Annotated in this window: 110 protein-coding genes and 2 pseudogenes (2 of these 112 only partly in view); 60 read left to right on the plus strand and 52 right to left on the minus strand. The window is 53.9% G+C overall.

The genetic code is table 11. The features are described from left to right. The 4 genes from CPA50_RS03040 to CPA50_RS03055 form a co-directional block, all read right to left on the minus strand. On the minus strand, positions 1–517 hold the 5' portion of the coding sequence (locus tag CPA50_RS03040; protein ID WP_096780989.1) for a LutB/LldF family L-lactate oxidation iron-sulfur protein. Its footprint begins 911 nt before the window's first position; only the first 517 of its 1,428 coding nucleotides appear in the window; it begins with the start codon at positions 515–517; the stop codon falls past the left edge of the window. Continuing rightward, complete coding sequence (locus tag CPA50_RS03045; protein ID WP_096780990.1) at positions 514–1,293, minus strand: (Fe-S)-binding protein; 780 nt, start codon at positions 1,291–1,293, stop codon at positions 514–516. The genes CPA50_RS03040 and CPA50_RS03045 overlap by 4 nt, the downstream gene beginning before the upstream one ends. Positions 1,294–1,452: 159 nt before the next feature. After that, on the minus strand, positions 1,453–1,722 hold the full coding sequence (locus tag CPA50_RS03050) for a ComEA family DNA-binding protein (RefSeq protein WP_096780991.1): 270 nt from the start codon (positions 1,720–1,722) through the stop codon (positions 1,453–1,455). A 381-nt stretch (positions 1,723–2,103) separates the two neighbouring features. Beyond that, the gene (locus CPA50_RS03055) at positions 2,104–2,247 is read right to left on the minus strand and encodes a DUF3096 domain-containing protein (RefSeq protein WP_096780992.1); all 144 of its coding nucleotides are present in this window, start codon (positions 2,245–2,247) and stop codon (positions 2,104–2,106) included. Positions 2,248–2,434: 187 nt separating this feature from the next. On the opposite strand from CPA50_RS03055, the gene CPA50_RS03060 reads away from it, so the two are divergent. Beyond that, positions 2,435–4,165 carry a PHB depolymerase family esterase gene (locus CPA50_RS03060; RefSeq protein WP_096782310.1) on the plus strand — a complete coding sequence of 577 codons (1,731 nt, stop codon included), beginning with the start codon at positions 2,435–2,437 and terminating at the stop codon, positions 4,163–4,165. 15 nt (positions 4,166–4,180) lie between these two features. Here the strand turns inward: CPA50_RS03060 and CPA50_RS03065 are convergent, their stop codons facing one another. The 4 genes and pseudogenes from CPA50_RS03065 to CPA50_RS19900 form a co-directional block, all read right to left on the minus strand. Continuing rightward, complete coding sequence (locus tag CPA50_RS03065; RefSeq protein ID WP_096780993.1) at positions 4,181–5,026, minus strand: DUF72 domain-containing protein; 846 nt, start codon at positions 5,024–5,026, stop codon at positions 4,181–4,183. 37 nt (positions 5,027–5,063) lie between these two features. After that, a complete protein-coding gene (locus CPA50_RS03070; protein ID WP_096780994.1) occupies positions 5,064–6,182 on the minus strand; it encodes a hypothetical protein in 1,119 nt (372 codons plus the stop codon). A gap of 118 nt (positions 6,183–6,300) precedes the next feature. Beyond that, positions 6,301–6,993, minus strand: a pseudogene (locus tag CPA50_RS19895) (LuxR C-terminal-related transcriptional regulator); the annotation flags it as partial. A 45-nt stretch (positions 6,994–7,038) separates the two neighbouring features. Beyond that, positions 7,039–7,926: pseudogene (locus CPA50_RS19900) on the minus strand (sensor histidine kinase); the annotation flags it as partial. Positions 7,927–7,967: 41 nt separating this feature from the next. On the opposite strand from CPA50_RS19900, the gene CPA50_RS03080 reads away from it, so the two are divergent. From CPA50_RS03080 to CPA50_RS03090, 3 genes are all read left to right on the plus strand, one after another. Further along, a complete protein-coding gene (locus CPA50_RS03080) occupies positions 7,968–8,975 on the plus strand; it encodes a formamidase (protein WP_096780995.1) in 1,008 nt (335 codons plus the stop codon). Positions 8,976–9,141: 166 nt separating this feature from the next. Then, entirely contained in the window at positions 9,142–10,374 is a 1,233-nt protein-coding gene (gene fmdA, locus CPA50_RS03085; RefSeq protein WP_096780996.1) for a formamidase, read from the plus strand. A gap of 6 nt (positions 10,375–10,380) precedes the next feature. After that, complete coding sequence (locus tag CPA50_RS03090) at positions 10,381–10,734, plus strand: zinc ribbon domain-containing protein (RefSeq protein ID WP_096780997.1); 354 nt, start codon at positions 10,381–10,383, stop codon at positions 10,732–10,734. A gap of 118 nt (positions 10,735–10,852) precedes the next feature. Here the strand turns inward: CPA50_RS03090 and CPA50_RS03095 are convergent, their stop codons facing one another. From CPA50_RS03095 to CPA50_RS03115, 5 genes are all read right to left on the minus strand, one after another. Beyond that, entirely contained in the window at positions 10,853–11,596 is a 744-nt protein-coding gene (locus tag CPA50_RS03095) for a class I SAM-dependent DNA methyltransferase (RefSeq protein WP_096780998.1), read from the minus strand. An 88-nt stretch (positions 11,597–11,684) separates the two neighbouring features. Continuing rightward, complete coding sequence (locus tag CPA50_RS03100) at positions 11,685–13,538, minus strand: protein kinase domain-containing protein (protein WP_096780999.1); 1,854 nt, start codon at positions 13,536–13,538, stop codon at positions 11,685–11,687. 31 nt (positions 13,539–13,569) lie between these two features. Continuing rightward, positions 13,570–14,790, minus strand: a complete 1,221-nt coding sequence (locus CPA50_RS03105; RefSeq protein WP_096781000.1) for a 2-oxo acid dehydrogenase subunit E2 — start codon at positions 14,788–14,790, stop codon at positions 13,570–13,572. Positions 14,791–14,816: 26 nt separating this feature from the next. Further along, positions 14,817–15,794 (minus strand): alpha-ketoacid dehydrogenase subunit beta, encoded by a 978-nt coding sequence (locus CPA50_RS03110; protein ID WP_096781001.1) that lies wholly within the window; start codon positions 15,792–15,794, stop codon positions 14,817–14,819. A gap of 1 nt (position 15,795) precedes the next feature. After that, positions 15,796–16,980 carry a thiamine pyrophosphate-dependent dehydrogenase E1 component subunit alpha gene (locus CPA50_RS03115; RefSeq protein WP_096781002.1) on the minus strand — a complete coding sequence of 395 codons (1,185 nt, stop codon included), beginning with the start codon at positions 16,978–16,980 and terminating at the stop codon, positions 15,796–15,798. A gap of 338 nt (positions 16,981–17,318) precedes the next feature. Between CPA50_RS03115 and CPA50_RS03120 the strand changes: the two genes are divergently transcribed. From CPA50_RS03120 to CPA50_RS03135, 4 genes are read left to right on the plus strand one after another with little or no spacing between them, the layout of a single operon-like run. Then, positions 17,319–19,904 carry a DUF2339 domain-containing protein gene (locus CPA50_RS03120; RefSeq protein WP_227519471.1) on the plus strand — a complete coding sequence of 862 codons (2,586 nt, stop codon included), beginning with the start codon at positions 17,319–17,321 and terminating at the stop codon, positions 19,902–19,904. Between the two features lie 28 nt (positions 19,905–19,932). Further along, entirely contained in the window at positions 19,933–20,316 is a 384-nt protein-coding gene (locus tag CPA50_RS03125) for a DUF2750 domain-containing protein (protein ID WP_096781004.1), read from the plus strand. A 33-nt stretch (positions 20,317–20,349) separates the two neighbouring features. After that, complete coding sequence (trxC, locus tag CPA50_RS03130) at positions 20,350–20,790, plus strand: thioredoxin TrxC (protein WP_096781005.1); 441 nt, start codon at positions 20,350–20,352, stop codon at positions 20,788–20,790. A gap of 14 nt (positions 20,791–20,804) precedes the next feature. Beyond that, complete coding sequence (locus tag CPA50_RS03135) at positions 20,805–21,152, plus strand: thioredoxin family protein (protein WP_096781006.1); 348 nt, start codon at positions 20,805–20,807, stop codon at positions 21,150–21,152. Between the two features lie 162 nt (positions 21,153–21,314). On the opposite strand, the gene CPA50_RS03140 is transcribed toward CPA50_RS03135, so the two are convergent. Both CPA50_RS03140 and CPA50_RS03145 read right to left on the minus strand, forming a co-directional pair. Further along, entirely contained in the window at positions 21,315–22,835 is a 1,521-nt protein-coding gene (locus CPA50_RS03140; protein ID WP_179397144.1) for a class I adenylate-forming enzyme family protein, read from the minus strand. Positions 22,836–22,867: 32 nt separating this feature from the next. Further along, positions 22,868–23,944, minus strand: a complete 1,077-nt coding sequence (locus CPA50_RS03145; RefSeq protein WP_096781008.1) for a C4-dicarboxylate TRAP transporter substrate-binding protein — start codon at positions 23,942–23,944, stop codon at positions 22,868–22,870. A 186-nt stretch (positions 23,945–24,130) separates the two neighbouring features. Here CPA50_RS03145 and CPA50_RS03150 point away from each other — a divergent pair, with 186 nt between their 5' ends. The 3 genes from CPA50_RS03150 to CPA50_RS03160 all read left to right on the plus strand — a co-directional run bounded on the left by CPA50_RS03150 (position 24,131) and on the right by CPA50_RS03160 (position 26,782). Next, complete coding sequence (locus CPA50_RS03150) at positions 24,131–24,310, plus strand: hypothetical protein (RefSeq protein WP_096781009.1); 180 nt, start codon at positions 24,131–24,133, stop codon at positions 24,308–24,310. Positions 24,311–24,494: 184 nt separating this feature from the next. Then, positions 24,495–25,976, plus strand: a complete 1,482-nt coding sequence (locus tag CPA50_RS03155; protein ID WP_096781010.1) for an esterase/lipase family protein — start codon at positions 24,495–24,497, stop codon at positions 25,974–25,976. Between the two features lie 107 nt (positions 25,977–26,083). Next, positions 26,084–26,782 (plus strand): crotonase/enoyl-CoA hydratase family protein, encoded by a 699-nt coding sequence (locus CPA50_RS03160; protein WP_179397145.1) that lies wholly within the window; start codon positions 26,084–26,086, stop codon positions 26,780–26,782. A gap of 8 nt (positions 26,783–26,790) precedes the next feature. Here the strand turns inward: CPA50_RS03160 and CPA50_RS03165 are convergent, their stop codons facing one another. Continuing rightward, positions 26,791–27,618, minus strand: coding sequence for a zinc-dependent peptidase (locus CPA50_RS03165; protein WP_096781012.1), 828 nt, complete (start codon positions 27,616–27,618; stop codon positions 26,791–26,793). 195 nt (positions 27,619–27,813) lie between these two features. Between CPA50_RS03165 and CPA50_RS03170 the strand changes: the two genes are divergently transcribed. The 7 genes from CPA50_RS03170 (at position 27,814) to CPA50_RS03200 (ending at position 34,654) form a co-directional block, all read left to right on the plus strand. After that, complete coding sequence (locus tag CPA50_RS03170; protein WP_096781013.1) at positions 27,814–28,014, plus strand: DUF1656 domain-containing protein; 201 nt, start codon at positions 27,814–27,816, stop codon at positions 28,012–28,014. Positions 28,015–28,021: 7 nt separating this feature from the next. Beyond that, positions 28,022–28,882, plus strand: coding sequence for an HlyD family secretion protein (locus CPA50_RS03175; protein WP_096781014.1), 861 nt, complete (start codon positions 28,022–28,024; stop codon positions 28,880–28,882). A gap of 13 nt (positions 28,883–28,895) precedes the next feature. Continuing rightward, positions 28,896–30,944 (plus strand): FUSC family protein, encoded by a 2,049-nt coding sequence (locus tag CPA50_RS03180; RefSeq protein WP_096781015.1) that lies wholly within the window; start codon positions 28,896–28,898, stop codon positions 30,942–30,944. A 23-nt stretch (positions 30,945–30,967) separates the two neighbouring features. Further along, positions 30,968–31,999, plus strand: a complete 1,032-nt coding sequence (locus tag CPA50_RS03185) for a threonine aldolase family protein (RefSeq protein WP_096781016.1) — start codon at positions 30,968–30,970, stop codon at positions 31,997–31,999. Between the two features lie 183 nt (positions 32,000–32,182). Beyond that, positions 32,183–33,439: a dicarboxylate/amino acid:cation symporter gene (locus CPA50_RS03190; protein ID WP_096782311.1), complete on the plus strand. Its 1,257-nt coding sequence runs from the start codon at positions 32,183–32,185 to the stop codon at positions 33,437–33,439. Positions 33,440–33,499: 60 nt separating this feature from the next. After that, positions 33,500–33,940 carry a MaoC family dehydratase gene (locus CPA50_RS03195; RefSeq protein ID WP_096781017.1) on the plus strand — a complete coding sequence of 147 codons (441 nt, stop codon included), beginning with the start codon at positions 33,500–33,502 and terminating at the stop codon, positions 33,938–33,940. A gap of 39 nt (positions 33,941–33,979) precedes the next feature. Further along, complete coding sequence (locus tag CPA50_RS03200) at positions 33,980–34,654, plus strand: spermidine synthase (RefSeq protein ID WP_096781018.1); 675 nt, start codon at positions 33,980–33,982, stop codon at positions 34,652–34,654. 26 nt (positions 34,655–34,680) lie between these two features. Here CPA50_RS03200 and CPA50_RS03205 read toward each other — a convergent pair whose 3' ends face one another. Further along, a complete protein-coding gene (locus CPA50_RS03205) occupies positions 34,681–35,535 on the minus strand; it encodes a PA4780 family RIO1-like protein kinase (protein ID WP_096782312.1) in 855 nt (284 codons plus the stop codon). A gap of 285 nt (positions 35,536–35,820) precedes the next feature. Here CPA50_RS03205 and yeiP point away from each other — a divergent pair, with 285 nt between their 5' ends. The 3 genes from yeiP to CPA50_RS03220 are packed head-to-tail and all read left to right on the plus strand — an operon-like array spanning position 35,821 to position 38,376. Beyond that, positions 35,821–36,387 (plus strand): elongation factor P-like protein YeiP, encoded by a 567-nt coding sequence (yeiP, locus tag CPA50_RS03210; protein ID WP_096781019.1) that lies wholly within the window; start codon positions 35,821–35,823, stop codon positions 36,385–36,387. A gap of 30 nt (positions 36,388–36,417) precedes the next feature. Then, positions 36,418–37,590: a YbfB/YjiJ family MFS transporter gene (locus CPA50_RS03215; protein WP_096781020.1), complete on the plus strand. Its 1,173-nt coding sequence runs from the start codon at positions 36,418–36,420 to the stop codon at positions 37,588–37,590. 3 nt (positions 37,591–37,593) lie between these two features. Beyond that, the gene (locus CPA50_RS03220) at positions 37,594–38,376 is read left to right on the plus strand and encodes a hypothetical protein (protein ID WP_096781021.1); all 783 of its coding nucleotides are present in this window, start codon (positions 37,594–37,596) and stop codon (positions 38,374–38,376) included. Here the strand turns inward: CPA50_RS03220 and CPA50_RS03225 are convergent. After that, positions 38,373–38,825 carry a winged helix-turn-helix transcriptional regulator gene (locus CPA50_RS03225; protein WP_096781022.1) on the minus strand — a complete coding sequence of 151 codons (453 nt, stop codon included), beginning with the start codon at positions 38,823–38,825 and terminating at the stop codon, positions 38,373–38,375. The two genes, CPA50_RS03220 and CPA50_RS03225, sit on opposite strands and share 4 nt — an antisense overlap. A gap of 343 nt (positions 38,826–39,168) precedes the next feature. Between CPA50_RS03225 and putA the strand changes: the two genes are divergently transcribed. Further along, on the plus strand, positions 39,169–42,798 hold the full coding sequence (gene putA, locus CPA50_RS03230) for a bifunctional proline dehydrogenase/L-glutamate gamma-semialdehyde dehydrogenase PutA (RefSeq protein WP_096781023.1): 3,630 nt from the start codon (positions 39,169–39,171) through the stop codon (positions 42,796–42,798). Positions 42,799–42,832: 34 nt separating this feature from the next. On the opposite strand, the gene CPA50_RS03235 is transcribed toward putA, so the two are convergent. Beyond that, positions 42,833–43,522: a lytic transglycosylase domain-containing protein gene (locus tag CPA50_RS03235; protein ID WP_096781024.1), complete on the minus strand. Its 690-nt coding sequence runs from the start codon at positions 43,520–43,522 to the stop codon at positions 42,833–42,835. A 190-nt stretch (positions 43,523–43,712) separates the two neighbouring features. Beyond that, positions 43,713–43,889 (minus strand): DUF1328 domain-containing protein, encoded by a 177-nt coding sequence (locus tag CPA50_RS03240; protein WP_096781025.1) that lies wholly within the window; start codon positions 43,887–43,889, stop codon positions 43,713–43,715. Between the two features lie 249 nt (positions 43,890–44,138). Here CPA50_RS03240 and CPA50_RS03245 point away from each other — a divergent pair, with 249 nt between their 5' ends. From CPA50_RS03245 to mtgA, 5 genes are all read left to right on the plus strand, one after another. Next, on the plus strand, positions 44,139–44,615 hold the full coding sequence (locus CPA50_RS03245; RefSeq protein ID WP_227519472.1) for a hypothetical protein: 477 nt from the start codon (positions 44,139–44,141) through the stop codon (positions 44,613–44,615). Between the two features lie 26 nt (positions 44,616–44,641). Then, positions 44,642–44,878: a TIGR02647 family protein gene (locus CPA50_RS03250; RefSeq protein ID WP_096781026.1), complete on the plus strand. Its 237-nt coding sequence runs from the start codon at positions 44,642–44,644 to the stop codon at positions 44,876–44,878. A 129-nt stretch (positions 44,879–45,007) separates the two neighbouring features. After that, complete coding sequence (locus tag CPA50_RS03255; protein WP_096781027.1) at positions 45,008–45,895, plus strand: DMT family transporter; 888 nt, start codon at positions 45,008–45,010, stop codon at positions 45,893–45,895. Positions 45,896–46,004: 109 nt separating this feature from the next. Next, positions 46,005–46,907, plus strand: a complete 903-nt coding sequence (locus tag CPA50_RS03260) for a diacylglycerol/lipid kinase family protein (RefSeq protein ID WP_096781028.1) — start codon at positions 46,005–46,007, stop codon at positions 46,905–46,907. Positions 46,908–46,914: 7 nt separating this feature from the next. Continuing rightward, positions 46,915–47,610: a monofunctional biosynthetic peptidoglycan transglycosylase gene (gene mtgA, locus CPA50_RS03265; protein ID WP_096781029.1), complete on the plus strand. Its 696-nt coding sequence runs from the start codon at positions 46,915–46,917 to the stop codon at positions 47,608–47,610. 19 nt (positions 47,611–47,629) lie between these two features. On the opposite strand, the gene CPA50_RS03270 is transcribed toward mtgA, so the two are convergent. The 6 genes from CPA50_RS03270 to CPA50_RS03295 all read right to left on the minus strand — a co-directional run bounded on the left by CPA50_RS03270 (position 47,630) and on the right by CPA50_RS03295 (position 53,512). Next, positions 47,630–49,312, minus strand: coding sequence for a GMC family oxidoreductase (locus CPA50_RS03270; RefSeq protein ID WP_413772152.1), 1,683 nt, complete (start codon positions 49,310–49,312; stop codon positions 47,630–47,632). 28 nt (positions 49,313–49,340) lie between these two features. After that, positions 49,341–50,126 (minus strand): ZIP family metal transporter, encoded by a 786-nt coding sequence (locus tag CPA50_RS03275; RefSeq protein WP_096781031.1) that lies wholly within the window; start codon positions 50,124–50,126, stop codon positions 49,341–49,343. A 63-nt stretch (positions 50,127–50,189) separates the two neighbouring features. Beyond that, the gene (locus CPA50_RS03280) at positions 50,190–50,690 is read right to left on the minus strand and encodes a hypothetical protein (RefSeq protein ID WP_227519473.1); all 501 of its coding nucleotides are present in this window, start codon (positions 50,688–50,690) and stop codon (positions 50,190–50,192) included. A gap of 58 nt (positions 50,691–50,748) precedes the next feature. Continuing rightward, positions 50,749–51,417: a hypothetical protein gene (locus tag CPA50_RS03285; protein WP_096781033.1), complete on the minus strand. Its 669-nt coding sequence runs from the start codon at positions 51,415–51,417 to the stop codon at positions 50,749–50,751. 204 nt (positions 51,418–51,621) lie between these two features. Then, on the minus strand, positions 51,622–52,428 hold the full coding sequence (locus CPA50_RS03290) for a DUF1338 domain-containing protein (RefSeq protein ID WP_096781034.1): 807 nt from the start codon (positions 52,426–52,428) through the stop codon (positions 51,622–51,624). Beyond that, complete coding sequence (locus CPA50_RS03295) at positions 52,418–53,512, minus strand: arginine N-succinyltransferase (protein ID WP_096781035.1); 1,095 nt, start codon at positions 53,510–53,512, stop codon at positions 52,418–52,420. Before CPA50_RS03295 ends, CPA50_RS03290 begins: the two co-directional genes overlap by 11 nt. Before the next feature lie 116 nt (positions 53,513–53,628). Here CPA50_RS03295 and CPA50_RS03300 point away from each other — a divergent pair, with 116 nt between their 5' ends. Both CPA50_RS03300 and CPA50_RS03305 read left to right on the plus strand, forming a co-directional pair. Then, positions 53,629–54,057 (plus strand): Lrp/AsnC family transcriptional regulator, encoded by a 429-nt coding sequence (locus CPA50_RS03300; protein WP_096781036.1) that lies wholly within the window; start codon positions 53,629–53,631, stop codon positions 54,055–54,057. A 364-nt stretch (positions 54,058–54,421) separates the two neighbouring features. Continuing rightward, the gene (locus tag CPA50_RS03305; protein WP_096781037.1) at positions 54,422–56,104 is read left to right on the plus strand and encodes an AMP-binding protein; all 1,683 of its coding nucleotides are present in this window, start codon (positions 54,422–54,424) and stop codon (positions 56,102–56,104) included. Positions 56,105–56,220: 116 nt separating this feature from the next. Here the strand turns inward: CPA50_RS03305 and CPA50_RS03310 are convergent, their stop codons facing one another. Further along, positions 56,221–56,412, minus strand: a complete 192-nt coding sequence (locus CPA50_RS03310) for a hypothetical protein (RefSeq protein WP_096781038.1) — start codon at positions 56,410–56,412, stop codon at positions 56,221–56,223. 137 nt (positions 56,413–56,549) lie between these two features. On the opposite strand from CPA50_RS03310, the gene CPA50_RS03315 reads away from it, so the two are divergent. Beyond that, positions 56,550–57,449: a LysR family transcriptional regulator gene (locus CPA50_RS03315; protein ID WP_096781039.1), complete on the plus strand. Its 900-nt coding sequence runs from the start codon at positions 56,550–56,552 to the stop codon at positions 57,447–57,449. A gap of 18 nt (positions 57,450–57,467) precedes the next feature. Here the strand turns inward: CPA50_RS03315 and CPA50_RS03320 are convergent, their stop codons facing one another. Next, on the minus strand, positions 57,468–58,109 hold the full coding sequence (locus CPA50_RS03320) for a lysozyme-like domain containing protein (protein WP_096782313.1): 642 nt from the start codon (positions 58,107–58,109) through the stop codon (positions 57,468–57,470). Between the two features lie 167 nt (positions 58,110–58,276). On the opposite strand from CPA50_RS03320, the gene CPA50_RS03325 reads away from it, so the two are divergent. Further along, positions 58,277–59,095 (plus strand): DUF2059 domain-containing protein, encoded by an 819-nt coding sequence (locus CPA50_RS03325; protein ID WP_096781040.1) that lies wholly within the window; start codon positions 58,277–58,279, stop codon positions 59,093–59,095. Between the two features lie 81 nt (positions 59,096–59,176). After that, on the plus strand, positions 59,177–60,367 hold the full coding sequence (locus CPA50_RS03330; protein ID WP_096781041.1) for a M24 family metallopeptidase: 1,191 nt from the start codon (positions 59,177–59,179) through the stop codon (positions 60,365–60,367). 68 nt (positions 60,368–60,435) lie between these two features. Here the strand turns inward: CPA50_RS03330 and CPA50_RS03335 are convergent, their stop codons facing one another. Further along, positions 60,436–60,714 carry a peptidylprolyl isomerase gene (locus CPA50_RS03335; protein WP_096781042.1) on the minus strand — a complete coding sequence of 93 codons (279 nt, stop codon included), beginning with the start codon at positions 60,712–60,714 and terminating at the stop codon, positions 60,436–60,438. Between the two features lie 182 nt (positions 60,715–60,896). Here CPA50_RS03335 and CPA50_RS03340 point away from each other — a divergent pair, with 182 nt between their 5' ends. From CPA50_RS03340 to CPA50_RS03355, 4 genes are all read left to right on the plus strand, one after another. After that, positions 60,897–62,483, plus strand: a complete 1,587-nt coding sequence (locus CPA50_RS03340; protein ID WP_096781043.1) for an ABC-F family ATPase — start codon at positions 60,897–60,899, stop codon at positions 62,481–62,483. 174 nt (positions 62,484–62,657) lie between these two features. Next, on the plus strand, positions 62,658–63,221 hold the full coding sequence (locus tag CPA50_RS03345; protein ID WP_096781044.1) for a DUF1415 domain-containing protein: 564 nt from the start codon (positions 62,658–62,660) through the stop codon (positions 63,219–63,221). A gap of 182 nt (positions 63,222–63,403) precedes the next feature. Further along, on the plus strand, positions 63,404–64,135 hold the full coding sequence (locus tag CPA50_RS03350) for a spermidine synthase (RefSeq protein ID WP_096781045.1): 732 nt from the start codon (positions 63,404–63,406) through the stop codon (positions 64,133–64,135). A 16-nt stretch (positions 64,136–64,151) separates the two neighbouring features. Then, positions 64,152–65,054, plus strand: coding sequence for an NAD-dependent protein deacetylase (locus CPA50_RS03355; RefSeq protein WP_096781046.1), 903 nt, complete (start codon positions 64,152–64,154; stop codon positions 65,052–65,054). 15 nt (positions 65,055–65,069) lie between these two features. On the opposite strand, the gene CPA50_RS03360 is transcribed toward CPA50_RS03355, so the two are convergent. The 4 genes from CPA50_RS03360 to CPA50_RS03370 form a co-directional block, all read right to left on the minus strand. Continuing rightward, entirely contained in the window at positions 65,070–66,788 is a 1,719-nt protein-coding gene (locus CPA50_RS03360) for a cation:proton antiporter (protein ID WP_096781047.1), read from the minus strand. Then, positions 66,785–67,015, minus strand: a complete 231-nt coding sequence (locus tag CPA50_RS19320; protein WP_143750720.1) for a hypothetical protein — start codon at positions 67,013–67,015, stop codon at positions 66,785–66,787. The genes CPA50_RS03360 and CPA50_RS19320 overlap by 4 nt, the downstream gene beginning before the upstream one ends. Before the next feature lie 117 nt (positions 67,016–67,132). Further along, a complete protein-coding gene (locus CPA50_RS03365) occupies positions 67,133–68,542 on the minus strand; it encodes a sodium-dependent transporter (RefSeq protein ID WP_096781048.1) in 1,410 nt (469 codons plus the stop codon). Between the two features lie 85 nt (positions 68,543–68,627). Then, positions 68,628–69,728, minus strand: coding sequence for a Leu/Phe/Val dehydrogenase (locus CPA50_RS03370; RefSeq protein WP_096781049.1), 1,101 nt, complete (start codon positions 69,726–69,728; stop codon positions 68,628–68,630). 420 nt (positions 69,729–70,148) lie between these two features. On the opposite strand from CPA50_RS03370, the gene CPA50_RS03375 reads away from it, so the two are divergent. The 3 genes from CPA50_RS03375 to CPA50_RS03385 are packed head-to-tail and all read left to right on the plus strand — an operon-like array spanning position 70,149 to position 72,616. Continuing rightward, complete coding sequence (locus tag CPA50_RS03375) at positions 70,149–70,886, plus strand: AzlC family ABC transporter permease (RefSeq protein ID WP_096781050.1); 738 nt, start codon at positions 70,149–70,151, stop codon at positions 70,884–70,886. Beyond that, entirely contained in the window at positions 70,883–71,194 is a 312-nt protein-coding gene (locus CPA50_RS03380; RefSeq protein WP_096781051.1) for an AzlD family protein, read from the plus strand. The genes CPA50_RS03375 and CPA50_RS03380 overlap by 4 nt, the downstream gene beginning before the upstream one ends. Before the next feature lie 27 nt (positions 71,195–71,221). Continuing rightward, on the plus strand, positions 71,222–72,616 hold the full coding sequence (locus CPA50_RS03385) for a hypothetical protein (RefSeq protein WP_227519476.1): 1,395 nt from the start codon (positions 71,222–71,224) through the stop codon (positions 72,614–72,616). A 7-nt stretch (positions 72,617–72,623) separates the two neighbouring features. Here the strand turns inward: CPA50_RS03385 and CPA50_RS03390 are convergent, their stop codons facing one another. The 3 genes from CPA50_RS03390 to CPA50_RS03400 all read right to left on the minus strand — a co-directional run bounded on the left by CPA50_RS03390 (position 72,624) and on the right by CPA50_RS03400 (position 75,249). Further along, on the minus strand, positions 72,624–73,583 hold the full coding sequence (locus CPA50_RS03390; RefSeq protein WP_143750721.1) for a hypothetical protein: 960 nt from the start codon (positions 73,581–73,583) through the stop codon (positions 72,624–72,626). Between the two features lie 69 nt (positions 73,584–73,652). Then, on the minus strand, positions 73,653–74,819 hold the full coding sequence (locus tag CPA50_RS03395; RefSeq protein ID WP_096781053.1) for a GNAT family N-acetyltransferase: 1,167 nt from the start codon (positions 74,817–74,819) through the stop codon (positions 73,653–73,655). A gap of 58 nt (positions 74,820–74,877) precedes the next feature. Next, entirely contained in the window at positions 74,878–75,249 is a 372-nt protein-coding gene (locus tag CPA50_RS03400) for a hypothetical protein (RefSeq protein ID WP_096781054.1), read from the minus strand. Between the two features lie 215 nt (positions 75,250–75,464). On the opposite strand from CPA50_RS03400, the gene CPA50_RS03405 reads away from it, so the two are divergent. From CPA50_RS03405 to CPA50_RS03430, 6 genes are all read left to right on the plus strand, one after another. Continuing rightward, positions 75,465–76,151 (plus strand): response regulator transcription factor, encoded by a 687-nt coding sequence (locus tag CPA50_RS03405; protein ID WP_096781055.1) that lies wholly within the window; start codon positions 75,465–75,467, stop codon positions 76,149–76,151. Beyond that, complete coding sequence (locus CPA50_RS03410; RefSeq protein WP_096781056.1) at positions 76,148–77,464, plus strand: sensor histidine kinase; 1,317 nt, start codon at positions 76,148–76,150, stop codon at positions 77,462–77,464. Before CPA50_RS03405 ends, CPA50_RS03410 begins: the two co-directional genes overlap by 4 nt. A gap of 20 nt (positions 77,465–77,484) precedes the next feature. After that, positions 77,485–78,090 (plus strand): YigZ family protein, encoded by a 606-nt coding sequence (locus CPA50_RS03415; protein WP_096781057.1) that lies wholly within the window; start codon positions 77,485–77,487, stop codon positions 78,088–78,090. Between the two features lie 75 nt (positions 78,091–78,165). Next, entirely contained in the window at positions 78,166–78,696 is a 531-nt protein-coding gene (locus tag CPA50_RS03420; protein WP_096781058.1) for a DUF4136 domain-containing protein, read from the plus strand. A 74-nt stretch (positions 78,697–78,770) separates the two neighbouring features. Next, on the plus strand, positions 78,771–79,127 hold the full coding sequence (locus CPA50_RS03425; protein ID WP_096781059.1) for a translation initiation factor Sui1: 357 nt from the start codon (positions 78,771–78,773) through the stop codon (positions 79,125–79,127). A 143-nt stretch (positions 79,128–79,270) separates the two neighbouring features. Then, positions 79,271–80,524 (plus strand): D-amino acid dehydrogenase, encoded by a 1,254-nt coding sequence (locus CPA50_RS03430; RefSeq protein WP_096781060.1) that lies wholly within the window; start codon positions 79,271–79,273, stop codon positions 80,522–80,524. Here the strand turns inward: CPA50_RS03430 and CPA50_RS03435 are convergent. The 9 genes from CPA50_RS03435 to CPA50_RS19415 form a co-directional block, all read right to left on the minus strand. Further along, positions 80,521–80,991, minus strand: coding sequence for a DUF4442 domain-containing protein (locus CPA50_RS03435; protein ID WP_096781061.1), 471 nt, complete (start codon positions 80,989–80,991; stop codon positions 80,521–80,523). The genes CPA50_RS03430 and CPA50_RS03435 overlap by 4 nt on opposite strands. Before the next feature lie 117 nt (positions 80,992–81,108). Next, entirely contained in the window at positions 81,109–82,752 is a 1,644-nt protein-coding gene (locus CPA50_RS03440; RefSeq protein WP_096781062.1) for a fatty acid--CoA ligase, read from the minus strand. Between the two features lie 130 nt (positions 82,753–82,882). Beyond that, positions 82,883–83,215, minus strand: a complete 333-nt coding sequence (locus CPA50_RS03445) for a Na+/H+ antiporter subunit G (RefSeq protein WP_096781063.1) — start codon at positions 83,213–83,215, stop codon at positions 82,883–82,885. 54 nt (positions 83,216–83,269) lie between these two features. Continuing rightward, the gene (locus CPA50_RS03450; RefSeq protein ID WP_096781064.1) at positions 83,270–83,539 is read right to left on the minus strand and encodes a K+/H+ antiporter subunit F; all 270 of its coding nucleotides are present in this window, start codon (positions 83,537–83,539) and stop codon (positions 83,270–83,272) included. Further along, a complete protein-coding gene (locus CPA50_RS03455; RefSeq protein WP_096781065.1) occupies positions 83,536–84,024 on the minus strand; it encodes a Na+/H+ antiporter subunit E in 489 nt (162 codons plus the stop codon). The genes CPA50_RS03450 and CPA50_RS03455 overlap by 4 nt, the downstream gene beginning before the upstream one ends. Further along, positions 84,024–85,562, minus strand: a complete 1,539-nt coding sequence (locus CPA50_RS03460) for a monovalent cation/H+ antiporter subunit D (RefSeq protein WP_096781066.1) — start codon at positions 85,560–85,562, stop codon at positions 84,024–84,026. The genes CPA50_RS03455 and CPA50_RS03460 overlap by 1 nt, the downstream gene beginning before the upstream one ends. Next, positions 85,559–85,927 carry a Na+/H+ antiporter subunit C gene (locus CPA50_RS03465; RefSeq protein ID WP_096781067.1) on the minus strand — a complete coding sequence of 123 codons (369 nt, stop codon included), beginning with the start codon at positions 85,925–85,927 and terminating at the stop codon, positions 85,559–85,561. Before CPA50_RS03465 ends, CPA50_RS03460 begins: the two co-directional genes overlap by 4 nt. Beyond that, positions 85,927–88,728: a monovalent cation/H+ antiporter subunit A gene (locus tag CPA50_RS03470; protein WP_096781068.1), complete on the minus strand. Its 2,802-nt coding sequence runs from the start codon at positions 88,726–88,728 to the stop codon at positions 85,927–85,929. Before CPA50_RS03470 ends, CPA50_RS03465 begins: the two co-directional genes overlap by 1 nt. A 384-nt stretch (positions 88,729–89,112) precedes the next feature. Further along, positions 89,113–89,277 carry a hypothetical protein gene (locus CPA50_RS19415; RefSeq protein ID WP_179397146.1) on the minus strand — a complete coding sequence of 55 codons (165 nt, stop codon included), beginning with the start codon at positions 89,275–89,277 and terminating at the stop codon, positions 89,113–89,115. 210 nt (positions 89,278–89,487) lie between these two features. On the opposite strand from CPA50_RS19415, the gene CPA50_RS03475 reads away from it, so the two are divergent. From CPA50_RS03475 to CPA50_RS03505, 7 genes are all read left to right on the plus strand, one after another. Further along, positions 89,488–91,290 (plus strand): acyl-CoA dehydrogenase, encoded by a 1,803-nt coding sequence (locus CPA50_RS03475; RefSeq protein ID WP_096781069.1) that lies wholly within the window; start codon positions 89,488–89,490, stop codon positions 91,288–91,290. Then, on the plus strand, positions 91,290–92,069 hold the full coding sequence (locus CPA50_RS03480) for a crotonase/enoyl-CoA hydratase family protein (RefSeq protein ID WP_096781070.1): 780 nt from the start codon (positions 91,290–91,292) through the stop codon (positions 92,067–92,069). The genes CPA50_RS03475 and CPA50_RS03480 overlap by 1 nt, the downstream gene beginning before the upstream one ends. 190 nt (positions 92,070–92,259) lie before the next feature. Next, positions 92,260–92,517, plus strand: coding sequence for a hypothetical protein (locus CPA50_RS03485; RefSeq protein WP_096781071.1), 258 nt, complete (start codon positions 92,260–92,262; stop codon positions 92,515–92,517). A 90-nt stretch (positions 92,518–92,607) separates the two neighbouring features. Beyond that, positions 92,608–92,901, plus strand: coding sequence for a hypothetical protein (locus tag CPA50_RS03490; RefSeq protein ID WP_096781072.1), 294 nt, complete (start codon positions 92,608–92,610; stop codon positions 92,899–92,901). A gap of 257 nt (positions 92,902–93,158) precedes the next feature. After that, positions 93,159–95,189, plus strand: a complete 2,031-nt coding sequence (locus tag CPA50_RS03495; protein WP_096781073.1) for a PhoX family protein — start codon at positions 93,159–93,161, stop codon at positions 95,187–95,189. A 227-nt stretch (positions 95,190–95,416) separates the two neighbouring features. Further along, positions 95,417–97,057, plus strand: a complete 1,641-nt coding sequence (locus CPA50_RS03500) for a methyl-accepting chemotaxis protein (protein WP_096781074.1) — start codon at positions 95,417–95,419, stop codon at positions 97,055–97,057. A 71-nt stretch (positions 97,058–97,128) separates the two neighbouring features. Then, entirely contained in the window at positions 97,129–97,500 is a 372-nt protein-coding gene (locus CPA50_RS03505) for a DUF4870 family protein (RefSeq protein ID WP_096781075.1), read from the plus strand. A gap of 23 nt (positions 97,501–97,523) precedes the next feature. On the opposite strand, the gene CPA50_RS03510 is transcribed toward CPA50_RS03505, so the two are convergent. From CPA50_RS03510 to CPA50_RS03530, 5 genes are all read right to left on the minus strand, one after another. Next, positions 97,524–98,804, minus strand: coding sequence for an MFS transporter (locus tag CPA50_RS03510; protein WP_264753985.1), 1,281 nt, complete (start codon positions 98,802–98,804; stop codon positions 97,524–97,526). 176 nt (positions 98,805–98,980) lie between these two features. Beyond that, positions 98,981–100,081 carry a DUF1513 domain-containing protein gene (locus tag CPA50_RS03515; protein ID WP_096781077.1) on the minus strand — a complete coding sequence of 367 codons (1,101 nt, stop codon included), beginning with the start codon at positions 100,079–100,081 and terminating at the stop codon, positions 98,981–98,983. Positions 100,082–100,094: 13 nt separating this feature from the next. Then, positions 100,095–101,150: an imelysin family protein gene (locus CPA50_RS03520; RefSeq protein ID WP_096781078.1), complete on the minus strand. Its 1,056-nt coding sequence runs from the start codon at positions 101,148–101,150 to the stop codon at positions 100,095–100,097. An 11-nt stretch (positions 101,151–101,161) separates the two neighbouring features. Then, entirely contained in the window at positions 101,162–102,577 is a 1,416-nt protein-coding gene (locus CPA50_RS03525) for a di-heme oxidoredictase family protein (protein WP_096781079.1), read from the minus strand. Between the two features lie 135 nt (positions 102,578–102,712). Next, positions 102,713–104,011 carry an imelysin family protein gene (locus CPA50_RS03530; RefSeq protein WP_179397147.1) on the minus strand — a complete coding sequence of 433 codons (1,299 nt, stop codon included), beginning with the start codon at positions 104,009–104,011 and terminating at the stop codon, positions 102,713–102,715. A gap of 482 nt (positions 104,012–104,493) precedes the next feature. Here CPA50_RS03530 and CPA50_RS03535 point away from each other — a divergent pair, with 482 nt between their 5' ends. Genes CPA50_RS03535 through CPA50_RS03545 form a run of 3 tightly spaced genes read left to right on the plus strand, consistent with a single transcriptional unit; the run spans position 104,494 to position 107,434 of the window. Then, complete coding sequence (locus CPA50_RS03535; RefSeq protein ID WP_096781080.1) at positions 104,494–105,333, plus strand: 23S rRNA (adenine(2030)-N(6))-methyltransferase RlmJ; 840 nt, start codon at positions 104,494–104,496, stop codon at positions 105,331–105,333. A gap of 14 nt (positions 105,334–105,347) precedes the next feature. After that, positions 105,348–106,622 (plus strand): hypothetical protein, encoded by a 1,275-nt coding sequence (locus CPA50_RS03540; RefSeq protein WP_096781081.1) that lies wholly within the window; start codon positions 105,348–105,350, stop codon positions 106,620–106,622. Positions 106,623–106,630: 8 nt separating this feature from the next. Beyond that, complete coding sequence (locus tag CPA50_RS03545) at positions 106,631–107,434, plus strand: mechanosensitive ion channel family protein (protein WP_227519478.1); 804 nt, start codon at positions 106,631–106,633, stop codon at positions 107,432–107,434. An 88-nt stretch (positions 107,435–107,522) separates the two neighbouring features. Here CPA50_RS03545 and CPA50_RS03550 read toward each other — a convergent pair whose 3' ends face one another. Next, positions 107,523–107,921, minus strand: a complete 399-nt coding sequence (locus tag CPA50_RS03550; protein WP_096781082.1) for a DUF4168 domain-containing protein — start codon at positions 107,919–107,921, stop codon at positions 107,523–107,525. A 189-nt stretch (positions 107,922–108,110) separates the two neighbouring features. On the opposite strand from CPA50_RS03550, the gene CPA50_RS03555 reads away from it, so the two are divergent. From CPA50_RS03555 to CPA50_RS03570, 4 genes are read left to right on the plus strand one after another with little or no spacing between them, the layout of a single operon-like run. Next, a complete protein-coding gene (locus CPA50_RS03555; protein ID WP_096781083.1) occupies positions 108,111–109,583 on the plus strand; it encodes an ATP-binding protein in 1,473 nt (490 codons plus the stop codon). Next, positions 109,580–111,019, plus strand: a complete 1,440-nt coding sequence (locus CPA50_RS03560; RefSeq protein ID WP_096781084.1) for a sigma-54-dependent transcriptional regulator — start codon at positions 109,580–109,582, stop codon at positions 111,017–111,019. The genes CPA50_RS03555 and CPA50_RS03560 overlap by 4 nt, the downstream gene beginning before the upstream one ends. Beyond that, a complete protein-coding gene (locus CPA50_RS03565; protein WP_096781085.1) occupies positions 111,019–111,924 on the plus strand; it encodes a DMT family transporter in 906 nt (301 codons plus the stop codon). Before CPA50_RS03560 ends, CPA50_RS03565 begins: the two co-directional genes overlap by 1 nt. 16 nt (positions 111,925–111,940) lie before the next feature. After that, positions 111,941–112,195, plus strand: coding sequence for a GIY-YIG nuclease family protein (locus CPA50_RS03570; protein ID WP_096782317.1), 255 nt, complete (start codon positions 111,941–111,943; stop codon positions 112,193–112,195). Here the strand turns inward: CPA50_RS03570 and CPA50_RS03575 are convergent. Then, complete coding sequence (locus CPA50_RS03575; RefSeq protein ID WP_096781086.1) at positions 112,173–113,066, minus strand: alpha/beta hydrolase; 894 nt, start codon at positions 113,064–113,066, stop codon at positions 112,173–112,175. The two genes, CPA50_RS03570 and CPA50_RS03575, sit on opposite strands and share 23 nt — an antisense overlap. Positions 113,067–113,145: 79 nt before the next feature. On the opposite strand from CPA50_RS03575, the gene CPA50_RS03580 reads away from it, so the two are divergent. Further along, positions 113,146–113,431: the 5' portion of an alpha/beta hydrolase gene (locus CPA50_RS03580; protein ID WP_096781087.1), read on the plus strand. It continues 731 nt past the right edge of the window; the window shows 286 of its 1,017 coding nt (coding positions 1–286); its start codon is at positions 113,146–113,148; its stop codon lies off the right edge, out of view.

The raw sequence follows: 113,431 nt of genomic DNA on the forward strand, positions 1-113,431 counted from the left end.
CATGCATCAGTTCGGAAATTTCACCGGTATTTTTGTGAATCGCTGGCATGATGATGTGGGACGGCGTTTCACCGGCAAGCTGCACTATGTATTCGCCCAGGTCCGACTCCAGAGCTTCAATGTCATGGTCATCAAGGTAATGGTTCAGCTCCATTTCCTCGGTGACCATGGATTTGCCTTTGATCACTGTTTTGGCATTCCGGGCAACACAGATGTCCCGGATAATCCGGCAGGCTTCATCGCCATCAATCGCCCAGTGTACCTTGACGCCGTTTTCGGAGAGTTTTTTCTCAAGCTGTTCGAGCAAGTCGGGCAGATTCGCCAATGCCCGCAGGCGGATATTCGCGCCCAGATCCCTAAGCGCTTCCAGATCCCAGCCCTCGAAGGCATCCTTGCGCTTGGTTATCAGCCCATCCATGGCTTTACGGAAGTTCTTCCGTATTTTGGGGTCCGCAATGGCTGCGCGCGCTCTGGGATGAAATTCCCTGACGTCTGTATGGTGAGGAGTCTGAGTCATGAGTTGTCCTCCTTACCTGGATTTGTGCGTTCCCAGAGGAAACTCAGGATATGCTGGCCCGAGAGAGGTTTCTGGTTTTTCCCGGCAAACCCTGCAATGTTCATCAGGCAGCCACAGTCTGTTGTCACGAATGTCCCGGCGCCAGTATCGGTCAGGGTATCCACCTTCTCGCTGACCATTGCTCCGGAAATTTCAGGGTGGCGTACGGCGAAGGTGCCTCCGAAACCGCAGCATTCTTCCGCCCGAACCTGTTCAATCAGATTAACGTTGTTTAACTGCCCGATCAGCCGGGGGCCTACCTCCGCAATACCCATCTCACGGCGCGCGGAGCAGGAAGTATGCATGGCGACATTGGTGGGTTCGCCCAGATCTTCCAGCTTTATGTGGCAGACATTCAGAAGAAAATCTGTCAGTTCCCAGGTTCGGGTAGCTATTCCGGCAGCTTTTGTTTCCTGATCGGTATTCCTGAAAAGGCCGGGATAGTGTTTGCGCATCATCCCGCCGCATGAACCTGAAGGCACTACAATGGGCCAGTCTTCCGGAAACAGGTCGAGCTGGGCTCTGGCAACGGCTCTGGCTTCATCATGATAGCCGGATGTATACGCCGGTTGACCGCAACACGTCTGGTCTTCGGGGAAGATAACCCGGATACCTTCACGCTCGAGCAACTGTATGCCAGCCATGCCCGCATCCGGGTAGAACATGTCCACCAGACAGGTCGCGTAAAAATAAACATGGGAGGGTTTTGGCGGGTAAACCTTGATGGGATCAGCCATATTATGCCACTCAAGCCGGTTAGAATTGTTGTCCGGTAATCATAGGGTGGCTGGTGGAAGGTTGCCAGACGATTTTACAGGGGGATTGTGTGAAGCAGGAAAAGCGGCAGCGGGCAGCCGCCGCTTTGTCAGTAGTGGAGGAGTGTTGTCCTACAACATCTACTTTACCGATATGCGTTCGGCGTTCTTTTCAACCGTGCGCTCGCCGATGCCTTTTACCTTGGCCAGATCCTCTGGCGTTTTAAAGGGACCATTCGCCTCGCGGTAAGCAACAATGGCTTCGGCTTTGTTGTGGCCGATGCCGTCAAGGCTTGTGAGAGTGACAGCGTCAGCGCTGTTGATATTGATAACTGACTGGTTGGCATGAACAGACCCGGTTGCCAGGGTGAACAGCAGTATGAGTGTAGCGAACAGAGGTGTGTGCTTCATGTGAACATGACTCCTGATGCTGAAATGCGTTGTTATGATTTTGAGTCAGAGTCGCAAGACAGAAAGGAGCAAGGTTTTCGGGTTTGTGCGGGTTCAGACAGAAGGGCGAAAGAAGTATGACGACGGTAGCGTGCAGTGCACGGGCAAGGACCACATTCCATGTGATCCTCGGTTCCGTGGCTGACCCCCGCCTGTTCCTTCAGGCTACGGCCCATCCCGAGCGCTTCATCCATGTGCCAACGATCCTTGCTGGCTTGTCATCCCTGACACCAACCATTCTAGCGTGGATGAATTCTGGGCATATGGGATATTGGCTATCGGGCGTGTGCGATATTTCCTACACCGAGCGTACGCTTCTGACTAGTCGTTTTGAGCGACATATCAAAGCGAGTATCCCAGCAACCCCAGAACACCAAGTGCAATCAGGTAACCTGCAACAATGTACTTAAGCAGTCGTGGAACCACCAGGATGGCAATCCCTGCGCCCAGGCTGATGAGTGGAGCAAGCTCGAGGTGAAGTGTCATATCTGTCCTTTAGGATAGTAATTTTCGAAAGGGTGGCGTCGTTTTTTCCGGACACAGTGTCTGGTTGCCCGGTCAGTTTTTATCTTACCTAAAAAGGATAGTGCTTTTAAATTAAAGTGTTATCCATGTGGCATGGTTTTTTCTTGTTATTCGGATGCTGAACAATAAATCCAAGAAGGAGCACCTCATGTCGAACGTTACGTTCAACTGGTTACGTCGTGTCTTTATGCCGGCGCTGGCGGTATCCATTACTTTATTGCTGCCATCTCTGCCTGCCACTGCAGGCCAGACCAATTCCTATACTCTCCCACAACAAGCCTATAACCAGTCCCGTGCCAGGGATTATAAAGTATACGTTCCGGACAATATCCAGTCGCCCGCACCCATGGTGATGGCTTTGCACGGCTGTAAACAGACCAATGATGATGTCCTGAATGACTGGGGCCTGAAGGCCGCCGCCGACCAGTATGGTTTTATTCTCGTCGCGCCCTATATCACCAGTTATGACGGGTTGCGCAATCAGAACTGCTGGGGCTTCTGGTTTGATCATCACCGCCATCAGGGGGCCGGAGAAGTAGAGGATCTGTACCAGATCGCTCTGGAGGTGGAAAGCAACTACGCTGTAGACCCTCAGCGTCGTTACATCACCGGGTTGTCATCTGGCGGGGCCATGACAGTTGTTGCTGCAGTCGCGCACAATGAATACTGGGCGGCAGCTGCACCGGCTGCCGGTATTCCCTATGGCGAGGATGCATCTTCAGTATCCCTGTCTGGCCAGTGTCCGGGGAGTGCAACTTTCCATAGTGTGTCTCGGGTAGTTTCCGATATGGAAGCTGAACTGGATGATGCCTATCCAATTCCTCTGATGGTGCTGCAGAACGAAAACGACTGCACGGTTATAAAAAACTCAGCTGACAACATCCGTGATGCCCACCTCAAAGCCTTCGGTGATCCGGCTTTTGATACCCCTGCCGAAGCAATGGCAGAATCTGCGGCCTGTTCCCCTTACTATCAGAATAACTACAGTTGCACCCGAACCCGGTATACCCGGGATGGTACCAGCGGGTCCCGCTCGGTGGTTGAAACGGTTTACCTCGATGGGCCTCTGGCTACGCCGAATGCCCAGGATACAGATCATGGCCACTATTGGGTTGGCGGTGTGAACGGCAGCAACGGCAAATGGGCTGTGCGAGCAGGACCCAGCTATCCCGATATTATCTGGAGTTTTTTTAGCGCCCATAGCCGCGACGGCTCCGCTCCGGAAGGGTTTCCTGTTATCACTTTGATTGGTGATAACCCTATGACCGTCGCGTTGAATACTTCCTTTACCGATCCGGGGGCAACAGCAGAGGATGCGGAAGATGGTTCCGTGTCGGTAACTGCGAACTGCAGCTCGGTTGATGTGTCTGCCGTAGGCTCATATTCCTGTGTGTACACTGCGACGGACAGCGATAGCAACGAGACCACAGCAGAGCGTCAGGTTGAGGTCTGGGATCCAAATGCACCGACCGAAACCTGCGAGCAGGTGACGGCGTCGCCCAGCGCGCATGTATCTGCGGGCCGTGCCTATGCGGGCGGCAGTTACAATCTCCGGGCCTATGCGAACGGTGATAACGCGGATATTGGCGGCTCGTTTGATAGCTGGAGCAATGTGGTTCTGTATGAAGGTGATCCGGGACAGTGGTTTGCCAGTGAGCCCTCAGCCTGTGGCGGAAATGACAATGGAAATGGTGATGACCCATTTTCCTGTCAGGACTGGAATTCCAGTAACCTGAGCCACAATATGGCCGGCCGCGCTTATTATGCTGGTGGTTACTACAGCACCGGAGGTGATGATTACCTGGGTGCTTTTCCCGGTGGTTATGCCTGGGTCAAGGAAACTTCGGAGGGTGTGTTCGAGCAGGGACAGTGTCAGTAGAAGTTAGCAACAGACTTAAAACAGCCCCATCTGGGGCTGTTCTTCGTTAAAACGAAGGGGTTCAAGGCCTTCCACCCGCTCGCTCAGTAACCGGGTCCAGATCTCGGTGAGAGATAGCGCATCGCCAATGTCCGGCATGTGCAGAAAAAAATAGGGACTCTGCCCTTGTTCAATCCAGGTGCCCACCCGCTCAACCCAGGGGGCGAGATAGCGGCGGTTTGCTTCCAGTTCCGGGTGGCCGATGTAGCGGATTACCGGAGCGGCATCACAGGGAAGCAGATGTACGGGTACCCGGGGTTTCTTTCGTTGGGCTTCAATGGTGATTTCGTTATCTGGAATCGCTGAAAACAGGGCTCTGGTATCCATGCATACGCGTGCGATATTGCGCTCCCGAAGTCCCCGGTTCAGGGCTTTCTCGGCCTCGCCCTTGCTGAAAAAAGCGCTGTTGCGGACTTCCACCGAGCATTTCAGGGGAGCTGGCAAGGCATCAGTAAATCGCCAGAGGTTATTCAGATGCTCCGGACCGAATGCGGCAGGGAGCTGCAATAGAAATGGGCCGAGTACGTCCTCCAGTGGTGCGATAACCTCCAGAAAATCCCGCACAGCCATATCGACACCGGAAAGCAGGCGGTCATGGGTGATGTTGCGGGGAAACTTGAGCAAAAAACGGAAGTCGTTGGGTACCTGTAAGCGCCATTGCTGACACTGTTCTTGGCTGGGTGTGGCATAAAAGGTCGTGTTGCCTTCCACACAGTTAAAAAACCGGCTGTAACGGTCCAGTGGGCTCTTGCCTGGAGGCAGTGCGCCATTCCATGAAGGATGTTGCCATTGAGGACAGCCAAGAAAGTAGGGAGGTGCCATTGCCAGTGGTTCCGGTGAGAAGGGCGTCAGAGTTGTATTACAGTTTACCGTATCCGGAATGACGATGCCGCCTGCCGCTCATGATTGCTACAAGGAGACTGAGGGTGCGCAACAGGCCGATCAAAAGCGGCGCCAGTAACCATAAGAGCCAGCTGCCTATGTAAAGTGCGGGGATAAGCAATAGCAGCCATCCCACAAACTGGACGGCCATTACGGGATAGCCGAGCACGTCCGCCACACCAGCAAACAGGTCGTTGATAATGCTGGGATGGGAGATAACGAGATAGCCCACGCCGATTACAAGGGGCCATCTGGCATAACGGGCGCTACTCAGGACCATTTTTCCGCTGCGGGTAATTCGCGTGGCCAGAGCCGCAGAACGGGTGCCGCGGCTTGCCGTTTTGGTGCTGATCGCAGCTGCGCGCCCAATGCGCAGTACTTTCACCGCACTGGCAAACGCCAGCATATCCACTGATGCCCAGCCAAGGTCACTGGCGGTAATCTCTTTGTCCAGGCGGTAGTTCCGCTCCAGGTCACGTATGCCACTGGTGAAAAACTGATTCACGCCCTCAAGTACCCGCTCGGTGCTGATCCACTGAGTCGTGCCCTGGCTGTCTACAACAAACTGGCCCAGGAAATCGTGGCCTTCAGATTGAATGAAGTTGACAGCGTACCACCCACGTTCTTCTGGCGAGAGGTCCTTGACTGGGGGTGTTGATGGGGCGCCCGTTTCGGGCGTATCGCTAAAGAGTTGCCGGAACGACTGGTAGGACCCGGTGATCCTGTTCATCCACTCAATTGTACTGATTGGGCGGGTTACAAAGTGCTGGATGGGAGGCAGAACATCCTCGCCATATTGCCTTAGAATATCCCGGAATGCAGGCTCGTCAGCGTAAAGCGGAAACAGGTTCCGGGCCATGTCCGGGTAGCGTGTGAACGCAGCCTGAGCCTTCAGGAGCAGAAGGGGGTCGTCTGACATATCCAGCAGCATTGCCTGAATCTCAACGGACTCCTCCTCAATCTCCGGGAAATTTACAAGCAGGTCGCTGGCCTGAATGCTGATCAGCTTCTCCTCAATAGAGACCGGTTCGGCAATAGTGCTGAAGACAGCCGCCATCAGCAGGGCTATACCACAAATCAGGAGTAGCTTTTTCAAATGATCACCACCGCGTATCGATTGTTCATGCTGGTCAGTCTAGCGCGAATGGAGTGGTTTGTAGTTTTTGCACCGGCTGGTTATCAAGGCTTTTCGGGTGCGCGGTCTCCTGTTACTTTTATTGTGCAGCCAGCAGACGTATGGCGCTGGCTGCCGCAGATGTGCGGTTTTCGACACCCAGCTTCCGGAATACCTGCTCCAGATGCTTGTTCACCGTGCGTGGGCTCATGTCCAGAATCTGTGCAATTTCCCGGTTGGTTTTGCCGTTGGCTATCCACAAAAGCACGTCGGATTCCCTTAAGGTCAGCTGGAATCTTTCTCTCAGGGCAGCTGTTGCGCAGGATTGGCTTTGCGGTGTTTTGAGCCGGAGCAGGTACTCCCGACCATCGACCAGTGTCAGGTATTCTATCGAATGCTGGATGTCCAGAGCCTGTAAGGGCATAGAGTGCCCGGGTTCAGGGCTGCGGTTGATCCATTCCGCAAGCCTGGTACGAATTACCTGGAAGTCCGGATGAGATGTGTCAGGAAGACGTTCACAGACCTGCGGTGTTCCCCAGAGCAGGTTGCCTTCATGATCAACGGCAAACAGGTTCTGACCTGCACTGTCCAGGGCGCTTCGGGCGCTTCGTGACATTCGGGCGTTAGCCAGGTGTACGTCCATTCGGGCCAGAAGCTCAGCTGTATTGATGGGTTTTGTTACATAATCGACGCCGCCAGCTTTCAGGCCCATCACCACATGTTCGGTATCACTCAGACCTGTCATGAAGATAATGGGGATGTCGGCGAAGGCTGGATTTTCCGTCAGAAGCCGTGTAATGGTCAGCCCGAGCCCTGTTCCGACACGGCTTTGCCCCGGGGTGCGAATGCGCTCGAAGGGACGGAATATGCGGTCTGCATTTTCCGGAGATATGCCTTCACCGGTATCCTCAACGGTAAATTCCGCAACCTGACTGCGGTATTTCAGAGTCAGGGTGACGGAGCCTCTGTCGGTGTATTTAATTGCATTGGACAGCAGGTTGATCAGAATCTGGCGCAGGCGTTTTTCATCGGTGGTTACAATGTCTGGCAGGGGGTTAGGACAGTAATAGTTAAAGGCGAGCCCTTTTTCCTCTGCTTGCAGGCGGAACATGGTGACAACCTGTTCCATCAGCATGCCAATGCGCACGCGGTCCCTGCGCAGATCAAGTCTCCCGGCCTCGATCTTGGAGATGTCGAGCAGACCTTCGATCAGATCTGCCAGGTACAAGCCGCTACGCCGGATTACTCCCAGTGCTTCCCGGCGATGGGGTGGTACTGAGTCGTCATTTTCCATCAGTTGTGCATAACCAAGAATGGCATTCAGTGGTGAGCGAAGCTCGTGGCTGATGCCTGTCAGATAGCGGCTCTTGGCACCATTGGCAGCTTCTGCATTTTCCTTCGCCTCTTGCAAGGCTTTGTCCGTTCTTTCGTGGGCCGCGATCTCTTCGGTCAGGCGCCGGGTCTGGCGCTGGGATTCCTCTTCCGCCACCAGTCGGCTTGCCTGAGCGAGAACAAAGAGCCAGCAGAAGACTCCGGTAACAATTATCAGAATGAAAAAGACTTTCCACAAAGTCATTGCCAGCAGTTCGGCTTCTGCCAGCGAACTGACTGGTGTCTTGGCGTAAATCAGGGAAAGAAGTGCTGCCGACAGTCCGTTGACCAGAACCAGTAAGGTCAGAAATGACCCGAGACGGGAATGCATACTGTCCAGCAGGAGCTTGGGCATCAGCAGGGCCAGAAATTGCTGAATCTGGTTCCGGTAACAAAATGGCGAGTACAGGTAGTGTTAGCGCTTGGGAAGAGGCGCTTCTGGTTGCAATGATTCAGTACCCCGTTCCCGTGATCAAAGGGCCGGAGGATATCCAGGTTCAGGTGGACCAGATCTGCAAGGCCCTTGCCTCGACCAAAGCGGGTTATCCCGATCTGGATCTGATTGTTTTCCCCGAATATTCCACTCAGGGTCTGAATACAGCGATCTGGACCTATGACGAAATGCTGTTGACCACCGACAGCCCTGAGATAGACCAGTTCAAAAAGGCGTGTGTTGATAACGACGTTTGGGGCGTGTTTTCGCTGATGGAGAAGAACGAGGACCCATCGAAGCCCCCATACAACACAGCCATTATCATCAACAGTGACGGTGAAATCGCACTGCATTACCGCAAGCTGCAGCCCTGGGTGCCAATCGAGCCCTGGTCCCCCGGCAACTATGGCATGCCGGTTTGTGACGGGCCCAAGGGCTCCAAGCTGGCGGTCTGTATCTGCCACGATGGCATGTTCCCGGAACTTGCCCGGGAGGCTGCCTACAAGGGGGCCAACGTGTACATCCGCATCTCCGGTTATTCCACCCAGGTCAACGACCAGTGGATCTGGACCAACCGCACTAATGCCTGGCAAAACCTGATGTACACCATATCGGTCAATCTGGCCGGCTATGATGGTGTTTTCTATTACTTCGGTGAGGGTACTGTCTGCAACTACGATGGTAACGTGGTTCAACAGGGGCATCGTAACCCGTGGGAAATTGTCACGGCGGAGCTGTTCCCGAGACTCGTAGACAAGGCGCGTGAACACTGGGCCCTGGAGAACAATATCTTCAACCTGGGTTGTCGCGCCTACGTGGGCCAGCCTGGGGGGTGCAAGGAAAATTATCTCACCTGGGTCAAAGACCTCGCGGAAGGCAACTACAAGCTTCCCTGGGATGACAAGGTCAAGGTCCGGGATGGCTGGAAATACTACCCTGACGGCGTGAAGTTGGGGCCTATGCCGAAATAGCCGTTCGTGACGGACGGGAACCATGTAGGTAACAGCCAGCCACCTGCCTACGTTAAATGACGTAGGCAGGTGGTGTTATTAACGAATGTTCGCTCCAGGTGGATTCATCAATAGTGTCCATGTTGATGTTTAGTCGACCACGATGATTCGCTGAGGAGTTACCACGATGGCTGAAACCCTGATCAAGATAGACAGAAGTAAATCCGCGTACGAGAACGAGCAGATTCACAACCGCTGGCACCCGGATATTCCCATGGCGGCAACGGTCAAGCCGGGGGACGATTTTGTTCTGGAATGTTATGACTGGACCGGTGGGCAGATAAAAAATGACGACTGTGCTGACGATATCCGGGATGTGGATCTGACTCAGGTGCATTTCCTGTCGGGCCCGGTCGCAGTAGAGGGTGCGGAACCTGGTGACTTGCTGGAAGTGGATATCCTGGATATTGGCGCGTTTCAGGACAGCCAGTGGGGTTTTAACGGCTTCTTTGCCAAGAAAAATGGTGGCGGTTTCCTGACCGAAAAATTCCCTGAAGCCCAGAAATCCATATGGGATTTCAATGGCATGTTCACCAAGTCCCGCCACATTCCGAACGTGGAATTTGCCGGTATGATACACCCCGGTCTGATTGGCTGCCTGCCATCCAAAGAGATGCTGACAGAGTGGAACCGCCGGGAGAAAGAGCTCTATGACACCGAGCCAAACCGGGTGCCTGGGCTGGCTAACATGCCTTTCGCCGATACTGCGCATTTGGGCAAACTGGCCGGTGATGCCGCCAAGGTGGCCGCAACAGAAGCTGCCCGCACGGTTCCTCCCCGTGAGCACGGTGGCAACTGTGATATCAAGGATCTGTCCCGTGGCTCCAAGGCTTACTTTCCGGTGTACGTGAAGGGGGCTGGCCTGTCGGTGGGGGACCTTCACTTCAGTCAGGGCGACGGCGAGATCACTTTCTGTGGTGCCATCGAAATGGCCGGCTGGATTCACCTGCGGGTAAATCTGATCAAGGATGGCATGTCCAAATACGGAATCAAGAACCCGGTATTCAAGCCCAGCACCATCAAGCCCCGTTATGAAGACTACGTTATCTTCGAAGGTATTTCGGTGGATGAGGAAGGACAACAGCATTACCTGGATGTGCAGGTAGCCTACCGTCAGGCGTGCCTGAACGCCATCGAGTACCTGACCAAGTTTGGTTATACACCGGCTCAGGGATATGCACTGCTCGGCTGCGCACCGGTTGAGGGTCATATCAGTGGTGTTGTGGACGTGCCTAACGCTTGCGCGACCCTGTGGTTGCCAACGGAAATCTTTGATTTCGACATCAATCCGACGGCGGAAGGCCCGACGAAGATGGTTACCCCGGGCACCGACGTACCCCTGTCACCAGACAAGGAGTAACAGATTATGCCATTGTATGACTACAAGTGCAGGGAGCACGGTTTGTTCCAGGAACTGGGCGCAGTGGCAGAAGCCGGACACCCGGCAAACTGTCCTGAGTGCCAGGTGCTTTCACCGAGGGTGATTGTGTTGCCTCCGGAGATACTGGCCATGGACCCGGCTCTGCGCAAGGCTCAGGCCCGGAATGAGAAAGCCAGGCATGAGCCGATTATCTCCACCGCTGATCAGCGTGCACGGGATGCGGAACATCGGAAGAGCTGCGGTTGTAAGAAAAAATCAGATGGCAAGCACATGCTGTTTTATACCGCTGACGGAAAAAAGATGTTTCCATCCATGCGTCCCTGGATGATCAGTCACTGACTGATCCAGGTTTAAAACTACACGTTTTGGCCCCTTCGGGGGCTTTTTTGTTTATCACCGACTGTACCGGACTTTGCTGGAACTTATCCCTGCGGGCCTGGAAAACCCTGGAACCAGCCTAAGCTTTCACACAGACAAAAATCGCGTTACCCGTCTCCTTGTTCCAGGGCATGATTTTCTCATAGTCATGTTCGAGGATATGGACGTCAAAGTATGGCTGCAGGATTTTCGTCAGCTCCTCAAAACTCAATGCCACCATGGAATGTTCATCATCCCAGGATTGAGTGACGCCGTCAGTCGTCTTGCTGATTCCGAGTTTCAGAGCCTGTTTTTCACCTTCGCCGCAGTAATGCCATGCAGAGCTGAAGGTAAATGTACTGTCTCCGCTTCTTGCCGTGTGTCTTTCAAACAGATTGTTATCTATTTTGTTTTTATCCACAGAGTTAAAGCAAAACACACCACCAGGTGTCAGTGCCCTGTATGCACTTTCAACGCACTGCTTCAGTTTTTTTATGCCAGCGTTGTAGTGTATGGAATACAGAAAGCAGGTGATCAGATCGGTAGGTTCATCTGTCCCGAAGTTGCACATGTCACCCAATGAAAAGCGGGCCTCCGGACACCGGCTTCTGGCCCTGTCGAGCATGGGCTGGTTTATATCCAGACCACTGCTTTCATACCCGAAATCGATAAAGTGGCGTACGTGGGGACCTGTACCGCAGGCCAGGTCCAGGTGTGTTTTGCCATGGTTCCCGAATAGCTGGTGCAGCCTCTGAACGCTGTGGCTCTGTGCGTGGTAGTTGATGTCCTCACATAATAAGTCGTAATAGCCAGACAGGTCGGTATACAGATGATTTGAGGACATAGGGGCCTGATGGGTTCAGTGGAAGCATTTTGAGAGCGGCGCATCGTAAACCAATCGGGCTGTTTTGCGAAGCAGATAAAGCAACAGCCTACGCCTGGCCTTCAATTGGTGCTTCCTGTCTTGGATTTCGGGGGTAATACCGCTCCGGCAGGCGCTCGATGTGAGGGAAGAAACGGGTGTCTTTGTAGGGCATTTTCATGAAGCCGGATACGCCCAGCCCGGTGATCTGGTCCACCGCAGCCAGGATTTCATCCAGTCGCAGGCGGAATTCCCCTTCTTTGTCCGGATCCAGTAATCGATACTGACTGTGTATTTTGAGATGCAGAGGCAGAGCTTCGAAGATGATCATCCCGGTGTGGCGAATGGTATTGAGCGCTTCAAGAGATGTGATGATGGTTTGCGGCAGTACCAGAAACTCTTCCGGATCTGGACCGTCTTCAAAGTAGGAGTGCACTCGTGACCGGTCTTCTACTTCCGGTGCCGAGCTTACCTGATAGGGTATCCGCATTTCCGGTGGCGCCACGAACGGGTGGTCGGGCTCATCGCGCTCAATGTGTAAAGTGTCCCGGGCATTGAACAGGCAGCTTTTGAAGATACCCTGGCGGTAGATCGCCTGTGCCAGATTTACCATATTGTTCACGGATGTAGTGAACGCTTTTTTAAGTGCCGGGTCGTGCAGGTTCAAAGACGTATCCACGTATATTCCGTCGGCTTCCCAGCGTACAGCAAGCCCGCCTTCAACCGGGTAGCGGCCGAGCCGGCTGACCGCTGCCAGGAATGCTTTTTCGGTTTCTCCCATTCCCTGCATGAAATTCTTGTAGTAGCGGTCAAGCTGCACGTCGTTGACATCGTTCAGAGTTTCCGGTGCGCCTTCCTGGCGGAGAAAGGATTTGCGGGAACTGTAGACTACTGTGTCGATCTCCCGGCCGGAAAGCCGTGTCCACACTGGCACCAGCGGTATGGGAGCGGGTTCGGGTAAGTCGATCATCACCGTTCGGGCCATGCGTGGCATCTCTTTCAGGTAATGGTCACCGGCACGTAAGCGCAGAGTCGGATCTGGGCCCAGCATGCTGTCCAGCATTCGTGCAAATTCCATCGGTAAACCCAGGGACGTGGCGGGTATAGCCTGATGTCCGAATCTGCAGGATTGTCCCGAGGCCAGTGCATAAAGAGTGGCGGCTGCACCCTGTTCATCAAATCTTGGCGATGACAGACCGCCATACAGTTGTTCTTCGCCGATGAAGTAAACGTCGCCCAGACGTGCGTTGGTCTGTTGCAGGTTATCAGACATCAGCTCCATTACATTGGGGCTGAGGAACTGCTGGTTGGCGTCCAGCTGGGCAAATACCGAGGAGCCCCAGTCGATCAGGGCGATGTTTTCATTTTCCTCATCAAACACCAGATTGGAGGGTTTGATGTCACCATGCACAATGGGGCGCTTTCCGTTATCAGATTCCCGCCGCAGGTTGCGCAGAATATCGGCAAGCTGGTCGGCTATGTGGATGATCAGGCGCGGGCTGAGGCGGCCTTCCTGTAATGAAACTTCTTCCAGATTAAAGCCCGGAGCGCGTTCCATCACCAGAATCGGCTGTTTGCCGGCGCGATAGAAGGCGATCAGGCGGGGCACCCGGGGGTGCTCTACCTGTTCCAGAATATAGGCTTCGTCTTCCAGCCGGTCGTGCAAGTGCTGGGGCAGGGTGATGCGGGTGAACTTGAACACATGTTCGAGATCCCGTGCACCTTCCAGAGGCAACCTGCCGGAAAACACGAAGCCATACGCACCCTTGCCAATCATCGCGATGTCGGTATAACCCATTTGCTTCAGTTGGGTCGTACATAACTCAACCCAGTCTTTCAGCTTTCTCGCATCGTTATGGCTTAGCAGATAAACCGACTGCTCTTCCGGGATGTAGAACTGCTGCAGCTGCGATGGTTGCTTCATCGACGATGACTGGTTCGGGTGTGCCATTCTTTCAGCCCATGTGGAGTAGCATCGATTGTGGTGACTCCAGATAACTCTTCCACAGATTGTTGAAGCGGGCGATGGTGCCGCCATCAATAATGCGGTGGTCGCCGGCCCAGCTGATCGTCATGATTGCCCGTTCTACCAACTGCCCGCTGGCATCAAAACGCGGCAGCTTCTGGGTGCGTCCGAGAGCCACGATAGCCACTTCCGGAGCATTGATGATAGGTGAGGCGTAAGTGCCACCCAGTGCGCCAATGTTGGAAATGGTAATTGTGCCACCCTTGAGGTCTGCCTGGCTTACCCGGCCTTCCCTGGCGGCTTCGGTCAGCCGTGTTACCTCGTCGGCGATCTCAAGCAGGGTAAGCTGATCCACGTTTTTGACGTTGGGTACAAGCAGCCCGATTTTGCTGTCCACAGCCATACCAACGTTACAGCCTGGCAGGTAGTGGATCTCGGTAACATCTTCGTTGATCTGACTGTTGAGTATCGGGTATTCCCGCACTGCAAGCGCAATGGCTTTCATGATGAACGGCATGAGAGTGAGGCGGGAGCCCCGGGCTTCCGCTACCGGCTTGAGCTGCTGGCGCAAACTCAGCAATTCCGTAACATCAATATCTTCGCTGAAGTTGAAGTGCGGAATGGTCGATGCGGATGCCACCATGCGTTTGGCCATAACGGCCTGCATGCCTTTGATGGGCTCAATTCGGGTTTGCTGATTCCGGGCTTCCGGCCTGCGCGGATTACTTTCTGGGGCAGGTTGCTCCAGATGTTCCAGTACATCCTCTTTGAGCACCCGCCCGTCCTTGCCTGAGCCTTCAATATCCGCCAGTGCCAGACCGTTCTCACGCACCAGACGGCGCACTGCGGGGCTGGCAGGAATCGCTTGCTGATCCGGCGATGTGGTGGGCCTTGAGACTGACTCTTTTGCAGGCGCCGGGCTTTGGGCAGGCTCAGGCTGTTTTGCCTCAGGTTCAGGGGCGTCGTTTTCACCACTTTCATCCACCAGTTCGAACAGAGGTGCATGAACCTTGGCGATATCGCCTTCTTTCCAATACAGGCGGGTAACCCGGCCTTTGTAGGGAGCCGGAATTTCCACCAGTGCTTTATCGGTCATAACTTCAGCGACAGGCTGATCTTCTTCAATCAGATCGCCTTCACTTACCAGCCACTTAACCAGTTCACATTCCACGATACCTTCGCCGATATCGGGCAGTATAAAATCACTCATCATTGTTCTCCTGTCCGGATATCCGCTTAGAATTCGACGCTTTCCCGAATGGCCTCGTAGACCTTCAGGTGGTTGGGGAAGTGCTCTTTCTCAAGCACCAGAGGGAAGGGTGTGTCCATCCCTGTGACCCGCGCGATCGGTGATTCCAGATACAGGAAGCAGCGTTCCTGAATGGTTGCGGCTATCTCGCCGGCAAAGCCTCCCGTAAGGGGTGCTTCGTGGGTGATCACCAGTCGCCCGGTTTTAAGCACCGATTCAGCAACGGTTTCTACGTCCCAGGGCAGAATTGTGCGCAGATCAATGACCTCGCAGGAGAAACCTTCTTTTTCTGCCATTTCTACGGCTTTGTCGATCACTTCCATCTGTGCGCCCCAGCCCAGCACTGTCACATCTGTGCCTTCCTTCAGGACTTCGGCTTCGCCCAGAGGCAACCGGTATTCGCCTTCCGGGACTTCGCCTGTGGAGGCGCGGTAAAGCCGCTTGGGCTCAAAAAACAGAGTGGGGTTGGGGTCGTTAATGGACGCCAGCAGCAGCCCCTTGGCCTGATGCGGATTGCGTGGCACTACCACCTTCAGACCCGGGGTGTGGGCAAAATAGGCTTCTGGTGACTGTGAGTGGTAAAGGCCGCCGGCTATTCCGCCACCGTAGGGTGAACGAATGGTTAAACCGCCTACGTTAAACAGGTTGCCGGAGCGGTAGCGGAACTTTGCGGACTCGTTAACAATCTGGTCGAATGCCGGGAATATATAGTCCGCAAACTGGATCTCAGCTACCGGGAACGAGCCTTGAGCCGCAAGGCCGTTTGCGAATCCGATAATGCCCTGTTCCACTAACGGGGTGTTGAAACAGCGGTCTTTGCCGTATTTCTGTTGCAGATTGCTGGTGGCCCGGAATACGCCGCCAAAAACACCGACATCTTCACCAAAGCACAGAACGCGGTCGTTGGCCGCCATCGCGATATCCAGAGCATCGTTGATGGCCTGCAGCATGTTCATCTTCGCCATGTTATGCCCCTCCCTGAACCTGGCCAGCCGACTTGGGATACTCGTCCGGATATTTGCGAATATGTGCTTTAAGTTTTTCAAACTGCGCGTTCAGCACAGGTGGCACTTCGTCGTACACGTCTGTTACCAGGGAGTCCAGCGGAGGAGGCGGGCGCTTCTGGGCTCGTTTCATGGTTTCGAGCACTTCCCGGCGCAGACGCTCCTGCAGTTCTTTCTCTTCGTTCTCGCTCCACCATTTCTGCCGGACTAGCCAGTTGTACATGCGCAGAATCGGATCTTTCTCGCGCCACACGGCTTCTTCGTCTTTGCTGCGATATCCTGACGGGTCATCGGATGACGAGTGTGCCGCAAGGCGATAGGTCATTGCTTCAATGAGTACCGGGCGATTCTCTTCTACCGCCAGCTTGCGTGCGGCTTCGGTGGCCTGGTAGACCGCCAGGGTGTCGTTACCATCAACCCGGATGACATCCATTTTGTAACCGTACGCACGGGGAGCCACGCCATCGGCAGCGAATTGTTCGGTTGCCGGTGTGGAAATGGCATAGCCATTATTACGGCAGATAAAAATCACTGGTACGCGGTGCACGGTTGCCATATTCAGGGCAGCATGGAAGTCGCCTTCTGAAGCCGCACCTTCACCGAAGTAAGCCACAGTACAGTGCCCGTCGCCGGCCATTTTCTGCCCATAGGCATAACCTGTAGCCTGGGGGATCTGCGTGGCCAGTGGTGATGATATGGTCATGTAGTTAAGTTTGCTGGAACCATAATGAACGGGCATCTGGCGACCTTTGCCATAGTCCAGTTCATTGCCGAACAGTTGGTTCATGAATTCGTCAATGGTGAAGCCGCGATAGGCGAGGGCGCCTTGCTCACGGTACTGAGCCATGATCATGTCGGCATCGTCCAGCGCGGCGGTGCTGCCGATAATGGAAGCTTCTTCGCCGGTGCACTGCATATAAAAGCTCAGGCGGCCCTGGCGCTGGGCGCCCAGCATGCGCTCATCCAGTACGCGGGTTGTTATCATCGCGTGGTAGATTCGCAGAGCTTTTTCTTTGTCGATATCAGGAGCTTTGCCGCCTTTGTAGAGCGAGCCGTCCTGTTTCAGAAGTTTAAACGTTGGAATGCGGAACTCCGCACCGTCCGTAAAAACAGGTGTGTAAACGGTTTTGGATTTTGTTGTTGTCATAATCCTCGTCCTGGGGTGATGGCTTGAGGAACAGAATGCCCCTTGTGAGGGCATCGTTAAGTTACGGAGCCTTGTTCTGTCTGCCGGTGTTTTGCCAGAGTATAGAACGCTTTATGCAACCTTGCCGGTGTTGCAATGAAGCTCCCGTTGCCAGTCATTCCGGTTTGGGTAAAACCTGTTTAAGTCTGGCAAAGTTGACCTTAACGTAAAGTGTCCGGTTTGGGTAGTGTGCTCTTTCAGATGAGCTATCGCCCCGGAGAGGATAGACTAGCTATTACACTGGGGGCTCCCCCGCATATGACTGGACTCTCGGAAAAGGTAAAGGGATTTTGGAAGCAATGTTGATTCTTCTTGGCGTGGGTCTCGCGCTGTTTATACCTCTGGGTGCTGTTCTTGGCTTTGTGGCGTTTTGCAAGCGGAATGAGCAGGTTACTCGTGTTGAGTTACTGGGGCGTGAGGTTGCTTCGCTGAAGCTTGAAGTTGTCGAGTTGCGCCGGCAAGCCGGACAGGCTTCGCCACCTTTACAGGTATCGCTTCAGGAAGAGATCATTTCCGGTCAGCCGGCTGAGCCTGAGCGTCAGGTCACAGAAGAAATTACGGCGGCACAGTGGTCGGCTATTCCTCAACCGGAAACAAAAACAGAAGCAGATGACTGGATTGAGCCTCGCAAGCCCTCCCGCATTATTGCTGCCCTGAAAGAAAATTGGATGGTCTGGCTGGGTGGGCTGAGTGTGGCTCTGGCTGGTATTTTTATGGTCAGCCACTCCATAAACTCCGGGTTGATTGGTCCTGTTCAACAACTGCTGCTTGCTCTTGTTACGGGTGTTGCCCTGCACGCAGGTGCTGAATTCCTGCGCCGACGTCATAGGAGTCCGGATCAGGTGTTTGCTGCACTGGCGGGTGGAGGCAGCATTACCCTGTATGCTGCAGTACTTGCAGGTGTTCACCACTACGAACTGATCAGCCCTGTCGTCGGGTTAATCGTCCTGGCTGCAGTGTCCCTGATGACCATGGCACTGGCACTGGTGCATGGTCCATTGCTCGCTATCATGGGTTTAAGTGGTGCCTATCTTGTACCTCTTCTGATCGGTGGTGAAGGTGGCAGTGTTGCCTTTGTGCTTTCGTACAGTTTCCTGATTACGCTCAGTTCACTTCTGTTAATGCGCTGGGTTTTTCGTGACTGGCTTTGGTACGCCACGCTTGCCGGCGCACTATTGTGGTGGGCCGTTACCCTGGCCGCATCGCCCTCCGAAATGGCAACGGCCTGTTATCTTGCCGGGCTGTTTATGGTCTTTGCATTTCTGCCGGGTAAGGAACAGGCCCCGCCGTCGCGCTTGCGTGAGGCATTTCTGCCACTACTGGCTATCTGGGGCATCTCGGTTGCTCACCAGGCTGGGGATAACTCATCCTTGTGGGGCTGGCTGCTCGTTCTGCCGGTGGCCTCCCTGATTCCTCAGAGCCGAGGCGTACTCTGGTTCCTGCCCTGGGGCGCGGTTCTGGCGAGCGTCGCTGGCTGGTTGCTCTATGTGGGCGGGATAGACGGAGATTTTGTATATCTGCTGCAGATCCCGCTGAATCAACAGGCGGGTTTTGTCAGTTACCTTATTGCAGCTGCCATCATCACCACTGGCCTTGGTTTGTGGCAGTGGGGTCGCTACGCCGATCAGCGGCGCTGGGCGTCACTGACGCTGCTGTCCTCCCCCTTGTGGCTGGTGCTCGGCTGGTTGCTGCTTCACGGTTATGGCGAAACATCGGTAGTGTGGGCCGTCAGCACTCTGCTATTGGGCGCTGTATATGGTGTCCTGGCCTGGCGAATGGAAGGGAATGCGCGCTACGGGAATGGCGTGGTCTGGTCAGTGCTGGCGGCACATATTTGCTATTCGCTGGCTACGGTTATGGCCTTCCGTGAAGCGTCACTCACTTTGGCTCTTTCGGTTCAGTTCGTCAGCCTCACCTGGCTTGCGCGGCGTTACCAGATGCCGGAGCTGTATATGTTGCTGAAAGGTGTGTTGGCGCTGGTTGTTGCGCGGCTGACCTTTAATCCCTGGCTGCAGGGTTATGACGACAGTGTTCACTGGTCGCTCTGGACCTATGGCGGTGCCACGCTATTGGCGGCTGTTGCGACCAGACTTGCGGACCGGAATCATTCGATTCGCCCCTGGCTGGAAGGTGCTACCTTGCATCTTCTGGTGCTGTTCCTGGGGACAGAATTGCGTTACTGGCTCTACGACGGTGATATCTTCATTCACGAATACAGTCTTGTTGAAGCAACGCTGAATACTTTGCTATGGGGTGCGCTCAGTGTGACCTATGCGGTTCGCGCCAAAGCCAGCCAGTCACTGATCTGGCTCTATCGATTGTTCTCATGGGTCCTGCTGGCGCTTTCCGGGATCAGCTACCTGGCACTGGTGACGCTGCATAACCCCTGGTGGAACGACGGTGTTATTGGCGGTACGCCTGTTTTCAATATGTTGCTACCCGCTTTTGGTGGCCCTGTTCTTCTGGCGTTTATTGTCAGCCGCTTCCCGGAGATTGTCCCCAGGCTCTGGGCTCTGTGCGTCTCGGCGGGGGCCTTCATCCTGTTCACAGCTATGGAAATTCGTCAGTTCTGGCAAGGCAGTGATATGGCGTTGTGGTTTGGCATGACCGAGGGGGAGCTGTATACCTATTCGGTGGTTGGAATGTTTTACGCTATCGCCGCCATTATCTACTCCACGGTTTATTCGGCGAAAAGTGCCCATATTGTGTTGTATAGGGCAGGCATGGCTTTGCTGGGCATAGTGATTGGAAAAATCTTCCTGATTGATATGGCCGGCCTGCAGGGGCTTTGGCGGGTCGCCGCGTTTATGGGACTGGGGCTTGCGCTTCTGGGCCTTGCATGGCTGTACCGAAAAGCGCAGCGTGCCAGTACTCAGGCCCCATAAATCTATTTGTTAAACAGAGATGCAGATTATGACTGATGAGCAGTTGACGAGCGTACTCGAAATGAGCGGCGAAGAGCGATACGACTACTTTCTGAGCCAGGTGATGGAAGAGCGGGAAATCTGGATACTCGTCAATGGGGATAGCCGGTTTTTGACAATCATGTCGGAAGACGATGGGCTGGCACACCTGCCAGTCTGGCCCAGTTCTGAATTTGCCGTAGCCTACGCCAAAGGTTCGGATGACCTGTCTCCGAAAAGCATCTCATTGCCCGACTTCTTCAAGAAGTGGGTGCCAGGTCTGTCGAAAGACGGTCTGCAGGTGGGTGTGTTTCCAGGCCTGGACAAAACGGTGTGGATAACCGAAGCGGATGAACTGAAAAAAGATGTGCAAGACGAACTTTCCAGTTTTTAGACTGGTCGATTCAACATGCTGTGAGGTGAAGTCATGAGTGATGACGTTAAACATGTAGTCTGTCCTCATTGTAACAAGACAAACCGTGTGCCAGCGGATCGTGTGACAGCGGGAGGGAATTGTGGTGCCTGCAAGCAGCCGTTATGGCCAGGGGGAGTGTTGGAGCTGACCTCGCAGAGCTTTTCCGCCCATACGGGGAACAGCGACTTGCCCGTGCTGGTGGATTTCTGGGCTAGCTGGTGTGGCCCCTGCAAAATGATGGCGCCACAGTTCGAGCAGGCGGCAGCGGGCTGGCGGGGCAAGGTTCGGTTTGCCAAGCTTAATACTGAAGAGCATCCGGGCCCTGCCGGGAAATACAGCATTCGCAGTATTCCGACATTGATTCTGTTCCGGAATGGCCGTGAACTGGCGCGCCAGAGCGGAGCCATGAATCAGGGCCAGATAAACCAGTGGCTGCAGAGTAACGGGTGCTGAGGGTGCCAGGTTGCATGCTTGCGATATGCAGCGAAGAGGCGTTGGTGAAACTGGTAAGTACGAGTAGTGCGGTCCTTGTATTGTATGGTGGAGAAGGTTGTGGGGTCTGTCAGGCAGTTAAACCCCAACTGGAAAAGCTGGGGCGGGACGAGTTTCCTGAACTGGTGATGCTCTATGTGGATTGTCAGGCATCCGCGCCTCTGTGTGCTGCCCGTGGTATTTTTTCCTTGCCAGTGATTCATCTCTGGTTTGAAGGCCAGCGTTTTGGTGAGTTTGCCCGAGTGTTTTCCATTGGCGAAGTTCGAGCTGCACTGGAACGGCCGTACAGGCTGGCAATTCAGCAGGGCGCCGCTGGACAGTAAATGACCTGGTCACTTAACGGTCATATTTGCCGGACGCCCGTTTTGACTGGCTTGGCCTTGCTTGTCCCGCACCTTTTCACAAAGTTATCCACAGAATCACGGGATAAGTTATCTGCGCTCTGGTTCTGTTTGGTCTGTCAGAAGGTATTGCTTTTCTTCCGACTATTCGGGCGGAGCTATCGCTGAGCCTCTGTTCATAGCGGCATCACGGGCTTCGCGCCGTAAAACTTTGCCAACAGGACTGCGAGGAAGTGCCTTGACCAGGTGGATGTATTTGGGGGTTTTGACCGGGCCTGCCAGTTTTTTGCAGTGGGACATTAATTCCTCGGTGGATGCCGTTTCCCCGGTCCGAAGTTCTACAGATGCTTCCAGCCGTTCTCCCCAATAGTCATCAGGCACGCCAAAAACAATAGAGTCTGACACGGCAGGATGCTGGGCGAGTACCGCCTCTATATCAGCTGGATAAACATTAAACCCTCCGGTGATCACTACATCCCGGATACGACCTTTGATAAAGAGAAATCCATCGCTATCAACCATGCCCAGATCCCCGGTGTGTAACCAGCCATCGCGAATGGTTGCTGCTGTGGCTTCCGGCATCTCCAGGTAACCATCCATGAGCAGTGGGCCTCGTCCACAAATTTCTCCCAGCTCATTGTCAGGAAGGCATTGTCCATCAGGATCCAGAATGCCGAGTTCTGTCATTGGTCCTGCTTTCCCGACAGATGTGAGACGTTCACCCTGGAGTTCGTTGGCTGTGCCCGCTGCCAGCATCATAGGGGCTTCAGTCTGACCGTAAATGGCTTCCACAACCGGCCCGAATAGCTTCCGGGCCTCCAGTAAGCGAGCAGGAGAAGCAGCTGCGCCGCCCCAAATCAGATGCTGAAGAGAGGCCACGTTCCGAGGGGAGCTTTTTTGCTCATCAATCAGCTTGTAAAGCAATGTAGGTGGTACCCATGTTGCGGTAATCTCCTCATTTTCAATCAGATCGAGAAGGCTTCCGGGGCTTGAGTCTGCTGTCATTACAACAGCTCCGCCAGAGGCCAGTATGGGGAGAATAAATGCGCCTGCGGCATGGGTCATTGGTGCTGCACAGAGATAACGATCTTCGGAATTCAGGTCGAACTTGAGTAACAGGCTGTTTACCATCGTATTGACACACTGAAACGACTGCATAACCCCTTTTGGTACGCCAGATGACCCTCCTGTAAACTTGATGCCACTCATGTCCTTCAGTTCAGCTTGCCACTCGGGTGCTTTCCCTGCGTATTTCTGTTCGAGAGCTACCATTGCCCTTGCATCATCTGAATCTGCGCCTGCCACAAGAACCGTTCCATCAAAACTCAGTACTTTGTCCAGGTAGGCCTTGTGAACTATCAATACATCAGGCTTAACAAATGAAACCTGCGCATCAAGTTCGTGGGCCGTGTTGCGTATGTTTAAAGGCACCACTACTGAACCACTGGCATGGATGGCCAGCAAAGCTACCAGCATTTCCAGGTCGTTTGGCCCGAGCATGGCCACTATCGGGCGCGGTTTTCCAGCAACAGCCTGAATGCCGCAGCCCAGGGCATCGCTACGCACGCCAAGGGTGCGATATGAACAGCGAATGTCCCCATCAATTGCGGCAGTGGCATCAGGAGAGCTCAACACTGTTTTATGCAGGAAATTAATCGGGAACATTGCGTCTCCAAAGTAGCTATTGATTGGCCTGTTCACTTTCTTTCCCATGGGTAGCCGTCGCTATTGAGCTCATCCCGGTATTTCCTGAGAAGTATCTGATAGTCATTCCAGATTTCCTGTCCATCAAAGCCAGCTTTGTTCATATCGTCGACCCAGCCTTGTATATATTTTCCGGAGTAACTCATCAGTCTTGATCGTTCTTGTTCGGACCAGTGAATCACCTCTACCTTGTTTCCAAGTTCACCGGTAGGCAGTTTTTTCTCTACGTCCATGTTTTCTTTAATGACGTTTTCTGCGTAGAAATCGATCATTTCGCTCCCAACCGATCGCATCAGATTCTGTTGCTGCTGGGTTAATTCATCCCAAGCCCACTTGTTCATAACCATGGCCATTCCGGCTATCTGTCCCCAGTTAAGAGCGGTAACGCTATCTGCGACTTCTGCTGTTCTGAAAGCACGCATGGCGTAAAAATATCCTCCAGAACAATCTATAAGTCCTGTATCCAGTGCCTGATAAACTTCGCCGTAGCCAAAATTAACGAGGTTTGCGCCGAGGTCCGATAATATTTTTCCATACAGGGCTGATGCGCGAATTTTTTTACCTTTAAAATCATCCAGGGATTTTATTCTGGTATCACCCTGGCATTCGAACTGAAGGGATGTTGTCGTGTAATTGGTGATATACACAACTTCATTGTCAGAAAAGGCTTTTTTCATTTGATCGTTGGTTGTCATAAGATCGTACATGGCCCGCATTCCGACCCAGGCGTCAGATTCGGTAACCGGTATGTCGCCAACGCTCAGAACCCGCATTTTTTGGGGATGATAGGCCGAGTGAACGGTTCCCAGGTCAGCAGTACCTCCGGCAACACCTTCCAGAATGGAACCATACTTCATTAAAACACCACCCCAGTGGACATCTATACTCAGTTCGCCATCAGAACGACGGTTTATTTCATTTACAAAGTGGTTTAATGCTTCTGCGCGAACGCCCCGGTTTGGTGTTCCCTCCGCATAGCGTAGGTTCATTCCTGCAAGAGCGTTTCCTGCAATTAATGATGTAAACAATGTAAGTAATATAATTAAATTTATTTTTTTATTTGTTTTCATTATATTGCTCTCGGTTTTTCATGTGGGGTTTTTTATTGTTTGTTTAAGCTATTTCAATTATTTTTTTATAGCAAATATATATATTGTATATAGCCTATTCAGTCAGGGTATAGGGAGGTGCTACACTGAAAAGCATCATACTCATGCCCGGCGGGTACGAAAGCAGGCAGTCAGGGAGTCTTTATCGTGGGAACATTGTTGATAATCCTTGCCATTCTTTTATTGGCGCTGGTGATAATCCTGCCTCTTGTTGAGAAATATGCACCGAAGGGTGAGGAGCGCAGCTATGGCAAGCTTACAGGTTACATTTTGCCGCTGGCAGCCGTGCTGATTGTCGTGCAGATAGTCCGGTATTATTTTTTCTGAATATTACGGATAGCAGGTCTGTGATGATGGCTGAACGGGTTTTTTCCGTCAGCCTTTTTTACACTTCCGTTAAACCAGGCTTAGCCGACGCAACCCAAGTGCTCGCAGCTTCACCATAAATGGACTTCCGGAACGAATATCGCATGCGCACAGGGCAGGATCAGCCTGAAAGGAAGCATGCATCATGAGCCAGTTCCACCCCATCATTTATGTCCGTGGCTATGCCATGACCGACAGTGAAATCGCCGATACTGTATCCATGCCTTATATGGGCTTTAACCTGGGCGCGACAAAAGTACGTCAATCCTGGGATGGGGCTGTTTACAAGCAGGTCTTCGAATCGCCAATGATGCGTCTGATGAAGGATTACGGTTATACCGATGCCTTCTCAGATGGCGCTGAGATTGATAGGGATATTACCCGGAAAAGCGTCATTATCTACCGTTATTACGATCAGGCAGACAGAGATTTTGGTGAGGGGAAACCACTTTCCATTCCTGCCGCGGCTTTGCAGCTCCGGGATCTGATTCTCAATATCCGGGAGCGGTTATGCGGCGGTAACCCGAAACTGCTGGAAGAGTTCCGGGTGTCCCTCGTAGCACATTCCATGGGAGGACTGGTGTGCCGGTGCATGCTGCAGAATGACGGGATCAGTACCCCGGCAGTACGGGAAATGGTTGATAAGGTGTTCACCTACGCCACGCCACATAACGGTATAGAAATGGCCGGAATCAATGTGCCTTCGTTTCTCGGGCTCTGGGATATCAATAATTTCAACCGCGAAACCATGGCGGGTTATCTGGGGTTGGCTGGCAGGCCGGAGCGGGTGGATTCGCTGGATGGGAAGTTCAGCCCGGATCGGTTTTTCTGTCTTGTCGGAACCAATCAACAGGATTACGGGGCGGCCAAAGGGGTGTCAAAGTGGCTCGCCGGCAAGATGAGTGACGGCCTGGTTGCCATTGAGAATGCCAGTGTCCGGGGTGCTCCCAGAGCCTTTGTATACCGCAGCCACAGTGGCCCATATGGGATTGTTAACTCCGAAGACAGCTACCAGAACCTGGTGCGGTTCCTGTTTGGTGATGTCCGTGTCGATGGTGTGATGGATGTTGAGTCGTTGCCACTGCCACCGTCTGTTGAGAAGGCGAGGAGCGAGGGCAGAAGGGTCCGGGCGTCCTATTATTTTGAGGCCACTGTATCGCCCCGGGGCGCCCGCAGCTATCGGTTGACGGAGAGGCGCAGGGAAACCTTCAGTGCGGTGCTCCGGAAGTTTGATGAAATGATGAAACCAGAGCAGGCCGGCCTGGATTCGGCTCGTTCTCCTGTACTTTTTTCTACTTTTCTTGATAGCTCGAAAATCACAGTTGAGCGCGGGCGAACTCTGGTGATGACCGTTGACCTCGCTGTATCTGCAACAGATTACTTTGTTGATGGTGCATTGTGGACCGAGCACAGGGTGGAAGGTGAATATCTGTACCGGGACACGCTCACACTGAAAATGACCCCTTCCGGAGATGGCTGGAATCTGCGTTATGTCACCACGGACGAACAATGGAGTGAGCGTGGTGGGAGCAAGGCTGAGTTCGATGGCGACAGCTACCTGATCCCCTTGTCTTCAAAGAAAGGCTTTGGCGCTCAGTTGCGCATGACACTCAAGCACCGTAACTGATCAGTTACGGAAGAAACCGGCAGTCGGTGAAGAATGATTTGTGGCAGGAGGCATAAGCTGGCAAAGTTCTGCGAATTCAGATCTAACTCCACCGAGAGGAAATGCTGGTGACGAACTTTGTTGATTACTCGCTGAATGATGGTGTCGCAACAGTCGTTGTTAATAATGGCAAGGCGAATGCCCTCAGCCATGAGGTTTTTGAAGAGCTGAACAAGGCTCTGGATCAGGCCGAACAGGACAAGGCCGTGGTTATCCTGACAGGGCAGCCGGGTATTTTCTCCGGTGGCTATGATCTGAAGGAAATGCAGAAGGGCATGAAGGAAGCGGCTGCGCTGGTTACTGTTGGCTCAAAATTCACCCGTCGCCTGGCTGCGTTTCCGTTGCCGGTCATAGGTGCATGCAGCGGCCACGCCATCGCCAAAGGTGCCTTTATCATGCTGTCTGTGGATTATAGGATTGGTGTTGAGGGCAGCTTCAAGCTTGGGCTTAATGAAGTCGCTATTGGAATGACAATGCACCACGCGGGTATAGAAATTGCCCGGCACCGTCTGGCACCTGCCCATTTTTACCGCTCGGTTATCAATGCTGAGATCTATAACCCTGAGGGCGCAGTGTCCGCTGGTTTCCTTGATGAGGTTGTTGCGCCAGAGCAGCTTCTGAACCGCGCTAACGAACTCGCTCAGTCCTTCCGGAAACTGAACATGAGAGCGCATGCTCAGACCAAACTGAAAACCAAAGCCGGTTACCTGGAGCTGCTGGATCATTGCATTGAGAAGGATGCGGAGAACCTGGGCCTTACCGCATAACGGGCAAGCTAGCGCTGAGCCAGTTCTCCAGGATCTATTCTGTAGAAGTCGCAAAGCAGGCCATAAACTGCCGGCTGCTGTTCTTTCAGATGTTGTGGTTGCTGATAGAAGGTTTCTGTCAGGACAGCAAAGAACTCTGCGGGTTTTGTTGCGCCATAGGGGTCCAGCCAGCTTTTGCGGCGATACCTCAATGAATGCCGAAGGTTGTCATAGGCTATGGTCATGGTCTGCTGCCATTCCTGGGCTTGTTCTCCGCTCAGGGGTGGTGCGCCGTCTGCGGTACCGTCCAGATAGTCCAGCTGGTGAGCAAACTCGTGGAGGATCACGTTGTGCGTGGCTTCGGGGTGCATGGCTCCACTTTCACATTCCGACCAGGCCAGCACGACCTGTCCCAGAGAGGAAGCCTCTCCCGCCCGCACCTGATCGCTGACACCAACCACCATGCCGTCACGCTCCGGAGCCTGCACCCGGTAAACATCCGGGTAGACAAGAATGCTGCGAACTCCATCGTAATCTGCATATGAACGCATGACCGTCAGAAGGCATGCATGCCCGGCTACAGCTACCCGTACGCGATCATTCACCTCAAATCCGTCGCATCCGTAGAAATTCTTTTCTGTGAGGAACAGTTGTACCTGCTTCTCCAGGATCTTCTGAAGGTCTTTTGGCAACTGAGGGTACAGAGGTACGGTTGATCGCAGATGTTTTCGCCAGGCTCTGGGGAAGGGTTGTTTCAACTCACGTTCCCGGCGCCAGGATCTGTAGAAGAACAGATAGAAAATGGCTGAGGCGATGAAGGCAGCGGCGAAGACGGCAAATACAGTTGGGGACGACATCCTTTATAAACTCGCGGTATAAATATAACGTTCACTCTAGCATATACAGATTGGCCAATTGCTCCAGTGGCATCTATTATCAACCGCTTGGCAGCAAGTCGTTTGGTGTTTCTTCGGGGAGCGTGTTCTCTGCGCCTTCTTTCGGGGCTGAATTGACTGTGTGGCTGGGTCGCAAGCGTCGGTAGCAGGGGTGTTATGCTTCATGAGATGAGTATTGGTGGGATGTTGTTCAGCCCATTGCTGGTGATCGCGCCTCTGGCGTTTCTTCTTGCGGCTGCTACGCGAATGGCGCTGCATTATCTGGAACTGCGCCGGTATATCTGGAAGGAAGCCTGGTTTGATGTGGCTGTCTTCGTCTGTTATCTGGCGGCTATCGTTTATCTGTTCGGAGATTAGGGCTTTCATGGGAAAACCGGCGCGTATTGGGCTTACATTACTGGTGGTGGCTGCTGCAGTCGCAGCCGGAATCTGGGTATGGAATTACTATCTCTATTCACCCTGGACCCGGGATGGCCGGATTCGGGCAGATGTCATCACGATTGCCCCTGACGTTTCCGGTTGGGTGACGGGGCTGAACGTGAAAAATAATCAGGCTGTCAGCAAGGATGATCTTCTGTTCACCATTGATGATACACGCTACCAGGCGAAATCCGCAGAGGCCGGCGCCCGGCTGGTTCAGGAGCGCATAGCCTGGGAACTTGCCAGACATGAGTATGAAAACAGGCAGCAGGTGGCAGACCGCCAGTCCGTCAGCGAGGGGAGCCTGGAAACCTTCCGTATCCGTGCTGAATCCGCGAAAGCCAGTTACCAGCTTGCACAAGCCGAATTTGATACGGCGCGGATCGATCTGGAAAGAACAAAAGTACTGGCACCGGAAAGCGGCACAGTGAACAACTTTGCTTTGCGTCAGGGCAACTATGCCACCCGAGGGGAGGCTGCCTTGTCGCTGATCAAAAGCGACTCTTTTTACGTGACCGGGTATTTTGAAGAAACCAAACTGCAACGGGTGAAGGTAGGGCAGAAGGCCCGGATTACTCTGCTCTCCGGTAACGAGAAACTTACCGGAGAAGTTGTCAGTATTGCCCGGGGCATAGCTGATTCAAATACCCGCAGTGATAGTCAGATGCTGCCTCAGGTGCAACAGGCTTTTAACTGGGTGCGCCTTGCCCAGCGAATTCCTGTAGATATAGCCCTCGACCCGCTCCCGGAGGGTGTAAATATCAGCGCAGGTATGACAGTTTCCATTTATCTGGAAACCGAGTAACGGTGCTCCCTGTATGACGCTCCACCCGCTGCTGGCCCAGCTTCTGATGCCTGACAGGAGTGCTGTGATATTTGCCCTGAAAGGGGTGATCTCTGTGGCGCTGGCATTGTTTGTAGCTATGTACCTGCAGCTTGATCGCCCCTACTGGGCACTGGTATCTGCCATGTTTCTGCAGATCCGTCCGGAAAGCGGGCTGGTGACTGAAAAGGCTGTTTGCCAGATTCTGGGGTCGGTGGTGGGAGGTGCCGCGGGGATTCTGATTCTGGCGTTTTTCATGCCATACCCCTTGCTTGCTCTTGTCTGTCTTACGCTGTGGATCGGCCTGAATTCTGCAGCATCGTCCATGGTGCATAACCTCAACTTCATTTATGCCTTTGCCATGTCAGGAATGACAGCGGGTCTTGTGGTCTTGCTGGTGATGGCAACCTCTAACCTGGCAGATAGTCGTGCAGTGTTCGAAATCGCCCAGTCCCGTATCAGTGAAATCGCTGTGGGCGCTCTATGTGCGATGCTTGTCAGCCAGTTGCTGTGGCCTGTCACGGTTAAGGATAGCCTGCGCAGTCATGCCCGTGCTGTCATCAATAAAACCCTTGAATACCTCTCTCTCGAACTGGACCCGGACAGCACTCACGAGCAGCGTCACCAGCATGCCGATCAGATACTGGAGAACCTCGTTGCGCTGAACGACGATTCCAGCGCTGTCGCTTATGAAGGCCCCGAGGGGCCGGGGCGGAGCCGGGCGGCAAATCTGCTCTGTAACAAGGTGATGTCATTGCTGGCTGTTACACAGATCATGGGGCGTTTTCCGCGCAATCACCCGGATCTGGTTTCGCCGGCCTTCAGTAAATTGCTGGAAGACATGCGGGCTCATTTTATAAAGATCGCTGAAGCGGACAATTACGAAGCATCTTACCTGGAGGCCCAGGCGTTGAGGCGCGCTTTGCTTGAGCATAGGGCCGCCTATGAAAATGAAGCCGCTATTGTGATCCGTCTTACTCACACAGCCGCAGAGTTGGTGGCGGATCTGGCGATGGTATTACGGGCGTACAACGCGCTTGAAAACCGGGACCAGACACTGCTGAAAGCTTCCAGGCTGAAAACTCACCGGGATCCATTGATCGGTGCCATTAACGGTTTCCGGACAGCGGTGGTTTTCATGATCGGGGCAGTGGTATGGCTGAATACCGGCAGCCCTGCAGCCATTATGCTGATGATTATGCCGGTTGTATTTTCGGTGATGTTTGCCCGGTTTTCCCGGGTGGTACTGACCTCTATCTTGCGGCGGCTGCTACTGGGAGTTGTAGTCGCAATCCCGCTGAGTCTGTTTTTCGGATTGGGTCTGTTGTCGAGCAGTGGCGGAAACTTTGAGTCGCTGATGCTTATACTTGCTGGCCCTTATTTCGTCGCACTGCTGGCAATTGCAAACCGAAAAACCCTGCCTTACGGTTTGGGCTTGTGTATTCCTTTCACGCTTATTGTGCAGCCGGGCAACCATATGACTTTCAATATGGAAGTTGCGACCAGTAATGCTTTGGGGTTGTTTGTCGGGATCAGCATTCTTTACTGGGTATTCAAGCTGATTACACCACCGGACAGCCAGTTGATGCAGCGTCGTTTACTCAAGGCAACGGCCCGGGACCTGGTCGGCATAGACGACCAGCGCCGGCCGGAAAACTGGTTTAATGGCCGCATGGGGGAACGCCTTTTGCGGCTCGCCAATTATGATCAGGAGTCGGGAAATCCCAGTCGTACCATGACGGATCTGGGCTTTACCGGTTTGAATATTGGCCATATGTCTATCCGCCTGCGTCGGCGGATCAAGAATCATCGAAATACCGTTGTGGATGGCAAACTCGCAGAGTGGCAGCAGGTGCTGGCAGATACCTATCTGATGAGTGCCCGTGGCGATATGAACTCCCGGTTCAGGGAAGCGAGCGCCGGACTGTTGGGCGCTATCTATGATGCCAAAGCGCCGGATGCCCAGACAGCTACTATTGAGGGTATGTTCGAACGCATGGCCCTGACGTTTGAACGTACTGCCCGGACGTTTCACCAAGTTTAATCTGCCGATAAAGGAGTGTTGCCGTGTCACGATCGGAGCAGTTTGCCAGCGATAATTACAGTGGTGTGTGCCCTCAGGCATGGAAAGCGATGGAGGCAGCAAACCGTATGGATGAACCTGCCTATGGAGAAGATAGCTGGACGCAACGGGCTTCAGATGGGTTGAGGTCCTTGTTTGATACAGATTGTGATGTCTACTTTGTGTTTAATGGCACAGCAGCCAACTCGCTGGCTTTGGCATCCATCGGGCAATCGTTCCATAGTGTTATCTGCCATGAGCTGGCCCATATTGAAACTGATGAATGTGGTGGGCCGGAATATGCTTCCAACGGTGCCAAGCTCCTGCTGGGTGAAGGTGAAAACGGGAAGCTGACTCCGGAAAGTATTGAACATCTGGTCACCAAACGCAGCGATATTCATTACCCCAAACCCAAGGCGCTGAGTATTACTCAGGCAACGGAAGTCGGCACTATCTATACCCCTGACGAACTTCGCGCCATTCGTGTGCTGGCGGATCAGTACAAGCTGAATATCCACATGGACGGTGCCCGGTTTGCGAATGCTGTTGCGGCGCTGGATGTGCACCCATCGGAAATTACCTGGAAAGCGGGTGTCGACGTGCTGTGTTTCTCCGGAACCAAGAATGGTCTGGCTCTGGGAGAAGCTGTGGTGTTCTTCAATAAAGCCCTGGCCGAGGACTTTGAATGGCGTTGTAAGCAGGCGGGACAGCTTGCCTCAAAAATGCGGTTTATTTCCGCGCCCTGGTGTGGGTTGCTGGAGAATAACGTGTGGCTGGAAAACGCACGCCATGCCAATGCCAGTGCAAAGAGGCTTGCGGACGGGTTGGCTGGACTGCCAGGAATCAGGCTCAGGTATCCAAGGCAGGTAAACGGAGTGTTTGTAGAAATGCCCGAGGCCTTGCAAGCCGCGCTGCGGGCCAAAGGGTGGCGTTTCTACAACTTTATTGGTGGCAGTGCGCGCCTGATGTGCTCCTGGGCCACAACACCGGTGGTTGTTGATCAGTTTCTGGCAGATGTGCGCCAGTTGCAGTGCTGAGTTACGATGCCTGCGCCGGAATAACTCAATATGGCCCCAGTGAGAGCTCTGTGAGGGTCGCCAAAGAGATTGTTCCGGTTAGCGGTTTACCCGCCTGACGATTTCCACCACACTCTGCGTTATTCCCCGTCAGGAACTCTTAACTATGCTGAGGCGCACATCAATCTCATTGGAGGTGATCCGGTGAGGGCTCTGTTTCACCGCTATCTGAATACTTCTTTAATTCTGCGCGTAAGTATCGCCCTGGTGCTGGGTCTGGCAGTGGGGTTGATTGGTGGGCCGCAAGTTGCTGACTGGCTGGCGCCCTTTGGCGAATTGTTGCTACGGCTGCTCAAGTTTCTTATCGTGCCTATCGTGCTGTTCACGCTCATGGTGGGTGTCAATCAGGCCAACATCGGCAGCATGGGCCGGGTCGGCCAGAAACTTTTCGGGTTCTATGTTTTAACATCCGCGCTGGCCATTGTTGTCGGTCTGGTGGTTGCAAGTTTATTCGAGCCCGGAAGCGGGATGGCGCTCGATGAAGACGCAGACATAAACGTACCGGTAAACCCCGGGTTTGTGAGTGTGTTGCTGAACGTCGTCCCCGACAATATTTTTGCGGCGTTCACCGAGCTGAATCTGCTGGGTATTATTTTTATCGCCATTGTTTTTGGCATTGCGTTGCTTAAATTGCGGGAATCCGAGGCGCATGCAGAGCTTGGCGAGCACCTTTTCAAGGTTGTTGAAGCGCTTAATGAGGTCACGCTGAAGGTTATGGCTGGCGTGCTCCAGTATGTGCCCATAGGGGTGTTCGCGATTGTTGCCAAGACAGCGGGCGAGCATGGCATGGCCACTATACTGGCTCTGGGTGACATGGTGCTGGTGCTTTACATTGCGCTGGCGGCGCATCTGTTTGTGTACTGCATACTTATGCGCTTTTATGGTGTGGAAGTGCGGGCATTTTTTCGTGAAGCGCGTACGCCCATGGCAACAGCTTTTGCAACCCAGAGCAGTTCAGGCACCTTGCCGCTGACCCTGGATGCGGCACGGCGCCTGGGCATACCCAAACGGATATATGGCTTCAGTCTGCCGCTTGGTGCCACCATCAACATGGATGGTGCCGCAATCCGTATCGCGATTTCTGCAGTGTTTGCGGCCAATGTAGTCGGTGTGCCTCTGGATCTGATGACGATGGCAGAGATCGTTCTTATTGGCACACTTACCTCTATCGGGACGGCGGGAGTGCCCGGCGCAGGTATCGTAATGATTGCGACGGTTTTTGCCCAGGTGGGCCTGCCGATTGAAACCGTCGCGCTGCTGGTTTCCATCGATGCACTGGTCGGCATGGGGGCTACCGGCCTTAATGTGACCGGAGACCTGGTAGGCACTGCGATTGTTGCCCGTAGTGAAAGTAAATATCCGGTTGATACGGCAGTTGAGGGGGCGAAACCTGTTGGCTGAGCAAAGCCTGTGTTTTGATGTGTTAGAGTGCCTGCCAGAACGATCTCCGGAGAGCTGTAAGTGACGCACATTCGAAAACAGACCGTTCTAGGCCTCAGGGCTGGTGATGTTTTCAGGGTTACCCGGACATTTGCCGAGAGTGACACTCTGGCATTTGGCGAGATCAGCAGGGATATGAACCCGGTCCACTACGATGAACGCTTCGCCGCCGCCAAGGATTTTCGGGGCAAAATCTGCCATGGCTTGCTTGTCGGTGGCATGATTACCGAAGTGGGTGGTCAGATTGGCTGGCTGGCATCCGGAATGAATTTCAGATTTCGCCGCCCGGTTTATTTCGGAGATACCATTACCTGCGAGTTCACCGTTACTGACGCAGATGAGCGTAACCGCGCAAAGGCTGAAGCGGTGCTATCCAACCAGCATGGTGAGATTGTTATTGAGGCCTGGCTGACTGGCATACTTCCTGGTGCAGCGGAACGAGCCATCCTCGCGCAGAATTGACTTCCCTTGCTCTCCAGAATTCCATCCTAAGAGGTTTTTATGACTCGCTTTGAGTTACTTGGTACCGCGATTATTCCAGGCAAGGGTACAGAATTACGCCTGTTGCAACGAAATGATGAGTTTTCTATTCGTATTGCTGGCACCAGCGGTGAGCTGATGAATACCCGCCTGCATGGCTCTGAGGACGCCCTTGCAACCCTGGCGTGTGAGCGCATTGCGGACCATCCGGCACCAAAGGTGCTCATTGGTGGGCTGGGTATGGGCTTTACTCTGGCGGCCGCTCTGCAGTCTCTGGGAGACACTGCAGAGATTACTGTTGCAGAGCTGGTGCCAGAAGTGGAACAGTGGAATCTGGGGCCGCTGGGCAGTGCGGCGGGTTATCCGCTGAAAGACTCCCGTGCGCGGGTGCACATTGGTGATGTAGTGCAGCTGATCAAGGATTCGCCTGCCGGCTATGATGCCATTCTTCTGGATATAGATAACGGCCCCGAAGGCCTGACGCGTAAGGAAAATGACTGGCTATATACGCCTGCAGGAATTGCCGCAGCGCAGGAGGCTTTGCGGCCGGAGGGTATCCTTGCCTACTGGTCAGCAGGCCAGGATCCAACCTTTACCGAACGCCTGAAGCGTGCCGGGCTTTCTGCAGAGGCGGTGACTGTACGGGCTCATCGCCCCGGTAAAGGCGCAAAACATGTTATCTGGCTGGCCTGGTAGTTCGCCCGGAGTGACGGGGGCAGGTATTAGTCCTCGTCGTCTTCCTGCATGCGTTCCTGCCGGTCTCTTTCTTCCTCTTTTGCTGCGTCAATCACCGCCATAAGTTCGTCGACATCGGCACTGTGTGTGTCGTGTTCGAAACATCCGGTCAGTTTACTGTCTGGGTGCAGGTCGCCGCTCTCGTACAGCGCCCAGATTTCCTTGCCATAATCCGTAATCAGCAGATCAGGTGCGAATTTGGCAAAGTAGCGGCGCATGTTGTCCACATCCCGCTCCAGCATGCGCTCGGCGTTGTTGTTACCGGCAGCATTCACGGCCTGGGGCAGGTCGATGATCACAGGGCCATTGCTGTCTACCAGTACGTTAAACTCTGACAGGTCACCGTGAATAAGCCCGGCACTCAGCATCCGCACAATCTCGGCGATAATCCGTTCGTGATAATCCCTTGCCTGCTCCGGGGTGAGAGTGACATCGTCCAGACGCGGAGCAGCTTTGCCATCGGCGTCGGCAATCAACTCCATCAGCAGGACACCGTCAACAAAGCCCATGGGCGCAGGTACGCGCACACCAGCCTCAGCCAGACGGTACAGAGCATCCACTTCGGCATTGAGCCAGGCATCTTCCTGCTCTTTCTGGCCATAGCGGGTTTTTTTGCTCATCGCCCGGGCCCGGCGGCTGTTACGTACTTTTCGGCCTTCCTGGTACTCAACGGCTTGTTTGAAGCTCCGTTTCTGCGCTTCTTTGAATACCTTCGCACAGCGCACGTGATCGCCGCACCGCACTACGTAAACCTGGGCCTCTTTACCGCTCATAAGCTGGTAAAGCACTTCATCCACCATGCCGTCATCGACCAGGGGCTGTAATCTCTTGGGTACTTTCATAAAACCTTTCAAGTTAGCCGTAAGCGTGCCGACCATGCGAATTGCTCCGGCCTTGAGCCAGATGAGAGCAAATATGATGGTCACTATTAAGCATAGCTTACATCAAATTGCTATTTCTTATGTGAATCCGGTTATAGGGCCGGGAAGCTTTTTTCAGAATGACCTATAGTGTCCGCCTGCCCCGTATCAGCGGGGCTGATCTGCGGGTAGAATTGCCGGGTGTGAAACACGCCGGCTTATGCCCGGTATGAACGCGTTTACGGTATTGTTTCGGAGCTTTAAAAAATGCCTAGAGCAAATGAAATCAAGAAGAATTCTGCGGTTGAATATGAAGGCCGGGTTTATTTCGTAAAAGACATCGAGCGCTCTGTTCCTCAGGGGCGGGCCGGTGGCAGTCTTTATCGCATGCGTATGTACGATGTGGTCTCAGGAGCCAAGATCGACGAGACGTTCAAGGACTCCGATATGCTGAACCTCGCAGATCTTGTGCGCAGGCCAGCAGCCTTTTCCTATTCTGACGGTGATGAATATGTCTTCATGGATAGCGAAGACTTCACTCAATACAGTCTGAGCCGTGAAGCAATTGCAGATGAGTTGCTATTTATCACTGAAGACACTCAGGGCGTTATGGTGATTCTGGTCAGCGACGCGCCTGTAGCCCTGGCACTCCCGCCAACTGTAGAACTTGATATTGAGGAAACAGATCCTTCCGTAAAGGGGGGCTCAGCAACAGCTCGTACCAAACCCGCAAAAATGAAAACCGGGTTGGTGATTCAGGTTCCCGAGCATATTTCCACTGGCGACCGCATCAAAATCAATGTTGAGGAGCGTAAGTTTCTTAGCCGCGCCTGATCTGACGTTGCTCTGAGTTAGGGAAGCCCCGTGAAAACAATAGAAACAATAAGGGTGCTGGTGGCCAGCGTGATCACTGTAATGGTCACGGTCGGGGTCGCACGGTTCTCATACACGCCAATGATTCCTGAAATGATGGAAGCGCTTGGGCTGAGTCAGTCCGTAGTAGGCATGCTCGCGACAGTGAACTATGCCGGCTACCTTACGGGGGCGCTTCTTATCACCCGGATCAGCGATCTTGATCTCAAGGTAAAGCTGTATCAGCTTGGACTTGTTGTGGCGGTTGTCTCTACGGTTCTCATGGGGTACACCACCGAGATATGGTTGTGGTTTGTCCTGCGTTTTGTTTCCGGCCTGAGCACGTCTGCAGGTATGCTGCTTGGTGCGGGCCTGTTGATGAGCTGGCTGATCAAAAACAACGAGAAATCCGAACTTGGTGTTTTCTTTTCGGGTATCGGGTTGGGGATTGTTCTTACGGCAGTTCTCGCGGAGCTGATCAAAGGATCCTTCAGCTGGGATCAGCAATGGGTGATATACGGGCTTGTGGGGCTGGCGTTGCTGGTTCCCGTCTGGCGCTGGATGCCGGATTATCGTACCAGTGCCTTGCCGCGGACCGGAAGCGCTTCGGCCAGTGATGAGCGAAGCCATTTTGTCGTAATTTTGCAGTTGGCCTATTTCTGTGCCGGAGTAGGGTATGTGGTAACGGCGACTTTCCTGGTGGCCATTGCCGAGTCCATACCGACTCTCACTGGCCATGGCTGGCTGATCTGGCTTGTTGCTGGCCTTTCAGCCACACCGGCCTGCTGGCTTTGGGATGTGTTCACACGCCGGTGGGGGCAGTGGACGGCCCTTTACCTGGCCTATTCGCTTAATGCGGTCAGTATCCTGATGCTGATCATCAACACGAGCATGTTCAGTGTCATGCTCAGCGCCATCATTTATGGTGCCAGCTTTATAGGCATCGTCAGCATGATGCTGGCGATGGTTGGGCGGGAGTTTCCGGAAAATCCTTCCCGGCCCATGAGCCGGCTCACCTTCAGCTATGGTATCGCCCAGATGCTGGCGCCCGCTGTTGTGGGGTATCTGGCTGATGTTGAGGGTAACTACACAAATGGCCTGTGGCTTACATTATTGGTGATGGCGCTTGGTGTATGGGTGCTTCATCTTGCACGCCAGACCAAGAACAAGGAAGCGGAGCAGTAGTTCATGTCGATATCAGAAGGTGCGCAGCACTATGTCCTGATGCTGATTCCCAGTCTTTTGCGGGATATTGAAAAGCTGGGGCTGCGGCGAATTATTCGCACCTCTGATTTTTCTGAGCAGGAAGTAACGGCTCTGTATTTCAAGTTTGTGTCTGCCAAGCGTGTACTACCGGACGATCCGCTCGCAATCGGGCCTGCCGACTGGGAACACCTGCTCCATTGCGTGCGCGTGATGAGTTCGCTGGTGAGCCTGGCGACGACTGAAGACCTGGAAAGAGCTCGCGAGGCGGCGATCCGCCGTTATCTGCCTCATGCAAAAGAAAGCCTGAATAATGAATATGAGCAGATGCGCAGCGAGGGCAAAGTGGACTTCCGGCTCGCGGGTCTTCTGCGCGGAGGCCATGCGCCGGAAAACTCTGGTCAGGTTTGTCTGGAGGCTATCAGGCGCGAGCGGGAGCAGCGCGTCGAATCCATTAAATGTCTGAGTGCCGAGCATCTGACAGATCATGAAGCCTTTGTGGTGGAAGCTGCCAGAACTTACGTGCTGGCCCGCATCGATGATGCGCCAGAAGATTTTGGTATTCTGGATCTGGTTATCCGCCTTCTTGATTTGCTGCGGCTGGTGCTCGTTCTGGAGGCCCGTTCGATTGGCGGTGCCAGTGCAGTGTCGTCTAACTTCACGGTAGAAAATATTGTGCTTGGTATCGGCAATGCGCTTTACCGGAGTGAACTTGGCCTGCACCTGTCTACTCTGGGGCTGGCCCGGGTTAACAACCAGGCTCCTTAGAGCCCCGCATCTTTTACGCTTTCCATTACTACAAACGTACTCGTTTGCAGCACATGGGGCAGTGCTGAAATCTGTTCACCCAATACCTGCCTGTATTCTGCCATGTTGCGTGTCCGCACCTTCATCAGGTAATCGAAATTGGCGGCCATCATGTGGCACTGCTCAATCGCGGCAATCTGTTTGACGGCCTTGTTGAAGGCCTTCAACGCATCGCTGCTGGTATCACTCAGGGTCACCTGCGCGAAAGCAATGTGGCTTTGCCCCAGTTTGGTCTGATTCACCAGCACCGTGTAACCCGTAATGAACCCTTGCTCCTCAAGCCGCCGCATGCGTACCTGACACGGAGTTTTCGAGAGGCCTACACGAGAGGCAAGGTCGGTGATCGTGATCCGCGCATTCTTCTGTAATTCACGAATAATTGAGTGATCGATTCGGTCGAGTTCGTTCATGGTCTGGAGCCTTATACCTTTTTCGTACCTGATTTTTCCTGCTATTCCGGTTCTGAACTCCCGGCAAAGCCTGAGTTTGTTACTTTTGGGCAAGTCATCGATATGGACGCTATGCTTTAGATTGTAAGCGCCAGACGCTACAGGGTTTTCGATTGGTACAGGTTGATGATTAAGGTCATTTTACCTTAAGGGGCGTTATTGAGAAGGGTTTTTGTTGATTATTGTAGATTAATAAAGCCGTAATGGTATGCGATATGGGATTTTATAGTGAAACTGACTTTGTCGTTGTAGGTAGAATGCGAAAAAGGCAAACAACTGAGCAAACAACCGAGAGAGTGCAGCTATGTTAGCGCAGCAATCAGTGACTCCCGAAATTTCTGAAAGCCGGCAGGCGATTCGTGATTATTATCTCGAAGATGAACATAAAGTGATTCATGAGTTGATTGCTGACGCTCGGTTGTCCCGCGAAGAGCGTGAAGCAATATCCGCCAGGGCCGCAGACCTGGTGCGTAGCGTTCGTGCAAACGCGAAATCCACGATCATGGAAAAGTTCCTTGCGGAATATGGCCTCACCACCAAAGAGGGTGTTGCGTTAATGTGCCTGGCAGAGGCGCTGTTGCGTGTGCCGGATAACACAACCATTCATGCTCTGATTGAAGACAAGATTACCTCCGGTAACTGGAGTGCTCACGTTGGCAAGGCGACGTCATCGTTTATCAATTCCACAACCGTTGCGCTGTTGATGACGAGCAACCTGTTGAAAGATTCTGAGCGTCACACGATAGGGGATACGTTGCGAAAGCTGGTCAAGCGCCTTGGTGAGCCGGTGGTTCGCACAGTTGCAGGCCAGGCCATGAAGGAAATGGGACGGCAGTTTGTTCTGGGCCGTAACATCGAAGAGGCACAGAGTGAAGCCAGCTCCTATATGGCCAAGGGGTACACCTATTCGTACGACATGCTTGGCGAAGCCGCACGTACAGATGCCGATGCCCGTCGTTATTTTGAATCCTATTCCAATGCCATCGATAGCATTGCCAAAAACTGCAAAGGCGATGTTCGGAAAAATCCGGGGATTTCCGTCAAACTCTCTGCACTACTGGCCCGTTACGAGTATGGCCAAAAAGAACGAGTGATGACCGAGCTGTTACCCCGGGCCCTGAAGCTGGCCAAAAAAGCAGCGGCGGCGAATATGGGGTTCAATATTGATGCCGAGGAACAGGATCGCCTCGATCTGTCTCTGGATGTCATTGAAGGCCTTCTGTCTGATCCGGAGCTTGCAGGCTGGGACGGCTTTGGCGTGGTTGTTCAGGCTTTCGCCAAACGCGCTTCCCATACCATTGACTGGTTGTACGCACTCTCCGAAAAGCTCGATCGCCGTATCATGATTCGCCTGGTGAAGGGCGCTTACTGGGATGCTGAGATCAAGCGCGCCCAGGTAATGGGGTTGACTGATTTCCCGGTGTTTACGCGTAAGGCGTGCAGTGATGTTTCCTACCTTTCATGCGCCAGGAAGCTTGTGCGCATGAGCGATCGTATATACCCGCAGTTTGCTACACATAACGCCCATTCTGTTTCTGCAATTCTGGAACTGGCCAAAAGTGCTGGTCTGAAAAATTACGAGTTCCAGCGTCTTCATGGTATGGGAGAATCGCTGCATAACCAGGTTCTCGAAGAGAGCGGTGTTCCCTGCAGAATATACGCGCCTGTTGGCAAACATAGCGATCTGCTGGCTTATCTTGTACGCCGGTTGCTTGAAAACGGAGCTAACAGTTCCTTTGTTAACCAGATTGTAGACACGAGCATAACTCCTGAAGACATTGCCAGGGATCCCATTGATGTCGTTCAGGAGCTGGGTGACAACCTTTCCAGCAAACTCATTGTTCGCCCGGAGAACCTTTTTGGGGCCAATCGCCGTAACTCCAAAGGATGGGATATTACCGATCCGGTGACGGTAGAGAGAGTCAATGAGGGCCGTGGGGAATTTCGCAGCTATCGTTGGGTGGGTGGCCCGCTCATTGCTGCGGATATCAAGGGTACTGAAGTGCTGGAAGTCAGGAACCCGGCGAATCCAGACGATCTGGTCGGGCATATTACCCAGGCTGATGAAGCTGATGTGTCTGCCGCTATTGGCGCCGCACAGCAAGGTTTTACAAGCTGGTCCGCTGTGCCGGTGGAAGAGCGCGCAGCCTGTGTTCGTAAAGTTGGGGACCTGCTGGAGGAAAACTCCCATGAGCTGTTTGCTCTGACAACCCGGGAAGCGGGTAAATCCCTGCTGGATGCCATTGCTGAAATTCGCGAGGCTGTAGATTTTTCACAGTTCTACGCTAATGAAGCCCTGCGCTACAAAGACAGCGGTGAAGCCCGCGGTGTTATCTGCTGTATTTCACCCTGGAACTTCCCGCTGGCAATCTTTGCCGGCCAGATCCTTGCCAACCTGGCTGCGGGCAACGTAGTTGTTGCCAAACCAGCGGAGCAAACGTCGCTCCTGGCCGCTCGTGCTGTTGAACTGATGCACGAAGCCGGGATCCCCAAAGACGCGATACAGCTTCTGCCAGGCTCCGGCGCTACAGTGGGAACCGCACTCACTTCTGACTCCCGGGTAGCTGGTGTGTGCTTCACTGGTTCTACCGCCACTGCCCAGCGTATCAACAAGGTTATGGCAGAAAACATGGCTCCGGATGCACCATTGGTGGCTGAAACCGGTGGCCTGAACGCCATGATTGTTGATTCAACGGCCCTGCCTGAGCAGGTAGTCCGGGATGTGCTGGCTTCATCATTCCAGAGCGCTGGCCAGCGTTGTTCGGCGCTGCGCATGCTGTATGTGCAAACGGATATTGCTGACCACTTGCTGGAAATGCTCTACGGCGCCATGGAGGAGCTTGGGATTGGTGATCCCTGGGCACTTTCCACAGACGTGGGCCCGGTCATTGACGAAGCAGCGCGGAAAAAGATCGCAGATCACTGTGAGATGTTTGAACAAAAAGGCCTCCTGCTCAAAAAACTTCCCGTGCCGGAAAAAGGCCTGTTTGTCTCACCCGCTGTGCTGAAAGTCAGCGGAATAGAAGATATGGAAGAAGAAATTTTCGGGCCGGTACTGCACGTGGCGACCTTTGAGGCCAAAGACATCGATAAGGTTGTCGATTCGATAAACGCCAAAGGCTACGGGCTGACGTTCGGTATCCATAGCCGGGTTGATAATCGGGTGGACCGGATCTCAAGCCGCATCAAGGTTGGCAATACTTATGTTAACCGCAACCAGATTGGTGCGATCGTCGGATCTCAGCCGTTTGGTGGTGAGGGCCTTTCCGGAACTGGCCCCAAGGCTGGTGGTCCGCAGTATGTTCGTCGTTTCCTCAAAGGCGCTGCAGCTGAGCGCCCGGCTGATCCCGGTAGTAAAGCGATCGATGGCAAGAAGCTGGAAGAGCTGATCGGCAGTCTGGATAAACGCAAAGTTCTCGCCCCGGAAGCAAGAATAGAAGCCCTGGAGCCGGTTTTCGGTATGGTTCCCGAGCCGTTGGATGCCCATACCGAAGAATTGCCGGGGCCAACGGGTGAGCTTAACAGACTATCCAATCACGCCCGCGGACTCGTATTGTGCCTTGGGCCGGATAAAGAAACAGCATTGGCACAGGCGGCCATGGCATTGTCCCAGGGCAACAAGGCAGTGGTTATAGCTCCGGGCATTACTGACACTGTGAGCCGCGCTGAGAAAGCCGGGCTGCCAGTCGTGGGAACTGAAGGCAACCTTGAGCCGGACGCACTGGCCACGGCGAGAGGCTTTGAAGCAGTGGTAAGCTGCGCTGAACAGCCACTCCTGAAAAAGTACCGCCTGGCTCTGGCCAGGCGTGATGGAGCCTTACTACCGCTGATTACCGAACACACTCTTGATCAGCGTTATGTGATTGAGCGTCATCTTTGTGTGGATACAACTGCAGCGGGAGGCAATGCCAGTCTTATTGCAGCATCGGAGTAAAGCGGACTGCCCCAGGGATGGGGCGGTTTACTGATCAGTTACCGGCATACCGTTCACGCAGTATGTCTACTCGCTCAACGTAAGCTTTGGTTTCAGCATAGGGAGGGACTCCGCCGTAACGGCTGACGGCTCCCGGGCCAGCGTTATAGGCTGCGGTTGCAAGCCGGGTATCACCCTTGAAGCGCTTCAGCATTTTCGCCAGGTAGGTAACCCCTCCACGGATGTTGTCTGCTGCTACCATGGCATTCTGGACACCAACTTCCAGAGCCGTTCCCGGCATCAGTTGCATAAGCCCCTGCGCACCCACTGGAGATACTGCTTTCTCGTTGAATGCAGATTCTGCATGAATTACCGCGCGTACCAGCGCGGGGTCAACGCCATGCTCTTCGGCTGCAGTTTTGATTTCTGTGTCGTAGCGGCCAGAGAACAGTGGTGTTGTCCTCCAGTTAACACTAGAGTCCGGGTTGCAGGCGTAGCAGTAGAAGCTGATGACGTCGAAATCTGCTACAGAAGGCCGGGTTCCGCTGTAAGCAACAATGCCGTTATCGTCTTTGTAGCGGAACACAGTCTCGTTTTTGCTGGAGGCGCGCCCCGAGTTGTTGCTCTTAACGTTGGTATATTCAACGCTCCCATCAGGGTGCACTATTCTCTTGATGCTATCTGCCGTAGCCGGCGTAGAGAGCCAGATCAATAAAGTCAGTGCGATATATCGGGGGCGTATCATTTGTGACTCACGGAAAGCTCAATCTCAACAGTCGTGTTGCTGCGCATTCTAAACGCAGGCTGTTGAAATTATACGGCGTCACCGCACAGAAATGACATTATGTCTTGTCGGAGAAATGTTACCGGGAAGGGCAGGCCCGGGCATGTCGCAGATGCCCGGGCTGAAACACTGCTTTGCTTCACACAAAGTGCTAGATTTTGGGCCCCCGTCCGCGTAATGCATTGGCGACCAGAGAAATTACAAGCAGAACGAGAAAGATAAAGAAAAGTACTTTGGCGATGCCTGCCGCTGTTCCGGCAATGCCCCCAAAACCAAGGACACCCGCAATAATAGCGACGATAAAGCAAACTACAGCCCAATAAAGCATAATCTTTCCTCCTTAACTGGATTCCATTTCAACGTGGCACACGCGACGTCAATGCACAAATTCCAGCTATGCCAGCAACACGCTCAGGGCAGTTTTTTACTGTTTTTTTGATTTTTAAAGTTTTGTTTTTATTGATATAAGTCGACTTTATTGACAGCTAGTTACACTTTTATAAGGTAAGCTCAAAGCCGTGATATTGTAATCGTTGCGCTACTGCTATTCTTGAAGAGTGCAGCCTAGGAGTAATTTATGGTCCTTAAGCATACAATCGGTGTTCTGTTTGCTCTGGTTTCCTGCGCGTTTACAGCGCCTCTGCAGGCAGAATCAACTGATTCGGCGGTAGAAAGGCTCAGGCAGGAAAGCCAGGAGCTTGGCGAGGCATTGCGGGAATACGGTGTGGACCAGAAGGACCAGGCAGAAGACTCAATTAACCGGACGCTCACCGCACTTGATAAGCGGATTGCCGAGCTTGAGCAAGAGCTTTCGGAAAACTGGGATGATATGAGCAATACTGCGCGGGAACGCTCGCAGGATAGCCTGGCCTCTTTGCGCGAACAGCGCGAGCGGGTTCAGGGCTGGTATAACGAGCTCAAGGCGAGCTCTGCGTCAGCATGGGAACGGGCCAGGAAAGGCTTCTCGGACGCGTATGAAACACTTTCCGAACAGTGGAATGAAACTGAGCGGGATTTGACCCTTGATGATTACAAAAAATCTGAAAGTATCTGACCACTAAAAACATACAAGGAATCACAATGCCATTTTCTCCAGATCATATTGCCGAGCTTAACCTGCTGTCACAGTTTGAATCCTCCTCTGGCCAGGCAGGTATCAAAGTGCACCGGCACGATGCGGCGCCCGAAACCGTTGAGGCCGCAGAGCGGCTTTTTGCCAAAGGCCTGATTACCCGGGATGACGGCGGCTACCTCACACCTCTTGGCAGCGAGGCTGTGGAGTTGACCCAGAAGCTACAATCCATAATCACAAGCTGATTGCGCACTTGTTCTGATTCCCGGTGCCATCTGTAATGGTTGTCAGGTCGGGTGTCTGTATCTGTTCCGCATGCAAGTTGGACTCTAAACTGACTGACGTTTCAGATACCTGACCCCGGCAGCTTCCTTATGCAATCTTTGTTCTATTCATTTTTCGTCCCCGCTCTGTTTGTCTGGTTATGGAGCACCGGCTTTATTGGTGCCAAGTATGGCTTGCCCTATGCGGAGCCGTTTACCCTCCTGTTGATCCGCATGCTCCTGACGCTCGTGCTGCTTCTTGGACTGGCCTGGCTGCTCAAAACCCGCTGGCCGGGATGGAGGGCTGCGGGACACCTCGCTGTGACAGGGTTGCTGGTTCACGGCTGTTATCTTGGAGGTACCTATTACGCTATCCAGGGCGAGATGCCTGCCGGCATAGTGTCTTTGGTGGTGGGCCTGCAACCTCTGGTGACAGCAGGTGCGGCGGTTCTTGTTCTTAAAGAATCCGTCTCTGGCAGGCAGTGGCTGGGGTTAGGGTTAGGGTTGCTGGGTGTAACTCTGGTTTTGATTGAGAAGTTTGGGGGCGATAGCCCGGGGTCGGGCTTTCCGATCTGGACACTTGCCTGGGCCTTGCTTGCCCTGACCGGTATTTCCATTGGTACTGTATATCAGAAGCGCCATGGCACCGGTGCAGATCTTGTGGCTGGAACCATTATTCAGTATGGCGCCGCTGCATTGTTTTTTGCCGCTGGTGCGCTGCTGCTGGAAACCCGTGAGGTAGTCTGGTCAGTACAGTTACAGCTTTCCCTCGCGTGGCTGGTTCTGGGTGTTTCCATCGGTGCGATACTGCTACTGATGTGGTTGATTCGCCGTGGTGCGGCTTCCCAGGTTGCCAGCCTGTTCTATCTGGTTCCCCCGGTAACGGCTCTGGAAGCTTTCTGGCTGTTCGATGAACGGTTGGGCTTGCTGGCGATGACCGGCGGAATTATTTCTATTGCCGGGGTTGCTCTTGTGGTTTCAAACAGGCGCCCCGGTTAAGGCTTTCTCCCTGTGTCATGATCGTAACATCAGTAGAGATTTGTTTGAGGTATCTTGAAGGCGATTGTTTTCCTGAGCATCCGCGGGCAGATACAGGGATAAATATGATATGACCTATTGGCTGGTTGCAAACCCAGGTGCAGGCGATTGCCAGAAGGGCCGGGAGTTCTGGCTTGAAAAACTGGAAAATGCCGGCATCAGTGATCCCGAGTGTTGTGATTTCGGGGGAAAGGCGTGGGAGGCGCAGGTACAGCCGGGTGATGTTGTCATGGTTGCCGGCGGCGACGGTTCGGTCAACTCCGGTGCTCGTTTATGCCTTGAACGCAATGCAACACTGGCTGTATTGCCATCGGGTACTGCAAATGACTTCGCCCGTAACCTCGATTTACCGGAAGAGCCCGCGTCTGTGTGCGAACTGGTCCGGCGAGGTGATACGCAGATGGTCGATGTAGCTGAGTTTGGCGACGGGTTATTCCTGAACGTCGCTCATATTGGCCTGGGAACACTTCCGGTCAGGGAGTCCCAGGGCACCACTAAAAAGTTGTTTGGCCGTTTCAGTTATGGCTTTGAGTTACTGCGCCGGGTAAATGCCAAACGGGGCTTTCATGCTGAAATCACATGTGATCAGGCATGTCTGAGCGGTCGCTGGTTATCCATAGCGGTGTCCAGTGGCGCTTTTTTTGGCGGTGGTAACGAGATTCCGCAAGCCAGGGCAGATGATGGGCTTCTGAATATCATTGCCGTAAAACCCCGGCCTTTGCTGCAACTGCTTCTTACATTTCTTATGGTTCGGTTTAGTGGTAAATCCCCGAAGCGTACCAGTACTGTTGTGCAGTTGAAGGGGAGACGCTGCGATATTCTGACATCCAGGCCCAAGACTGTAACCGTGGACGGTGACGAGGCGGGTAATACACCTTTGCACGTAGAGTGTCATAAACACTGCCTGCGTGTTATCGGCTCAACAATAGTTGGTACCGGCGAGTCTGCAACCCGGCAGTCAGAGCTCAGGTAACGCATTTATGGCCCGGAAATCGATCGTACAAGGGGTTATACGTGGGGTGGTCTGGGTGTTATTCGCTCTGGCCCTGTTATTTGCCTCTCTGCTGTTTCTGTTCCGGTATGTTAACCCGCCAACTTCTGCGTTTATTGTCAGTTACAGTCTGGCCCACCCTCGCCAGGAAGTGCAGCAGCAATGGGTCAGTTTTTCAGAGATTTCTCCGTGGATGCCGCTTGCGGTTGTTGCCAGTGAGGATCAGCGCTTTCCGGATCATTGGGGTATTGATTTTGCAGCTATTCGCAAGGCGCTGGCTGAGTATCACGCGGGTGAAGGGCTCAGAGGGGCCAGCACGATTACCCAGCAGACGGCAAAAAACCTGTTTCTCTGGAATGGTCGCAGCTTTGTTCGTAAAACACTGGAAGCCGGGCTTGCGCTTGCTGTAGACGGGGTTTGGCCGAAACGGAGGATTCTGGAGGTCTATCTCAATATCGCCGAGTTCGGCCCCGGAATATACGGTGTGGAGGCTGCGAGCCGGATCTACTTCGGTATTCCTGCCCGCCAGCTGTCTGCCGCGCAAGCTGCGCGGCTTGCGGCGGTTTTGCCTAACCCTGAAGTGCTGAGTGTTACAGAACCGTCAGCCTATGTCCGGGATAGAGTGTTCTGGATCCGTGGCCAGATGAATCAGCTTTCCGGGTTGCAGTACCTGAAGGATCTCTAGTTGTGGAAAGGCGGTCTGTTCAGACAGCCTGATCGCCGCTCAGAATCCACCCTGCCGCTTTCTCGGCAATCATTAGGGTTGGGGAGTTGGTATTGCCACTGGTAATCACGGGCATCACCCCCGCGTCTGCCACACGCAAACCCTTTACGCCTCTGACCCGCAGGTGAGAGTCCACAACGGCCATTGCATCGTCTGCCCGTCCCATGCGGGTGGTGCCCACGGGATGAAAAATCGTGGTCCCTATGTCTCCGGCCAGCCGGCTTAACTCTTCGTCGGTCTGATACTGTGTTCCAGGTTTGTATTCCTCAGGCTGATATTTTGCAAAGGCGGGCTGCCCGGCGATGCGGCGTGTTACTCGCAATGAGTCTGCCGCAACCTTCCGGTCCTCAGCAGTGCTCAGATAATTGGGAGCAATAGCTGGCGCCTCAAAAGGGTTGCTGCTGCGGATACGCACAGTGCCCCGGCTGGTAGGGTTCAGGTTGCACACGCTTGCGGTAATCGCCGGAAAGCTATGCAGTGGCTGGCCGAAAGCATCCAGGCTCAGGGGTTGGATGTGATACTGGATGTTGGCGTAGTCGTATTCTTCTGAACTGCGGGTAAACGCACACAGCTGTGAGGGAGCCATGCTCATGGGGCCAGAGCGTTTAAGCAGGTATTCGAGGCCAATCCGGGCCTTGCCTGTCAGGGAATTTGCCATGGTGTTCAGGGTGAGTGCGTTACTTACCTTGTAAACCGAGCGGATTTGCAGGTGATCCTGCAGGTTTTCACCTACGCCTGGCAAGTCTGCAACTATTGGAATATTCATCTCCTTAAGCAGATCTGATGGCCCGATTCCGGATAGTTGCAGAAGCTGGGGCGAACCGATCGAACCGGCGGAGAGAATGACTTCGCGGCTGGCCAGTGCGAGTGTTTCACTACCTGAACTGGCAGCAGCCACGCGCACTCCTGTGCACCTTGGCTGCTCTCCATCTGTGTTCATTTCCAGCCGTAAAACCTGTGTGGAATGCCAGACAGTGAGGTTGGGCCTTTTCGAGGCGTGCCGCAAAAAAGCCTTGGAGGTATTCCAGCGCCAGCCAGCACGTTGGTTTACCTCAAAATAATCCACACCTTCATTGTTGCCACGGTTGAAGTCTTTTGTGCGTGGCACGCCTGCCTGAACCGCTGCCGCCGCAAAGTCTTCAAGAACCTGCCATTTCAGGCGCTGGCGCTCCACCCGCCATTCTCCCCCATGGCCGTGGAATTGTTCATGGGAGCTATCTGTATGGTCTCCATCATCCAGGCCATAATGATCCTCATGGCGCATGAAGTCCGGCAGGCAATTGTTCCAGCTCCAGGCGTCGTCGCCGGTTATCTCCGCCCATCGGTCATAATCCCTTGCCTGACCACGGATATACAGCATGCCGTTGATGCTGGAGCAGCCGCCAAGGGTCTTGCCGCGAGGGTATATCAGTGACCGGTTGTTGAGCCCAGGCGCCGGCTCTGTGCGGAAACACCAGTCCGTGCGTGGATTATCGATACAGTAGAGATAACCCACCGGGATATGAATCCAGTGATAGTTGTCACGCCCACCGGCTTCTATCAGCAGAACCCTGTTTTCAGGGTTGGCGCTCAGGCGATTGGCAAGCAGGCAGCCGGCTGTTCCGGCTCCGGCCACTATATAGTCAAACTCAAACGGACCCGCTGTTTTGTTGTTGTCGGGCAAGGTGATTTCTCCATAGCGATTTAATGCATCAACCCAATGTGGCATCCAGAAACATCATTACAACAAAGCCTGCAAGCAGTGAGAAGGTAGCCAGCGTTTTGTAGCTGTTCCTGTGGGTTTCGGGGATAATTTCATTGCTGATAATGAAGAGCATAGCGCCGGCAGCAAAGCCCAGAGTCCATGGCATAACCGGTTCAGCCAGCCATACCATGGCAGCACCGAATACGCCTCCGATGGGTTCGGCCAGCCCTGTCAGCAGGGCAATTGTGAAGGCTCTGGCCCGGGAGTACTGAATAGCCATCAGTGAGACGGCAACGGCGAGGCCTTCGGGAATGTTCTGGATGCCGATTCCTATTGCCAGAACATAGCCGTTGCGTACATCTCCCCCGGCAAAACCAACGCCCACGGCCATCCCTTCCGGAAAGTTATGCAGGGTTATGGCAATAATAAAGAGCCAGATGCGGCGTATGTGTGAGGCGTCAGGGCCGTCAGGCCCAAGAGTAAAGTGTTCATGGGGAAGTCTCTGATGAATATAGTAAAGAGCCCCTGCACCGGATAATATCCCGAAGATCACCAGCAGTGCTGCCGCCCAGGTAGAGCCTAGCAGTGCCTCCCCATGCTCCAGCCCCGGGAGCAGCAATGAGAAAAATGAGGCTGCAAGCATCACGCCCGCAGCCCCGGCCAGCATGCTGTCCTGCAATCGGTCAGACAGGGTTTTCACGAAGAAGACCGCAAGGGCGCCAATGCCCGTGGCAAGACCCGCCAGCAGGCTGGCCAAAGCTCCAAGCCAGACGATACTGATATCAGGCGTCATAAAGGCTGGACTCTTACGGCCAGAGGTATATTTTGCGAATTTTGTAGAAACTGTTTCAAGCCGTCAGTCCGTTCTGTAGGTGGGTGCAGTTGAGCGGGATAATGTCGGTACACAGCCGACAACCTGTCTTGCCTTGGTGTTTGCGTGCAGATACCAGCGTTTTCCTGTTTCAGTAAACGTCTGCGGTGTAATACTGAATTCGGTTGTTTCCATGGTCAGGGGAATGGGTGATCCGTCTGCATGGCGGTAAACGCAGCTAACGCCAAGGGTCACCGAAGTGGCCACGGGCAGCTCTATAAAACCATCATCCCGGACCTGTGGTGTTGAGTCGCCTACACTGATAATTTTGAGGCAGGGGCCATAATGAACTCTGCTCTGATCGCGCACATACTCGCTCAGGCAATGCTGGGCACTGAGGAAAACAGTATTGTGATCGCTGGTTCCGGAGCCTGAAGGCAGATTTTCGTTGTCGGGCTCGCCGGCCGGCTTTTTATCTGACAGCGACTGACAGCCCGCCAACGTAAGAAGGCAAGCCAGCAGAAGTGTGGAAACAGGCTTCATCATTACTCCTTGTTGCGTTGAACAAATACGGGTTTGTCCGGGAACAAGGAGTTAGTCTAGCTCAGCTTGCCCGTCCGAACATCTTCTCGAAAAAGCCCGCGGAACGCACATCAGGAATTGGCAGTTGGTCCAGCTCATCCATGGCTCTGCGCCAGAAGTATTCCGGGTCGTCCAGGTCTACGACGAGAGCGCGCTCTTCGGGGCTGTAGTGGTTATGCTCTCCCTCCAGCCCTTTTTCAATAAGTGCCTGGGTCCACAGGTAAACAGCCCCCCTGACGGTTCTGAGCAGACGGGAGTAAACATCACGACTGAGATTGATAGCCAGCTCTGCACTCAGGTTGATCTGTTTTTGCAAGGTGGCCATGTCCTCTTCGTCCAGCAATAAGCGGTTGCCATCACCTTTTTTGCTGTTGACGCAGATTTTTTCCAGAGACTTGGTGCCCTCGATAAGATCGATATGCCCAAACTCAAGTTTCTGCCGGTCATCAACCACAGGAGCAGGAATCCATCCATATTGCGGCGATTTAGCGACGATATGACCGGGCAAATCAAGGCGATAGGGAGGAGCCGCATCACGATCCTGGTAGCCATCGAATTCGGAGCGTAGCCATGCAGCCATTTTCTTGTGACGCAGCATCATGGCAAGCGTGATTGCTGTCGGCATTATGTGCTCGAGCAGTTCGCCCGAATCCCGTGTGCGTTCTTCTAGGTGATTGGTGGACGCAGACATGGTTTCTCCTTGGTGGAGGCGATCTGAGTAGCCCCTCCACCACATTTTTGTTGTTGTATGGCTTCCGGCAGTTTCTGACCCGCGGTATCTGAAACTTACCCGTATCTGAAAAGTAGACAATGACGGCCGGCCGCGCCGTTGTAAAAAGGTTATCCCTTTGTAACTACGGGTAAGCGATATGTCCAGTTTGACATCATGAAGCCTTTATATACTGGAGTGGGTGCTCTCGAAAATTTTGTCTGCTGAGGCCGCAACAAAACCGTTATAGAGACTGCCGTCAGGTTTGTTGTAGCGTAGTGCGAATTCATAAAAGCAGCTGGGAATGGTGGTATCCCTGTCGCTGAATGTCACGGGAACCCGGTCGGCCATGGTCGAGGACTGTTCAAGAAGGTCCTTGGGTGATCCTTTAACTTCGCCGCCAGAAGAGTTCACTGTGAACCCTTTGTCTTTCAGAAGCTGGTTTACATCGGCGACCGTATGGAAACGCTGCAAGTGATTCACACTTACAGTGAAATGGTTGGCGCGATAGCCCCAGGCAGCGAGCCAGGCGGCATATTCGCTTTCTTCGAGCAGACTGCGATATGTGTTGTAATCCAGATTCCAGTGCCTGCCTGAGTACAGGAAATTGTCAGCTGTAACCTCTTCCTTTGTTACCCCTGCCACCAGCTTTTTTACAGTCGCCTGAAGTTCTGGCGAGCACTGTTCCGTCAGTAGCTCTGAAATGAATACTCTTGGAGCTTCCGGGTCGGCGTGCTCGTAATGCCGGGCATAGAGTTTCTTGGCTTTGAAGTGGTATTCGCCCCCTTCGCGATATCCCAGTGCAAGAAAATGCTGTGCAAGAGCGTCCAGACCAACAGGTGCCAGGTTAAACGTTCGCAGGGCTATATGGTCGTTGACGATCACCTGGTCTTGTTCGGCTCCCAGAATACTGTGGATTTGCGCAGCCGAAGGTGTCACATCGCTATAGTTTTGCCAGAGCTTCTCGAACAGGGTATTTCGATCAGTATGCATAGTTTAACTCCGTGGTCGTGTTTCGGGTGTGTGCCGGTGCCGCCTGGTTTAAAGGCAGAACACGCGCGTGGCTGCCATTATCGAGGCGCAGTTTGCCAGCAAGGGCAGGGGGAATAATCAGTGTATCCTGCCGGGCAGACACTTCGGATGTAACGACTGCCCGGAAGTTTGTTGTGCCTGTGTTCGTGATCAGAGCTGGTTTGTTTTTCTGCCCAAAATCATTGCCAGCCTCTGCATTCGTTTCATCAATTCTGACGGTGCATGCAGAAGATAATCTTACGCTGCGAATGTCGGCCAGACCACACTCAACAGTCGGCCCTCCATCAAACAGGTCGATGAAGCCATTGTGCTGAAATCCTTCGGCTTCCAGTATCCGCAAGGCTGCCCGGGTATCCTTGTGTACCTGGCTGAGAACAGCCCTTGCCTCCGGGCTCATCAGACAGGTGTAGAGCGGGTGGGAAGGCATGAGTTCGTCGATGAAGTCAGTGTAGCCCGTGCCAAGCAGGTGTGTTGCCTGGTCGAATTCCATGTCGACGAAATGTGTTCTCAGCCAGTTCCAGAACGGAGACTTGCCGGAACTGTCGGATACACCGCGCATTTCAGCAATAACCTTGTCTGAAAAGCGTTCCGAATGCTGTGCCATAAACAGGAAGCGTACCCTGGACAGCAGTTTGCCTGCATTGGCCCGACGGAACTCCGGCCGCAGATAAAGAGAGCAGATCTCGGAATAGCCGGTGTAATGATTACAGCGAGTAAGGGTTTCAACACTTCGGCGAAGGTTCAGGTCCCGGGAGTGATGGGTGACCGTATTGCGCCGGAAGTGGTAAAGCGGCAGCGTATGCCCTGCATTTGCTTCTATGCCTGTGGTGCCCAGGATATCGCCGGTTATCTCATCCTCCAGAACGAACAGGTAGTGCTCGTCAGCCGGACGGGTAACGCTGCGCTCAAAACTGGCCGTGGAATGGGCGATCTTTTGCGCCAGAGCCTCCCGGTCGGGCATGAGGGAAGTGAACCCCGGGCCGGATTCACTGGCAATTTTATACAGAGTGTCCAGATCTGTGTCGGTAATCGGGCGAATGATCATTGGCTGCAACCTGGCGTTGTTTCGGGACAGTATGAAGCTATGCGCTGGCAGATTGCAGATGCATTTTGCGCGAAATAGCCTATGATTTTTACATATTGAATAACCAGGTGAGCAAAATGATCGGAAACAAAGACGAACAGCTGCTTATGCTGCTGCGCCGGAACGCCAGAACCAGTATTACGGATATAGCCAAAGCCCTGAATATGTCGCGCTCAACGGTGCAAAACCGCATTGCCCGTCTGGAAAGCAGCGGTGTGATTACAGGATATTCCGTGCAGTTAGGTGGGGCCTTTTCGTCCAGCCAGGTGGAGGCTCATGTTTCGATAAAAGTTGCCCAGAAGCTGACTGCGCGAACAAATTCCGCGCTTGAGGGAATCAGCCAGGTGTCTCAGTTGTTCTCGGTAAGTGGTGAATACGACCTCATAGCAATCGTTGAGGCACAGTCTCTGGAGGGGCTCAGTGCCATATTGGACGAGATTGGTAATCTCGAAGGTGTTGAGCGCACTAATTCCGCGGTTGTTCTGGAAACCCGCTTTCGGCGTTAACGCTTTCCAGAGCCATTAGCTCTGCCTTGGGTATCAGGAACCCAACATGCCCGTGTAGGCACTATAAAAGAAAACTGCTGAACCGAGCAGAATAATGCCCCAGGCTGGAAAAATCAGGAAAGAGCGAGTCGACTGTCTCATGGTGATCTCCTATGAGTTATGAAATTCGATACGCTTCATTTTTCACTCTAGACCAATATTGATTAATGTCACAAAAAATAATCAATTTCTCGCGCCCGCGCTTAATGAGCCGGGAGACATGCCATTGAGCTCTCGAAAAAACACGCTAGTATGAAACTGGCCCTGATTTGGTTCTGAGGCTGATTCCAGATCCATAAACGATAACAACAACAAGGAGTTTTTCATGGCAGTGGATATCCTCAGGCAGACATCTCTGCACTGCTTGTATTACTGGGCGGAGCAGATCCCGGACAATGTATATCTGACCCAGCCCTATCCTGATGGCACAGTAGAAGACATCACCTGGAAGCAGGCGGCCGATCAGGTTTCACGAATGGCGGCCCATCTCCGGAGTCTTGATCTTCCGGAGCCTGGCAATATCGCGATTCTGGGCAAAAACAGTGCGCACTGGATTCTGGCGGATCTGGCCATCTGGGCTGCCGGACATGTATCTGTGCCCTTATATCCCACCCTTACGGGTGAAGCTGCCGCTTATATTCTTGAGCACAGCGAATCAAAACTGCTGTTCCTGGGCAAGCTTGACGGTACAGCGGATGGCTGGAACGATATTAAAAGCCATATTCCATCGAATCTTCCTGTCATTTCCCTGCCCATGTCGCCGATGTCAGATTGTCCCCAGTGGCTGGACATCATTGCTGAAACTCTTCCTGCGTTACCGAAAATGCCGGACCCTGATGCCTTGGCTACCATTGCGTACACATCAGGAAGTACCGGGCGGCCCAAAGGGGTTATGCACAATTTCCGCGCCATGATGTCGGTTGCCGACGGTTTACAGCAGGTTTTTACGGTTTCAGCAAACGACCGTATGCTGTCTTACCTTCCGCTGGCTCACGTGGCAGAAAGGGCCGCAGTGGAAACCCAATCGCTGTATTTCGGTTTCCATGTGTATTTTGCCGACACGCTGGACACCTTTCAGCAGGATCTGCAACGTGCCCGGCCAACTCTGTTCTTCTCTGTTCCGCGGCTATGGATGAAGTTCTATCTGGGAGTTAATGCCAAACTACCCCTCAAAAAACAGAAACTGCTATTCAGCATTCCGTTTATTGGTTCAATGGTAAAGAAGAAGGTGCTCCGGCAATTGGGGCTGGACCATTGCCGTGCCGCGTTGACCGGGGCCGCGCCTTTATCGGAGGAGATTATCACCTGGTACCGCAACCTCGGGCTGGAACTGCTGGAGGTTTACGGCATGACGGAGAACTTCGGATACTCCCATGCCAGCAGGCCTGAGCAGGCCAGAACCGGTTATGTGGGTGTGGCGAGTCCCGGCGTTGAGCATCGCATTGGCGATGGTGGTGAGTTGCAGGTAAAAAGCCCGGGAATGATGCTGGGCTACTATCGGAATGAAGAGAAAACCCGGGAGGACGTTACGGGTGACGGTTTCCTGAAGACGGGTGACATGGGCGAAATCAACGCCGACGGCTACCTGCGGATCACCGGCCGGGTGAAAGACCTGTTCAAAACCTCGAAGGGCAAGTATGTGGTGCCTGTGCCTATAGAAAACCGGTTTAACCACCCGTCGGTGGAAGTTGTATGCGCAGCTGGTGCGAACCAGCCTCAGCCTTGCCTGATGTTGTTGCTTTCGGAAGAAGTCCGGGAGGGGCTGGCTACAGGGATGAACCGGGATGGACTGGAGCAGGAGTTGTCTGATGAACTGGATGCGGTGAACGAAGGCTGTGAAGCACACGAAAAGATTGAGTTCGTGGTACTGGTGAAAGAACCCTGGACGATGGAGAACGGGATGCTCACACCCACCATGAAGATCAAGCGTAATGTGATCGAGGATGTTTACAACCGTAAAATGGATGAATGGTTTGAACAGAAAAGAAAAGTGATCTGGGAATTCTGACCGCGTAATGCAAAACGCCGACAGATTCTTTTGAGAATCGTCGGCGTTTTCAGCCTGGCTCTTGCTTTCAGGGCTGCGCTATTTAGCGCAGCTCTTTGCGTTTGCCCTGCTGGAGTTCAGTGGCCACCCTGCATCTGGGTGATATCTGTTACAGCTACAGCTCTGCGGTTAAAGGAGCGCAGCTTGCGGCTCACGAAATTTACTGCCATCTTTGCAGCCGCACGGGTGTGCTGACTTCTTACTCCAGCACTGTTGTGGAGGATACTGGACGGTAGCGGGTGAACGGTTGCGATGTGCTTTTGGGCCATAGCGACTTCCTCCTTGGCTGGTAACTTGATGTAAATGAATAAAGGGATTGACCCGAATTTATGATGAATACTAAAGATATTTTTTTGCAGCTTAAATACGTTAAAATCCGTACTCACGTTGCAAATATGCAGTAGCTATGGACTGGGATTATCTACGATATATACATGCTTTGGCAATAGGCGGAACGCTCGCAAAAGCCGGAGAATTATTGGGTGTGCACCAAACCACGGTTTTACGCCGGCTGGACCAGATGGAAGAGTCGCTGGGTGTGCAGTTTTTTGAACGAAATCGCGATGGTTTACAGCTGACTCCCGTGGGGGAAACTGCTTTCCGCAATGCCGAAAAGCTCGCTGTTGAGATGGAAAATCTCGAGCGTAAACTGGTTGGACAGGACTCTGCACCCGTAGGAAAGGTGCGTGTGGCAGCCGAAGACACAATGATGAGTGAACTGCTCGGGCCGGTTCTGGCTGAGCTGGTGCGTGAGTTCCCGGATATTGAGCTGGAAGTGCTCACCGATAACGACGTCACCAACCTCACCCACAGGGAAGCAGACCTGACTTTGCGACCTGAGAACAAACCCCAGGCAACCCTGGAAGGTGAGCGTATCGCGGCGATTGAATCTGCGGTTTACGGCTCCGCCGGTTATTGCCGCCGCCATCGCAATATGGACATTGAAAATCAGCCTGAAGACTGCCTCTGGATTATTCCGGATGAGACCTTCAGCCATCTGGCAACGGGGCGCTGGTACCGTAAACAGCTGAAAAACGCTACTTCAGTCATTCGGTGTAACAGCCTGAATGCGATGTACTCGCTGGCCAGAGCCGGTGCGGGGCTGGCTGTTTTGCCCTGCTATCTGGGTGAGGGCACAAAAGAGTTGCGCCGCCTGTCAGATCCGATTGAAGGTGAAAGCGTCGATTTGTGGGTGCACGTAAGTCAGGATACCCAGCAAATGGCAAGGGTACGAATTGTGATGGAGTTTCTGGTTGAACGGTTGCAGGCCCAGGCATCGATGATTGAGTTTAACCCAACCGCGTGATCGTCTGGTGGCCAGGGTTCAGCCGCAGAATGGCCAGAATTGGTACCAGCGCCAGCACTGGAATTCCTGTTCACAGGATTTGAGCTGGTTATCGTACCGGAAGGCCCGGTTCTGAACCCGGGAAGCCAGAGTTGTCACCCCGGGTTTACGGGCAAATGTTCTTCGGGCGTAGCCGCCGCGACCCTCGTGGTATGCAAGGTATAGCTGGCGTGGGCTGTGAAATGGAATGCCAAGCTGTTGATGGGTCAGATGGTTGTACCAGCCTACGAAATCCAGTGCGTACGCCATATCGGTACGCACTGTAAACAGGCCATCGCCATTCGCGGCGAGGTATTCCCCCCATGCCGGATCCAGAGCCTGGGCATAGCCGTAGGCTGTGGTCGGCCGGGTCCAGGGAATAATTCCCCATAACTGGGTCCTTGGTGGCTTGGCGTGGCTGCGGAAGGACGATTCGTAATATACAAAAGCCATCTGTGTGGCTATGGGGGTTCCCCATCTTTCCTGAGAGCTGCGTGCGTAGTCATACCAGACCGTATGTTCCCGGAAAATGTCACATAAATTGTCGGGGTTTACAGGCGGTTCGGGAGCTAGCAGGCTGAAGCGTAAAGTTGCCCAGGTCCCGATAAGCAACCCGATAACCGGAAGGCCGTACCATTTCAGGCGGGATTTCCATCGATTACGGCGTGTCTGTCGCCGTCTCCTGCGCGGACGTGCAGGTTTCCAGAATTTTCCTACCAAACTGTCATCTCCGGAACCCATGGATTGCTTGCTCAGGGGAGGGAGTGCGTGTCATAAACGCAGCATCCATCAAACAGGATGATAGTTAAATGAAGCTTGGTACCCTAGTTAAACCTCTTTTATTCAGTGGTCTGTTCCTGGCCGGGTCAGTTATGGCTGCACCCAGTGCCCAGCAGGTTCTGGCAGCATCGCCCGTCGATGACATTGTAGAGCGCTACCCCGCAATGATGAGCGAAGGCATCCGCGAAGGGCTGAAGCGCAATCAGCAGTTACCGCCCATGGTTGCCGACACCATTGGGTATGTGGTCACGAACAGCTTCCGTGCTGTGGACATAGAGCAACAGATTGTTAAGAGTCTGGAGCAGGAACTTTCAGGGAGCCAGCTTGAGGCGGTAGAGAGCTGGTATAAAACCCCCGTTGCACAGAAGATCTCAGCGGCAGAAATAGCAGCTTCAGATCCCGCCGCATGGCAGCAGATACAGGCCAGAGCGATGGAGCTGAACAGGAAGTACAAGGGCACTGACCGCGCCCGGATGTTTGAGCGCTTTGATCGTGCATCCCGCGCCACTGAAAGTGCAGTGGATACTACCATTGCCGTGCAGCTGGGGCTGGCAAGCGCCATGGCTGCGTTCAGCAGTGGTTCAGGGAATTACGATGAACTCAGGCAGAGCATAGAAAACCAGCGGGAAACAATCCGGGGTGTTGTGGAACAACAGGTTTATGACAGTTATCTGCATACCTATGAAAACATCAGTTCCCAGGAAATGGGTCTGTATATCGACTTCCTGGAAAGCGGAGCAGGGTCGGCGTTTTCAAAAACCGTTACCGGGAGTATTCAGCAGGCAATTACCGAACCGGTTGAATCCATTGGAAGCCAGCTTGCACGCTTCCTGTCCCCACAAAAATAGCACGCCGGATTTGAAGGATCCGGCATTTGGGCGCACTCTCCAATAGCGAGCCACACTTGAACTGCTTTCAGGAGAGTGCTTATGGACTTCAAAGCCTATCAAAAGGTTCTGGCCGGTCAGCTCAGGGGAAGCGAATGCCCGTTCCCGCCGGCCGAATTTGAGCTACGCCTGCAGCGTCTAAGGGCCCTGATCGCGGCCCGGCAACTCGGGGCGCTGCTGGTTACGGATCCATCCGATATCTACTACCTCACCGGATACAGCACCTTTGAAGTTTCCGTTCATGTTGCCCTGGTGGTCAGTCCTTCATCGCTTTTGCTACAGGTGCCGTCAATTGAAATGGGGCCGGCAATGGTTACCACGCGAGTGGATCAGGTGGTGGGCTACCGCTGGGAGAGTGTGAGCGAGGTGCTTGATCCTCTTGCCGACGCGCTGGCGAGTGCCGGGGCTGGCGTTGGAATCGATTGCTGGCATGGTTCTTTGCGATATGGCGTTATTGAAGGACTGCGTCAGCGGCTGCCCCGTTGTGAATTTGCAGACGCCTCGGCTCTGCTGAAACAGCTGCGTATTGTGAAATCGACCGCTGAACTGGAGTGCCTGCAGCGCAGTGCTGATATCACTGGTCTTGGGCTGGATGCCGCAGCTGCTCTGGTACGGCCGGGTGTTACCGATAGTGAGATTGCCGCTGCCGGCGCCGAGGCAATGTTGCGTGCCGGCAGTGAGTTTATGAGCATGCAACCGATAGTCGTGGCAGGGCGCCGCAGTAGCGTGATCCATACCAATCACAAACGATTTGAAGTGCAGGAGGGAGAACCAGTATTTCTGGAATTTGGGGCATCCTGGCAGCGTTATACTGCACCGATGATGCGTACAGTCGTCGCCGGCAAGCCTACGAAACGTATGCAGGAAGTCTTCGGTGGCTGTCGGCGTGTGGTGGATACTCTGGTTGGCGCCATGGAGCCGGGGCGAAGTTTTGACTCAGCGGCTATGGCTGCAGACAAGGTACTGGAGCCTTTGGCCGGAGATGTATTTTTTTCCGGGGTGTTTGGTTACGCAGTAGGCGCGCAGTTTCCGCCGTCCTGGGTGGAAGGATCAGGCTATATTGCCCGTCGACAGTCAGCGGTTTTTGAACCGGGAATGGTGTTTCACCTGCCTGTTTGTCTGCGGATTCCGGGGTACTGGGGAATTGGTTGCAGCGATACAGTCCGGGTAACGGAACAAGGCGCAGTGGTAATGACCTCGAATCCCTGGACCCTGGCCTCGCCACCGGGTTGATCTGGTGGGCTGTTTAACCCTCCGCCATGGTTCGGCGGAGGGTTCTGTCATTCAGCAGTTGCGGCTTATTAGCTGCGGCTGGTGACTTCCAGCAGGTGATAGCCGAACTGGGTTTTTACCGGCCCGAGAACTTTATTGACTTCGCCGCTGAAAACCACTTTGTCGAATTCCGGAACCATCTGGCCAGGGCCAAATGAACCGAGATCGCCGCCGTTGCGACCAGACGGGCAGGAGGAGTGCTGCTTTGCAACTTCTGCGAAATCCTTACCACCTTCAATTTCTTTCTTCAGCTCTTCACATTTTGCTTCGCTGTCGACCAGAATGTGGCGTGCGGTTGCCTGTGCCATGATGACTATCCTTCAATACAGTGAATGGGTACTTCAGAAATGGAATGCTGCCCGTCCCCTTCGCCGGAGGCAAGCCTTTTTATCGGTGTTTCTGCGGCCTCACGATTGTCACTGCAAACCTGTACAATGCCGGCTTACTCCAGTCGGCCTGGCGCTGGCCCTAACATCTATAGGTTTGTTTCTTGATCTCTACTGCCAATATCACTATGCAATTCGGGGCCAAACCCCTGTTTGAAAATGTTTCCGCCAAGTTCGGTAACGGTCATCGCTACGGTCTGATCGGGGCTAATGGTTGTGGTAAGTCCACCCTGATGAAAATTCTCGGTAGCGACCTGGAACCCTCTGCCGGCCAGGTCATGCTGGAGCCGAACGTCCGCTTGGGTAAGCTGCGGCAGGATCAGTTTGCCTATGAAACCTGTTCGGTTATGGACACGGTGATCATGGGCCATGAAGAACTTTGGAACGTGAAAAAAGAGCGGGACCGTATTTACTCGCTGGCAGAAATGAGTGAAGAAGATGGAATGGCGGTTGCGGATCTGGAGGTCCAGTTTGCCGAGATGGACGGTTACACCGCCGAATCCCGTGCCGGTGAACTGCTTCTGGGTCTGGATATTCCTCTGGAACAGCACGATGGCCCCATGGGTAATCTCGCGCCCGGGTGGAAGCTCCGGGTGCTGCTGGCGCAGGCTCTGTTCTCGGATCCGGATGTGCTCCTGCTGGACGAGCCTACCAACCACCTTGATATCAATACCATCCGTTGGCTGGAAAGCATCCTCGTTGCTCGCAGCAGCACCATGATTATCATTTCTCACGACCGCCACTTCCTGAACAGTGTATGCACTCATATGGCGGATCTGGACTACGGCGAACTGAAATTGTTCCCGGGTAACTATGATGAGTACATGACTGCTGCTACCCAGGCCCGTGAGCGTATGCTTTCGGACAACGCGAAGAAAAAAGCCCAGATTGCAGAATTGCAGCAGTTTGTGAGCCGTTTCTCCGCCAACGCCTCCAAAGCCAAACAGGCCACTTCCCGTGCGCGCCAGATTGACAAGATCCAGTTGGATGAGGTGAAACCCTCCAGCCGCATCAGCCCGTTTATCCGTTTTGAGCAGGGTAAAAAGCTGCATCGCCAGGCGGTAACCATCCGTGAGCTGACCAAAGGTTTTGATGGAAACACTTTGTTCAACAAGCTGAATCTGCAAGTTGAAGCCGGAGAGCGCGTAGCCATAATCGGGCCCAATGGTATTGGCAAAACCACCTTGTTGCAGTGTCTGGCTGGTGCTTACGAGCCTGACAGCGGTGAGGTGAAATGGACGGACAGCGCCGAAGTGGGTTATTTCGCCCAGGATCATACGGCAGATTTTGCAGATGACGACACTCTGTCAGAGTGGATGGCTCAGTGGACAACCGGCGGCGAGCAGCTGATAAGGGGCACCCTCGGCCGTATGCTGTTTTCCGGTGATGATATTGGCAAATCGGTGCGGGTTATTTCCGGTGGTGAGCAGGGGCGCATGCTGTTTGGCAAGCTGATTCTGCAGAAGCCCAACGTGATGCTGATGGATGAGCCCACCAACCACCTGGATATGGAATCTATCGAAGCGCTGAACCTGGCCCTTGAGAACTACCCGGGTACGCTGATTTTCGTAAGCCACGACCGTGAGTTTGTTTCCTCACTGGCGACGCGGATTATTGAATTGACGCCTGAGGGTGTTACGGACTTTAGTGGCACCTACGATGATTATCTTCGTAGCCAAGGGTATCTCTAAAAATTACTGATACTACGGGGGCTGGGCAGACGAGCAGGGCGGGCCAAAAAACGCTGTGAATACGTCCGTGTACGCTTGGCTCCGCCATCCATGGCTCCGCACATTTTTGGCCCGCCCTGCTCGTCTACCCGACCTGAACTTTGCAGGTTGGATCAACAGCTAGAGGAACTCTGTGTGAGTGAAGAATCAGTAGTTCAAGCAACCCGGAAGTGGGTCGAAGACGTCGTTGTTGGCTACAACCTTTGTCCGTTTGCCAAACGGGAACTGGTCAGGGACCGGGTTCGGTTTGTGGTTACTGCAGCCGATAACGAAGACTCTCTGCTCCAGGCTCTGCAAACCGAGCTCCTGCGTCTGGACGATGAACCGGAAACCGAAACTACGCTTCTGATTCACCCTCACGTACTGCAGGGTTTTGCGGACTACAACGAGTTTCTGGATGCAGCCGATGGTCTGCTCGTGTATCTGGACATGGAGGGCGTATACCAGATCGCCAGTTTCCATCCGGATTACCAGTTTGCGGACGCTGAAACGGATGCAGCGGAGAACTACACCAACCGTTCTCCGTTCCCAATGCTCCACTTGTTGCGGGAAGCCAGTCTGGAATCCGCGATTGATAGCCATCCGGATGTAGAAGGGATTCCCCAGCGCAATATTGATCTGATGAACAAGCTTGGTGCAGGGAAAATGCGGACGGTCTTAATCGGGTGTATGAAGGTGGCGGAGAATACAGGGGAGTAGAACGAAGAGCCGGTGGGTAACCCTCTCCCAAAAATGTGCGGAGCCATGGATGGCGGAGCCAAGCGTACAGGGACGTATTTACAGCGGTTTTTGGGAGAGGGTTACCCGCCGGAGACTGCGCTGAGCCACGATTGTTGCAGGTCTGACGATAGACAAGTGAACGACAATAAAGAGGAAGCAAAGTGGCACGACTATTCGAACAACTAGATAGCCAACCCTCCGAAATCGGCGAAATCACACTCCGCCGGCGCCGCATACCCGCACTGGGGGACAGGGATATTTTCGAGGTAAAACTCGGTGAAGAATTTCTTATGTCCAGTATGTTTGTGGATGCGGAAGTTGCCCTTTCTGATCTTGGTCTGAATGTAACTGAAGGCGATAACCTCAGCGTTGTCGTTGGCGGCCTGGGGCTCGGTTATACAGCCGTTGCAGCACTCAGGCATGAACGCGTCGGTGAATTGCTGATAGTTGAGTATCTGGAGCCGGTTATACGCTGGCATCAGCAGGAGTATGTTCCTCTCGGTAAAGACATCAACGCGGATGCCCGCAGCCGCTATGTTCACGGCAGCTTCTTCGATCTCGCTGTTGCAGATCCGGAGACTGGAGGTTTTGATCCTGAAATGCCCGGTAAAGAGTTCGATGCCATCCTGCTGGATATCGACCACTCGCCCCGTGCGCTGCTGAACGAGTCCAATGCGAGCTTCTACACCACCGAAAATATCAGCCGCATGGCCCGGCAGCTCAAACCCCGAGGTATTTTTGCCATGTGGTCCAATGAGGGGGAAGACTCCGTATTTATGGACATATTGCGGGATGTGTTCACTGAAGTAGTCTGTCACGTTGTGAGCTTCTACAATCCATTCCAGAACAGAGAGTCGTTTAACACTGTTTATTTGGCCCGTAAACCGGGCTGATCTTGCCGGAGTGTGTATGCCTGTGACGACTTACCGTACCCGTCCGTTCAGTTCAGACCAGCGTCTCCCGCAGCTGGATAAGCCTCCGGTTATTCATGAGCCGGAGCAGGCCGGTGAGTTGCTGGCGGACTTCATTCGCAAGTACCCCAAACTATTGATTCTCACAGGTGCAGGCGTCAGCACAGATTCCGGTATCCCGGATTATCGCGATGGTGAAGGTGCATGGAAGCGCAAACAGCCGGTTCAGCACCAGGAGTTCATGGAGAACTTTGAAACCCGCCAGCGGTACTGGGGGCGCAGCCTTATTGGCTGGCCGGTGATGCGCAATGCCGCGCCCAACCCCTCTCACTATCACATTGCTGATCTCGAACTGCGGAACCATTCCAGCCTTGTGGTTACCCAGAATGTTGACGGATTGCACCAGAAAGCCGGCACTCACGGGGTGAGTGATCTGCACGGGCGCGCAGATGAAGTAGTGTGTATGAGTTGCAGCCACCGGTGCCCCCGGGATGATGTACACGAACGCTGCGCTGATCTTAACCCTGACTTCGGACACTACAAGGCTGATACGGCGCCAGATGGCGATGCAGATCTGGAAGTGGATTTCTCCGGGTTTCGCCTGGCAGATTGCTCCCGGTGTGGCGGCATACTGAAACCGGATGTGGTGTTTTTCGGAGACTTTGTACCTAAACAGCGAGTGCAGTCAGCCGTAGAGGCGCTTAAAGCCAGTGATGGTTTACTGGTGATCGGATCATCGCTGATGGTTTTCTCGGGTTTTCGCTTCTGCCGGTATGCCAAAGAATTCGACAAGCCTGTTGCTACTCTTAACCTGGGCCGGACCCGGGCGGAAGAGCTGGCGGACCTTAAACTCAATGCGAGAATAGGGGAGACCCTGGAAGCCTCTCTCAAGCGTTTATAGCCAGCGGCCCGTTGATCATTCGTACAGTTCCTTCTGGCCGGTCGGGTCGTTCATACAAGTCTCTGCTGTGGGTTCTCCATCCAGAATCATACGTGCCGCTGCTATGGCCGCATCGCGGTAGGGCATAAGTACAATGTCTGCTTTTGCCCGGGTAAGTGCTGCGGCTGTCTGTTCCCTGTGTGCCGCAACGGCGACCTTGCCATGATAGCCAAGGTCCTGAACGCTCCTGAGCAGAGTACGGCGTGGGTCGTCATGGGTCAGCCCGGTATCATGTTCGGGTACAGCCAGCACCAGCCATTTGGCAGAGCCAAGCGGTAAATGTGCGAGAAACTCCGGGTCTGTTGCATCGCCAAAGATCACGTCATATCCCTCCATACGGGCATGGCGAACTGCGGCTGGGCTGAAATCGATCCCAAGTACCCTCAACCCGGCCTCCCGAAGCACCCCTGCGATGCCGAGCCCATAGCGTCCCATCCCGAACAGGATTACATCATGTCCGTGAGAGCTTGATGGAGCGTCCTCGCGCTGGGTCGCGATCATGGGGCGGTCAAAGATCCTTAAAAGAGGTTCTATCCGGTCATAGATCTGGTGTGAGTAGGTAATCATGTAGGTTGAGGCTGCGATAGTGATAAGACCTACCAGAGTCACGAGCCCCAGCGCCTGGTCGTTGACATGGCCGATAGTTACGCCCATTGCCATGAAAATCAGGGAAAACTCGCTGATCTGCGCCACAGTGAGGCCCGCAAGAAAGCCCGTACGTTTGCGGTAGCCCATGGTTACCATGATGATCAGTACAATCAGCGGATTACCGATCAGCACAAACAGCGACAGGACAATGGCCGGCCCAACGCTTGCGCCCAGAACTGACAGGTCCAGAGATGCCCCCAGCGCGATGAAGAAAAAGAGTAGCAGGAAATCCCGCAGTGAGGTGAGGCGTGCGGCAATTGCCTCGCGGTAGGAAGTTGAGGCCAGAGAAACGCCGGCCAGGAGTCCGCCAAGTTCCTTGCCGAAGCCCAGGTAATGGCCCATGGCTGCCAGCAGCACTGCCCAGGCGATAGCAAAAGACACCAGTAGTTCCGGGGCCTGCGACAGGCGGTCGACCAGAGGGTTGGCCACATAGCGAATAAATAATGCCACGGCGCCCAGCATGGCCAGACCGTAGCCAAGAACCACCAGAACGTCAGTAAATGCCGCATCGTCTCCGGCCCCCACCCCGATGGCGGACAATACAATCATCGCTACCACGACCGCCAGATCCTGCACAATCAGGAAGCCAAGAGCGATTCGGCCATGGAGAGAATCGATTTCGCGCTTGTCAGATAGCAGTTTGACGATAATGATGGTCGACGAAAAGGTCAGTGCCACCGCAACATAAATGGCGGTCAGTGCATCCAGGCCAAGTGCGAGGCTTAAGGCGAAGCCAAAGACGGTTGTGAAAATGACCTGGCCTAGCCCCGTAACCAGAGCCACAGGCCCCAATGTTCGCACCAGATTGAAATCGAGCTTCAGGCCGACCAGAAACAGCAGGACAGCGATGCCGAGTTCGGCCAGAAGGTCTATCTGTTCATCTGACTGGGCGATATTCAGTACCGAAGGGCCGGCGACGATACCCACCGCTATGAAGCTTACAATCAGCGGCTGGCGCAGGAGAAGCCCGACGAAGCCGACGCCGGCGGCGAGCACCAGGAGCGCCGCGAATTCGTAGAACATATAGCCCTGAAGAGCCTCAGTCACGATGTCTTCCTTTTGCTTTCTGTTTCTGAAGGGCGCGTCGATGAAAGGGAGTTGTAGTGCGGTGATTGCTGCAATGACGATGGGTGCACGTGGCGCTCCAGGCGCCGCTCAGTTGTTTCAGTGACGCTCAGGCCATCAAGGGCTGAGCCTACACTCCTGAGAACTTCTCCGCCCTCAAGTGCGAGCCACTTGGGGGCGGAGGGGTTCTTGACGGGGCGAGTGGTCATTGGGCCTCTCCTTGGATCAACACAGCCCCATCATACACTGCGATATAGCTCAAATATATTTGACGGCTACATCAGGATTCCCCGATTTTTACACCTCGTCTTCAGGTTTGATATAGCTCAAGATCCGAACAGGTTGTAGATAAATACTGCACCTACTGCCACCGGTGTAATGAAGCGCACGGTGATGTACCAAAGGCGGAACATGGGCTTTGAAAGTGCCAGTTCCGTCTCCATGGCCTGACGTGACATGACCCAGCCGGCAAATACCGCAACCAGCAGGCCGCCCAGTGGTAACAGGATGTTGGCAGTAAAGAAATCCAGAAGATCAAAGATGGTTTTGCCTTCCAGCATGCTGATCCACCCAAGTGGTGCGAAACCTGACCACAGATTCAGGGAAAGGATCGACGCAATTCCCAGGGCCCAGCATACAAAGCCTGCACCTAATGTGCTGGCGGTGCGGTTCATGCCTTTTTGCTCTTCAAGCCATTCGACTATGGGTTCCAGCAAGGAAATACCTGATGTCCACGCTGCAAATATCAGCAATATGAAGAACAGAGTCCCAAACAGGCTACCCATGGGCATCTGGCCGAAAGCGAGCGGCAGGGTCTGGAATATCAGGCCTGGGCCTGCACCGGGTTCAAGGCCGTTGGCAAAAACAATCGGGAAGATTGCCAGGCCCGCAAGCAGAGCTACGCCCGTATCGATTATGCAGACGGCAATGGAGGTTTTGGCGATAGAGATGTTCTTTGGCAGGTAAGAACCGTAGGCCATCATTACTGCCATGCCCAGGCTCAGAGTGAAGAACGCGTGGCCCAGTGCCACCAGAATGCCCGAAGTTGAGAGCTTGGAAAAATCCGGCTGAAACAGAAAAGCTGCTGCCCGGCCAAACTCTCCGGTGGTCATGGCGTAGCCTACAACTGTGAGCAGTAGCAGGAACAAAGCCGGCATAAGAATGCTGACAGCGCGCTCAAGCCCTGCGCGAACGCCTTTGGCAACGACAACCATAACCAGCGCCATAAACAGGGTGTGCCACATCAGAAGCGTGGCAGGATCTGCCAGAAGATCAGAAAAAATGGCCCCAATGGCATCTGCAGACTGGCCTGTAAGCTGCCCGCTGGCCGCCGTGCCCACATAGGATACCGCCCAGCCACCGATCACTGAGTAGAACGACAGGATCAGGAACCCGGCGATTACCCCGACTGCGCCGACCAGTCGCCAGGCCGGATTCAGTCTGTCGTGCCCGGCAATCGCTCTGAGACTGTTCACCGGGCTGCGTCCGCCCCTGCGGCCGATAAGTACTTCGGCCATCATGATAGGCAGGCCGATAGCCGCGATGCACAGAAGGTATACGAGCACGAAGGCACCGCCGCCGTTTTCGCCGGTAACATAGGGGAACTTCCAGATATTTCCCAGACCAACGGCAGAGCCCGTGGCCGCAAGAACGAAGGCAAAGCGTGAGGACCAGAGCCCCCGTTTGGCATTCGAGCCTTCCAGTGCGCCGGAAATAGCCGCGTTTGATTCAGACATGGTTGTCTCCTGTCAGATAGTTGTTTTTGTTTGTAAGAGCGGTAGCCGTGAATCGATCACGGCTCCGTAATCCAGGTACTGTCAGTCAGCCCGCGGAAATGCGTTGCTCATCCGCGGCCTCAACTCCGCCGGAGTGTTTCCGGAAGCGTTCTTCGGCGAGTGTGTTGGCAACCATGCCAGTTGGAATGCCGTTGCGATCCGAACGTGTAAAGATCTCGGCAAGCGTCTGGCCAATGCCTTCAACGTGCGCCCGCACCTGCTCCGGGGAAGCACCTGTGCGCTCATAGAACACATCGATGATGCCACCGGCGTTAATAGCGAAATCCGGAGCATAGAGGATGTTCCGGTCCTTAAGTGCCTGGTCGTGATCCGGGCGTTGCAGGAGGTTGTTGGCTGCGCCTGCAACGATGCTGGCTTGCAGGCGGGGGATGGTATCGTCGTTCAGTACGGCGCCCATGGCACAGGGTGCGATTACGTCCACGGGCAAGAACAGAATGTCCCCGGCTGAGGCCGGGTTAGCTCCCAGTTCGTCTACCGCGCGTTGCATGTTCTCCTGGTGGATGTCGTACACCCATAGTTCTGCACCGGCGTCCTTCAGATGTCGGGCGAGGCGATAGCCCACATTGCCAATGCCCTGAACAGCTACTTTCAAGCCGGTCAGATCATCGCGGCCAAGCTTGTGTTTTACCGCTGCCTTGAGGCCGACAAATGTGCCATAAGCTGTGGCTGGGGACGGGTCCCCGTTGCTTCGCTGGCCATCAAAAGCCGTGCGTTCCACAATGCCGGCAACGTGCTTTGTGTACCTTCCCATGACCTTCAGATCTGGCACGCTGGTGCCGGAGTCTTCCGCTGCTATGTACTGGCCGCCCAGACCCTCCAGGTGCTTGCCCATGGCTTCCAGTAAGGCTTCACTTTTCTGCTTGCGCGGATCGCCGATGATGACCGATTTGCCGCCGCCCAGATCAAGATTGGCGAGTGCAGATTTATACGTCATGCCCCGTGACAGGCGCAGCACATCGCGCAGGGCTTCTTCATCACTGGCATAAGGGAACATCCTGCAGCCGCCAAGGGCAGGCCCTCGGGAGGTGTTGTGTATGGCTACAATGGCTTTTAGCCCGGTTTCCGGGTCGCAGAAAAAGGACAGGTGTTCGTGGTTATCAAACTCAGGATGGCTGAATACAGTCATGACGGTTCACCTCCCTCCCATGGCCCGGCAGGGCATAAGACTGTGGAGATGAAACTAACAGGTGGGTACTTTTGTGCGTGGCACAAAACATCCCGGAGACGTGCTGGTGCAGACATTTTGAAATCCTCTCCACCTTGGCCGGATCTCGGCGGCAGTGGCGGTGTGTTGTTTTTGTCGTCCGGCTTGTGGCCGGCGTTTCGATTTCAGTCGCCCGGATATCCCGAAGGGGATTGCCCTTGTGGGGCCGGACCGAACGTAAACTAATCGCTGGAACCGGGGAGGTCAATTGCAAAATCGGCCGTTCCCAAACGTTGAGGTTCGTGTATCAGACACATTTTCAAAACTTGCTGGCAGATCAATAACTCACGTTTGCGGAAACTACTTATACGCGCGCCCGGAAATTTTCCTTAGCTTGCGTAGATGACAAACACCACATATCCCTACCAGTTTCAGCCCGCGAAGGTTCGTTCGGAGCTTGTCCGGATGTTTCCCATTTCATTATTTGTAGTGGCGTTCGGCGCTGCATTTGGTTTGGCGGCCGTGCAGCAAGGGCTGGGACCTCTTGAATCCCTGCTCATGAGTACCCTGGTATTTGCCGGAGCTTCGCAGTTTGCCGCCATTGATATGTGGGGGACGGAAGTCTCGGTTATCCCCGTTATGATCGTGGTATTTGCCATCAACTCCCGCCATCTTCTTATGGGTGCCTCGCTTTATCCCATGCTCAAAGATGTTTCTCCCGGAAAACGCTACGGCCTTCTCCTGTTTCTTACCGATGCCAACTGGGCTGTATCTGCACAGGAGTACCAGGGTGGCAGGCGCAATCTCGAGGTGATTCTGGGCGGAGGGCTGGTGCTCTGGCTTGCATGGATTGTAGGCACCTGGCTGGGTGTTTATTTCGGTGGCTTTTTACAGAATCCCAAAAGCCTTGGAATGGATATGGTGCTGGGCTGCTTTCTGCTTGCCATGGCACTCGGCGGAAAGAAGAATCCCCGGGTACTGGTTGCCTGGACTCTGGCTGCGATTGCCTCATTGGCCGCGTGGAAATGGCTGCCTGCCAATACCCATGTGGTAGCGGGGGCCCTGGCCGGTGGCGTGGTCGGGTACTTCTGGCTTGAAAAAAAGCCGGATGATGCAGGCGCCGGGGGGGAAACTGCATGACCATCGAAACCAACACTACGGGTGTTCTTGCCCTGATCCTGATTATGACACTGGTTACCCTGGCAACCCGGTTCGGTGGCGTTTTTGTCATGTCCTTTGTGAAGATAAGCCCTCGTATCGAGAGCTTTATCAACACCATGGCCAGCTCCGTGCTTATCGCCATCATCGTACCTATGGCCTTTGGCGGCGATGCGGGCGCGATTGCCGCCCTGTCTGTTACTGCCATCACAATGCTCCTTCTCAAGAAACCCTTACCGTCCATAGCCGCAGGTATTCTCGCCGCTGCGCTCATCCGGTATCTGTTTTAGTTATTGGAGACAAAAGGCGGAGAGATAGTGTGTGCGGAAAACTCTCAAGTTCGATGCCTGCTGGCCGATATGCGGGTATTGAGCCAGGGTATCGAGAGGCAGGCCCGCACCATGATTTTGTCCAGTCAGATTTCTTTCCTTCAGGGGAATTCCCGTCAGGTAACAAGCTTCGACCAGAGCCAGCTGCGAATTAACCAGCAGCAATTGTCTGGCGCCGGTACGGAAGGCCAGGGAAGTGGCTCGCAGTTGAATATAGCCCGCGATGCTGCTTACCGTTACAGCAGTCAGGAACAGCTTGGGTTCACCAGTTCCAGTACTGTAAGCGGTGGCGACCGTAATGCCGTGTTTTCCAGCGCAGAGCTGGTGGAGAAAACCTCTGAGCTGTTTCTCCGTGGCCAACAGGCCATCAGCGTAGGCCGTGCTGCCCTGGGTGGTGAGTCCGGTTCTCAGGCGAGCGGCAGCATATCTGTTGAAGCGAGCCGCTACATGTTCTATTCCGAGAGCGAAACCCGCTCATTCGCGTCGAGCGGAAGCATTACGCTGGAGAACGGTGAAACCATAGATTTCACACTTTCCCTCCGCCAGTCCCAATCCCGGAGTTACGAGTACTCTGAAAATCTTCGTATTGAAGAGCGCCCGATGACCGATCCCCTGGTTATCAACTTTGGCAGCTCGACGGCCCGGCTTACAGATACGTTGTTTGAGTTTGATCTTGATGGCGATGGAGAAACCGGGCAGTTTGCAACTCTTGGCAGCGGCAGTGGTTATCTTGTGTTCGATCGCAATGGGAACGGCGAAGTGGATGATGGCACCGAATTGTTCGGGCCTCAGAGTGGTTCCGGTTTTGGCGAATTAGCCAGGTTTGATGACGACGGCAATCAGTGGATAGATAGCAACGACGAGGTGTTTTCATCTCTCTCGGTCTGGGTGCAGACTGCCGATGGTTCCCAAGCGTTGAAGACTCTTGGAGAGGTTGGGGTGCAGGCCCTGTACGTGGGCAGTGCCGAAGACAGTTTCACACTCACGAATCGCCAGGGCGTGCCATTGGGGCAGGTTCAGGCTTCAGGCATTTACCTGACCGCCGATGGTGAAGTTCGCACTCTTGAAGAGATCACTCTGGCAGAGCAACACACAGGGCAGGTGCAATCCGCAGAACTGGTGCCGGGTGGCAATGATAACGGTGGCGAGAGTAGCGGGTTTCTGGATGCCCGAACTGAGGCAATCCGTGATGCGCTGACAAAGCTTGGTGAGATCCGGGAAAAGCAAAAGGCGTTTATTGAAGAAACCAAAGATCTTGGAAAGTCTGAATCACCGCTGGATGAATACATGAGTATCATCGAGCGGTTGCGGCTTGAACTGCTGAACAGCCAGGATGAGAAGATGCAGGCTGCTAGCCGGTACCTTGAGTTTGCCAGGGTATGATCCGAAGCTACACGGCAATAGTCCCCGGGGCTGTTGCCCGCTTTATATTCCAGAGGCGCTTCAACTCTTTGACAAACTTCTTGTCTCCGCCAGATTCCGATGAGACCCATAATTCGAATTCGTTGCCATAAACATCCGAGATTGTGATTACTGTATCTTCAAGCCAGGATTTCGACCATTTCACGTCTACCGCTTCGATTTCTTCATACGCGGCAAAAGCGCTATAGACGATTCCATCCTCCGGATCCATTCCGTAGGAGGTGACATAGTCCTGGCTTATGAACTGCCCATCTTCCTTGATTGACAGTACACCGCCAGAATAGAAGTAAATGATGTCTTCATCTTCCGCCAGAATTTCCTGATTGCGCAAATAGATCAAATCGCGTTCCCACAACGAATCACCGGAAACCACCATTGTACTTGGAAAGAATCCGGTGCTTAGCAGGATCAAAAACACGACTATTGGCCCACCGGTCAGGTAAGCCACAAAGTTTAGCGGTCTGTGACCTGTATGATTTTTCGCATCCGGATGAGAGCTGTTAACTTTTGATATGGCAGAAACAGCAGGCAACATGGGCATGAAAGTAAAGAAGGAAAGAAGCCAGTATGGATCGGGAGCCTTCCAGATATAGCTTAATAAAAGCAAACAGATCGCCAGAAAAACAGCGAATGTTTTGTTGCTGATTGCCCCTGGCGAATGATTCCGGGCCAGGTCAGAAAGAAGGGAGTAATACCAGAACGGATAGAAAAAGGATCGCCAGAAAGGCCAGATACCGGAGCCATCCCGGGTCTTGATATAACGCCAGTTCTTGTAGTTCCAATAAAATTCGTACAAGCCTAAAGTACAGATCGACATCAGGCAGAACTTCCACGGAGATACCATGAAGTAGCGATGGTGATCCTGACGTTGTGCTTCAGTGCTGGTCATTTCAATCCTTGTAAGGTTTAAACCCACTTCTGTGAGCAATAAGAGCGTTTTGTATGCAGATTATGCAAATTACTCCACAGCAATCCCGTAGAGCAAGGCCAGCCACTATCAGGCCCCGTCGTTCTGCCGGAACGGAAGCGCTGTTTTGGCCTCCTCGTAGTAATTCATAACCTGATCTGCCTCTTCCCGGGTAAAGGCTTCGATGGCCTCACGAAACCCCGGGTGGGCGATTCCATGCCATGAATGTGTAAGCTCCGGCTCGAAGCCCCGTACCAGTTTGTGTTCTCCCTGAGCGCCTGCGTCAAAGGTCTGGAGCTCCAGCTCAATGGCTAATTCTATGCCCTGGTAGTAGCAGGTTTCAAAGTGCAGATGGTTGTATTCATCAAGGCAGCCCCAGTAGCGACCGTAAAGAGTGTTTCCGCCGCTCAGGAACAGGGCGCCCGCAATCATCTCATCATCTTTCAGCGCTACGATTACATGCAGGTGGTCGGGCATTGTCTCCCTTAGTTGCTCAAAGAACTGTTGGGTCAGATAAGGTCGCTGCCCGCGCTTCAGGTAGGTGGCCTGATAAAAAACATAGAACGCAGCAAGAACGTGATCGGAAATCTCCCGGCCATGAAACCGGGTGAAGCTGATGTTCTGCTCTGCCACCAGGCGGCGCTCCTTGCGTATGGACTTGCGTTTGCGGGAGGTGAGCTGGTTCAGGAAGTCGTCGAAGCCGCTGTAGCCCCGATTGTGCCAGTGGAACTGGCAGCCAATCCGGTGCAGTTGTCCGTCGTGTTGCAGCAGTTTCTGATCCTCTGCATCCGGAAACAGCAGATGCCAGGAATGTGCGCCAAGGCGGGAGATCAGAGTGTCCAGAAGGTCATGAATCTGATGAGCGTTCAGTGTGCTCCGCAGTTGCGGATCAAGCAGTAGTCGCGGCCCCTGGGAAGGTGTAAAAGGGACAGAGATAAGAAGTTTGGGGTAATAGTTCAGGCCATAACGCTGGTAAGCGTCTGCCCAGGCCCAGTCGAAGACATACTCTCCTCTGGAGTGGGTTTTCAGGTAGGCGGGCGCAATTCCGGTAACCTGGTCATTCACACGGAATATAATGTGGCTGGGGTTCCATCCGGTTTCTTTGCTGGTGCAACGGGAGGTTTCCAGTGCTTCGAAAAACTCATACCGGAGAAACGGATTGTCGACGCCAGCCAGCCGTGTCCATGTTTCCCGGGGGATATCGGATACGGACTGGCAGGTATCGAGGGTTATGATCGATTCTTCGGTTTCTGACATACAGGTACGGACTCCTTGATGGCTTCCGTTACCTTACGTCAAAAAAACCGAATCGTGATCACTCTGGTGCCATATCGCAGCGCTTTTCCATCTTTTCCATCATTTTTTTCATGCGCTTTTCGTGCTTCTGGTGCCTTTCTTCATGAATCTCGTTCCAGATTTTGCGCTGATCGTCGTTCAGCTCCAGGCGTTTGGCCATAGCTTCTTCGCGCTCAGCCATCTTCTTTTCACGCTCAGCCATCTTCTTTTCACGCTCGGCTTTGTCAAAGGGGCCTTTGCCTTCGCGCATGTTTTCGCACATTTCTGTCTTGTCACGGGGGCCATCGCCACGGTGATCGGAATGGTTGCCTGCAAACACCGCAGGGCTGGCAGCAAAAAGGGTAGAGGCCAGAAGGCCGGCTGCAATGATAGAAGTTTTACGTTTGCTCATGATAATTCCTTATACAGTTGAGTAGCTGCTTAACCGGTTTCGGCATAAGCATGATTCGCCCCTATAGTACTGCGAGTCTTGGTAAATGAGCGTCAAGGGCATGTAAAGGTTCTGCAAAGGAGACATGCGTGGCGCCGGCAGGTTGCAGAGGCCGTGTTAAACTGCCGGCTACATCTTGCACACACCGATTAAGCAAACGCGGGTAGATATAAACAATGCAGAACAGAGTCTTGCTGGTAGAGGATGATGACGAACTCCGTGAATTGCTTGCCCGCTATTTAAGTGGTCAGGGATTCACTGTGCGCGAAGCTGCCAATGGCAAAGATGGTCTGGCACTGGCTTTGGGACAACACTGCGACATTGTTGTTCTGGATATCATGCTACCGGACATTAATGGCCTTGAGGTGTTGCGTGAATTGCGCGCAGAAACCCACCTGCCGGTGGTGTTGCTGACTGCGCGGGGTGACGAAACAGATCGCATTGTAGGATTCGAAGTAGGTGCAGACGACTATATTCCTAAACCCTGCAACCCTCGCGAACTCGTGGCCCGGCTGCAGGCAATTCTTCGCCGGGTAGCCTGGGACCAGAAAACGGATGTGAAAGCTGACATACATTATGGAGACTTGCGTGTGGAGTCTGACCACCGCCGCATATATCACCATGGTGAACCCTTGGAGCTGACAGCCACCGAATACGAAATTCTTCAGGTACTGCTGGCCCACGCTGGTAGTGTTGTGCGTAAAACAGATCTTATGCAATGGGCGCTGGGGCGTCGCCTTGAGGCCTTTGATCGCACGCTGGACATGCATATCAGCAATCTCCGCAAGAAACTGGGCAACGATGATCCTCCCAGAATTGAGACTGTGCGCGGCCTGGGCTACAGCTACCGGGTGCCAGAATGAAGCGCCGGCTGATGGTTCCATTGTTCTGGCGGATTTTCCTGTTGATCTGGCTGGCTATGGCCGTAACTGTGGTTGTTAGTAATCTTGCTTCGCAGGTGTTGCTGGATCGCGAGAGGGCTGGTATTGAACGTCAGCTTGAATTGCGGGATCTGGGGCTGGAAGTGGCAGCCATCAGGGAGAGCCACGGACGCAGGGAGGCGTATAAGTTTCTCAGTGCTCAGGGGGAGGAACTGGGCCTGCATCTGATGATGATCAGTGCCGCTGATAGTGAGCGTTTACCTTCCGATATTCGCTCACGAATCAAATCCGGGTGGTATCGGCAAAAGCCTGCAGTTGTTGATATGGGGGACGGGTATCGCCTGATCGCCTGGCCCAAAATGGATGGGGAGGGCTGGCTGGAACCCCGGGTTTTCCGGTATATGGAGACGGGGCTGGCGTTTATTCTGATCACTCTCGCATGCTGGCTGATTGCACGCTTTGTGTCGCGGCCCATGAGGCACATGGAAAGCACCGCGCGGGCCATAGCCGGTGGCAATAACGAGCTGCGGGTCAACGAGAGCATAGCGGCGCGCAGAGATGAGGTCGGGCAGCTTGCTACCGCATTTAATGCGATGACCGATCAGCTTTGTAACTTGCTGGACCGGCAGAAACATCTGTTAAGAGATATTTCTCACGATCTCAGAACCCCGCTGGCGCGTCAGAGAGTTGCCATTGAGCTTGCCAGTGAAGGTGGTATCGAAGACGAATTGATGACCAGTATCCTGCGCCAGAATGAACGTCTTGAAACCATGACCGGCCAGATACTGACCCTGTACCGGGTTATCGAGCAGGGTGGAAATATAGCCCGGGAGCCAATACGGCCTCTGGAATTGCTGAATGACGTATTACGGGATGCTGCAGATTATGCGGAACACCAGCGGGTGGATTGCAAACTGCGGTCAACGCCCGAAAGTACCGGAGTGTCAGTGCTTGGGGACGCCGGCTTGTTGCAGCGGGCGTTCGACAATATCCTGCAGAATGCCCTGGATCACACTCCTCCGGGTAAGGTGGTTCATGTTTCGCTGGAGCAGTCCTCCGGATGGATAAGTCTTACCATTACAGATGAGGGCCCTGGCGTTGCGGGTGACATTCTCGAACATCTTTTTGAGCCGTTTTTCCGGGCGGACAAATCCCGTGGAGGGCAGGGTTGGGGGCTTGGTCTGGCTATTTCCAGAGATATTATCCTGGCCCATGATGGAGAAATCTCCGCACACAATGGTGAAGGGGGTGGCTTGCAGGTCGTGGTCCGGCTACCAGTGTTCGCCATCGACTAACCAAAACCACAGGCGAGTTCATGAAGAAAGATTATCCGGTACCAGCCGGCTATCTGGAGCGGGAAACGGAAGTTAAGAAAAGCCGCTTTATTGCCCGGGTTGTACCTGTGGCCAACCGGGACGAAGTAAAAGACTGGGTGGAGAAGGCTCATCAGGACCACCCCGATGCGCGCCATATATGCTGGGCCTACCAGATCGGGCGCCCCGGCTCTGCGGCTGAAGCCGGAATGAACGATGACGGCGAGCCTTCAGGTACCGCCGGCAAGCCGATTCTCAGTGTGATTCAGCACAAGGATATGGGGGATGTTCTGGTCATGGTGATCCGCTATTTCGGTGGTATCAAACTTGGTGCCGGTGGTCTTGTAAGAGCCTATGCGGGCGCCGCTGAGAGCGTGCTCTCGGAAGTTGGCCGGGTTTTCCACAAACCGCTCAGCGCAGCAAACATAACGATGGGATTTGCAGGTGAACAGCCGCTGCGGCACTGGTGTGATGTTCATGTGGCTGAACTTGATTCGGTTACCTATGGAACTCATGTAAGCGCGCGCGTTCTCGTTCCCGAAGACCAGACGGATGCCTTTTCCGCCTTTTGTGATGCCCACAAGATGGATTACAGTTTTGAGAAATGATCCGGTGAAATCGCATCGGATAACGGTCTTTTACGTATACTGGTATCAGATCCCAAAACAGACAGGGAGTAAGTGATGACTCGTCTTGTGATGACAGCTTTGGTGGCACTGACCATGACCGGGTGTGCCAGCCATGTGGTAACTGACTACAATTCAGCCGTAGCTTTTGACGACTATTCATCCTGGGCTTTTGCACCAAGACCTGACAGTTCATCGTTTGTTACCCTTGATGGAAATCGTGTTCAGAACGCGGTTGAGCGGGAGTTGAACAGCAAGGCTATGAACAAGGTTGAGCTGGTGGAAGCGGACCTTCTGGTGAGCTGGAAAATTGTGGAAGAGGATCGCCTTGAACAGTCCGGCGTCGGTCTCGGTTTTGGCTTTGGTACAGGTAACTTTGGCTGGGGGCTTTCTGCACCGCCCCCTGTACGTGAAGTCAGGGAAGGGAAGCTGGTGATTGAACTGGTCGACAAAGGCTCTGAAGAGGTTGTCTGGCGTGCTGCAAGCCGTCGTTACCTGAACGAAAACCAGTCTCCGGAAACCAGGAGCAAGTTGGTTGATGAGGTGGTCACCGAAATGTTCAGCAAGTATCCTCCCGATAAAGACTGAACAGCTCTGGCTATATACAAACCGAAGGCTGTTGTGGTGTTCAGGCCCCACAGGCCTGATCATACGGAGGATAAATGGCAATGCGATCTTCAGGTGGGCTGGTATTTTCAACCGAGCAGGGGCGTATGTGTCCTGAGTGCCGGAACCCCGTCGCCAACTGTAGTTGCCGCAAGGGGCAGCGGCCAGAGGGTGACGGCATTGTGCGGGTCAGCCGGGAAACCAAAGGGCGCAAGGGAAAAGGCGTGACGCTGGTAACCGGTATCCCCATGGATGAGAAAGAACTTAAGGCCTACGCCAAAGAACTCAAGGCAAAGTGCGGCACAGGCGGCACTATAAAAGACGGAGTGGTTGAAATTCAGGGTGAGCAGCGAGACGTTCTTGTGCCTCTTCTTGAGCAAAAAGGCTGGGTTGTAAAACGCTCAGGTGGCTGATGGCATAAGTCACAGGCTTTGTAGCCTCACGTTACAATCAGACACGCGAACAGACATGTCCTTTTCTGAATACTGACCCGAGCCCGGCTGGAATCCCCTGATTCATTTTCAGCGTTGCGGGCTCTTTTTGAGCGGAGTCAAGCATGCACATACTGGTTTTGGGCGCAGGGGTTGTTGGCACCACCACAGCCTGGTTTTTACAGAAGCAGGGCCACCAGGTAACGGTTGTTGACCGACAGAGTCAGGCTGGCCTGGAAACCAGTTATGCGAATGGTGGGCAGATTTCCGTTTCCCATGCAGAGCCCTGGGCTAACCCCGCAGCACCTTTGAAAGTGCTCAAGTGGTTGTTTCAGGCCGATGCACCGCTTCTGTTCCGCCCGAGACTGGACCCGGCCCAATGGCGTTGGGCATTGTCTTTTCTGACCCAGTGCACCTCTGCGAAAGCTGCTCATAACATCCGTCAGATGGTTAACCTTGGCACCTATAGCCGCAGCCAGCTGCAGGCCTTGCGCGAGGAAGCCGGGCTGGAGTATGACCAGATGGAAAAGGGCATTCTGCATTTCTATACCAACCCGGCAGAGTTCGATGCGGCGCTTGAACCAACCAGGATCATGTGTGATCTAGGGTGTGAGCGACAGGTGATCGACGCGAACAGGGCGGTTGAGCTGGAGCCAGCACTGAAACATATCCAGCACAAGATAGCGGGAGCGACCTATACCGCTGAAGACGAATCCGGTGATGCCCGTAAGTTTACCCAGGCACTTGCCCAGCGATGTGCGGAAGCGGGTGTCGAGTTCTGTTATGGCACAGATGTACTTGGTTTCGAACGGGCAGGTGAACGTATTCTCGGCGTACAGGTTCTGAGAGAGGGGCACCATGAAACCCTGCGGGCAGACGCTTATGTGCTCAGCCTTGGAAGTTTCAGTGCACCACTTGCCCGACAGCTTGGCCTGTTTTTGAATATCTATCCGGCAAAAGGCTACTCAATCACTGTACCGGTAAAGAATAAAGAGGCCGCGTTCAGTGTCAGTCTGACCGATGATGAGTACAAGCTGGTGTATTCGCGGCTTGGTGACCGTATCCGCGTGGCAGGTACGGCCGAATTGAGTGGTTACAGTCGCAATCTCAGTTACACCCGCTGCCGGTCCATCGTGCGCAGAGCCGCAGAAATAATGCCTGAGGCGGGTTGTTGGGATCAGGCTGAGTTCTGGACAGGGCTTCGCCCCACGACACCTTCCAATGTGCCTTATGTAGGAAAGAGTCACTTTGCCAATCTTTATCTGAATACCGGGCACGGTACCCTGGGCTGGACCCACTCCTGCGGTTCCGCAGCTGCGCTGGCCGATATTGTTGATGGGAAAAAGCCCGAGGTGGATTTTACGTTTTCAGGGATTTAACGCTTTTTCCTGACATACAGAACCTTGTTAACCCGGGCGACCAGTTCGCCCTTGTCATCGAGAATATCCACATCCCATTGCGGCAGTGTTTTGTCACCGCCCGCTGTGGCTGCACGGATTTCCTCAAGTTTCTCTTCCGTCAGTTCGAAGTGTGCCATTACCCTGCCTTTACCGGGGCGAATAAAGTCTATGCAGGCGGATTTGTCCCAGACGATATAGTCGCTCCCCAGGTTGTTCATCAGCAACAGCATGTACATGGGGTCAACCATGCTGTAGAGCGAACCACCAAAGTGGGTGCCCACATAGTTGGTGTTGAACCAGCGCAAATTCATTTCTACCGTTGCTGACCGGTAGTTTTCCGCAATGTGGGTCACTTTGACGCCTGCACCTGCGTATGGGCCGTAAACATTCATCATTTTACGTATGCCGTTCGGGCTGGAGATCCAGTTACGCAGTTTGGACATCATGGTTATAAGGCTCTGTTTGAAAAATAGGTCAGGATGGCTTTCAGGCGGGAGATTATACGATGAAAAACAAAAATGGCCCGCAGGAAACCTGGCGGGCCATCTGAAGTACAGGTCTGATTACTGCAACTGGTCTCGAATCAGCTTTTTGTTGATCTTCCCGACACTCGTTTTCGGGATGTCTTCAACAAAATCAATCTGGGTTGGTATTGCCCACTTGTTGATCTCGCCGCTGTCGACATATTGCTGCAGGTGGTTCTGTATATCTTTGAGGCTGGTCTGCTCGCCAGGCTTGAGGGTGATCAGGGCATATGGCCGTTCGCCCCACTTCTCATCGGGAATGCCCACAACAGCAGCAGCGGCTACCGCTGGGTGCTGGCTGATCAGGTTTTCCAGATCAAGAGACGACAGCCATTCACCGCCCGTCTTGATCACATCCTTGATGCGGTCCTTGATGGTCAGTGTGTTGTCTGGCTCCATGGAAGCGACATCCCCCGTATGCAGCCAGCCGCCTTCCCAGAGTTCTTCGCCTTTACCAGGTTCCTTGAAGTAGCTTTGAGTGAGCCAGGGCGCGCGGGCAACCACCTCGCCTTTGGCTTCACCATCGTGAGGGACCGGGTTGCCGGACGGGTCAACAATCTCAAGTTCTACCATGGGTACAGCTACGCCGGTTTTGATTCTCTTGGCGGTTTGCTGCTCCAGTGGCAGTTCGAGGTCTTCCGGTTTGAGATGGGTAGCGCTTAGCAGCGGACAGGTTTCTGACATGCCATAGCCGGTGTACATGTGTATCCCGAGTTTTGCCCCTGCATCACACAGGGCTTTGGTTAGCGCGCTGCCACCAATCAGTACGTGCCAGTTGCTGAGGTCTGCTGTTTTGATGGATTCCGTACCCATCATCATCTGCATGATGGTTGGAACGCAATGGGAGAGGGAAACATCGTGTTTCTTGATCAGATCAACCAGCAACTCCGGCTCATAGCGCCCCGGATAGATTTGCTTGATGCCCATCATGGTAGCGGCGTAGGGGACGCCCCAGGCATGAACGTGGAACATCGGTGTAACTGGCATATAGACTGATGACGAGCGTAGCAGTGGCACTTCATCGTAGGCGGCAAGTGAGCCGGTCATCGCCAGGGTATGCAGTACAAGCTGACGGTGGCTGAAGAAAACACCCTTCGGATTGCCGGTGGTTCCGGTTGTGTAGAAAGTCGTCGCGACACTGTTCTCATCGAAATCCGGGAAGTCGAATCTGGTTGCAGCTGCAGACAAAAGAGCTTCGTACTCTCCGGCAGTATTGATTGTTGTATCGGCCGCAGTTTTCTCATCGGTGAGCTGGATATAGGTTTTGACGGTTTTGATCTCGTCCCGGACACTCTCCAGGATCGGAATGAAATCGTCGTGCACCAGTACCACATCGTCTTCAGCGTGGTTCATGGTGTAAACAATCTGCTCAGGTGACAGGCGCACATTTACGGTATGCAGCACAGCGCCCAGCATGGGGACTGCGAAAAAGCACTCAAGATAACGGGGGGTGTCCCAGTCCATAACCGCTACTGTGTCGCCGGGTTTGACTCCGGCATCGGTCAGGGCGTTTGCGAGGCGGTGAATACGTTCTACCAGATCGAGATAGGTGTACTTGCCATGGTTGGCATAAATGATTTCCTGATCCGGAGAATACCTTGGCCCTGAGAGCAGCAGTTGCTTGATAAGAAGAGGGTACTGATGGGCATTTTCAGCCGCAGGTAAAATTCGTGTCTGAACCATGTATGGAATCCTCTTTCCCGGTTTTTAGTGTTATATGAAACCTTGGTTTAATCTGACATACAACGAGTAAAACCGAAAGCTCGCTGCATGTCGTTGTTAAAGCCTGAGGAGAGCGCTGGTCTGACGGTTGCTACTGCTCCCAGGGTTTACCCTGGGTATTTTTCATGGTTTGTACACCTATATGCATGGCCGCTTTGGCCAGTATATTGGCACTCACCGGTGCGGTCATGAGCAGAAAGACAGTGATCAGTATTTCGGAGATGCCGATCTCCTCGCCCATGGCACTGAAGTAGATAACCGAGCTCAGCATGATGGCTCCTACCCCAACGGTGGTTGCCTTGGTTGGCCCATGCAGCCGGGTATAAAAGTCTGGCAGCCGGGCCAGACCTATGGCACCTATCAGTGTAAATGCACCGCCAAAAAGCAACAGGGCCGAGATAGCATATTCTGCAAACGGGCTCATGAGTCCTCTCCTCTGCGCATGGGCTGATATGGTCTGACGGATTGAGTGAGATGCTTATTCAATGACACTACCCCGCTTGAGATATTTTGCCATGGCCACGGTACTGACAAACCCCATAACCGCGATCAGCAAGGCAGACTCAAGATACATTCGTGTGCCCAGAGTAATGCCCAGTAAAATTATGAGGGCAATAGCATTGATATTGAGCGTATCTATTGCCAGAACCCGGTCGGGCTCGTCCGGGCCCTTGATCAGACGGTAGACATTCAGCAACGCCGCCAGGGTCACCATCCCGATGGTGAGGTACAGAGCAGTGGTTATCATTGAAACATCTCCATCAACGGCTTCTCATAGCGGTTGTATATCGCATCAATAACTTCCTGATCATCCGTGGCATCCAGCGCGTGGATCAGTAGGGTCTTGTTGTCATCGCTTATATCCGCGCTTACGGTGCCGGGCGTAAGTGAGATGGTGCTGGCGAGAATGGATATGGCCAGGGGGTGTTCAAGTTTCAATGGGTAGCAAACAAACGCCGGGCGAGGCGGGCGAGGGCTGAGTATGAGCCAGGCCACAGAAAAACTGGCCACCACAATATCTTTCAAAACTCGCAGCGCATAGGCAGGCATACGCCAGGTTTTTACGAAAGCGGGGCGCTCCGGCCAGAATCCGTGAGTGAGCTGAGGGATCAGCCAGGCGAGGACAAGCCCGAGAACGACGCTGCCACCGGATATGCCATCGCTCAGGATCTGCCAGGTAAGGAAGAGAATCAGACTCAGCCAGGGCTGAGGAAAACTCAGGCGATCGAACATCAGTTTTTCTCCCCCACTATCGGATTCTGCGGTACATGTACGGGAGTCTGCAGAATATTGATGTATCCGCTGTTGTTGTGCAATTGCTCGGCGGTGGCGCGGGTGTAGTCACTCAGAGGCCCGGCCAGTACAACGATCACCATGGTCATGCAGGTCAGAATGCCGGTAGATATAGACACTCTGTTGTTCAGGGGAGCCGGCGATTCCACGTGACCGTCTAGGTTCCGCCAGAAAACAATACTGCCTGCGCGGCTGTATGCGATAAGCGTAAAGAAGCTGCCAACCATGAGTACGCTCCATAGCCAGGCCATTTCTACGCCGGGTTCAACGGACTGAAGAATTAGTAGCTTGCCGAAAAAGCCACTGAGTGGCGGCAGGCCGCCCGCGGCTACGGCACCGATAAGAAACAACACACTCAGAAACGTACGGTGGTGCATCCTGGGGGCAGGAACGATGTTGTCTGCGGCCAGGCCTCTCTGGCTTGCGACCAGCTCGGAAACCAGAAACAGGGCTGCGACCGTCCAGGTGGTGCTGACCAGATAGAACAGGGCTGCTGACAGACCTGCCTCAGAGCCAAGTGCGATGGGCGCAAGCAGCGTTCCTACAGAAATAATCACCTGCCAGGCTACCAGCGTTTTCAGGTTATTGGCGCCAAGAGCTCCAATAACGCCCATGCTCAGGGTGATCAGGGCCAGGGGGAAGAGCCAGTCCATGCCCAGATTTGCCAGTTCCCCTGCACCCTCTCCGAAGATCAGCGGGAAAACTCTTATAATCGCGTAAATACCCACCTTGGTCATAACTGCAAAAAGAGCTGCGACAGGGGCGGTTGCTTTTGCATAGGCTTTGGGCAGCCAGAAACACAGTGGAAGAATTGCGGCCTTCAGACCAAAAACCACCAGAAGCATCATGCCGCCAGCCTTCACCAGGTTCACGTTGCTGCCAGATACCTGGGGAATTTTTACAGCCAGATCTGCCATGTTCAGTGTGCCCGTGGCGCTGTAAATCATGCCGACACCAATCAGAAACAAAGCAGAACCCACCAGATTCAGAACGACATAGTGGAGTCCGGGAACGGTTCGCGTCGTGCCGCCGCCGTGCATGAGCAGCCCGTATGACGCGATAAGAAGAACTTCAAAGGCAACGAACAGGTTGAACAGGTCGCCGGTGAGAAAGGCTATGTTCAGCCCCATCAGCTGGAACAGGAACAGGGTGTGAAACTGCCTGTTGCCTTCATCGGCGCCACCACTGGCGTAGATGTGACAGAACAGTCCCAGAATTGCCGTCAGCACCAGCATCAGTGCAGCTAGCCGGTCAAGAACCAGAACAATGCCAAAGGGCGGCTGCCAGTTGCCGAATGCATAGATGCGATAGCTGTCATCACTGGCGAGTACGAGCAGTACAACCGCAGACGCCAGCATCAGCACGGTGGTGGTAATTGCCAGGGTGCGGCGCAGGCCGATGGGCGCGTAACCCATGAAAACCTGCAGAATGCCGCCGAGCAGCGGTATCAGAATCGGAGCGATAAGCCAGTGAGTCATTTACTGGTTACCTCCTGTTCCTGTTTCGAAGCGGCCGGTGTATTTTCTTGCTGGCCGTCCACATGATCGTTTTCGTTGTCTGCCAGGTTTCGCAGGGCCAGAACCACCAGAAATGCCGTCATAGCAAAACCAATAACGATCGCCGTGAGAACCAGTGCCTGAGGCAATGGATCAGAATAACTGGCGGCAGTTCCTATGACCGGTTGCTGGCCGGTAGCCAGCCGCCCGGTAGCGAACAGAAACAGGTTGACGCCGTAAGAGAGCAGGGTCAGCCCCATAACCACGGGGAAGGTGCGGGCGCGCAGTAACAGATAAACACCGGATGCCGTCAAGGCACCGATAACCAGTGCAAATAGCAGTTCCATTACACGCCCTCCTTTTGACTCTTGATGGCAGAGTGAGGCGATAGCCGGCCAATGCTGACGAGTGCCAGCAGGGTGGCGCCAATTACTGCCAGGTAAACGCCCAGGTCAAACACCAGTGCCGAGGCAACTTCGAATTTGCCTACAACCGGCCAGGTAATATAGCCAAATGCGGTTGTCAGGAAGGGGTAGCCGAAGGCCAGACTGCCGGCTCCGGCAACGGTCGCAAACAACAGCCCGAGACCAATAACGTTATGGTACCGGAAGGGAATGCGATCCTGAGTCCAGATCATGCCACTGGCGATGTACTGAAGAATCAGTGCGACCGAAGTAATCAGGCCAGCGATAAAACCACCGCCAGGAAGGTTGTGTCCGCGCAGGAAAATATAGGCAGAGACCAGAAGTGCCAGTGGCAGCATGGGCCGGGCAATCTGCCTTAGCATCAACGGGTACTGATCACGTGTCCAGGCATGGCCCAAACCATCTCCCGGGGGAGGGGTTAAGGCTGTGTTTTTAAGCATGGAGTAAATGCCAAGCGCCGCAATAGCCAGTACGGTTATTTCGCCTAAAGTGTCGAAGCCCCGGAAGTCGACCAGAATCACGTTGACTACGTTGGTTCCACCGCCCCCCGGCTTGCTGTTTTCCAGGAAGAATTCAGAAATGCTACTGAACGGTTGGGTGAGCATCGTCAGTGTTATCAGGGTCATCCCCGTGCCAACTGCAAGAGCAATCAGAATGTCGCGGATACGCTGAGTTCCTGAACTCTCCATGGGCGTCCAGGATGGCATGTAATAGAGCGCAAGCATCAACAGAACAATGGTGACAACTTCCACGGAGAGCTGCGTCATGGCCAGGTCCGGGGCGGAGAAGCGCGCAAACGCCAACGCCACTATCAGGCCGACAACACTCAGTAGTATCAGTGCAAAAAAGCGCTCCCGATGCCAGACGACCGTTGCCAGTGCAGCTATGATCAGCACACCGGCCGCTATCGCCGTGGGCCAGTCAACGGGGCTCAGCCCATTCTCGCCGACATAAATGCCGTTGTCAGCGAGGGGCAGAGCGGTTACAGCAATAACGCTCAGAACCAGTAGCATGGCGTAGCGTTGCAGAGAGCCATTTTCGACCCACCCGGTAAAGCGGTTTGCCAGATTTACAACCTTTGATACCAAAGCCTCAAACACGGCTTTTTCATCGATTTCCCGGAAACGGGCATGGAAAGCGAAAAAGCGCTTGCGCTGGCTGTACATAAGCAGGCCGCCGAAGAAGGCCATGAAGCTCATCAGCAGGGGCAGATTAAAGCCGTGGATAATCGCCAGCTGATAATCGGGTACATTGCCGCCTAAGGTTGCAGATGCCGCTGAATATAACAGCGGCCCTACGGACACTGCGGGAAATACGCCCACCATGATGCAGGCGAACACAAGAATCTCCACCGGGATTTTCATGTAACGGGGGGGCTCATGGGGCGGATATTTAGGCAGATCCACGGGTTTCCCGTTGAAGAAAACGTCGTGAATGAAGCGGGCCGAGTAGGCGACGGCGAAGATGCCTGCCAAGGTGGCGACAATCGGCGGAAGCCAGGCCCAGAGGCCGGGAAGGTTGAGCTGCAGGGACTCGGCAAAGAACATTTCCTTGCTGAGGAAGCCGTTCAGCAGAGGGACACCGGCCATGGACGAGGCGGCAACCATTGCCAGAGTGGCTGTGTGGGGCATGTAGCGCCAAAGCCCGTTGATCCTGCGCATATCCCGGGTGCCGGTTTCATGATCAATGATGCCCGCTGCCATGAACAGTGATGCTTTGAAGGTTGCGTGGTTGATTACATGGAATATGGCAGCAACTGCGGCCAACTGGGTACCCATGCCCAGAAGCAGCGTGATCAGGCCCAGGTGGCTGACGGTCGAATACGCGAGCAGCCCCTTGAGGTCGTGCTTGAACATAGCGATATAAGCGCCCAGCAGCATGGTTGCCATGCCGGTGAAGCTGACCATATAGAACCATTGTTCAGTTCCAGCCAGCGCAGGATAAAGGCGTGCCATCAGAAATATGCCAGCCTTGACCATGGTGGCAGAGTGCAGGTAAGCAGAGATCGGAGTGGGCGCCTGCATGGCATGGGGCAGCCAGAAGTGGAAAGGGAACTGGGCGGATTTTGTGAAGGCCCCGAGCAGAACCAGGGTCAGTGCCACCGGGTACAGGGCGTGGGCTTTTATCTGATCGCCGGCAGCGAGTACATCATCCAGTTCAAAACTACCGACAATATTGCCGATGAGGAGAATGCCGGCCAGCAGGGCCAGACCGCCGCCGCCGGTTACCGCCAGTGCCATCCTGGCACCGCGGCGTGCGTCCTGTTTGTGAGTCCAGAAACTGATCAGAAGGAATGAGGTCAGGCTGGTGAGCTCCCAGAAAATGAGCATCAGCAACAGGTTGCCAGAAAGGACTATGCCCAGCATTGAACCTTTGAAACACAGGAGCAGGGAGTAGAACTTGGCGACATTCTCTTTTGCTTTCAGGTAATAGTGAGCATAGAGAATGATCAGGAGGCCGATAATCAGTATCAGCAGTGCGAACAACAGGGCCAGCCCGTCAAGCCGGAAACTGAAAGAAAGCCCGAGAACAGGAAGCCACTCATAGCTGTGCACTACGGTGCCGCCAGCAGCAAGAACAGACCAGTGTGGAAACAGCGCTGCCAGAGCAATCAGCGCAGGAACAGATGATGCTATTGCAATAGCGGTTCGCCCTCCCTGGGCAAACAGGGGCGCCGCGATGGCACCCAGAAACGGCAGTAGTACAACCAGCGGTAGCGACATCGCAACCTCGTTAGCGGCTTTCTTTTTTATGAATGGATGTGGCGTATAAGCCTGAGTCTAGTCCCCGCTCAGTCACCTTGCATAAGTTACAGCCAGGCGGTCATGGAGAGTGACAGCAGTTGAATCAGCGGGAGGCTGGCGGGTCTGGGAAATAAGGTAAACGCCCGCGATGCCGCGCGATGTCAGCGGTAATAGGGGGGCGGTTGCTTTGCATGCAGCCGAAGGACCTTGCGGTCATGGTTGCTCCGTTAGTAAAACCTGGAAACTGATAATACGTGCCCGGGCTCGCAGGTCAAGTCAACTTGTGATGAATCAAGTGCCGGCGTAGTCCTGAAAAGTGACGCGAAGGGGCACTATAAGGCAATTTTATGCAGATCTTTAGTATCATCGGGCCGATTTAAGTGCTTTGAAAATGGCTTCAGCCTCAGCCTCCAGAACCTGATTTCGCAGGCTGTGACCCTGGCGGCTGGCCTGCTCAATCTGTTCCAGCTTCATGTTGTACAGACGGTTCAGAACTTCAAACTGTGTTTGTTGAGTTGATACGGTCATGGTCTCTCTCCCATATGGCACCTGTCAGTATACTTTACGGAAACATCCGGACAGTGGCCTTTGGGACAATCTGATGCATAACCCGGGCCAGATGAGAGCTGGAGGATTTGGCCATGGAGATGTCACAAACGCCGGTTCCCACGAAAACCCGGTTGTGAGAGCCTGTACTCAACCATAAATGCTCCAGTCAGCCACAAGGAAGCTGCATAAATGACCGATACTCTGATAGACCGCCGCGACCTGGCGTTCCAGCTATACGAAGTTCTTGATACAGAAACCTTGATCAGTCGTGACCGTTTCAGTGAACACAGTCGCGATACCTTCGATGCTGTCATTGAAACTGCCGATAAAATGGCGCGGGAAAAATTTGCCAGTCATAACAGCGCAGCTGATAAAGACGAACCGAGGTTCGTTAACGGCCAGGTAGAAATGCTGCCCGAAGTAAAGCAGGCCTTCGACGCATACGCCGCCGCCGGTTTTATTGCAGGTCGCTACGATTATGAACTGGGGGGCATGCAGCTTCCTGAAAGTGTGATGGCTGCCTGTAATGGCTTCTTTACAGCCGCTAACCCGGGAACCGCAGGCTATCCTTTTCTGACCGCCGCTGCCGCCAACCTCATTCGGGTTTTCGGCAACGAATCTCAGAAGAGCAGCTTCCTGCCTAACATGCTAAGCGGCCGTTATTCCGGAACCATGGCACTCACCGAGCCCCATGCCGGGTCGTCGCTGGCAGACATCCGCACCTCCGCCACGCCAACGGACGATGGCCACTACCTGATCAAAGGCGCGAAAATTTACATCTCCGGAGGTGAACAGAGCATTACTGAAAACATTGTTCACATGGTGCTCGCCAAAATCAAAGGCGCTCCGGCCGGTGTAAAGGGTATCTCCCTGTTCATCGTTCCCAAGTTCCGCGTAGACAGCGATGGTAATCCGATGGACCGCAATGGCGTCAGTCTTGCCGGTTTGATTCACAAACTTGGTTACCGCGGCACTACTTCCACAGCGCTTAGTTTCGGTGACGATGCGCCCTGCCATGGCTATCTGGTGGGCGAGCCCCATCAGGGTTTGAAATACATGTTCCAGATGATGAACGAAGCCCGGGTTGGTGTTGGCTTTGGTGCGGCAGTGATCGGCTATCGCGGATATATGCATAGTCTGGAATACGCAAAAGACCGGTTGCAAGGCCGCAAGGCTTCCGAAAAGAACCCGGAAAGCCCCCAGGTGCCGATCATTGAGCACGCTGACGTGCGCCGGATGCTGCTGGCGCAAAAAGCCTACAGTGAAGGCGGGCTGGCACTTTGCCTGTATGGCGCCCGGCTGATGGACGATCAGCACACCCACCCGGATGAACAAAAGCGCAAAGAAGTTGGCAAGCTGCTTGATCTGCTTACGCCTATCATCAAGACCTGGCCTTCCGAGCATGGCCCGAAAGCAAACGACCTGGCCATCCAGGTATACGGCGGTGCCGGTTACACCCGGGAATACCCTGTGGAGCAGTGCTGGCGTGACAACCGACTGAACCCGATTCACGAAGGCACCACCGGCATTCAGGGCCTGGATTTGCTTGGCCGTAAAATCTGGCAGGATCAGAGCCATGGCTTGCAACTGCTGATGCAGGAAATGCAGGTAGATCTGGAGGCAGCGACAACTGATCGTTGTCAGCAATGGGCGTTGTCACTGAGTGAAACCCTGCAGCAGGCTGTCAAAGTTACCCAGAGCCTGGGTAAATCCCTCATGGGCGGCGAGGTGGATAAAACTCTCGCAAATGCCTCCTGCTATCTGCATCTGTTTGGTCATATCATCGTAGCCTGGATGTGGCTGCGCCAGGCCAACGCCGCCGCCCGGACACTGGCGTCTGCAAGCAGTGATGACGAGCGTAATTTCTACCAGGGAAAACTCCAGGCCGCCCAGTACTTCTTCCATTGGGAATTGCCGACAGTTGCCCAGGACCTGGTGTTGTTGCGAAATATGGATGATACCTGCCTGAACATGAAGACGGAGTGGTTCTGATGTCTTTGGTTAACGTCAAAAAGAAAGGTCATATTCTGCTCATAGGGCTAAATCGTCCGGAAAAAATGAATGCCATGAACCGGGCTATGTATCATGAGATAGCTGCGGCCTATTATCAGCTGGAACACGATGAGGGCCTGAGAGTGGGGCTGATGTATGCGGAAGGCGATCACTTTACCAGCGGCCTGCAGCTGGATGACTGGTCAGGCGTGTTCGCAAACGGCAGTGGTATAGAGCCGGGTGAAGGCGAGCTGGATCCGTTTCATATAACCGGTGACGGCCTCAGTAAACCGGTTGTTTTCGCAGCTCAGGGTATCTGTTTCACCTGCGGTGTTGAAATGATGCTCAACACAGATGTCCGCGTAGCGGCCAAAGGCACTCGCTTTGCCCAGTTGGAAGTCAAACGCGGCATCTTTGCCTGTGGTGGCGCCACTATTCGCCTGCAACGTGAAATCGGCTGGGGTAACGCTCAGCGTTATCTGCTGACAGGCGACGAATGGACGGCAGAGCAGGCTTATAACTGGGGCCTGATACAGGAACTGGTTGAGCCGGGCCAGCAGTTCAGTGCAGCTCTGGAAATTGCGGAGAAGATAGCCAATGCTGCACCGCTGGGTGTGCAAGGTAGTCTGAGATCGTCGAAAATTGCTGTAAGCGAAGGCCAGGAAGCGGCCAGGCAGAGGTTGTTCCCGGATTTGCAGCCAGTGATGGCAAGCGAAGATGTTAAAGAAGGTATTCAGTCATTCCTTGAAAGACGAAACGCAGTCTTCAAAGGAAGGTAAGACCAGCCACCCAAACTCCAAGCTGTCGAATGGCCCCTGGAGGGCTACTCGGCAGCATTTTCTGCACACCTCCCCCTGAACCCTGCCTCCGAAGACCGGTACAAAATGACAAAAAGCAATTAATTGGCAGAGTCTCAGGATCTGAACCAGACTTTCAGGACAAAACAATAAATATAAGGATGGACAGGCCATGACAGCTCCGAATACTTCGTTTTCTGCAGCTCCCGGCGAGGTCCTTGAAAGGCTTCGGGAATATGTATCCAGTGCGCAGCTTCTGGAGATTGTGTACCGCGACGGCGCAGGGCAGGTCTGTATGGCTCATGATGCAGTGCGTGATGTGTTCAGTCGGGCTGGTCAGGATTTTATTCTTCTCAGGCGTGGGATCATGTTGCCGTTTGACCGGGTACTGATGCTTGACGGTCAGAGAATTTCTGGCGTGGCCGGTTAAATAAAAGGTAATCGGCAGGTAATTGTGTGGCACCGGACATGTCCGTACCCTGTTTACGGTTGCAAACGTTTACCAACAGAGGGATATGTTATGAACAAGTTAACTCTCAGCGCACTTCTTATGTTTTTGACTTTGGGGCTTGCTGCCTGCAGCTCCGAAGATAATGAGGGGGCCGATTTTGGCAAGGCCGCTGACAACGCTGAAGAAATGATGGACGATGCCGGCAACTCGGTCGAAGAGACCTACGAGGAAGCTACAGGCCAGGACGAAGGCGTAATGGGTGAAATGAAGGAAGGTGCTGAAAATGCCGGCGAAGAAATGGGCGATGCTGCTGAGGATGCAGGCGACGCTATCGAAGAAGGTTATGATGAAATAACCAAATAAGGTTCTTCGTTTTTAGATCCCGGAAGAGGGCGGCCATGAATTTTCAGGCCGCCCTTTTTGTTTTCAGGGAATCGGATCCGGTTTATTTATAACAGTACTGATCAGTCTGCAAGGCAGGAGTGGACCAGTTCTGAGTTGGCATCAGGATTAACCATTCTGTCTTTTTAGTGTCTCTATATTGTCATGCTTCTCGCTAACACTGTGCTCTCGGAAACACACCCGTTTGTTGAGCATCGAGAGACAAAGAGAGACATAACATGGCCAAACATCACATAGATTCCAATTATCTGGACCCTGACTACGAACCGGTAGTTAACCATTCTGATAACACACCTTTTCATGAAGTTATGGCTGCCCGCATGCAGCGACGTACTGTTATGAAGGGTGGCGTAGGGGCTGCGTTGGCCAGCATCATGGGAGTTAGCCTTGCCGGTTGTGGCAGCAGTGATAGCAAAAGCTCCGGAACAACCGGGGGGAGCAGTTCGTCGTCAACCGAGCTGGGCTTCAAGGCTGTACCTGTCTCCAGCGCAAATACTGTAGTTGTTCCTGAGGGATACAGTTCCGAGGCATTCCTGCCCTGGGGAACACCGATCACCGGTTCCTATCCCGAATATCGTGCCGATGGCACCAATACCGGCGCCGAGCAGGAGCAGCAGGTAGGCATGCATCATGATGGCATGCACTTTTATCCGATTGATCTGAAGAGTGGCGGCAGTGCCTCTTCCGAAGGACTCCTGGTGATGAACCACGAGTACATTAACCAGAGCGCATTGCACGCTAATGGCGCTACTGATTCGGGTGATAACGGTGGTTTCCGCCCTGCTGATGAGGTCCGTAAGGAGATTGCGGCCCACGGTGTCTCGGTAGTGCACATCAAACAGAACAGCGAAGGTAAATGGGATGTCGTTTTCGGCAGCCCCTATAACCGTCGCATCACCGGTGGTACAGCTATGGATCTCCGCGGGCCTGCTCGCGGATACAGCAAGCTGGTAACCCCATACAGCCTTAATGCCACTGAAACTCGTGGAACTCTGAATAACTGCTCTATGGGGCCTACTCCCTGGGGCACATACCTGACCGCGGAAGAAAACTGGCATGGCTATTTCGCCACCAGTGCGGCAGACCGGCCCCGTGAGTATGTCCGTCATGGCGTGGGCAGCAGTTCCCGGTACGATTGGGAGCTGGCGGATAGCGGTCTGGATCAGTACGTGCGTTTTAACGTCACGCCACAGGATGGTGGCACAGCCGAGACGGACTACCGGAATGAGGCCAACACCTTCGGCTATATGGTTGAGATCGACCCGTTTGCACCAGAGAGCAAGCCCCAGAAGCGCACAGCTCTTGGTCGGTTTGGCCACGAGGGTGTCATCTTCGCACCTGTTACGGAAGGTCAGCCGGTTGTCTGCTACTCAGGCGATGACTCCCGTTACGAATATATCTACAAATTTGTTACTGCCCGGCCCTACAACGCAGCCACGGCGAATGGTTCGTTGCTGGACGAAGGTACTCTGTACGTTGCCAGATTCAACGACGACGGCTCCGGCGAATGGCTTACCCTGTCTCTGGATGATGCGGGTTTTGCATCCAAGGTGGCCGCTGCAGAAGGAACGGAAGTGGGCCGCAGTGGAATATTGTTTGCCGGTTTCGAAAACCAGGCCGATGTGATCGTCAATACCCGCCTTGCAGCTGATATTGCTGGCGCTACTCCGATGGATCGCCCTGAGTGGGGGGCTGTTGATCCCAACTCCGGGGAAGTGTATTTCACCCTGACGAACAACAGTCAGCGGACTGAAGCAGAAACTGACGCCGCGAATCCGATCGTGGAGAACCGCAACGGGCACATTATTCGTTGGAAGGAAGCTGGTAACGATCATGCCGCTACCGCATTCGAGTGGGATATTTTCGTGTTCGCAGGTGAGCAGGGAACGGAAACCTCTGTCGATGGCGATGTAGTTGTTTCTTTGACAGATGACAATATCTTCAACAGCCCGGACGGTCTCTGGTTTGACTACAATGGTGTCCTCTGGATCCAGACTGACGGTTACAGCAACGATACCTACGGCAACCAGATGATGCTTGCAGCGAATCCGGAAACCCGGGAAATCCGCCGGTTCTTTGTTGGCCCTTCTGGATGTGAGGTTACTGGTGTAGTAACGACTCCGGACAGCAAAACCATGTTTGTGAACATTCAGCACCCTCGAAGCAACTGGCCCAATGCCAGTGAGGACCGCCCCCGTGATGCCACTGTGATAGTTACCCGTGACGACGGTGGTGTAATCGGCGCCTGATTTTCACTTTCAGACTGCCAGAAAATACCGCAAACCCGGCCTGCATCGTAACTGTGTGAGCCGGGTTTGCGGTTTTTTGTTTCAGAAATGTATTCCCCCGCCGATAAGCTGAAAAAATACACTAAAGTATCAGTTATTAATTTTTGGCTGTTCTCTAGTCTCCGATAGTCCGTTATGGCCTTAAATAACAAAATGTTTGCAAAAGCAACAATAAAGAAGAGGTTTGTATGGCGTTGTTGGACCGTGCTTCAATCATATGGGGAATGGCGATTGCGGTTATTTTTGCAGTCGTCTGTGCGCTGGTGGCGCAGGTGTTAGGTCTTGACCTTGCGTCAATACTGATCGGACTTGTGGTTGGCCTTGTGGGCGCCAGTGGGTTCATTATTGTTCGGGTTCTCGGGCCGGCAGAACTTGGGCTTAAAGCTCTTAATGATGGAACTCTTGCGGATGATCATCCGCTTCAGACTCAATGCCAACAGTTGATTTCAGATGCCAAAGCCGGGCGTGCACTGATAGAAACTCTCTCGGGAAGTGCTGACAGGAACGCCATTTCTGCCGCTCAGGTGTCCCATGCCGCAGACCAGCTAAAGCTGCGCCTGGACCTTCAGGTTCAGGAAACTGCCCAGATGGCGGATTACGCGGGACAGATTACTGAAACTGTCAGGGAGTCTTCCCAGCAGGCCACCAACGCTGCCACCATGGCTCTGCAAAACAGAGAAGCCAGCACAGAAGGGCGGGAAGCGCTGACAACAGCAATTGACAGCATACGGGAAGTGCATGAGCAATCCAGTGAGAATCTGCGCCTGATCCAGGCACTGAATGAAAAATCCAACAAAATTCAGGGTGTAACCACCACTATCCAGAGCATTGCGGAGCAGACTAACCTGCTGGCGCTCAATGCAGCCATAGAAGCTGCCCGGGCAGGAGACCAGGGGCGCGGCTTTGCGGTGGTTGCGGATGAAGTCAGGCAGTTGGCTGGTCGTACCGCCCAGGCCACCGGTGAGGTTGCCGAAACACTGCAGGAAATCCGGTCAGATACAGTACTGATCGTCAGTCGCATTGAGGATCTTGCCCGGAGTGTCGAGGAAGGGCTTGCGTCGGTCGAGACGGTGGGCGAACGGCTTGACCAGATACGGGATCAGTCAAATCGTGTTCAGCAGCAGGTGGCACGCATTGCCGAGATAGATCAGGCCAATGAGATCAGCCTGACACACGTGTTCTCAGCCATTGAAACCGTCAGGGACCAGATCTCGGAGAGTGATGACAGTGTTGCCTCAATGGCGGAGCAGGCATCCACATTGATGGAGCTTGCAGAAGTGGCTAATGCGGCGTTTGCGCTGAACAGTGGCTCAAGTTATCACAGGTTCTTCTACGATCAGGCGCGAAGTGGTGCAGAGCAGATTGGCCGGATGTTTGAGGAGGCTATCCGCGAAGGCACGCTGACTGAAAGCAGGTTGTTTGATAAAACGAGAACTCCGATCCCGGGCACTCAGCCGGCGAAATACTCAAGCAGTTTCGACTCTTTTACCGACAAGAGCCTGCCTGTTGTGCAGGAACGGATAAAAGAGTCGCATCCGGCGCTGGTTTACGCGGCGGCGCAGTCACCGGATGGGTATATACCTACTCATAATCGTGAGTTCGCCCACGAACTTACCGGTGACCCTGAGGTTGATCTGATGCGCAGCCGGAGTAAGCGGCTGTTCAGAGACCGAACGGCTATTCGTTGTGGTAGTCACAAAGAGAACATGTTGCTGCAAACATACCGCCGCGATACAGGTGAGATCATGCACGACCTTGCTGTTCCAATCTATGTAAATGGCAGGCACTGGGGTGGTCTCCGACTTGGATATCGTCCGGACAATCACTGACCGCAGAGGCGGGAAGCCCGCGCGAGGGGGTGTGTTAAACTTTCAGCTTACATTGGAAAAGGAGAAGTGCTTTGGCTGACCCGGAATTTATTCCTGTCGAACTGGAGACGGATGAAGTGTCACGCAGGTCTGATCCCGTGCGCAATCTCGCCGTTGCCGTTTATATTCTTCAGGGGCTTTCGTTTTTTCTGGGTGGCATTACCGCACTGGTTGGGGTGATCATCAATTACGTCAAGCTGGACGATGTCCGCAACACATGGGTGGAGCCCCATTTTCGCTGGCAGATCCGTACTTTCTGGATAGGACTGTTATGGAGCGTTATCGGTATTGTGACCACCTTTCTGATTGTCGGATGGTTCATTCTCCTGGGTATATCGATCTGGTTCATCTATCGCATTGTAAAAGGTGCCCTGGCACTGAATGATGGCAAGGCACCTGTCTGAACCGTCTCCCGGCGACATACAAATCAGTCGTCGGTTACTTCCTTTAACCGAAGTGCGCTGAATGTCCCGGCCAACCCCATAAGTCCGAGTACCAATATGACTGCGGCGTCTGAGATCAGTGAAATCAACGCCGTAAACCCTCCGGTCACCAGTAATAAAATGCCTATCACGGTGTTGCTGACTGCGGTGTAGTCTGTGCGCTTGTTGCCACCAGCCATATCCACCAGATAAGTTTTTCTGCCCAGTCTGACGCCTGCATGGGCAATGCTCAGCACAAAGAAAGCCAGGGGATAAAACCAGCCGTTGCCCAGACCTGTGCCTGCAAACATGGCAGTAAAACCAACCAACAGGCATACAGTGCTGGCGATAGCAGCCCCGCGAATCATGACTCTGCGGCTGGACGAGTCGGCCATCCAGCCCCAGAAACTGGCAGATACAGAGCTGGCCAGACTGCTTGCCAGAAGAAACACGCCCAGCAGCAAGGCTGTATCAGATTCTTTCTGGGCCAGAACGACAAAATAAGGCGAGGCAAGAGCCGAGCATAGTAACAGTGCGCGGGTAATTACGAAGTTCCTGAAAGGGGCGTCGTCCCGCAGCAAAGACAGGCTTTTGAATGCTTCTCTGATGGCGTTGCCACCACCACTGGTTTCCCCTTCCTGTTCTTTCACGCCGGCAAACAGAAACCCGGCAATAATCCAGAGTGCAGCCGCCAGCAAAAGAAGAAGGCTGTAAAAGGCGAGAGTGGGGTCGCCCCGTTCCCAAAACAGTAATACCGTCAGAATAACTGTAGCAGTGCCTCCAATGGTGGTGGCCAGGCCCGAAAGCCTGCCGCGGCGGGTTTTCGGAACGCATTTCCCCTGGACGTCTTTCATGGCAACTGAGCAGAAACCTCGTGACAGGGAAAACAGAATCAAGGCGCCTACAATACCGCTGCCGGCGGTATAGCCTTCAAGAAACCAGACGCACGCGGCCATGCCAGTAACACTTACTGCCTGCCCAAAGCTTCCCAGCGTCCAGAACCATTTACGCACAGGTTTACGACGAACCCAGGCCGCAATTATCATCTGCGGCACCATGGAGCCTGATTCCCGGATGGGTACAAGCCAGGCTACGAGAGCAGGTGCTCCAACGGCACTCATCAGCCACGCCAACACTGTTTTGGGGCTGATCAACAGGTCGCCCAGCTTGGTCAATACGTTGGCAGCAAGAATCAGGAAAAAATTGCCGGGTACTGCACTGCAGGCTTCTGCCGGAATATCTTTACAGACCCGCGCATCTTCCTCGTTGGCGATCAGGCTATACAGCCGTTCAACAGACTGCCCAAGAGCATGGGCTGACGCCTGAGTGCTTTCTTCCGAGGGGGGGGTGTTCGGTGTGGGGTTCTGTTGCTGCGACAAGCTGTCGTCCTCCGGAAAATGGAGAACCAAGGATACCAGCCCCGCCGGTACCCCTGAACCCTGACGTACATATCCGCGTCCTGTTATACCAGGTGGTGATCCCACTGCACCGGCATGCTGGCGATTTCTCTGGCTGGCTGCCCCTTCCCAATGCGAACCAGCTTGCCGCGACCGGAGGAGACCAGAAAGTCGCCACCGGCCAGGGCTTCGACTCCGGCGCAGTCTGCAATAGAAGCCTGTTCAAGCACTTTTCCTGAACGGCCATTAAAGACCAGTGCCGTGCCACCAATAGGGGAGGCTATAGCAACCAGATCATTTTCAGGGTGCGCAACAATACTGGCGATATAGTTGCCCAGTTTCCGGTGCACTGATTCTCCAAGATCAATCTCTTCATAGCGGCCCTTACTGTAGCGCGCTATAAGTGGAGGTAGTTCATGGGCCGGGCCCTGATACTGATATGCAGCATAAATAGTGCCGTCTGGCGCGACATCCACATGCCGGGTGCTCAGTTGGTGGTGGGAGGGGCTGAATCTGCCGATAGTTGCTCCTGATTGGCTGTCTACCAGAACCAGTGCAGGCTTCATGGAGTCCAGGTTGAGCTTGATGCGGTCGTAATCCGGGTGGGTCAGGATTCCCCCCAGCCCTACTATGAGCGTTCGTCCGTCCGGGTGCAGGGTAAGCTGGTGTGGGCCTGTGCCGTGCAGTTCAAAGGTGTTCACCCGTTGATAGTTTTGCTGGCTGTCATAGACCGCAACAATACCTTCGCCAGGATCGTAGCGGCTGGCTGTCGCATAAAGAAACCGTCCGTCCCGGGAGAATACGCCGTGCCCTACGAAGTGTTCACCTTCGGCAGCCTTTATGTGATGCAGGCGTTCGCCGGTTTTGCTGTTGAGCACATAAAATGACCAGCCCGGGCGGCGCTCAAAGAACAGCACCTCGGCTGTTCCGGGGCGATTGCAGCCACTGTGGCAGCGAGTACTTACCGGTGCCTGCCAGAGCATTGTTCCGTCTGGTGCAATTGCGCCTACAGCGAAATTACCACCGGGTAGGCCTATGGCGCCGGTATATTGCTGCACGCCTTTGCTGGAAGCTTTTTCGGGCAACATGCTGCAACCGGTTAGCGTGATTACTGCACCACCAGCCAGCGCCGCTTTGATCAGGCTTCTGCGAGTCAGTTCAGGCATGTACAGGGCTCCTTCAGTCACCGTCACTGGAATTGAAGCCGCGTACGATGCCAAGCTCAACGGCGGCTCTGTCGTTTACCAGCGCTGCCAGTTGGGTAATGTCGATATAGAGGCTTTGAAGTGATCTGAACTCGTTGTCGTCAGCCAGCAATAGCGCCATCGGCCGGTTCAGCTCCGGAAAGTTGGCCAGCACTTCGTCAAACTGCTGTTCGATGTCCTGGGCCAGTTCGGGCTGCTTCCGGTCATGGAGCAGGCTGGAAAACGCCGGCAGGAAGTAGTTTTTCAGTCCCCGCACGCTGGCTTCGGCGGCAATCAGGCTTGTTCCGCTGCGCCAGGCATCCGCGTTGTATACAGAACGTTTTCCGTTGCCACGCAATCCCATAGGAGCGGCCAGGCGGCGTTCTTCAAGAATTTCCAGTCCAGCCATGGCTGCCTTGATTGTTGTATCCGTGTACTGGGCATTGCCAGCGTAGTTACTCTGAAAGTCATTCCAGTCACGGGCCAGATTTTTACTGTTGTCGGCAATGTGATTGGTTACCGCAACCAGGAGCTTGCAGGTGTGCTCTGCGGGAAGTGCTCTGTCACTGGTATTGAATGCCTGGTCGTACAAAATAAATTCGGCCATTGGAAAGCCTTGTACAGCGACACCGGATTGGCTTATCAGCTCGGGTGTAAGCGGTGCATCATCTTTCAGCAGGAACGATGCCTTACGGGCCACCAGGTTTTTCGGATCCGGCCAGAACTGGAGCTGCCAGGCGCGATTTCCCTGTTCTACCGGGCCGAAATCAACAAAGCGGACTTCCTGCCAGGCAAGAAATGCGTCCAGCCATGCTTTCTTCGTTTGCTTGAGCTCCTCGCCGGAAGGAGCTTTGCAGTATGTTTCTGCCTGATCTTTGAGTGCCCGACTCTGTTCCGCCAGGGTCTGATATCCGACATAAATGTCGCTGTGCCATTGTTTTCGATAGTCTGTGTCCTGATCGCCAGCGGGGCTGCCAGCTGCCGCAGCTAAAGGTGAAATGGCCAGTGACAAGCTAAGGCAAAGGGAAACAGAAGATATCATGCGCTTCATATCGGGCTCCGTTAAAGCGAATTCAGGAAGTCGAGCAGAGCCCGACGGTTTTCGGCACTGAACTCGCTGAAGCGTGCTACAGCCGGGGCTGCTTCGCCGCCGTGCCATAGAATGGCTTCTTCCAGAGTTCGCGCCCGACCGTCATGGAGAAAGCCTGCTTGCGGATTTACTGTCTGTGCCAGACCAATGCCCCAAAGCGGCTGGGTGCGCCATTCATTCCCGTTAGCCAGGAATTCATCGCGGCCATCTGCCAGGGCTGGTCCCATGTCGTGCAACAGCATATCGGTATATGGCCAGATCGTCTGTTCACTCAGATCAGGACGGTCCGGGTCGATTCCGGTTGTGTGTCGGGGAGTGTGACATCCAGCGCATCCGGTTTCGTTAAACAGTTGTGCGCCTTTTTGTACAGAGGGATCTCCCATGTTACGTCGGGCAGGTACTGCCAGGCTCTTGGCATAGAAAGTAACAAAATTCGCAATCTTGTCGCTGACTTCTGGTTGGCCTCCATCCGTAAAACGATCACAGTTCTGTTCCGGTGTGCAGTCAGTGGTGGGCTTCAGGCTGGAGGTCAGCCCCATATCGCCGGCAAACGCGCCCATGCTCTGTTGGTGTACATTGGGTTCAGCGGCTTTCCAGCCGAAACGGCCAGGTACTGTCTGTCCGGTTGCGAGATCCCAGACCTTATTGAGCTTTCCTGATATGCCATCACCGTTTTTATCCTGCGGGTCAGCCAGCGCCTCAAGCTCAGCACTCGGGATAGCTTCCAGTAACCCCATGCCAATCATGGGTGGTGCAACCCGGGGAGAGATCAGAAGGTCATCAGGCAGGGGGCCGTAGTTAGGGTTTTCGATGGTGTATGTGGGCTCACGCAGCTCTACCTTTGTACCGTCAGCCAGTGTTTTGGTTACGGTCTTCCAGGTAAGCACCATATCGGCTTCCGGTTTCGCGGCAGGCAGGGCTGCTGTCTGCAACTGGCTGCCATATACAGGTGCCGGTTTGAAACCGTGGGTACGCAGAATCTCGGCATCAATCTCCGGGTCAGCCGGTACGGCCAGACGCAGGAACAGGGACACAGGCGGCTCGTCGACACCAGGAGGGTGGCCGCGACCGTCTTTGACGTGGCAGCCCTGGCATGAGTTGGTGTTAAGCAGGGGGCCTAATCCATCCCGTGCTGTAGTGCTGGCCGGTGCTTCAACCCAGGGGTTGCGGAAAAAACTGTTACCAACGCTGAAGTCCAGGCGTTTGGTCATCGACAGGTTGCCCTGGGGCAGGGAGTAGGCATTGGTATCGAATTGCCTGACTGTGCCATCGCCTCCGGTATTTTCATTATCCTGTAGCGGAAAACCGGCGTGGGTACTGGCATGGGTCGAAAGGCTGATGCCGAACAGCAATGGCAGCAGCGCATTCAGTAGTCGTTTTCTGGTCATCATTTCTCACCGCACAATTGAATAAGCCATGGAGAAACCGCTCTTTTCAAAGCAGGCTGTCCATGGCTCGTTCTTATTATATGAATACCGGGGGCCAACTGTGCCCCCGGATATTTTCCCTATGCAGGGCTTTTATCAGAAAGCGTGGCCGGCATCATCCGGTGACAGGGCTTCGATACCCAGTTCGCGGGCAGCTTGCTCGATAGAGCCTGTCTGCTCGACCAGAGCCATGATGGCCCCGTTTACAATGCTTGAACCTTTTGTGTTACCCGGTGCAATCATCATATCAAATGTCATAGGGGCCTGGCTTGATTCTGCCTTGGATTTCATCACACCCAGCGCTTTCATTGAAGCTTCAAGCTCGGCCTCAAGGCGTGCATCCAGCTCCGGGTTGCTCTGTGCTACCAGGTCAGACAGGGACGGGCCGGATACCAGGCTGCCATCTACACGGCGATAGTCGCCGGTATAGACATTCTGTATGCCCTGGCCGTTGTAGTAATGGGAGTTATGAGTGTTATCGCTGAAGCAGTCGTGTTCGTCTTCGTATGAGTTGGCTTCAAGAGCTACTTTCATACGTTCGCCTGCGAGTTCGCCCAACGACAGGGAGCCCATGCCAAACAGCATTTTCTGCACGCCTTCGTCTGCGTCGGCAGTCATAAGCTGGCTGCGATAGTTATCAGAGGCATCTGGAGCCCATTGGGCGACCATCCACTCCAGATCGGAGATCAGAAGGTCGGTAACCGCGTCGAGATACTCTCCCCGGCGTTCGCAGTTGCCATTGGTGCAGTCAGCTCCTGTGGCGTAGTCGGTTATTGGACGCTGGCCGTTGCCTGGCTCAAAGCCTTGCAGATCCTGACCCCACAGCAGGAATTCGATGGCATGATAGCCAGTCGCTACGTTTGCTTCCGAACCGCCTATCTCATTCAGGTCGGCAAGCAGTTCCGGTGTCAGGACTGTCACATCAAGGGTTTCGCCGCCTACATTGATGCTTTTGCTGGCAATGATATTGGCAGTCGCACCGGCGTTGCCCAGTTCATACTGGTAATCGTCGGCTTGTACGTAGTCGATCAGACCTTCATCCAGCGGCCAGGCGTTCAGCTGACCTTCCCAGTCGTCGACAATAGTATTGCCAAAACGGAACACTTCAGTTTGCTGGTAGGGTACGCGCGCCGCAAGCCATGCTTCTTTGGCCGCCTTCATGTTGGCTTCAGTCGGGTTGGCAAGAAATTTGTCTGTGGCTTTATCCAGCGCTTTGGCTGTGATGAGTGCGTCTTGATAGCCGGCGTAAGCCAGATCTGCATAATGCTCGACAACCGAAGCTTTGGTGGCAGCTTGCGTTGCTGCTGAGTCTGATTGGGCTGTAAGGGCGCAGCCAGCGCTCATTGCGGCAGCAATGGTGAGTGCCAGAGGGGCTGGTCGAAACATTGTTTTCATTGAAAACTCCGGGTGCAAGAACAGTTATGGTAATAGGATGTATTATCGTTCGTATTATGTTGGCTAAAACGTCACAACGCAAGACTGCTTTGTCTGCGGTCAGCACAGGAGTGGCCAGCACACACAAATAATAAAAATTAATGAGAATCATTTGCAAATAAAATTGGTAGTGCTAAATTCTGACCTGAACATGGTCTTGGTTCGGAGAGAAACAACATGAGTAGATCAGCGATTCAGCTAGCAGGTTCTTCAAAAAGTGTTTTCTCGGCGTGGCAGTCGCTACGCAAATCGGTTGACAGGGACAGTGGACAGCGCGGGAGTCATGACGGAGACACTGGCACACGGTCGCCTTCCGGTACCAGCCGCACAGGCTGAAGCTCAGCCGGAACCCCTTATCCATAAGGGACGTGTTTTCAGGCACTCTGCCTTGCACAGAGGGCGTGCGCTCGGGCTTAATGGTTCCTGATTACAGGAGCCTACCTATGCTGAGTTACCTTCACGCTTTCCATGCGGGAAATTTCGCTGATGTTCAGAAGCATGCAGTGTTAACGCTTGCTCTTTCTATGATGCAGGCCAAGCCATCCGCGATTGCCTGTTTCGATACCCACGCGGGTAGTGCTGTTTATGATCTTGAAAGTGAGCGCGCCCGGAAAACAGCGGAAGCCGATGCGGGCGTGCAAAAACTCTGGGCCAGCCGGAATGGTTTAGTGTCCAGCGACTGGCAGCCGGTTATGCAGATGCTGTCGCGCCTCAACGCGGGCGAGGGTCGTCTCACGGTTTATCCTGGTTCACCTGCCTGGATTCGCCAGTTTCTGCGCCCGGGTGATGCATTGACAGCTTTTGAGCTCCATCCTGCTGAAAGTGGTCAGCTTGCTGACTGGGCTACAGAGCATGGTGCCCGGGTGCTGCACGAAGATGGTCTGAAAGGGCTGTTACGGCGCCTGCCTCCCTCGCAACCCAGATTGCTGACGTTGATTGATCCTTCCTACGAAATCAAATCCGAATACCTTGATGTTGCAGATACCTTGCAGAAAGCATGGCAGAAATGCCGCCATGGGGTTTATCTTATCTGGTATCCGGTGCTTACCAGCCATTTGCAAACTGCGCTGAAACAGGCCGTCAAGGATAGCTCGCTGCGCAAGGTGTGGTGCAGTGAAGTTCATCTCAGAATGCCCCCTGAGCGTGGCATGACCGGCTCTGGCATGTTGGTGGTCAATCCGCCATGGGGGTTTGGCGATCGTTTTTCTGCCATGATTGAAGATATTGCCGGTGACCAGGCACTGGGCATTTCCCATGAGTGCAGCTGGTTGATCCCGGAATAAGCCAAGGAGTCGTTTTGAAGGACAAAGCCAAGGAGAATAAGGACGATCCCTGCCTTCCCGGTGGGCTGGTTCCCGTGGATCAGTGGGTACTCCCGCAGACATCTGTGCGGCGTTCGCTCAAGGATGCTATTCGTCATGCCCTCGAACAGTTGCGCGCCGGCGTGTCACAGGCTGAGGAACCCTTCGAGAGCATGGATGAATTGCCGGAACTGTCTGCTGCCCAGAAGCGACGGCTGGCGCCCGAGCCAGGCTACGCTGACCAGGCTGCCGCTATAGCATGCGGGCTTGAAGCTGCACGAAAGGATGGCTCGCTCAGCCGCGAGGTTGTTTTCCTGGTCGCGCCACCTTTTTCTGGCGTACAACAGGCCCTTGCATGCTTTTCCGGGTCCGGACAGTCAGGCTCGATTGAAGGTGGAGGTGAAGAGTGGGAAATCATTTTACCTCCGGATGCCCTGTCATTTGATGATCAGGAAGCCAGCGAATGGTGGGACAGGCAGGATTTATCACGGCCCTGGGTAATTCCCGAACTTGCAGACTTCTGGCTCCGGTGCCTCTCCGGCCTGGCGCTGGTCAAGGAGTTGTTTCGCCGGATCGCAAATGGCGACACGGGCACGGGCATTGTTGGCTGCTCTAGCTGGTGCTGGCGATACTGGGGCCAGTATCTTGAGAATGCCCAGATGTCACCCTGGACGCCCGCGCCTATGGATGCAGAGCGTTTGGGTGTCTGGTTCACGCGCCTGGCATCGGGTAGTGGTGATCGCGTCGTGACAGCAAGAATGACCAGCGATGGCCAGTATGTGCTGCCCCTGGCGAAACCTGACGACACTGAAAAACGAAAATACAGCACTTTTCTGCGTGATCTGGCTGCCTTGTCCAGAGGGAATCCCGGTGTTGCTCTGGCTATCTGGCAGAGATCATTGCGGGCCCGGCCAGATGATGACGCCAAACTGGAAGAGGCCGATGAAAAGCCGAAGACGCAAAGCTGTGCAGCCGATTGCTGGGTGGTGCCGCTGGCCCGGCTAAGCCTTCCTGCTATGCCGCAAAGCAAGGAGAGTGTCACTGGCTTTGTGCTTCATGGATTGTTGTTGCACAACGGCCTGGATATGGGCTCACTGGAGACGGTGACTGGTGTTTCTGTTTACGAACTCAGTCTTGTTCTGTCACGCCTGGGTCGCGCAGAACTGGTGGTTTGTGACCAGACAAGTAAACGCTGGAGCGTGACACCTATCGGTTACCCCACCGTCAGGCGTCACCTGCAGAGCTGGGGTTTCCCGCTTGATCAGTTCTAGGAGTTCTAATGATCGATGATCTTGGAATCAAGGATGCCTTTGCCTCGATAACGGGGCAGGCACTGCTACAGGCTTTATTCGTTATCGTGATCGCTTCACTGATCACTATGGCAATTCAGAAAGTGTTTCCCCGGGTCGCTGAAAAACTCGGTGGCAAACCGCGTTTATACCTTCTGGCGTCTGTACCCTTGCTGCGCCTCCTGATTATTCTCTCCACGATTGTCATTGTGGTGCCTATTCTGGTTGAGCCTTCATTTGAAAATATGGTCGCGATCTTTGGTGCTCTGGCGCTGGCTCTTGGCTTTGCTTTCAAGGATTACGCCAACAGTCTGATTGCCGGCATTGTGACCCTTTATGAAATGCCTTATCGCCCTGGCGACTGGATTGAGATTGATGGGCAATATGGCGAGGTGCGGGCCATAGGTACGCGTGCAGCCGAGATTGTTACACCCGACGATACGGTTGTGATCATCCCTCACAACAAGTTGTGGAACTCTCTGATTGCCAACGGCAACGATGGAACTGATAACCTGATGTGCGTGGCTGATTTTCATCTTGAAGCGAACCACGATGTCAGCCGGGTGCGGGATTTGCTCAGGGATGTTGCGTTTACCAGCCCACGAACAAAGACCTGGCAGCCTGTGCTGGTGATCGTATTTAATAAGCCCTGGGGTATGCACTATCGCCTGAAGGCATACCCGTTTGATCCAAAAGAGCAGTTCCAGTTCATATCCGAACTTACGGCCCGTGGTTCAGCGGAGTTGGCGCGGCAGGGTGTAAAGTTTGTTTCCGTGCCCGTTGCTGTTAACTGACTTGCGAAAACTACCCTTGTTTTCACACAAAAAGCCCCGCAATTGCGGGGCCATGCTGACAAACAGCCTGTCCGGCTTCGACCGGTATTTACATCAGTGCTTCGATACGGTTACGTACCTTCGGTTCGCTGCTGTAGGCTGTTGCAATGGCGTTATAGGTCGGGATATCCATGCCCGAACCTTCAATAACTGAAACCATCTCGTCGTTAGCTTCCATCTGCAGTTCCTGTGCTTTTTCCTGTGAATCTGCTGACTCGATTTTCTCTATGTATTCTTCCCGGACTTTCGTGATGCCTTCCTGTGCGCCAATGAACTTCTTCAGCTCTGCGTCGGTATAGTCGGTTTTCTGAGTGCCCGCAGCAGCAGGGTTGGTGTATCCGCTGGATTCCCCGGTTGTGGCAGGGCTTTGTGGGTTTTGTTGCGCCAGGGCCGGGCCAGCAGCAAGCAGGGCAATGGATGCAGTAATGGATACAAGTAGCTTGTTCATAGTCGTCATCTCCTGTTTCATTTGCAGTCTTCCGGAACCAATCAATCCCTGTGCCAGGTTTTGATATATAATAAAACCCTTAAATAACAATTGGTTGGCATTTGTTCTTGGTTAATCTCAGGTAATGATGGTTGTGGCTAAATGCCACATGTGGCAGAAATGTGTGGCAGTTAAGTCACTGGAGACAAAATGAAATCTTCTCTGAGAAGCGCGGGCCAGGTTTTCGGGTCGATACAGCTAACTCTGGTGTTGAGCATTGTGGTGCCTTTGCTGGCTATCAGTGGTCTTGCAATCTATCTGGGAGTTGGTGCCGTCGAAAAAGCCTTGAATGATCGCCTGCAGGAAGATCTGGAGCTGGTCGCCCGGGCCGCCAGAGGCCCGCTTTCCCGGGCTATGCAGGAAAATGATGAGTTGGTGATCGGCGATTCCCTCAGGTCGATTTTCAGGATTGGTCGTGTGTCGGGGGCGTCGGTCTTCGACGAAGATGGAGCGCGGGTTGCCAGTCTTGGTCTTGCTGATACTGATGTGGGCAACAGTGCCAGCGCGGAACAGGTCATCAATAGCGGCGAACTTGGGGGAGCCTTTCGCAGGGTGGACGGGCAGTCTGTCTTTTCACACTTTACACCTCTGGTAGCGGACGATGGCAGGATTCAGGGCTTGCTTCAGATAACCCGCAGGCGCAGCGACTTTCACGAGTTGCTGGCTTCAAGCCGCCTTTGGGCTGTCTCTATCTGGTCGGCGCTGGCGGTAACTATCATTCTGGTAGTGGTTCTTGGTCACTATGGTGCGGTTGGCCGCCATGTAAGCAAACTATTGAGTAACATGGCCGAGCTGGCTCCAGGCCATTGGCGTCTTGATACGGATCCATCCGGCCCGCGCGAATTGCGGCAGGTATACGGTGGCGTGCGGGACATGGGTGAACGCATGGCCCGGGCGGAGGAGGAAATACAGCAACGCGTAGCCAGAGAACGGGAGCTTGCTGAACGCCTGGAATACCAGGAGAAAATCGCCATGATCGGCCGCGTCGCTGGCGGTGTTGCCCATGAACTGGGTGCGCCCCTGAATGTGATCCAAGGGCGTGCCGATATTCTGGCTCGCCACGGACTTACCAGTGAGCAACGCCGGCAACTGGATGATATCAGCTGTCAGGTAGGGCGTATGACCACCATTATCCGGCAATTGCTGGACTGCTTCCGTCATGTACCTGATTCAAGAAGGCCGGTCAGCCTTGATGCTGTTCTTGAAGATGTGCTGGATCGTGCCGGTGAGGATGAAAAGTGCCGTGGCAAGCGTTTGCTGAGCCAGGGTTTTGATGTGGGTGCGAGGGTAAAAGCGGAGCCCGTCAGGCTGGAACTGGCGTGTCTGAACGTGGTGCGCAATGCGTGTCAGGCCGCACGCTCGGAGGTTGTTTTATCCTTGCATCATAAATCTGATGAGTGGGAAGTGCGGGTAGATGACGATGGTCCGGGAATAGCGATGGAAAAACGGGAGGCTGTCTTCGAACCCTTCTACAGTACCCGGGCAGCGGGTGAAGGCACTGGCCTGGGGCTGGCGGTTGTCAGTAGCGTATTGAAGGAGCACGGTGGCCGGGCTGAAATAGGAAGTAGTGAATCCGGAGGTTGCAGGATGAGCCTTTTCTGGCCAGTGGAGGAAACCGTATGAGCGAGAACAAGGCAAAGATTCTGTTGCTGGAAGACGATAGCAGTCTGGGCCTGCTGTTGAGTGAGGAGCTTGAGCTTGATGGTTATCGGGTCACACGTGCAGGAACAGTAGAGGAAGCTTGCCGGTTGCTCTCCGCAGACACGCCGGACCTGGTTGTTTCAGATCTCCGCCTTCCTGACGGTGATGGGCTGGAGCTTCTGAAGGCAGCACAGATGAATGGTCACAGCCTGCCTTTTATCGTCATTACGGCATTCGGAACGGTCGATCAGGCCGTTGATGCACTGAAAGCCGGAGCAGATGATTTTCTCACCAAGCCCCTATCTACGGACCACTTGCGCCTGAAAATACACCGGCTGTTAACTCAGGCCGATCTTACCCGGCAGTTGGAACAGTTTCTTTCACAAAGCGGGACTGATGAGACTCTTGGTCTTATTGGTGAGCATGAAAGCATGGTCCGGCTCCGGTCTGAAATCCGGCAGATAGCCCGTAGCGAAGCTGCCGTTCTGATCTGTGGTGAAAGTGGAACCGGTAAGGAGCTCGTTGCGAGGGCTATTCACGGGTCCAGTGAGCGGAGTTCCGGGCCTTTTGTGGCAGTGAATTGTGCAGGTATCCCTGGTGAACTCATGGAAAGCGAGTTCTTCGGTCACGAAGCGGGAGCTTTCACCGGAGCGCGCCAGGCCCGGAAGGGCCTGTTCTCCGAGGCTCATGGGGGCACATTGTTGTTGGATGAAATAGGCGAAATGCCACTGGCTCTGCAGGCGAAACTGCTCAGGGTATTGCAGGAAGGCATGGTCAAACCGGTGGGCTCTGATCATGAAGAGCCTGTGGATGTCCGGATTCTGGCGGCAACCCATATGGATCTGCCCAAAGCAGTGCAGGACGGAAGCTTTCGTGAAGATCTCTATTATCGGCTGGAAACCCTGAGTCTTCGCATTCCGGCCCTCCGGGAGCGGGGCGATGATGTCGACCTGCTTGCCATGCATTTTATACGGGAAGCTGCCAGACGTCATAAGCGCGGATTTCTGAAAATCAGTGAGGTTACCTCCCGCGTGCTGATGGATTACCCGTTTCCGGGGAATGTCCGTGAACTGGCCAGCGCAATCGAAAGGGCGGTCACCTTTTGTGAGGGTGACACCGTTCAGCCTGATCATCTGCCCGAGCGGATCCGGAAGCGACAGGGTGGTGCTGTGAATCTGCAATCTGCCCGCCCGGATGACAACATCTCTGAATGGCCGACACTCGAACATCTGCAACAGGATTATGTGCGTGAGGTGATGCACGCGGTGAATGGTAACAAGCGCCGTGCTGCACAGATCCTGGGCATTAACCGGCGAACCCTTTATCGCTGGCTGGCCTCCAGCGAGCCAGTCAGCGATGGCAGTGGCGGGCCGGGTTCAGAGTACCCTGATGCGGGAACACCGCAGGGAGTGCACTGATGACCGATCAGAAAACGGCAATGCTGTATGGGCTGGGCACGGTTCTGCTCTGGTCTACTGTTGCCACAGCGTTCAAGCTGGCACTGGCGGATCTGGCGCCGGTACAGATGTTACTGGTGGCCTGCGCCTCCTCTGTGCTGGTTATGGCCGCCATCCTGTTGTTACAAAAACGCTGGCACCTGGTGTTTTCACTGAGCAGAAAACAGTACATTCAGTCTTTTGGTATGGGGCTGATCAACCCATGCCTGTATTACTTTCTCTTGTTTGGAGCCTTTGACCGGCTGCCTGCCCAGGAGGCTCAGCCTTTGAATTATACCTGGGCGCTGGTGCTCGCTTACCTGTCTGTGCCTTTTCTTGGGCATCGTCTGCGCAAACAGGACATTCTGGCCGGCCTGGTCTGCTATGCCGGGGTGGTCGTCATTGCGACGCGGGGCGCGGTTACCACGCTGGGGTTTTCGGATCCTCTGGGGGTTTCGCTGGCCATAGGCAGTACGCTTGTATGGGCGTCCTACTGGATCATTGCGACCCGCGATACCCGGGACCCTGTGGTAGGGTTGTTTCTGAACTTTCTGTTCGGTCTTCCGGTGATAGTGCTGATCTGCTGGTGGACAGAGGGGCTGGTGTTGCCCGTTACCGGATCGCTGGCCGCAGCGGTTTATGTGGGTACCTTTGAGATGGGTATCGCCTTTGTGCTCTGGTCTTACGCCATGAAAAAGGCCGAAAATACCTCAAGGGTGAGCAATCTGGTATTTATCTCGCCTTTCCTGTCTCTGGTGTTCATTTATTTTATTCTTGGCGAGCAGATTCTGCCGTCCACATACATTGGCCTGGTGATGATTGTGTCCGGTCTCTGGTTGCAGCAGAAAAAAGTGAAAGCCTGTAAAAGAGGGTTGGCGGGTGGCTAGCGGCTGGTTTGTTTATATGGTTCGTACTGCTAATGGCGCGCTTTATACCGGGATCAGCACAGATGTGCCCCGTCGTTTTTCCGAACATCAGGCAGGCGCCCCGAAGGGCGCGCGGAGCCTGAGGGGCAAGGGCCCGCTGGAACTGGTTTTCAGCTCGCCTGCGGGCGATCGCAGTCGCGCGTCAAAACTGGAATGGCATATCAAGCGCTGGCCAAAACAGCGCAAAGAGGCGCTTGTTATGGGCGAACTCAGTCTGCCTGATGCGCCCTGATATGGTCGCCTGCGGCTTTCACTGCAGTGGTGGCTCTTTCCAGCTGGCCGCTATGGATCTGGAACACGTGCCAAAGGCTGTTGAATACTTCGAGTTGTGTTGGTACACCGGCTTTACGGGCTGCATCCGCAAGTCGCTCCGCGTCATTCAGCAGAATTTCCTGGCTTCCGGCCTGTATCAGTATGGGGGGCAGTCCTTCAAAGTTGCCGAAAACGGGTGACAGCAGAGGATTGCGAAGGGATTCGTGTCCGGCATAGAGTTTTGCCGCTTTTGCCGTCCACTGTGCCTGTAACACGGGTTCGCACTCCGGTGAGTACAGTGCTTCCTGAGTGAGATCTGTCCAGGGCGAAAACACTGTAAGGGATGAGGGTAGCGGCTGGTCGCTGTCACGCAGGCGCATGGCCAGTGCAACAGCCAGGCCACCTCCGGCTGAGTCGCCGGCAATGGCAATTTGTCCGGGCGCAAACCCCTCATCAATCAGTGCCAGCCATACGGCTTCAGCGTCGTCGAGCGCAGCCGGGAAAGGGTGTTCTGGAGCAAGGCGGTAGTCCGGTGCAACCACCATGCAGCCGCTGGCTTTGGCCAGGTGCCCGGTGATGCCTCTGTGTGTGGCAGCAGATCCGATAATATAACCACCACCGTGAAGATAGAGTACTGCGCCGCGTGTAACCTGGCCGAAGGAACTCCTGATAACCGGGATGCCTGCCAGTGTATCTGACTGAAAGCGGCAGTCCCGGGGGGGAACTGAACTCCGGTAGGCCTGGCTTATCAGTTTGCGCTGAACAGAAACCGGTACTGCCGGGTGAAGTGTTGGCCTGACCACACGATTCATGATCTGGCGCAGTCCGGTTTCAAGAAGATGTTGCAACATCTGTGTTATGCCCCCGCTATGGGTTAGGATTGTGCATCGTAATTCGTATTATCTATTCATGACAGGCGCTTAACTCTACGTGTACTGGAAAACGGATACCATAGAAATACCGGACTGGAATCGCAAATCTTTGCTGAACAGGCTAGAGCCATTCGACCCTGATGAGCATAGAGAGCTTAGCGAGGAAATGGTGGCCTATTGCCGTTTTTATGGCCTTGACCTCTGGGTGGAACATCCGGAAGTTGCTTATCATCAGGGCTATGTGAAAGCAGGTCAGCATGAAGTTATGGTGCACTATTTCCGGCTGCCGGAGCCTTCTGCAGAACGGGGTACTGTGTTTATTCTTCATGGCTACTTTGATCATG

This window comes from Marinobacter sp. ANT_B65, assembly GCF_002407605.1.
GTDB lineage: Bacteria > Pseudomonadota > Gammaproteobacteria > Pseudomonadales > Oleiphilaceae > Marinobacter.

Excerpts from the sequence above, each read along its gene's own strand:
- CPA50_RS03045 (WP_096780990.1), bottom strand. The coding sequence starts at position 1,293 with ATGGCTGATCCCATCAAGGTTTACCCGCCAAAACCCTCCCATGTTTAT.
- CPA50_RS03050 (WP_096780991.1), bottom strand. The coding sequence starts at position 1,722 with ATGAAGCACACACCTCTGTTCGCTACACTCATACTGCTGTTCACCCTG.
- CPA50_RS03055 (WP_096780992.1), bottom strand. The coding sequence starts at position 2,247 with ATGACACTTCACCTCGAGCTTGCTCCACTCATCAGCCTGGGCGCAGGG.
- CPA50_RS03060 (WP_096782310.1), top strand. The coding sequence starts at position 2,435 with ATGTCGAACGTTACGTTCAACTGGTTACGTCGTGTCTTTATGCCGGCG.
- CPA50_RS03065 (WP_096780993.1), bottom strand. The coding sequence starts at position 5,026 with ATGGCACCTCCCTACTTTCTTGGCTGTCCTCAATGGCAACATCCTTCA.
- CPA50_RS03080 (WP_096780995.1), top strand. The coding sequence starts at position 7,968 with ATGGCGAGTACAGGTAGTGTTAGCGCTTGGGAAGAGGCGCTTCTGGTT.
- fmdA (WP_096780996.1), top strand. The coding sequence starts at position 9,142 with ATGGCTGAAACCCTGATCAAGATAGACAGAAGTAAATCCGCGTACGAG.
- CPA50_RS03090 (WP_096780997.1), top strand. The coding sequence starts at position 10,381 with ATGCCATTGTATGACTACAAGTGCAGGGAGCACGGTTTGTTCCAGGAA.
- CPA50_RS03095 (WP_096780998.1), bottom strand. The coding sequence starts at position 11,596 with ATGTCCTCAAATCATCTGTATACCGACCTGTCTGGCTATTACGACTTA.
- CPA50_RS03100 (WP_096780999.1), bottom strand. The coding sequence starts at position 13,538 with ATGAAGCAACCATCGCAGCTGCAGCAGTTCTACATCCCGGAAGAGCAG.
- CPA50_RS03105 (WP_096781000.1), bottom strand. The coding sequence starts at position 14,790 with ATGAGTGATTTTATACTGCCCGATATCGGCGAAGGTATCGTGGAATGT.
- CPA50_RS03110 (WP_096781001.1), bottom strand. The coding sequence starts at position 15,794 with ATGGCGAAGATGAACATGCTGCAGGCCATCAACGATGCTCTGGATATC.
- CPA50_RS03115 (WP_096781002.1), bottom strand. The coding sequence starts at position 16,980 with ATGACAACAACAAAATCCAAAACCGTTTACACACCTGTTTTTACGGAC.
- CPA50_RS03120 (WP_227519471.1), top strand. The coding sequence starts at position 17,319 with ATGTTGATTCTTCTTGGCGTGGGTCTCGCGCTGTTTATACCTCTGGGT.
- CPA50_RS03125 (WP_096781004.1), top strand. The coding sequence starts at position 19,933 with ATGACTGATGAGCAGTTGACGAGCGTACTCGAAATGAGCGGCGAAGAG.
- trxC (WP_096781005.1), top strand. The coding sequence starts at position 20,350 with ATGAGTGATGACGTTAAACATGTAGTCTGTCCTCATTGTAACAAGACA.
- CPA50_RS03135 (WP_096781006.1), top strand. The coding sequence starts at position 20,805 with ATGCTTGCGATATGCAGCGAAGAGGCGTTGGTGAAACTGGTAAGTACG.
- CPA50_RS03140 (WP_179397144.1), bottom strand. The coding sequence starts at position 22,835 with ATGTTCCCGATTAATTTCCTGCATAAAACAGTGTTGAGCTCTCCTGAT.
- CPA50_RS03145 (WP_096781008.1), bottom strand. The coding sequence starts at position 23,944 with ATGAAAACAAATAAAAAAATAAATTTAATTATATTACTTACATTGTTT.
- CPA50_RS03155 (WP_096781010.1), top strand. The coding sequence starts at position 24,495 with ATGAGCCAGTTCCACCCCATCATTTATGTCCGTGGCTATGCCATGACC.
- CPA50_RS03165 (WP_096781012.1), bottom strand. The coding sequence starts at position 27,618 with ATGTCGTCCCCAACTGTATTTGCCGTCTTCGCCGCTGCCTTCATCGCC.
- CPA50_RS03170 (WP_096781013.1), top strand. The coding sequence starts at position 27,814 with ATGCTTCATGAGATGAGTATTGGTGGGATGTTGTTCAGCCCATTGCTG.
- CPA50_RS03175 (WP_096781014.1), top strand. The coding sequence starts at position 28,022 with ATGGGAAAACCGGCGCGTATTGGGCTTACATTACTGGTGGTGGCTGCT.
- CPA50_RS03180 (WP_096781015.1), top strand. The coding sequence starts at position 28,896 with ATGACGCTCCACCCGCTGCTGGCCCAGCTTCTGATGCCTGACAGGAGT.
- CPA50_RS03200 (WP_096781018.1), top strand. The coding sequence starts at position 33,980 with ATGACTCGCTTTGAGTTACTTGGTACCGCGATTATTCCAGGCAAGGGT.
- CPA50_RS03205 (WP_096782312.1), bottom strand. The coding sequence starts at position 35,535 with ATGAAAGTACCCAAGAGATTACAGCCCCTGGTCGATGACGGCATGGTG.
- yeiP (WP_096781019.1), top strand. The coding sequence starts at position 35,821 with ATGCCTAGAGCAAATGAAATCAAGAAGAATTCTGCGGTTGAATATGAA.
- CPA50_RS03220 (WP_096781021.1), top strand. The coding sequence starts at position 37,594 with ATGTCGATATCAGAAGGTGCGCAGCACTATGTCCTGATGCTGATTCCC.
- CPA50_RS03225 (WP_096781022.1), bottom strand. The coding sequence starts at position 38,825 with ATGAACGAACTCGACCGAATCGATCACTCAATTATTCGTGAATTACAG.
- putA (WP_096781023.1), top strand. The coding sequence starts at position 39,169 with ATGTTAGCGCAGCAATCAGTGACTCCCGAAATTTCTGAAAGCCGGCAG.
- CPA50_RS03235 (WP_096781024.1), bottom strand. The coding sequence starts at position 43,522 with ATGATACGCCCCCGATATATCGCACTGACTTTATTGATCTGGCTCTCT.
- CPA50_RS03240 (WP_096781025.1), bottom strand. The coding sequence starts at position 43,889 with ATGCTTTATTGGGCTGTAGTTTGCTTTATCGTCGCTATTATTGCGGGT.
- CPA50_RS03245 (WP_227519472.1), top strand. The coding sequence starts at position 44,139 with ATGGTCCTTAAGCATACAATCGGTGTTCTGTTTGCTCTGGTTTCCTGC.
- CPA50_RS03250 (WP_096781026.1), top strand. The coding sequence starts at position 44,642 with ATGCCATTTTCTCCAGATCATATTGCCGAGCTTAACCTGCTGTCACAG.
- CPA50_RS03255 (WP_096781027.1), top strand. The coding sequence starts at position 45,008 with ATGCAATCTTTGTTCTATTCATTTTTCGTCCCCGCTCTGTTTGTCTGG.
- CPA50_RS03260 (WP_096781028.1), top strand. The coding sequence starts at position 46,005 with ATGACCTATTGGCTGGTTGCAAACCCAGGTGCAGGCGATTGCCAGAAG.
- mtgA (WP_096781029.1), top strand. The coding sequence starts at position 46,915 with ATGGCCCGGAAATCGATCGTACAAGGGGTTATACGTGGGGTGGTCTGG.
- CPA50_RS03275 (WP_096781031.1), bottom strand. The coding sequence starts at position 50,126 with ATGACGCCTGATATCAGTATCGTCTGGCTTGGAGCTTTGGCCAGCCTG.
- CPA50_RS03280 (WP_227519473.1), bottom strand. The coding sequence starts at position 50,690 with ATGATGAAGCCTGTTTCCACACTTCTGCTGGCTTGCCTTCTTACGTTG.
- CPA50_RS03285 (WP_096781033.1), bottom strand. The coding sequence starts at position 51,417 with ATGTCTGCGTCCACCAATCACCTAGAAGAACGCACACGGGATTCGGGC.
- CPA50_RS03290 (WP_096781034.1), bottom strand. The coding sequence starts at position 52,428 with ATGCATACTGATCGAAATACCCTGTTCGAGAAGCTCTGGCAAAACTAT.
- CPA50_RS03295 (WP_096781035.1), bottom strand. The coding sequence starts at position 53,512 with ATGATCATTCGCCCGATTACCGACACAGATCTGGACACTCTGTATAAA.
- CPA50_RS03300 (WP_096781036.1), top strand. The coding sequence starts at position 53,629 with ATGATCGGAAACAAAGACGAACAGCTGCTTATGCTGCTGCGCCGGAAC.
- CPA50_RS03305 (WP_096781037.1), top strand. The coding sequence starts at position 54,422 with ATGGCAGTGGATATCCTCAGGCAGACATCTCTGCACTGCTTGTATTAC.
- CPA50_RS03310 (WP_096781038.1), bottom strand. The coding sequence starts at position 56,412 with ATGGCCCAAAAGCACATCGCAACCGTTCACCCGCTACCGTCCAGTATC.
- CPA50_RS03315 (WP_096781039.1), top strand. The coding sequence starts at position 56,550 with ATGGACTGGGATTATCTACGATATATACATGCTTTGGCAATAGGCGGA.
- CPA50_RS03325 (WP_096781040.1), top strand. The coding sequence starts at position 58,277 with ATGAAGCTTGGTACCCTAGTTAAACCTCTTTTATTCAGTGGTCTGTTC.
- CPA50_RS03330 (WP_096781041.1), top strand. The coding sequence starts at position 59,177 with ATGGACTTCAAAGCCTATCAAAAGGTTCTGGCCGGTCAGCTCAGGGGA.
- CPA50_RS03335 (WP_096781042.1), bottom strand. The coding sequence starts at position 60,714 with ATGGCACAGGCAACCGCACGCCACATTCTGGTCGACAGCGAAGCAAAA.
- CPA50_RS03355 (WP_096781046.1), top strand. The coding sequence starts at position 64,152 with ATGCCTGTGACGACTTACCGTACCCGTCCGTTCAGTTCAGACCAGCGT.
- CPA50_RS19320 (WP_143750720.1), bottom strand. The coding sequence starts at position 67,015 with ATGACCACTCGCCCCGTCAAGAACCCCTCCGCCCCCAAGTGGCTCGCA.
- CPA50_RS03365 (WP_096781048.1), bottom strand. The coding sequence starts at position 68,542 with ATGTCTGAATCAAACGCGGCTATTTCCGGCGCACTGGAAGGCTCGAAT.
- CPA50_RS03370 (WP_096781049.1), bottom strand. The coding sequence starts at position 69,728 with ATGACTGTATTCAGCCATCCTGAGTTTGATAACCACGAACACCTGTCC.
- CPA50_RS03375 (WP_096781050.1), top strand. The coding sequence starts at position 70,149 with ATGACAAACACCACATATCCCTACCAGTTTCAGCCCGCGAAGGTTCGT.
- CPA50_RS03380 (WP_096781051.1), top strand. The coding sequence starts at position 70,883 with ATGACCATCGAAACCAACACTACGGGTGTTCTTGCCCTGATCCTGATT.
- CPA50_RS03395 (WP_096781053.1), bottom strand. The coding sequence starts at position 74,819 with ATGTCAGAAACCGAAGAATCGATCATAACCCTCGATACCTGCCAGTCC.
- CPA50_RS03400 (WP_096781054.1), bottom strand. The coding sequence starts at position 75,249 with ATGAGCAAACGTAAAACTTCTATCATTGCAGCCGGCCTTCTGGCCTCT.
- CPA50_RS03405 (WP_096781055.1), top strand. The coding sequence starts at position 75,465 with ATGCAGAACAGAGTCTTGCTGGTAGAGGATGATGACGAACTCCGTGAA.
- CPA50_RS03410 (WP_096781056.1), top strand. The coding sequence starts at position 76,148 with ATGAAGCGCCGGCTGATGGTTCCATTGTTCTGGCGGATTTTCCTGTTG.
- CPA50_RS03415 (WP_096781057.1), top strand. The coding sequence starts at position 77,485 with ATGAAGAAAGATTATCCGGTACCAGCCGGCTATCTGGAGCGGGAAACG.
- CPA50_RS03420 (WP_096781058.1), top strand. The coding sequence starts at position 78,166 with ATGACTCGTCTTGTGATGACAGCTTTGGTGGCACTGACCATGACCGGG.
- CPA50_RS03425 (WP_096781059.1), top strand. The coding sequence starts at position 78,771 with ATGGCAATGCGATCTTCAGGTGGGCTGGTATTTTCAACCGAGCAGGGG.
- CPA50_RS03430 (WP_096781060.1), top strand. The coding sequence starts at position 79,271 with ATGCACATACTGGTTTTGGGCGCAGGGGTTGTTGGCACCACCACAGCC.
- CPA50_RS03435 (WP_096781061.1), bottom strand. The coding sequence starts at position 80,991 with ATGATGTCCAAACTGCGTAACTGGATCTCCAGCCCGAACGGCATACGT.
- CPA50_RS03440 (WP_096781062.1), bottom strand. The coding sequence starts at position 82,752 with ATGGTTCAGACACGAATTTTACCTGCGGCTGAAAATGCCCATCAGTAC.
- CPA50_RS03445 (WP_096781063.1), bottom strand. The coding sequence starts at position 83,215 with ATGAGCCCGTTTGCAGAATATGCTATCTCGGCCCTGTTGCTTTTTGGC.
- CPA50_RS03450 (WP_096781064.1), bottom strand. The coding sequence starts at position 83,539 with ATGATAACCACTGCTCTGTACCTCACCATCGGGATGGTGACCCTGGCG.
- CPA50_RS03455 (WP_096781065.1), bottom strand. The coding sequence starts at position 84,024 with ATGTTCGATCGCCTGAGTTTTCCTCAGCCCTGGCTGAGTCTGATTCTC.
- CPA50_RS03460 (WP_096781066.1), bottom strand. The coding sequence starts at position 85,562 with ATGACTCACTGGCTTATCGCTCCGATTCTGATACCGCTGCTCGGCGGC.
- CPA50_RS03465 (WP_096781067.1), bottom strand. The coding sequence starts at position 85,927 with ATGGAACTGCTATTTGCACTGGTTATCGGTGCCTTGACGGCATCCGGT.
- CPA50_RS03470 (WP_096781068.1), bottom strand. The coding sequence starts at position 88,728 with ATGTCGCTACCGCTGGTTGTACTACTGCCGTTTCTGGGTGCCATCGCG.
- CPA50_RS19415 (WP_179397146.1), bottom strand. The coding sequence starts at position 89,277 with ATGACCGTATCAACTCAACAAACACAGTTTGAAGTTCTGAACCGTCTG.
- CPA50_RS03475 (WP_096781069.1), top strand. The coding sequence starts at position 89,488 with ATGACCGATACTCTGATAGACCGCCGCGACCTGGCGTTCCAGCTATAC.
- CPA50_RS03480 (WP_096781070.1), top strand. The coding sequence starts at position 91,290 with ATGTCTTTGGTTAACGTCAAAAAGAAAGGTCATATTCTGCTCATAGGG.
- CPA50_RS03485 (WP_096781071.1), top strand. The coding sequence starts at position 92,260 with ATGACAGCTCCGAATACTTCGTTTTCTGCAGCTCCCGGCGAGGTCCTT.
- CPA50_RS03490 (WP_096781072.1), top strand. The coding sequence starts at position 92,608 with ATGAACAAGTTAACTCTCAGCGCACTTCTTATGTTTTTGACTTTGGGG.
- CPA50_RS03495 (WP_096781073.1), top strand. The coding sequence starts at position 93,159 with ATGGCCAAACATCACATAGATTCCAATTATCTGGACCCTGACTACGAA.
- CPA50_RS03500 (WP_096781074.1), top strand. The coding sequence starts at position 95,417 with ATGGCGTTGTTGGACCGTGCTTCAATCATATGGGGAATGGCGATTGCG.
- CPA50_RS03515 (WP_096781077.1), bottom strand. The coding sequence starts at position 100,081 with ATGCCTGAACTGACTCGCAGAAGCCTGATCAAAGCGGCGCTGGCTGGT.
- CPA50_RS03520 (WP_096781078.1), bottom strand. The coding sequence starts at position 101,150 with ATGAAGCGCATGATATCTTCTGTTTCCCTTTGCCTTAGCTTGTCACTG.
- CPA50_RS03525 (WP_096781079.1), bottom strand. The coding sequence starts at position 102,577 with ATGACCAGAAAACGACTACTGAATGCGCTGCTGCCATTGCTGTTCGGC.
- CPA50_RS03530 (WP_179397147.1), bottom strand. The coding sequence starts at position 104,011 with ATGAAAACAATGTTTCGACCAGCCCCTCTGGCACTCACCATTGCTGCC.
- CPA50_RS03535 (WP_096781080.1), top strand. The coding sequence starts at position 104,494 with ATGCTGAGTTACCTTCACGCTTTCCATGCGGGAAATTTCGCTGATGTT.
- CPA50_RS03545 (WP_227519478.1), top strand. The coding sequence starts at position 106,631 with ATGATCGATGATCTTGGAATCAAGGATGCCTTTGCCTCGATAACGGGG.
- CPA50_RS03550 (WP_096781082.1), bottom strand. The coding sequence starts at position 107,921 with ATGAACAAGCTACTTGTATCCATTACTGCATCCATTGCCCTGCTTGCT.
- CPA50_RS03555 (WP_096781083.1), top strand. The coding sequence starts at position 108,111 with ATGAAATCTTCTCTGAGAAGCGCGGGCCAGGTTTTCGGGTCGATACAG.
- CPA50_RS03560 (WP_096781084.1), top strand. The coding sequence starts at position 109,580 with ATGAGCGAGAACAAGGCAAAGATTCTGTTGCTGGAAGACGATAGCAGT.
- CPA50_RS03565 (WP_096781085.1), top strand. The coding sequence starts at position 111,019 with ATGACCGATCAGAAAACGGCAATGCTGTATGGGCTGGGCACGGTTCTG.
- CPA50_RS03570 (WP_096782317.1), top strand. The coding sequence starts at position 111,941 with ATGGTTCGTACTGCTAATGGCGCGCTTTATACCGGGATCAGCACAGAT.
- CPA50_RS03575 (WP_096781086.1), bottom strand. The coding sequence starts at position 113,066 with ATGTTGCAACATCTTCTTGAAACCGGACTGCGCCAGATCATGAATCGT.